General features: G+C 70.9%; 85 protein-coding genes, 1 other RNA gene, 4 pseudogenes and 1 riboswitch. Of the genes and pseudogenes, 49 read left to right on the top strand and 41 right to left on the bottom strand.

The annotated features are described in order from the left end of the window. Positions 1-224: 224 nt before the first annotated feature. A complete protein-coding gene (locus ACWD2L_RS33715) occupies positions 225-1,247 on the top strand; it encodes an ATP-binding cassette domain-containing protein (protein ID WP_351345062.1) in 1,023 nt (340 codons plus the stop codon). Then, complete coding sequence (locus ACWD2L_RS33710; RefSeq protein ID WP_351345059.1) at positions 1,244-2,131, top strand: ABC transporter permease; 888 nt, start codon at positions 1,244-1,246, stop codon at positions 2,129-2,131. Before ACWD2L_RS33715 ends, ACWD2L_RS33710 begins: the two co-directional genes overlap by 4 nt. A 47-nt stretch (positions 2,132-2,178) precedes the next feature. Here the strand turns inward: ACWD2L_RS33710 and ACWD2L_RS33705 are convergent, their stop codons facing one another. Beyond that, a complete protein-coding gene (locus tag ACWD2L_RS33705) occupies positions 2,179-5,691 on the bottom strand; it encodes an AfsR/SARP family transcriptional regulator (protein ID WP_351345056.1) in 3,513 nt (1,170 codons plus the stop codon). 166 nt (positions 5,692-5,857) lie between these two features. Here ACWD2L_RS33705 and ACWD2L_RS33700 point away from each other — a divergent pair, with 166 nt between their 5' ends. Continuing rightward, positions 5,858-6,658 carry a site-2 protease family protein gene (locus tag ACWD2L_RS33700; protein ID WP_351345053.1) on the top strand — a complete coding sequence of 267 codons (801 nt, stop codon included), beginning with the start codon at positions 5,858-5,860 and terminating at the stop codon, positions 6,656-6,658. Here the strand turns inward: ACWD2L_RS33700 and ACWD2L_RS33695 are convergent. Continuing rightward, positions 6,648-6,848 (bottom strand): hypothetical protein, encoded by a 201-nt coding sequence (locus ACWD2L_RS33695; RefSeq protein ID WP_351345050.1) that lies wholly within the window; start codon positions 6,846-6,848, stop codon positions 6,648-6,650. The two genes, ACWD2L_RS33700 and ACWD2L_RS33695, sit on opposite strands and share 11 nt — an antisense overlap. 90 nt (positions 6,849-6,938) lie before the next feature. After that, positions 6,939-7,652, bottom strand: coding sequence for an NADPH-dependent F420 reductase (gene npdG / locus ACWD2L_RS33690; RefSeq protein WP_351345047.1), 714 nt, complete (start codon positions 7,650-7,652; stop codon positions 6,939-6,941). 94 nt (positions 7,653-7,746) lie between these two features. Here npdG and ACWD2L_RS33685 point away from each other — a divergent pair, with 94 nt between their 5' ends. Next, positions 7,747-8,355: a phosphoheptose isomerase family protein gene (locus tag ACWD2L_RS33685; protein ID WP_351345044.1), complete on the top strand. Its 609-nt coding sequence runs from the start codon at positions 7,747-7,749 to the stop codon at positions 8,353-8,355. Positions 8,356-8,526: 171 nt separating this feature from the next. On the opposite strand, the gene ACWD2L_RS33680 is transcribed toward ACWD2L_RS33685, so the two are convergent. After that, the gene (locus ACWD2L_RS33680) at positions 8,527-8,763 is read right to left on the bottom strand and encodes a hypothetical protein (protein WP_351345064.1); all 237 of its coding nucleotides are present in this window, start codon (positions 8,761-8,763) and stop codon (positions 8,527-8,529) included. A 57-nt stretch (positions 8,764-8,820) separates the two neighbouring features. Here ACWD2L_RS33680 and map point away from each other — a divergent pair, with 57 nt between their 5' ends. After that, complete coding sequence (gene map, locus ACWD2L_RS33675) at positions 8,821-9,693, top strand: type I methionyl aminopeptidase (protein WP_351345041.1); 873 nt, start codon at positions 8,821-8,823, stop codon at positions 9,691-9,693. Between the two features lie 174 nt (positions 9,694-9,867). Beyond that, complete coding sequence (locus ACWD2L_RS33670) at positions 9,868-10,518, top strand: biliverdin-producing heme oxygenase (RefSeq protein ID WP_351345038.1); 651 nt, start codon at positions 9,868-9,870, stop codon at positions 10,516-10,518. 210 nt (positions 10,519-10,728) lie between these two features. Here ACWD2L_RS33670 and ACWD2L_RS33665 read toward each other — a convergent pair whose 3' ends face one another. Next, positions 10,729-11,385 (bottom strand): PhzF family phenazine biosynthesis protein, encoded by a 657-nt coding sequence (locus tag ACWD2L_RS33665; RefSeq protein WP_351345507.1) that lies wholly within the window; start codon positions 11,383-11,385, stop codon positions 10,729-10,731. Between the two features lie 131 nt (positions 11,386-11,516). On the opposite strand from ACWD2L_RS33665, the gene efeO reads away from it, so the two are divergent. From efeO to ACWD2L_RS33645, 4 genes are read left to right on the top strand one after another with little or no spacing between them, the layout of a single operon-like run. Beyond that, entirely contained in the window at positions 11,517-12,662 is a 1,146-nt protein-coding gene (gene efeO, locus ACWD2L_RS33660; RefSeq protein WP_351345510.1) for an iron uptake system protein EfeO, read from the top strand. 52 nt (positions 12,663-12,714) lie between these two features. Next, positions 12,715-13,992 (top strand): iron uptake transporter deferrochelatase/peroxidase subunit, encoded by a 1,278-nt coding sequence (efeB, locus tag ACWD2L_RS33655; RefSeq protein WP_351345513.1) that lies wholly within the window; start codon positions 12,715-12,717, stop codon positions 13,990-13,992. Between the two features lie 6 nt (positions 13,993-13,998). Next, on the top strand, positions 13,999-14,844 hold the full coding sequence (gene efeU, locus ACWD2L_RS33650) for an iron uptake transporter permease EfeU (protein ID WP_351345516.1): 846 nt from the start codon (positions 13,999-14,001) through the stop codon (positions 14,842-14,844). 49 nt (positions 14,845-14,893) lie between these two features. Then, positions 14,894-15,874: a hypothetical protein gene (locus ACWD2L_RS33645; RefSeq protein WP_351345519.1), complete on the top strand. Its 981-nt coding sequence runs from the start codon at positions 14,894-14,896 to the stop codon at positions 15,872-15,874. 116 nt (positions 15,875-15,990) lie between these two features. Here ACWD2L_RS33645 and ACWD2L_RS33640 read toward each other — a convergent pair whose 3' ends face one another. Further along, positions 15,991-16,737, bottom strand: a complete 747-nt coding sequence (locus ACWD2L_RS33640; protein WP_351345522.1) for a bifunctional DNA primase/polymerase — start codon at positions 16,735-16,737, stop codon at positions 15,991-15,993. A gap of 131 nt (positions 16,738-16,868) precedes the next feature. Continuing rightward, entirely contained in the window at positions 16,869-17,531 is a 663-nt protein-coding gene (locus ACWD2L_RS33635) for a TetR/AcrR family transcriptional regulator (RefSeq protein WP_351345525.1), read from the bottom strand. 148 nt (positions 17,532-17,679) lie between these two features. Between ACWD2L_RS33635 and ddaH the strand changes: the two genes are divergently transcribed. Beyond that, positions 17,680-18,513: a dimethylargininase gene (gene ddaH / locus ACWD2L_RS33630; RefSeq protein ID WP_351345528.1), complete on the top strand. Its 834-nt coding sequence runs from the start codon at positions 17,680-17,682 to the stop codon at positions 18,511-18,513. A gap of 185 nt (positions 18,514-18,698) precedes the next feature. On the opposite strand, the gene ACWD2L_RS33625 is transcribed toward ddaH, so the two are convergent. Genes ACWD2L_RS33625 through ACWD2L_RS33615 form a run of 3 tightly spaced genes read right to left on the bottom strand, consistent with a single transcriptional unit; the run spans position 18,699 to position 22,162 of the window. Next, positions 18,699-19,676, bottom strand: a complete 978-nt coding sequence (locus ACWD2L_RS33625) for a small ribosomal subunit Rsm22 family protein (RefSeq protein ID WP_351337861.1) — start codon at positions 19,674-19,676, stop codon at positions 18,699-18,701. A gap of 42 nt (positions 19,677-19,718) precedes the next feature. Further along, on the bottom strand, positions 19,719-20,843 hold the full coding sequence (locus ACWD2L_RS33620; protein ID WP_351337979.1) for a serine hydrolase domain-containing protein: 1,125 nt from the start codon (positions 20,841-20,843) through the stop codon (positions 19,719-19,721). Then, on the bottom strand, positions 20,840-22,162 hold the full coding sequence (locus ACWD2L_RS33615; protein WP_351337864.1) for a multidrug effflux MFS transporter: 1,323 nt from the start codon (positions 22,160-22,162) through the stop codon (positions 20,840-20,842). The genes ACWD2L_RS33620 and ACWD2L_RS33615 overlap by 4 nt, the downstream gene beginning before the upstream one ends. Positions 22,163-22,269: 107 nt before the next feature. Between ACWD2L_RS33615 and ACWD2L_RS33610 the strand changes: the two genes are divergently transcribed. Beyond that, positions 22,270-23,265, top strand: coding sequence for a Gfo/Idh/MocA family protein (locus ACWD2L_RS33610; protein WP_351337867.1), 996 nt, complete (start codon positions 22,270-22,272; stop codon positions 23,263-23,265). Between the two features lie 23 nt (positions 23,266-23,288). Here ACWD2L_RS33610 and ACWD2L_RS33605 read toward each other — a convergent pair whose 3' ends face one another. Continuing rightward, positions 23,289-24,917, bottom strand: a complete 1,629-nt coding sequence (locus tag ACWD2L_RS33605; RefSeq protein ID WP_351337870.1) for an alkaline phosphatase D family protein — start codon at positions 24,915-24,917, stop codon at positions 23,289-23,291. A 109-nt stretch (positions 24,918-25,026) separates the two neighbouring features. On the opposite strand from ACWD2L_RS33605, the gene ACWD2L_RS33600 reads away from it, so the two are divergent. The 5 genes from ACWD2L_RS33600 (at position 25,027) to ACWD2L_RS33580 (ending at position 28,514) form a co-directional block, all read left to right on the top strand. Then, on the top strand, positions 25,027-25,797 hold the full coding sequence (locus ACWD2L_RS33600; RefSeq protein WP_351337873.1) for an SDR family oxidoreductase: 771 nt from the start codon (positions 25,027-25,029) through the stop codon (positions 25,795-25,797). 111 nt (positions 25,798-25,908) lie between these two features. Beyond that, positions 25,909-26,472 (top strand): DoxX family protein, encoded by a 564-nt coding sequence (locus ACWD2L_RS33595; protein WP_351337876.1) that lies wholly within the window; start codon positions 25,909-25,911, stop codon positions 26,470-26,472. 11 nt (positions 26,473-26,483) lie between these two features. Next, positions 26,484-26,834, top strand: coding sequence for a MazG-like family protein (locus tag ACWD2L_RS33590; protein ID WP_351337878.1), 351 nt, complete (start codon positions 26,484-26,486; stop codon positions 26,832-26,834). 147 nt (positions 26,835-26,981) lie between these two features. Next, a complete protein-coding gene (locus ACWD2L_RS33585) occupies positions 26,982-27,554 on the top strand; it encodes an MOSC domain-containing protein (protein WP_351337881.1) in 573 nt (190 codons plus the stop codon). Positions 27,555-27,608: 54 nt separating this feature from the next. Next, positions 27,609-28,514: a glycosyltransferase family 2 protein gene (locus ACWD2L_RS33580; protein ID WP_351337884.1), complete on the top strand. Its 906-nt coding sequence runs from the start codon at positions 27,609-27,611 to the stop codon at positions 28,512-28,514. Positions 28,515-28,542: 28 nt separating this feature from the next. On the opposite strand, the pseudogene ACWD2L_RS33575 reads toward ACWD2L_RS33580, so the two are convergent. The 3 genes and pseudogenes from ACWD2L_RS33575 to ACWD2L_RS33565 all read right to left on the bottom strand — a co-directional run. Further along, positions 28,543-29,271 (bottom strand): annotated as a pseudogene (locus ACWD2L_RS33575) (HtaA domain-containing protein); the annotation flags it as partial. Positions 29,272-29,520: 249 nt separating this feature from the next. Then, positions 29,521-30,084 (bottom strand): annotated as a pseudogene (locus ACWD2L_RS33570) (HtaA domain-containing protein); the annotation flags it as partial. A gap of 38 nt (positions 30,085-30,122) precedes the next feature. Further along, positions 30,123-31,532: an HtaA domain-containing protein gene (locus ACWD2L_RS33565; protein ID WP_351337889.1), complete on the bottom strand. Its 1,410-nt coding sequence runs from the start codon at positions 31,530-31,532 to the stop codon at positions 30,123-30,125. Positions 31,533-31,687: 155 nt separating this feature from the next. On the opposite strand from ACWD2L_RS33565, the gene ACWD2L_RS33560 reads away from it, so the two are divergent. From ACWD2L_RS33560 to ACWD2L_RS33550, 3 genes are read left to right on the top strand one after another with little or no spacing between them, the layout of a single operon-like run. Then, positions 31,688-32,764 (top strand): heme/hemin ABC transporter substrate-binding protein, encoded by a 1,077-nt coding sequence (locus tag ACWD2L_RS33560; protein ID WP_351337890.1) that lies wholly within the window; start codon positions 31,688-31,690, stop codon positions 32,762-32,764. Positions 32,765-32,766: 2 nt separating this feature from the next. Then, positions 32,767-33,966: a FecCD family ABC transporter permease gene (locus ACWD2L_RS33555; RefSeq protein ID WP_351337893.1), complete on the top strand. Its 1,200-nt coding sequence runs from the start codon at positions 32,767-32,769 to the stop codon at positions 33,964-33,966. Then, positions 33,963-34,805 (top strand): heme ABC transporter ATP-binding protein, encoded by an 843-nt coding sequence (locus ACWD2L_RS33550; protein ID WP_351337895.1) that lies wholly within the window; start codon positions 33,963-33,965, stop codon positions 34,803-34,805. Before ACWD2L_RS33555 ends, ACWD2L_RS33550 begins: the two co-directional genes overlap by 4 nt. Before the next feature lie 21 nt (positions 34,806-34,826). Here ACWD2L_RS33550 and ACWD2L_RS33545 read toward each other — a convergent pair whose 3' ends face one another. Together ACWD2L_RS33545 and ACWD2L_RS33540 are read right to left on the bottom strand one after the other, a co-directional pair. Beyond that, on the bottom strand, positions 34,827-36,236 hold the full coding sequence (locus ACWD2L_RS33545) for an MFS transporter (protein ID WP_351337896.1): 1,410 nt from the start codon (positions 36,234-36,236) through the stop codon (positions 34,827-34,829). 196 nt (positions 36,237-36,432) lie between these two features. Continuing rightward, positions 36,433-36,861: pseudogene (locus tag ACWD2L_RS33540) on the bottom strand (hypothetical protein); the annotation flags it as partial. Between the two features lie 289 nt (positions 36,862-37,150). Between ACWD2L_RS33540 and ACWD2L_RS33535 the strand changes: the two are divergent. Continuing rightward, a complete protein-coding gene (locus tag ACWD2L_RS33535; protein ID WP_351337898.1) occupies positions 37,151-37,279 on the top strand; it encodes a DUF6408 family protein in 129 nt (42 codons plus the stop codon). A 53-nt stretch (positions 37,280-37,332) separates the two neighbouring features. Here the strand turns inward: ACWD2L_RS33535 and ACWD2L_RS33530 are convergent, their stop codons facing one another. From ACWD2L_RS33530 to ACWD2L_RS33515, 4 genes are all read right to left on the bottom strand, one after another. Beyond that, entirely contained in the window at positions 37,333-39,573 is a 2,241-nt protein-coding gene (locus ACWD2L_RS33530; protein WP_451192845.1) for a DUF2075 domain-containing protein, read from the bottom strand. A gap of 54 nt (positions 39,574-39,627) precedes the next feature. Beyond that, a complete protein-coding gene (locus ACWD2L_RS33525) occupies positions 39,628-41,538 on the bottom strand; it encodes a DUF2075 domain-containing protein (RefSeq protein WP_351337900.1) in 1,911 nt (636 codons plus the stop codon). Between the two features lie 542 nt (positions 41,539-42,080). Beyond that, positions 42,081-42,488: RNase P RNA component class A (rnpB, locus tag ACWD2L_RS33520), an RNA gene on the bottom strand. Between the two features lie 29 nt (positions 42,489-42,517). After that, a complete protein-coding gene (locus ACWD2L_RS33515) occupies positions 42,518-43,096 on the bottom strand; it encodes a Uma2 family endonuclease (RefSeq protein ID WP_351337902.1) in 579 nt (192 codons plus the stop codon). Positions 43,097-43,337: 241 nt separating this feature from the next. Between ACWD2L_RS33515 and ACWD2L_RS33510 the strand changes: the two genes are divergently transcribed. After that, positions 43,338-44,102 carry a MerR family transcriptional regulator gene (locus ACWD2L_RS33510; RefSeq protein ID WP_351337905.1) on the top strand — a complete coding sequence of 255 codons (765 nt, stop codon included), beginning with the start codon at positions 43,338-43,340 and terminating at the stop codon, positions 44,100-44,102. Further along, on the top strand, positions 44,099-44,881 hold the full coding sequence (locus ACWD2L_RS33505; RefSeq protein WP_351337908.1) for a hypothetical protein: 783 nt from the start codon (positions 44,099-44,101) through the stop codon (positions 44,879-44,881). Before ACWD2L_RS33510 ends, ACWD2L_RS33505 begins: the two co-directional genes overlap by 4 nt. Here ACWD2L_RS33505 and ACWD2L_RS33500 read toward each other — a convergent pair. Then, complete coding sequence (locus ACWD2L_RS33500; protein ID WP_351337910.1) at positions 44,868-46,313, bottom strand: RNB domain-containing ribonuclease; 1,446 nt, start codon at positions 46,311-46,313, stop codon at positions 44,868-44,870. The genes ACWD2L_RS33505 and ACWD2L_RS33500 overlap by 14 nt on opposite strands. A gap of 91 nt (positions 46,314-46,404) precedes the next feature. Between ACWD2L_RS33500 and yaaA the strand changes: the two genes are divergently transcribed. Next, positions 46,405-47,187: a peroxide stress protein YaaA gene (yaaA, locus tag ACWD2L_RS33495; protein ID WP_351337913.1), complete on the top strand. Its 783-nt coding sequence runs from the start codon at positions 46,405-46,407 to the stop codon at positions 47,185-47,187. Between the two features lie 97 nt (positions 47,188-47,284). Next, on the top strand, positions 47,285-47,929 hold the full coding sequence (gene eda, locus ACWD2L_RS33490) for a bifunctional 4-hydroxy-2-oxoglutarate aldolase/2-dehydro-3-deoxy-phosphogluconate aldolase (protein WP_351337916.1): 645 nt from the start codon (positions 47,285-47,287) through the stop codon (positions 47,927-47,929). Positions 47,930-47,939: 10 nt separating this feature from the next. Here eda and ACWD2L_RS33485 read toward each other — a convergent pair. The 3 genes and pseudogenes from ACWD2L_RS33485 to ACWD2L_RS33475 all read right to left on the bottom strand — a co-directional run. Continuing rightward, a pseudogene (locus tag ACWD2L_RS33485) lies at positions 47,940-48,671 on the bottom strand (histidine phosphatase family protein); the annotation flags it as partial. Beyond that, complete coding sequence (locus ACWD2L_RS33480) at positions 48,672-49,415, bottom strand: zinc ribbon domain-containing protein (RefSeq protein ID WP_351337985.1); 744 nt, start codon at positions 49,413-49,415, stop codon at positions 48,672-48,674. After that, positions 49,412-50,323, bottom strand: coding sequence for a Nif3-like dinuclear metal center hexameric protein (locus ACWD2L_RS33475; RefSeq protein WP_351337919.1), 912 nt, complete (start codon positions 50,321-50,323; stop codon positions 49,412-49,414). Before ACWD2L_RS33475 ends, ACWD2L_RS33480 begins: the two co-directional genes overlap by 4 nt. 251 nt (positions 50,324-50,574) lie before the next feature. Between ACWD2L_RS33475 and ACWD2L_RS33470 the strand changes: the two genes are divergently transcribed. Both ACWD2L_RS33470 and ACWD2L_RS33465 read left to right on the top strand, forming a co-directional pair. Further along, positions 50,575-51,744 carry a hypothetical protein gene (locus ACWD2L_RS33470; protein WP_451192841.1) on the top strand — a complete coding sequence of 390 codons (1,170 nt, stop codon included), beginning with the start codon at positions 50,575-50,577 and terminating at the stop codon, positions 51,742-51,744. 55 nt (positions 51,745-51,799) lie between these two features. Next, positions 51,800-51,970 (top strand): hypothetical protein, encoded by a 171-nt coding sequence (locus ACWD2L_RS33465; protein ID WP_351337921.1) that lies wholly within the window; start codon positions 51,800-51,802, stop codon positions 51,968-51,970. 93 nt (positions 51,971-52,063) lie between these two features. Here ACWD2L_RS33465 and ACWD2L_RS33460 read toward each other — a convergent pair whose 3' ends face one another. The 3 genes from ACWD2L_RS33460 to ACWD2L_RS33450 all read right to left on the bottom strand — a co-directional run bounded on the left by ACWD2L_RS33460 (position 52,064) and on the right by ACWD2L_RS33450 (position 55,232). After that, positions 52,064-53,002, bottom strand: coding sequence for a 3-oxoacyl-ACP reductase (locus ACWD2L_RS33460; protein ID WP_351337922.1), 939 nt, complete (start codon positions 53,000-53,002; stop codon positions 52,064-52,066). A 257-nt stretch (positions 53,003-53,259) separates the two neighbouring features. Beyond that, positions 53,260-54,336 carry a Zn-dependent alcohol dehydrogenase gene (locus tag ACWD2L_RS33455; protein ID WP_351337925.1) on the bottom strand — a complete coding sequence of 359 codons (1,077 nt, stop codon included), beginning with the start codon at positions 54,334-54,336 and terminating at the stop codon, positions 53,260-53,262. A 41-nt stretch (positions 54,337-54,377) separates the two neighbouring features. Beyond that, positions 54,378-55,232: a MaoC/PaaZ C-terminal domain-containing protein gene (locus ACWD2L_RS33450; RefSeq protein WP_351337928.1), complete on the bottom strand. Its 855-nt coding sequence runs from the start codon at positions 55,230-55,232 to the stop codon at positions 54,378-54,380. A gap of 279 nt (positions 55,233-55,511) precedes the next feature. Here ACWD2L_RS33450 and ACWD2L_RS33445 point away from each other — a divergent pair, with 279 nt between their 5' ends. From ACWD2L_RS33445 to ACWD2L_RS33430, 4 genes are read left to right on the top strand one after another with little or no spacing between them, the layout of a single operon-like run. Beyond that, positions 55,512-56,414: an ABC transporter ATP-binding protein gene (locus ACWD2L_RS33445; protein ID WP_351337990.1), complete on the top strand. Its 903-nt coding sequence runs from the start codon at positions 55,512-55,514 to the stop codon at positions 56,412-56,414. 1 nt (position 56,415) lies between these two features. Next, on the top strand, positions 56,416-57,132 hold the full coding sequence (locus ACWD2L_RS33440) for an ABC transporter permease (RefSeq protein ID WP_351337931.1): 717 nt from the start codon (positions 56,416-56,418) through the stop codon (positions 57,130-57,132). 22 nt (positions 57,133-57,154) lie between these two features. Next, entirely contained in the window at positions 57,155-58,429 is a 1,275-nt protein-coding gene (locus tag ACWD2L_RS33435) for a sensor histidine kinase (protein WP_351337933.1), read from the top strand. A 46-nt stretch (positions 58,430-58,475) separates the two neighbouring features. Beyond that, positions 58,476-59,108, top strand: a complete 633-nt coding sequence (locus ACWD2L_RS33430) for a response regulator transcription factor (RefSeq protein WP_351337993.1) — start codon at positions 58,476-58,478, stop codon at positions 59,106-59,108. Between the two features lie 83 nt (positions 59,109-59,191). Here the strand turns inward: ACWD2L_RS33430 and ACWD2L_RS33425 are convergent, their stop codons facing one another. The 4 genes from ACWD2L_RS33425 to ACWD2L_RS33410 form a co-directional block, all read right to left on the bottom strand. After that, positions 59,192-60,643: an MFS transporter gene (locus ACWD2L_RS33425; protein WP_351337935.1), complete on the bottom strand. Its 1,452-nt coding sequence runs from the start codon at positions 60,641-60,643 to the stop codon at positions 59,192-59,194. A gap of 107 nt (positions 60,644-60,750) precedes the next feature. Continuing rightward, positions 60,751-61,965, bottom strand: a complete 1,215-nt coding sequence (locus ACWD2L_RS33420; RefSeq protein ID WP_351337938.1) for a lipid-transfer protein — start codon at positions 61,963-61,965, stop codon at positions 60,751-60,753. Positions 61,966-62,017: 52 nt separating this feature from the next. Then, on the bottom strand, positions 62,018-63,775 hold the full coding sequence (locus ACWD2L_RS33415) for an acyl-CoA dehydrogenase family protein (RefSeq protein ID WP_351337940.1): 1,758 nt from the start codon (positions 63,773-63,775) through the stop codon (positions 62,018-62,020). Between the two features lie 157 nt (positions 63,776-63,932). Continuing rightward, on the bottom strand, positions 63,933-64,835 hold the full coding sequence (locus ACWD2L_RS33410) for a LysR substrate-binding domain-containing protein (protein ID WP_351337943.1): 903 nt from the start codon (positions 64,833-64,835) through the stop codon (positions 63,933-63,935). Positions 64,836-64,914: 79 nt separating this feature from the next. Then, positions 64,915-64,980, top strand: a riboswitch (guanidine-III (ykkC-III) riboswitch). Between the two features lie 14 nt (positions 64,981-64,994). Here ACWD2L_RS33410 and ACWD2L_RS33405 point away from each other — a divergent pair. Both ACWD2L_RS33405 and ACWD2L_RS33400 read left to right on the top strand, forming a co-directional pair. Beyond that, positions 64,995-65,309, top strand: coding sequence for a DMT family transporter (locus tag ACWD2L_RS33405; protein WP_351337946.1), 315 nt, complete (start codon positions 64,995-64,997; stop codon positions 65,307-65,309). 2 nt (positions 65,310-65,311) lie between these two features. Then, positions 65,312-65,716 (top strand): DMT family transporter, encoded by a 405-nt coding sequence (locus ACWD2L_RS33400; protein ID WP_351337949.1) that lies wholly within the window; start codon positions 65,312-65,314, stop codon positions 65,714-65,716. Here ACWD2L_RS33400 and ACWD2L_RS33395 read toward each other — a convergent pair. Beyond that, positions 65,673-67,853, bottom strand: coding sequence for an acyl-CoA dehydrogenase (locus ACWD2L_RS33395; RefSeq protein ID WP_351337952.1), 2,181 nt, complete (start codon positions 67,851-67,853; stop codon positions 65,673-65,675). The genes ACWD2L_RS33400 and ACWD2L_RS33395 overlap by 44 nt on opposite strands. 310 nt (positions 67,854-68,163) lie before the next feature. On the opposite strand from ACWD2L_RS33395, the gene ACWD2L_RS33390 reads away from it, so the two are divergent. Continuing rightward, positions 68,164-69,897: an MFS transporter gene (locus tag ACWD2L_RS33390; RefSeq protein ID WP_351337954.1), complete on the top strand. Its 1,734-nt coding sequence runs from the start codon at positions 68,164-68,166 to the stop codon at positions 69,895-69,897. 41 nt (positions 69,898-69,938) lie between these two features. Here the strand turns inward: ACWD2L_RS33390 and ACWD2L_RS33385 are convergent, their stop codons facing one another. After that, a complete protein-coding gene (locus ACWD2L_RS33385; RefSeq protein ID WP_351337957.1) occupies positions 69,939-70,379 on the bottom strand; it encodes an ATP-binding protein in 441 nt (146 codons plus the stop codon). Positions 70,380-70,464: 85 nt separating this feature from the next. On the opposite strand from ACWD2L_RS33385, the gene ACWD2L_RS33380 reads away from it, so the two are divergent. The 3 genes from ACWD2L_RS33380 to ACWD2L_RS33370 are packed head-to-tail and all read left to right on the top strand — an operon-like array spanning position 70,465 to position 72,094. Next, on the top strand, positions 70,465-71,316 hold the full coding sequence (locus ACWD2L_RS33380; RefSeq protein WP_351337960.1) for a helix-turn-helix domain-containing protein: 852 nt from the start codon (positions 70,465-70,467) through the stop codon (positions 71,314-71,316). Then, entirely contained in the window at positions 71,276-71,548 is a 273-nt protein-coding gene (locus ACWD2L_RS33375) for a DUF397 domain-containing protein (RefSeq protein WP_351337961.1), read from the top strand. The genes ACWD2L_RS33380 and ACWD2L_RS33375 overlap by 41 nt, the downstream gene beginning before the upstream one ends. 48 nt (positions 71,549-71,596) lie before the next feature. Next, the gene (locus tag ACWD2L_RS33370; RefSeq protein WP_351337964.1) at positions 71,597-72,094 is read left to right on the top strand and encodes a GNAT family N-acetyltransferase; all 498 of its coding nucleotides are present in this window, start codon (positions 71,597-71,599) and stop codon (positions 72,092-72,094) included. A gap of 6 nt (positions 72,095-72,100) precedes the next feature. Here the strand turns inward: ACWD2L_RS33370 and pepE are convergent, their stop codons facing one another. Both pepE and ACWD2L_RS33360 read right to left on the bottom strand, forming a co-directional pair. Beyond that, complete coding sequence (pepE, locus tag ACWD2L_RS33365; RefSeq protein WP_351337966.1) at positions 72,101-72,826, bottom strand: dipeptidase PepE; 726 nt, start codon at positions 72,824-72,826, stop codon at positions 72,101-72,103. Positions 72,827-72,872: 46 nt separating this feature from the next. Beyond that, positions 72,873-73,694, bottom strand: a complete 822-nt coding sequence (locus ACWD2L_RS33360) for an IclR family transcriptional regulator (protein ID WP_351337969.1) — start codon at positions 73,692-73,694, stop codon at positions 72,873-72,875. A 130-nt stretch (positions 73,695-73,824) separates the two neighbouring features. On the opposite strand from ACWD2L_RS33360, the gene ACWD2L_RS33355 reads away from it, so the two are divergent. The 7 genes from ACWD2L_RS33355 (at position 73,825) to ACWD2L_RS33325 (ending at position 81,430) form a co-directional block, all read left to right on the top strand. Beyond that, positions 73,825-74,778, top strand: a complete 954-nt coding sequence (locus ACWD2L_RS33355; protein ID WP_351337972.1) for a DUF1177 domain-containing protein — start codon at positions 73,825-73,827, stop codon at positions 74,776-74,778. Between the two features lie 4 nt (positions 74,779-74,782). Continuing rightward, entirely contained in the window at positions 74,783-76,144 is a 1,362-nt protein-coding gene (locus ACWD2L_RS33350) for a cytosine permease (protein WP_351337975.1), read from the top strand. Next, positions 76,141-77,460, top strand: a complete 1,320-nt coding sequence (locus ACWD2L_RS33345) for a M20/M25/M40 family metallo-hydrolase (RefSeq protein WP_351337978.1) — start codon at positions 76,141-76,143, stop codon at positions 77,458-77,460. Before ACWD2L_RS33350 ends, ACWD2L_RS33345 begins: the two co-directional genes overlap by 4 nt. Before the next feature lie 125 nt (positions 77,461-77,585). Next, positions 77,586-78,251, top strand: coding sequence for a class I SAM-dependent methyltransferase (locus tag ACWD2L_RS33340; RefSeq protein ID WP_351345390.1), 666 nt, complete (start codon positions 77,586-77,588; stop codon positions 78,249-78,251). A 22-nt stretch (positions 78,252-78,273) separates the two neighbouring features. After that, a complete protein-coding gene (locus ACWD2L_RS33335; protein ID WP_351345387.1) occupies positions 78,274-79,287 on the top strand; it encodes an N-acetylmuramoyl-L-alanine amidase in 1,014 nt (337 codons plus the stop codon). 128 nt (positions 79,288-79,415) lie between these two features. Further along, complete coding sequence (locus tag ACWD2L_RS33330; RefSeq protein WP_351345384.1) at positions 79,416-80,285, top strand: hypothetical protein; 870 nt, start codon at positions 79,416-79,418, stop codon at positions 80,283-80,285. A 134-nt stretch (positions 80,286-80,419) separates the two neighbouring features. Then, positions 80,420-81,430: an LLM class F420-dependent oxidoreductase gene (locus ACWD2L_RS33325; RefSeq protein ID WP_351345381.1), complete on the top strand. Its 1,011-nt coding sequence runs from the start codon at positions 80,420-80,422 to the stop codon at positions 81,428-81,430. A gap of 21 nt (positions 81,431-81,451) precedes the next feature. On the opposite strand, the gene ACWD2L_RS33320 is transcribed toward ACWD2L_RS33325, so the two are convergent. Beyond that, positions 81,452-82,021, bottom strand: a complete 570-nt coding sequence (locus ACWD2L_RS33320; RefSeq protein WP_351345379.1) for a hypothetical protein — start codon at positions 82,019-82,021, stop codon at positions 81,452-81,454. A 117-nt stretch (positions 82,022-82,138) separates the two neighbouring features. Here ACWD2L_RS33320 and ACWD2L_RS33315 point away from each other — a divergent pair, with 117 nt between their 5' ends. Further along, positions 82,139-82,435 (top strand): hypothetical protein, encoded by a 297-nt coding sequence (locus tag ACWD2L_RS33315; RefSeq protein ID WP_351345376.1) that lies wholly within the window; start codon positions 82,139-82,141, stop codon positions 82,433-82,435. 13 nt (positions 82,436-82,448) lie between these two features. Here ACWD2L_RS33315 and ACWD2L_RS33310 read toward each other — a convergent pair whose 3' ends face one another. Genes ACWD2L_RS33310 through ACWD2L_RS33300 form a run of 3 tightly spaced genes read right to left on the bottom strand, consistent with a single transcriptional unit; the run spans position 82,449 to position 85,590 of the window. Then, positions 82,449-83,522 (bottom strand): prenyltransferase, encoded by a 1,074-nt coding sequence (locus ACWD2L_RS33310; RefSeq protein WP_351345373.1) that lies wholly within the window; start codon positions 83,520-83,522, stop codon positions 82,449-82,451. Continuing rightward, complete coding sequence (locus ACWD2L_RS33305) at positions 83,519-84,259, bottom strand: class I SAM-dependent methyltransferase (RefSeq protein ID WP_351345370.1); 741 nt, start codon at positions 84,257-84,259, stop codon at positions 83,519-83,521. The genes ACWD2L_RS33310 and ACWD2L_RS33305 overlap by 4 nt, the downstream gene beginning before the upstream one ends. Beyond that, on the bottom strand, positions 84,253-85,590 hold the full coding sequence (locus ACWD2L_RS33300) for a glycosyltransferase family 4 protein (RefSeq protein WP_351345367.1): 1,338 nt from the start codon (positions 85,588-85,590) through the stop codon (positions 84,253-84,255). The genes ACWD2L_RS33305 and ACWD2L_RS33300 overlap by 7 nt, the downstream gene beginning before the upstream one ends. 177 nt (positions 85,591-85,767) lie before the next feature. Here ACWD2L_RS33300 and ACWD2L_RS33295 point away from each other — a divergent pair, with 177 nt between their 5' ends. Then, positions 85,768-86,388 carry a TetR family transcriptional regulator gene (locus ACWD2L_RS33295; protein WP_351345364.1) on the top strand — a complete coding sequence of 207 codons (621 nt, stop codon included), beginning with the start codon at positions 85,768-85,770 and terminating at the stop codon, positions 86,386-86,388. A 176-nt stretch (positions 86,389-86,564) separates the two neighbouring features. Here the strand turns inward: ACWD2L_RS33295 and ACWD2L_RS33290 are convergent, their stop codons facing one another. After that, positions 86,565-86,798: a ferredoxin gene (locus tag ACWD2L_RS33290; protein ID WP_351345897.1), complete on the bottom strand. Its 234-nt coding sequence runs from the start codon at positions 86,796-86,798 to the stop codon at positions 86,565-86,567. Positions 86,799-86,800: 2 nt separating this feature from the next. Beyond that, complete coding sequence (locus ACWD2L_RS33285; protein WP_351345900.1) at positions 86,801-88,267, bottom strand: aldehyde dehydrogenase; 1,467 nt, start codon at positions 88,265-88,267, stop codon at positions 86,801-86,803. A gap of 178 nt (positions 88,268-88,445) precedes the next feature. On the opposite strand from ACWD2L_RS33285, the gene ACWD2L_RS33280 reads away from it, so the two are divergent. The 3 genes from ACWD2L_RS33280 to ACWD2L_RS33270 all read left to right on the top strand — a co-directional run bounded on the left by ACWD2L_RS33280 (position 88,446) and on the right by ACWD2L_RS33270 (position 91,172). Further along, positions 88,446-89,495, top strand: coding sequence for an MBL fold metallo-hydrolase (locus tag ACWD2L_RS33280; RefSeq protein WP_351345903.1), 1,050 nt, complete (start codon positions 88,446-88,448; stop codon positions 89,493-89,495). Between the two features lie 253 nt (positions 89,496-89,748). Beyond that, positions 89,749-89,994 carry a hypothetical protein gene (locus ACWD2L_RS33275; protein WP_351345906.1) on the top strand — a complete coding sequence of 82 codons (246 nt, stop codon included), beginning with the start codon at positions 89,749-89,751 and terminating at the stop codon, positions 89,992-89,994. Between the two features lie 14 nt (positions 89,995-90,008). Next, positions 90,009-91,172 carry a flotillin family protein gene (locus ACWD2L_RS33270; protein ID WP_351345909.1) on the top strand — a complete coding sequence of 388 codons (1,164 nt, stop codon included), beginning with the start codon at positions 90,009-90,011 and terminating at the stop codon, positions 91,170-91,172. Positions 91,173-91,337: the final 165 nt, after the last annotated feature.

Genomic DNA, 91,337 nt, shown 5'->3' with positions numbered 1-91,337 from the left:
GCCTCAATCGCCGGCGGGGCTTGATGATCAAGCCCCGCCGGCGATTGAGGCGGCCCGTCCGGCAGGACTGTTTGTAGCCCCTGCGGCGATTGAGCAGGCCCGTCCGGCAGGACTTTCAGGGAGGGGCGGGGTGGGGAGGGAGCTTTCGGCGATATATCGGCGGCGGCCGCCACCTGTCGGTCGGATGTCGGTGGGTTGTCGGTGGGGGGTGACAGCTTGAGGGCATGACGCGAATCGACAAGAACCCCGTGAGCGACCGGCCGGTCGCCGTATCCGTAAGGGGACTGGTCAAGCACTACGGCGAGACCAAGGCCCTGGACGGCGTGGACCTGGACGTGCACGAGGGCACCGTGATGGGTGTCCTCGGGCCGAACGGCGCCGGCAAGACCACCCTCGTCCGCTGCCTGTCCACCCTGATCACCCCCGACTCCGGCACCGCGATAGTCGCGGGCTACGACGCCGTGCACCAGCCCCGCCAACTGCGCCGCGTGATCGGCCTCACCGGCCAGTACGCCTCGGTCGACGAGAAGATCTCAGGACGCGAGAACCTGTACATGATCGGGCGGCTGCTCGACCTGTCCAGGAAGGAGGCGAAGGCCCGCGCCGACGCCCTCCTGGAGCGGTTCTCGCTGACCGACGCGGCCGGCCGGCCCGCGAAGACGTACTCCGGCGGTATGCGCCGCCGCCTCGACCTTGCGGCGTCGATGATCGGCCGCCCGCACGTCCTGTACCTGGACGAGCCGACGACCGGGCTCGACCCCCGTACCCGTAACGAGGTGTGGGAAGAGGTGCAGAACATGGTCAAGGACGGCGTGACCGTCCTGCTCACCACGCAGTACATGGACGAGGCCGAGGAGCTGGCCTCCGAGCTCACCGTCGTCGACCACGGCAAGGTCATCGCGCGTGGCGGCATCGAGGAGCTCAAGGCGAAGGTCGGCGGCCGCACCCTGCGGATCCGTCCGGCCGACCCGCGGGAGCTGCGTCCGCTGGCGCACGCGATGGACGACATGGGGCTCACGGGCCTCGCCACCTCCACCGTGGACACCCAGTCCGGGTCCGTCCTGGTTCCCGTGCTCAGTGACGAGCAGCTCACCGCCGTGGTGGGCGCGGTCACCGCGCGGGGCATCACGATCGGCTCCATCACCACCGAACTCCCCAGCCTGGACGAGGTGTTCCTGTCCATCACCGGCCACAAGGCCTCCGCCCCGGAGGACGCCAGGCCCGAACTCCACGAGGCCGCCGTATGAGTTCCCACCCGTCTCCCACCGCCACCCTCAACGAGCCGCTGCGCGGCGCCCCTTCTGAATCCCTCTCCCCCACCACGGTCCCCACGATCACCGTCGAGGCCGACCCCAAGATCGGCCTGCGCGGCCATCTGCGGCACACCGGCGCGCTGATCCGCCGCAACCTGCTGTGGATCCGCAACGACCCGGAGTCGATGTTCGACGCGGTCCTCATGCCGGTCATCTTCACCCTCCTGTTCGTGTACGTCTTCGGCGGCTCGATCGGCTCCGCGATGGGCGGCGGCCAGGACGCGTACGTCCAGTACGTGATCCCCGGCATGGTCGCGATGATGTCCATGAACATCGCGCAGGGCGTCGGCACCGGCTTCAACGAGGACTTCCAGAAGGGCATCATGGACCGCTTCCGGTCCCTGCCCATCGGCCGCGGCTCGGTGCTGATGGCCAAAGTGGTCGTGGAGATGCTGCGGCTCCTCGTCGCCACCGTGGTCCTGATGATCGTCGCGCTGCTCGTCGGCTTCGACATCACCAACTGGGCCGGTCTGTTCGGCGCCATCGGCCTGACCGCGCTGTTCGGCTCCGCCATCATGTGGATCTTCCTGACGCTCGGCGTGGTCATGAAGAGCGCGCAGGCCGTGCAGGCCATGGGCTTCCTCGTGATGATGCCGCTGCAGTTCGGCTCCTCGATCTTCGCGCCGACCCAGTCGATGCCGGGCTGGCTGCAGGGCTTCACCGACTGGAACCCGATCTCGGCGCTCGCGGACACCTGCCGCGGGATGATGACCGGCGGCCCCGTCGCCCACGACCTGTGGGTGACCCTCGGGTGGACGGCGCTTCTCACCGCCGTCATGGCGCCGATCGCGATCCGTAAGTTCACCACGAAGAGCTGAGACCGCGCAGAACGGGGCCGGGCGACCCCGTCGCTTCGCGTCAGTCGTCAGTCGTCCAGCAGGGCGGTGGCCTCCTCCAAGGAGAGGCCACCGCCCTCTGCGTATGCCCGTTCGTACGTCGCCTCGTCGAGCAGCGCGCGGGTCTGCGCCGCGGCGGCCGCGCGCCAATTGCGTTCGAGTACGGCCGGCTTGTGGCCCTCGGGCATCGCCGCGTCGGCCGCGCCCATGAGCCGGGCGGCGGCCACCGCGTCGCCTTCCCTGCCCCGTTGGGCGAGGGCCCGGGACGCCGTGCACAGATGCAGCCCCAACAGTTGCGGCATGACGAGCGCGGACAGCGGGTCCCGCGCGATGGCGAGGCAGCGCCGTACATTCTCGACGGCGTCCTCGGTGTGCCCGTCGACGGCGTCGATCATCGCCTCCATGCCGACGGTCATGCCGTGGAAGAACCCGATCTGCGCCACCCTGAACTCGGCGCGCAGCAGGGCCAGTTGCTCACGGGCCTCGACAGTGCGACCGGTGAACGCGAGATGGGACACGAGGAAGAGGCGGGCGGCGGGCCGGGACTCGTTGGTGTGCCGGCGCCCGTCCTCCAGCGAGTCCCACAGCAGCGCCTCGCCCTCCTCGATGTCCCCCTGCTCGATACGCGCCTGGCCGAGCCTGACCTGGAGGATCGCAGCCTGGGAGTGGGCGCCCATGCTGTACGCGACCTCACGGGCGCGCGTGTAGTCGGCGGCGGCACCCTCGAAGTCGCCGAGCTTCTCGTACGCCTCGCCGCGCGCGGACAGCGCCTCGGCCGTTCCCCACTCGTCACCGAGCCGACTGAACAGCTCCAGCGACTCGTCGGCGAACGTGAGCCCTTCCTCGGCCCAGTCACTGCGGTTGGCGAACACGTTGGCCCGCATCTGGAGGACGAGCGCCAGCTCCCAGTCGTAGCCGAGCTCGCGGCAGGTCCGCGCGGACACCGCGGCGAGCTCCTGCAGCTGGTCCATGTCGCCGGTCATCAGGACGGCGAAGTACCAGATGTTGCCGGGCGGGCGGCAGGCCTGCGGGAGGTCGGGGTGGTAGGTCTCGATGACGGCGCGCAGCCGGTCCTGGCCCCGCTCCGTCTGCCAGTGGTCCATCTCCATGTCCATGTAGCCGAGCCGGCACAGGTGGACCTGGCGGCGCGCCTCTTCGAAGAGCTCGCCGGTCAGCGGGGGCGGGGTGTCGGTGCAGCGCTCGAAGATCGGCGGGGCGGGGCTGCCGGGCCCGGCGAACGGGTCGGGGCCGAGCGCCGCGGCCTCCCCCGTCCACGTACGGGCGTCGACGCGCAGGTCCCGCATCTGCCAGAACCAGGTCAGGGACAGGACGAGGCTGAACGCCTCCTGCTCGTCACGGGCCGCGACGGCGTGCCGCAGAGCGGTCCGGAGGTTCTCGTAGTCCCGCTCGATCCGGGCGATGGCCGCGCGCTGGCCGCTGCCGCGGAGCAACGGGTCGGTGGTGCGGGCGAGTTCGCGGTAGTACGTGAGGTGGGCGCGCTCGGCGGCGGCGCGCTCCCCGGACTCGTCGAGGCGGTCGCCCGCGTACTCGGAGACGGTTTCGAGGAGCCGGTAGCGCATGTCGCCGCTGCCCTCCTCCGGGGCGGCGACCACGAGCGACTTGTCGACAAGGGAGGCCAGGGCGTCAAGCGCGTCCGGGCCGCAGACCGCCTCGGCGGCGGACAGGTCGCAGCCGCCGCTGAACACGGAGAGGCGGGCGAGGGTGGCACGCTCCGGCACGTCGAGCAGCTCCCACGACCAGTCGACGACCGCGCGGAGCGTCTGCTGGCGGGGCAGGGCGGTGCGGGCGCCGGAGGTGAGGAGGCGGAAGCGGTCGTCGAGGCGGTCGGCGATCTGGCGGGGCGTGAGCATCCGGAGCCGGGCGGCGGCGAGTTCGATGGCGAGCGGAAGCCCGTCGAGGCGCCGACAGATCTCACCTACGGCTTCCGGGTCCTGCTCCGGGGCGAACCCGGGACGAACGGCCCGGCCGCGCTCCCCGAACAGCCGCAGCGCGTACGGCTCCGGGAGCGGTTCCACCGGGTACAGCAACTCGCCCGGTACGCCGAGGGGTTCGCGGCTCGTGGCGAGGATCGTAACGCCGGGGCAGTGGGCGAGGAGGTCCTCCGCGAGGGCGGCGGCGGCCTCGATGACGTGCTCGCAGTTGTCGAGGATCAGCAGGAGACGGCGGTTCTCGCAGTGCTCCACGAGGCGTACGAGGGGGTCGTCGCCCTGGCGCTCGCCCGCGACGCGGAGTTCTTCGGCGCCGGCGCCGCGCAGCACGGTTTCGCGGGCCCCGAGGGCGCCGACGACCGCCTCCGGTACGGCGGCGGGGTCGCTGACCGGGGCGAGCTCCGCGAGCCACACCCCGTCCGGGGCGGTACCGAGCCCCTCGGCGGCCTCCTGCGACAGCCGCGTCTTGCCTGCGCCGCCCGGCCCGAGCAACGTGACCAGCCGCACGCGGCCGAGGTCGGCCCGGATGGCGTCGAGGTCGCCGTCCCTGCCCACGAACGAGGTCAGCCGGGCCCTGAGGTTCCCCGGGGCGGAGGCCGTATCCCCGTTACGCGGCACCGCGGGCCGCCTTGCCCACCCTGCCGCCCCAGGCGGCAGACTGCCCAAGGCGACGGCAGCAGCACCGGACGCCCCAAGCCCCTGCGCCTGCGCCTGCGGCGGGTGGGCCCCATCAAGCCCCTGCGGCGATTGAGCAGGCCTTTCCAGCCCGGCCGACGATTGGGCAGGCCTTTCAAGCCCCGCCGGCGATTGAGGCGGGTCCGGGGCGGAGCCCCGTGGCGTCGGGGCGGTCGGGGCGGTCGGGGCGGTCGGGGCGGTCGGGGTCAACAACTCCTCGTGCAGCGCCCGAAGTTCCGGCCCCGGATCCGCACCAAGCGCATCCGCCAACTCCCGCCGCACCACCTCGTACGCCACCAACGCCTCCGCCCCCCTCCCCGCGGAGCGCAACGCCCGCAGGCGCAACACCTGCAACGACTCGTCCAACGGATACGCGTCACACAGCGACGTCACCTCCGGCAGGACCTCGTGCGCACGGCCCAGGTCCAGACACGCCGCGAGACGCGTCCGCCGCGCGTCCACATGCCGCGCGTCCCAACGCGCCCCCTCCGCCACCCGGTCCGGAAGATCGGCGAGGACCGGCCCCCGCCACAACCCGAGCGCATCGTCGAGGAGGTCGACCGCCTTCGCCGGATCCCCGTCCGCGAAGGCCCTCGCGCCGTCGGCGGTCAGCCGCTCGAAGCGGAACAGGTCGACGTCGTCCGCGGAGGCCGCGAGCCGGTACCCGCCGTCGGACGAGGTGATCACCTCCGCCCCCAGGGCCCTGCGCAACCGCCCGACGAGCGCCTGCAACGCACCCGCCGCATCCGCGGGCGGTTCCTCGCCCCACACTTCGTCGACGAGGAACGCGACGGGTACGGCGCGGCCGGGCCGCAGGGCCAGCACCGTGAGGAGCGCGCGGAGGCGTGCCCCGCCGACCGGGACGGCCGTGCCGTCGTCGCGGAGTGCTTGCGTGGTGCCGAGGATGCGGTAGCGCACGGACCTATTGTCCCCGCTGCCGCTCGGCCACCGCGCCCGGTACCTGCCTGGGCTTCGTCATGCCCCTACCTTGTCCGGAACTCCCGCAGTACCGCGACACGTTTCCCGCATACAGCGAGTACGTTCGGTGAGCCAGCCGACCAGTCAGCCCCGGGAGTCCCACCCCATGACCACCGCCACCGCACGCCGCGGCGACAACAGGATCAGCCCCGTCTTCCTCGGCATCGCCGCGATCACGGCGGTGGCCGGCTGGGCGGTGTGGACGGACTTCGCGTCCCAGCCGGGCTTCGCGGTGTTCCTGTTCGTGACGGGCGCCTGGGTCGTCTCGCTCTGTCTGCACGAGTACGCGCACGCGCGCACGGCCCTGCACAGCGGCGACATCTCGATCGGCGCGAAGGGCTATCTGACCCTGAACCCGCTGAAGTACACGCACGCCCTGCTCAGCATCGTGCTGCCCGTGCTCTTCGTGATCATGGGCGGGATCGGCCTGCCCGGCGGCGCCGTCTTCATCGAGCGGGGCCGGATCCGGGGGCGCTGGCGGCACAGCCTGATCTCGGCGGCCGGGCCGCTGACGAACGTACTGTTCGCGATCGTGTGCACGGCGCCGTTCTGGCTGGACGCGCTGGACGGAGTGCCTGACACGTTCCGTTACGCGCTCGGATTCCTCGCCCTGCTCCAGGTGACCGCGGCGATCCTGAACTTCCTTCCGGTGCCGGGCCTGGACGGGTACGGGGTGATCGAGCCGTGGCTGTCGCACAAGATCCGGCGGCAGGTGGAGCCGTTCGCGCCGTTCGGTCTGCTCGCCGTGTTCGCGGTGCTGTGGATCCCGGAGATCAACCAGTGGTTCTTCGAGGCGGTCGACTGGGTGCTCGGCGCGCTCGGCGTCCACGAGTGGGACACGTACTGGGGTCGCGAGTTCTACCAGTTCTGGCAGGGCACCCCGGAGATCCCGACGTTCACGCAGTAGGCGCGGCCTCGGCCTGCGCGGCCTGCTTCTCGGCCTTCGCCCTGCGCAGGTAGAACCACGACATGTTCGACGTGACACCCGCGATGAGCACCCACACGATCCCGAGGAAGCTGCCCTCGACGAAGGAGACCACGGCCGCCGCGACGGCCAGGGCGCAGACGACCAGGGAGAACAGTGCGATGCGGGGCATGGGGGTCGGCTCCAGACGACGGTGCGGCGGGTAGTACGCCGACCAGTGTCCCCCATGCCCCGTGAGCGCCGGAAGGCACCCCGTACGTGCCTATACGTCGGTTACGCGCAGGCCCGCGTGCGCCTTGTAGCGGCGGTTCACCGAGATGAGGTTCGCGACCAGGGACTCGACCTGGTGGGCGTTGCGGAGCCGGCCCGAGAAGATGCCGCGCATGCCCGCCACGCGCCCGGCGAGGGCCTGGACGAGCTCCACGTCGGCGCGCTCCTCGCCGAGGACCATGACGTCGGTGTCGATCTCCTCGACCTCCGGGTCGATGAGCAGGACGGCCGACAGGTGGTGGAAGGCGGCCGTGACCCGCGAATCCGGAAGCAGCGCCGCGGCCTGCTGCGCCGCGCTTCCCTCCTCCGGCTTCAGGGCGTACGCGCCCTTCTTGTCGAAGCCGAGCGGGTTGACGCAGTCGACGACGAGCTTGCCCGCGAGGTCCTCGCGCAGGGCTTCGAGGGTGGCGCCGTGGCCGTCCCACGGCACGGCGACGATCACGATGTCGCTGCGGCGGGCGCACTCGGCGTTGTCGGCGCCCTCGATGCCGAAGCCGAGTTCATCGGCGGCGGCCTGCGCGCGCTCGGTGGCGCGGGAGCCGAGGATCACCTTCTGGCCCGCGCGGGCGAAGCGGTAGGCGAGGCCCTTGCCCTGCGGTCCCGTCCCGCCGAGGACGCCGACGACGAGGCCGGAGACATCGGGCAGGTCCCAGGGGTCCTTGGCCGGGGCCTTCTGGCCGCTCCGGCTGCTTTCGGTAGAGGTCATGCGGCGACCCTACCCAGGGGGTACAGGTCTCGTACGGGCGGACTTCCACCGAACGAGACGAACCGGCAGGCCACTTGAGGCACCATGCGACCCCATGGATGCCGTACGAGTAGCACTGCTGCGCGAGGTACTAGCCGGGACCGAGTGGCCGTCCGCCACGCGTCGCTTCGCCGGGGCGCTGCGCTCCTCGGTCGCCGCGCACGGCGGCGGGCTCCTCCTCGTGGGCACGCCGACGTACGAGCCCTGGCATCTGGCGGCCCATCTGGTCGACGAGGCGGCCTGGTCCGGTGTGCCCGAGCTGGCGCCCACGCTCGTCCGGCATGCGGCGCGTCCGGACGACCCGGCGCATCTGGCCGTCGGGCTCGGCCGGCTTGAAGCGGCGCGGCGCGGCGAGACGCTCCTCGTGGTCACGCCGTCCTCGCCGGGTGCGTCGTTGCTGGAGCGGGTGCACGATGCGCGTCGCGCGGGGGCGACGATTCTGGCGCTCGAAGCGGGGGCCTCCGGCGGTGAGCTCGGGGCCATGGCGCATGACGGGTTGAGCGTTCCCGTCGACACGGATCTCGATATCGACACGGTGCAGCATTTGGTCAGTGCGGCGGCGGGGGAGAACGCGGTGGGGGCTCCGCGGGGGCGGCGGGGGTTTCGGGACCGGCTGTCCCGGCTGGCCGATCATTTGACGGCGCCGCCGCCCGCGCGGTGGTGAGTGTTGCCCCCCCCCCCCCGCACGGGGCTCCGCCCCGGACCCCGCTGCTCAATCGCCGCAGGGGTTGAAAGACGCGCCTCAATCGCCGCGGGGGCTCAAAAGACGCGCCTCCATCACCGCAAGGGCCTGAAAGACGCGGCTCAATCGCCGCAGGGGCTTAAATGACGCGGCTCAGTCGCCGGCGGGGTTTGAATTGTCGTCCGGCTTGTCGTGCCAGCGGGGGTCGGACTCCCACTCCAGGTTGCGTTCCTTCGCGGTGTCCATCGCGTGTTGGGCCTCCTCGCGGGAGGCGTAGGGGCCGAAACGGTCCTTGTTGGGGCACTCCGGCCCCTCTTCGACCTTCTTGTGCTCCAGGCAGTAGTACCACTCGCCCGGCTTTCCGACGGTTCGCTTCTTGAACAGCGCCACGGCGGCTCCTCTCGTCCCCGCCATGCTCCCCCACCCGCGCTCGTTACACTCGCTGGCATGTCTGGCCAGTCGCAAGCTTCGCCCACCCTGCTCGTTCCGGGGGAGATCTCCCCCGTCCGCTCCGTGCCCGGGAACATCCGGCGCCCCGAGTACGTCGGCAAGCCCGCGCCGACTCCGTACACGGGCCCCGAGGTGCAGACCCCGGAGACCGTCGAGGCGATGCGGATCGCCGGCCGGATCGCGGCGCGGGCCATGGCGGAGGCGGCGAAGGCGATCGCCCCCGGTGTCACCACGGACGAGCTGGACCGGATCGCGCACGAGTACATGTGCGACCACGGCGCGTACCCTTCCACGCTCGGCTACCGCGGCTTCCAGAAGTCGCTGTGCACGAGCGTCAACGAGGTCATCTGCCACGGCATCCCGGACTCGACCGTCCTCAAGGACGGCGACATCATCAACCTCGACGTCACCGCGTACATCGGCGGCGTGCACGGCGACAACAACGCCACGTACCTGGTGGGCGACGTCGACGAGGAGTCGCGGCTGCTCGTCGAGCGGACCCGCGAGTCCCTCGACCGTGCCATCAAGGCCGTCAAGCCGGGGCGTCAGATCAACATCATCGGCCGGGTCATCGAGTCGTACGCGAAGAGGTTCGGGTACGGCGTCGTGCGCGACTTCACCGGGCACGGCATCAACTCGTCGTTCCACAGCGGCCTGATCGTCCCGCATTACGACTCCCCGCAGGCCACGACCGTGATTCAGCCCGGCATGACGTTCACGATCGAGCCGATGCTCACGCTCGGCACGTACGAGTACGACATGTGGGGGGACGGCTGGACGGTCGTCACGAAGGACCGTAAGCGGACCGCCCAGTTCGAGCACACGCTGGTCGTCACGGAGAGCGGCACGGAGGTCCTCACGCTGCCGTAGGCGTTGCTGCCGTGGGCGATACCTCTCGCGCATCGAGCCCGCCCCTTGTGGGGCGGGCTCTTCTGTTTACGTTCCCTTGATCGGAGAACCGGGTAGGTTTTTACCGACAGCGTGTCGGGAAGGCTATAATCTTAGGCAAGCCTAACCTAATTAATACTCTACGGCGGAGGCCTCATGGACACCCCGTTCTCCACCCTGATCCGCACCGCGTCGCATGAACAGCACACGGAGGCGGAGACGTCGACGTTCATGGGTGACCTGCTCGGCGGGCGGCTCGGCGTGGACGCGTACGCGCGGTACACGGAGCAACTGTGGTTCGTTTACCGGGCACTTGAGGACGGCGCGCGACACCTTGCCGGTGATCCGGTGGCCGGGCCGTTCCTCCGGCCGGAGCTGCTGCGCGTGCCCGAGCTGGAGCGCGACCTCGCGCATCTGCGGGGGCCGGACTGGCGGGAGACGGTGTCCGCGCTGCCGCAGACGCGGGCGTACGCGGAGCGGGTCGCGGAGTGTGCGGCCTCCTGGCCCGGCGGGTATGTGGCGCACCACTACACCCGCTACCTCGGTGATCTCTCGGGTGGGCAGATCATCCGCGACAAGGCGGAGAAGGCGTGGGGGTTCGCGCGCAAGGGGGACGGGGTGCGGTTCTACGTGTTCGAGGGGGTGGGGAACCCGGCGGCGTTCAAGCGGGGCTACCGGGAGTTGCTGGATGGGATCGCGGTGGATGAGTTGGAGAAGCAGCGGGTGGTGGCCGAGTGCAAGGCGGCGTTCGCCTTGAATACCGGGGTGTTTCGGGGGCTGGGCGAGGAGTTTCGGTCGGCCGCGTAATCCTTTGAGCCGTGACGGCGTTACGCCCACGGGGCTCCGCCCCGGACCCCGCTGCTCGATCGCCGCAGGGGCTTAAATTGCCCACCCGCCGCAGGGGCTGGATGAGATCGCCCGCCCCCAGGGGGCTTGAGAGAGCAATCGCCGGCGGGGCTTGATTTATCAAGCCCCGCCGGCGATTGAGGCGCGGGGTCCGGGGCGGAGCCCCGGGGGTTAGCGGGGGAAGCGGACCCGGCCGCCCACCTCGACCGAACCTCCCGGCGAGGGGGCCGTGAGGATTTGGGAGCCGTGGCCCTGGCGGATGTTGAGGGCGCGGTCGAGGTGGGCGGTGAGCGCCAGCGCCGCCGCCCCCGTCGCCTCGTCCTCCACGATGCCGTCACCCCGGCCAGGGAACCCGCGGGCGCGAACCCGCCCCGCCGCCTCGTCCTCCCAGGCCCACGCGTAGACCCACTCCCCCTCCGGAGGAACCGGCAGCGCGTCCACCTCCGCGACGGATCCGTACTGCCGCAACGTACGACCGGTCACCCACTCCGCCCGCGCCTCGATCCAGCTGAACTCGCCGTCCTGGCGCGCCCGGACGACACCCGCGGGCACGACGAGTTCCGGCACGTCGAGCAGCCAGGCCGTGCCGACGCAGGGGTGCCCGGCGAACGGCAGGCGCGCGGTCGGCGTGTAGATGTCGATGACGCCGCGCTCGGGATCGTCGACGAAGACCGTCTCGCTGAAGCCGAGTTCGGCGGCGAAGGCCTGTCGCTCGTCCCGGTCGGGGAGGCGGGAGCCGTCGCGGACGACGCCCAGCGCGTTGCCCTCCCGGCCGCCGGGGGCGCAGAAGACGCGCACCACGTCGTACTCGATGCCGTACTCGTTCATGGGCGGAAGTCAACCACGCGACACTCGATGCTTGACCAGCGCTTGACCCTTCCCTGACTTGGCCATGGGTAGCACTGAGGTAAGCCTCATATAAGTTAGGTCCGCCTTAGTTACCCCTGCTTGGAGCCCGCATGCGAGCCGCCCGACTCACCGTTTCCACCGCCGTCGCCGCGGTGGCCGCCCTGACGGCCGTCACGGGCTGCACGCAGAAGAGCGACGCCAAGAGTGCCGGTTCCGGTGCGATCAAGGTGACCGCCGACGACGACAGTTGCAAGGTGTCGAAGAAGAAGTTCCCCGCGGGGCACGTGGAGTTGGCGGTCGAGAACAAGGGGTCCCGGGTCACCGAGGTCGAGATCCTCTTCCCGGACGACCGGATCGTCTCCGAGCGCGAGAACATCGGCCCCGGCACCCGGCACAGCCTCACCGCCGAGGTGAAGAGCGGCGACTACCGCATCGCCTGCATCCCCGGCATGAAGGGCAAGGGCCACCGCCAGGACGTGCAGGTGACCGGCGGGAAGTCCACGGCGAAGCGGGACCCGAAGCTCGACGACGCCGTCGCCGCCTACCGCCAGTACACCCAGGCGCAGGCCGACGAGACGCTGCCGAAGGTGAAGACGTTCACCGACGCCGTCCGCGACGGCGACCTGGAGGCCGCCAAGAAGGCGTACGCCCCCTCCCGTATCGGCTGGGAGCGCACCGAACCGGTCGCCGAGTCCTTCGGTGACATCGACCCGAAGGTCGACGTGCGGGCCGACGGCCTCGAAGAGGGCCAGAAGTGGACCGGCTGGCACCGCCTGGAGAAGGCGCTGTGGAAGGACAAGGAGATCGGGAAGAGCGAGAAGGCGCTCGCGGACCGGCTCGACAAGGATCTCGACGACTGGCAGCAGCGCGTCGGCAAGGCGGAGATCACGCCCACCTCCATGGCCAACGGCGCCAAGGAGCTGCTCGACGAGGTCGCCACCGGCAAGGTCACCGGCGAGGAGGAGCGCTACTCGCACACCGACCTCGTCGACTTCAAGGCCAACGTCGAGGGCGCCGAGAAGGCGTACGAGCTGCTCGAGCCGGTCGCGTCGAAGAACGACACCGCGCTGACCAAGGAGCTGGACAAGCAGTTCGCCGCGCTGGACAAGCTGCTCGACAAGTACCGCGAGGGCAAGCAGGGCTACGGGTTCACCTCCTACGACAAGGTCGGCAAGGCGGACCAGAAGGAGCTGTCCGACGCGGTCAACGCGCTGGCGGAGCCGCTGTCGCAGCTGGCCGCGGCGGTCGTCAAGTAGCGCTCGCCGAGCAGCCGTACACGTGAACACGCACCACGAGGAGAGGGTCGCCATGACGGACGACGAGACCTCCAACTCCCCTTCCCCGTCCCGGCGTTCCCTGCTCGCCGTCGGCGGCGCCGGGCTCGCGCTCGGCGCCGCGGCCGCGGGCGGCGCCGTCGTCCTGGCCCGGTCCGACGACGGCTCGGACATGCAGCCCGCCGGTGAGGCGGGCGGCGCGGTGCCCTTCCACGGAGCGCACCAGGCCGGGATCGCGACGGCGGTGCAGGACCGGCTGCACTTCGCGGCGTTCGACGTGAAGACGGCCGACCGCGAGGAGTTCGTGCAGCTCCTGAAGGACTGGACGAAGGCCGCCGCGCGGATGACCGAGGGGCGCACCGTCGGCGAGGGCGCGTACGGCGGGCTCGCCGAGGCGCCACCGGACGACACGGGCGAGGCGCTCGGGCTGCAACCGTCCCGGCTCACGCTGACGATCGGCTTCGGGCCCTCCCTCTTCGAGAAGCACGGCAAGGCCCTCGGCATCGCGGACCAGCGCCCGGACGCGCTCGTCGACCTGCCGAAGTTCCCCGGCGAGAACCTGGAGAAGACCCGCAGCGGCGGCGATCTGTGCGTGCAGGCCTGCGCGGACGACCCGCAGGTCGCCGTGCACGCCATCCGCAACCTCGCCCGGATCGGCATGGGCAAGGTCGCCATCCGCTGGTCGCAGCTCGGCTTCGGCAAGACGTCCTCGACGACGCCGGACGCGCAGACGCCCCGTAACCTCATGGGCTTCAAGGACGGCACCCGCAACATCGCGGGCACCGAGAAGGACCGTCTCGCCAAGCATGTGTGGGTGGACTCCCCGGGCGACGGTGCCGACTGGATGAAGGGCGGCTCGTATCTGGTCGCCCGCCGGATCCGGATGAACGTCGAGACCTGGGACCGCACGTCGCTGCTGGAGCAGGAGGACGTGTTCGGCCGGGACAAGGGCGAGGGCGCTCCCGTCGGCAAGGCGAAGGAGCGCGACGAACCGTTCCTGAAGGCGATGAAGCCGGACGCGCACGTGCGGCTCGCGCACCCCGACTCCAACCACGGGGCGACGCTGCTGCGCCGCGGCTACTCGTTCACCGACGGCACGGACGGACTCGGCCGGCTCGACGCGGGCCTGTTCTTCCTCGCGTACCAGAAGGACGTGCGCAAGGGGTTCATCCCGGTGCAGCGCAGCCTCGCGACCGACGCGCTCAACGAGTACATCCAGCACGTCGGTTCGGCGGTGTTCGCGGTGCCGCCGGGAGTGCGGGACGGCAGCGACTGGTGGGGCCGCGGCCTCTTCGAGCAGAAGGAAGGCTGAGAAGCGATGTTCGCGAACTACTTGATCGGGCTGCGCGAGGGCCTGGAAGCCAGCCTGATCGTCTGCATCCTCGTCGCGTACCTGGTGAAGACGGAGCGCAGGGACGCCCTGAAGCCGGTGTGGGCGGGGGTCGGCGTCGCCGTCCTCGTGTCGCTCGGGTTCGGCGCGGGCCTGGAGTTCGGCTCGCAGGAACTGACGTTCAAGGCGCAGGAGGCGCTCGGCGGTTCGCTGTCGATCATCGCCGTCGGCCTGGTGACGTGGATGGTGTTCTGGATGCGGCGCACAGCCCGGCACTTGAAGACGGAGCTGCACGGCAAGCTGGACAGCGCCCTGCAAATGGGCACGGCGGCGCTAGTCGTCACGGCGTTCCTCGCGGTGGGCCGTGAGGGCCTGGAGACCTCCCTGTTCGTGTGGACGGCGGTGCACGCCACCAGCAACGGCACGACGGACCCGGTGATCGGCGCGCTGCTCGGGCTGGCCACCGCGGTGGTCCTCGGCTGGCTGTTCTACCGGGGCGCGCTCCGCATCAACCTGGCGAAGTTCTTCACGTGGACCGGCGGCATGCTCGTCGTCGTGGCCGCGGGTGTCCTCGCGTACGGCGTGCACGACCTCCAGGAGGCCGACTTCATCGGAGGCCTGAACAACCTGGCCTTCGACATCAGTTCCACGATCTCCCCCGACGGCTGGCTCGGCACGCTCCTGAAGGGCGTCTTCAACTTCCAGCCCGACCCGACGGTTCTGCAGGTCACCGTCTGGTTCGTCTACCTTGTCCCCACTCTCGCCCTGTTCTTCGCGCCTCCCGGGCTGCTTTCCCGCAGGGTCGCGGCAGTGCGTGCCTCCTCTTCCCGGTAGGGTTCGGGCGCGTGCATGGGGCCGGGGAGCGGAAGGTGAATCGAACGTCATGAGCGAGGCCAGGAACAGGATCGGCCGACCGGTCGCAGCGGTCGCGGCCGCGGTCGTGCTGTCCCTCACCGCGGGCGGGTGCGTGACCGTGCACGGCGAGCTGGAGATCGTACCGACGACCACGAAGGCGAAGGCGGCGAGCGCCGTCGACACGTTCGTGGACGCGTACAACGAGGCGGACAAGACGTACGACTCCGACGCCGACGCGAAGTACGTCACCGGTGCGCTCGGCGCGATCGACGCGGCGAAGCTGAAGGCGGGCCGCGCGCTCAACCCGAACGGCAACCCGAAGCACGCGCCGCTGAAGCTCACCGACACGCGGATCACGGTGCCGAAGAAGGCCGGCTGGCCGCGCTGGTTCGTGACGAACTCGGACAACAACCGGGTCGACGGCTATCGCTGGGTCATGGTGTTCACCCGGGACGCCGAGAGCGCGCCGTGGGCGGTCTCGTACCTGTCGCTGTTCCGCGACGGCACGGTCCCCAAGTTCAAGACGGACAAGGACGGTCTGGGCGAGTCCGTCGACCCGGACGCGTCGGGTCTCGCGCAGCGTCCGAAGGACATGGGCGAGCAGTACATCCACTACCTCAAGAAGGGCGGGGACGACTTCGCCCCCGGCCCGCACACGACGCGCTGGCGCCAGACCCGCGACAAGATCGGCACGCGCCCCGGCCTCACCACGCAGTTCATCGACGAGTCCCTCACCGCTGGCAACTACGCGCCCGTGGCCCTGCGCACCGCGAACGGCGGCGCCCTCGTCTTCTTCACGACCCGCCGCTACGAGAAGCTGACCGCGTTCCCCGGCAGCAACCTGCCTTCGATCGGGTCGGACGTGAAGGCGCTGATGAAGGGCGAGCCCAAGGAGTCGGCGATGTACGGGTACGTGTCGGGGCAGGCGGCGATTGATCCGCCGGGGGCGTCGGGGGCGGTGCACGTGGTGTCGCGGGTGGAGGGGATCACGACCGCCGAGGGCAGCTGACGGTCACCCGGCGTTGCGGTCTCGGGGCTCTGCCCTGGACCCCGCTGCTCAATCGCCGCAGGGGCTTGAAAAGCCTGCTCAATCGCCGCAGGGGCTTGAGGTGCCGCGGCGACTTATCAGGGCCACGCCGGTGTGAAGTCCGGTTCGGCGCCCGCGTATCGCGCACACGCGTCCGTCAGCGACTCCAGCATCGTCAGCGGATCGGGAAGCGCATGCTCGGGCCCCCGCACCCAGAACACCTCACGCTCACCGGGCAACCGCGCCGGCGGCACCAGAACGTAGGACCCACGGCAGTGCCACCGCAGCCCGGGGTGCTCGTCCATCGTCTCGGGGTGGCAGTCCAGCTCGCAGGGCCACCACTCGTCCTCCTCGTCCGGCGTCCCACGGGTCGCCGTGAAGAAGAGCATGCGGTCGCCGCCCGATTCGGCGACGGGCCCGACCTCGATCCCGGCGGTGAGGAGTCGCTCCAGCGCCTCGTGCCCGGCCTCCAGCGGGACGTCGAGGACGTCGTGGACCATGCCCGTCGCGGTGATGAAGTTGGCCAGCGGCTGATGTCCCGCCCAGCGCTCGATCTGCGCGCGGTCCGTCGTGGACTGGGTCTGCCAGGCGAAGGAGACGGGGTGCCTGCCGGGGGTCGGACAGCCGACGCGGTTGCACGAACATCGGTAGTCGGAGGGGTACGCGGCCGGGGCCAGCGGCAGTCCGGCGGCGGCAGCGGCGAAGAGCAGGTCCTCGCGGGCCGCGTCGGCGGCCGCGGTGTCCTTCGGGCCGCGCCCGGCCCGCAGCCATCGTGAGATCAGGCCGCCCGTACGCCCCGCCGTACCGCTCCGCCCGCCGAATCGGCGACCCTGCTCCGCGCCCATCAATCCCCTCACCATCGCCGTCGAGCCATTGCTGTCGTGCCGAGTCCGGATGAACCTTGGACCAAAAGTGTCCCACCATCCTGCGCCTCGGGTGGCCACAGTCCACATCCGGGGTGTGTGAGGGCGCTCGGCTAGGAGCGGGAGCCGCCGATTCCGTAGAGGGCGTACTCGACGATCGTGTCCGCGTACGCATGGTCGAGCGGTCCGGTGTTCTGGAGCCAGCGTTGTGCCAGCGGTCCGGAGAACAGGTCACGGGCGATCAACGGGTCGACCTCCGGGCGGACCTGGCCCGCGTCCTGCGCGGCCCGCAGCCGGTCGGCGTACAGGTCGAGTCCCGGCATGAGCAGCCGGGCGACGAACTCCTCGGAGAACGCGCGGTCGGCCAGGCCCTCGGCGGCGAGCGCGCGGGCCGGCGCCTCGAACACGGGGTCCTTGAGCACGTCGACGGTGGCGTGCAGGAGCAGCTTGAAGTCGGCCTCGATGTCGCCGGTGTCGGGCAGGACGGCCGGGTCGCCCGGGTAGTCGGGGTGCCGCTCGGCGGCGACCTCCGTGTTGCGCTCGTTGAGGTCGATGAAGGCCTCCATCAGGACCTCGGCCTTCGAGCCCCACCACCGGTAGATCGTCTGCTTGCCGACACCGGCGCGGGCGGCGATGCCCTCGATGGTGGTGCGCGGGTAGCCGATCTCTCCTACGAGGCCGAGGGCGGCGTCGTAGATCGCGCGGCGGGAACGTTCGCTGCGGCGGGTGGCGTCGGGGACGGCCTTCTTCGCCGACTGGCTCTTCGTGGCTGACATGATTCGAATGTAGCAGCGCACGAGCCGAGACGGTCCGTCTCGTAACGTCCGGGCCACCCGTGAACCACCCGTTCGGTTCACAGCCCCGGGGGGCCCTCCGGCCGCACCATGGGCTTCCACCCAGCACTGCGGTCGTGAGGAGCCCTCATTGCGTAATCCGCGCCTTGTCGAACGTCGCGCCACACCCCGGCGCTATCTCATGTGCCCACCGGCACACTTCAAGGTCACGTACTCGATCAACCCGTGGATGGACCCGGCGAAACCCGTCGACGTTCCGCTCGCGGTCGCCCAGTGGGAGGACCTGCGGGACCGCTACCGCGGGCTCGGCCACACCGTCGAGGTGCTCGACCCGCGCCCCGGACTTCCGGACATGGTGTTCGCGGCGAACGGCGCGACCGTGGTGGACGGCCGGGTGCTCGGCGCCCGGTTCGCGCACCGGGAGCGGGAGGCGGAGGCCGCCGCGCACCTGGAGTGGTTCCGGGCGCACGGGTACGCCGAGGTCCACGAGCCCGTCCACGTCAACGAGGGCGAGGGCGACTTCGCCGTCACCGCCTCCTACGTGCTCGCGGGGCGCGGCTTCCGGGCCTCTCCGCTGTCCCACGCGGAGGCGCAGGAGTACTTCGGCCGTCCGGTGATCGGCCTCGACCTGGTCGACCCCCGCTTCTACCACCTGGACACGGCGCTGGCCGTCCTCGACGACGCGGACGACTCCGTCATGTACTACCCGGCGGCGTTCTCGCCCGGGAGCCGGGCGGTGCTGCGGCGGATGTTCCCCGACGCGGTGATCGCCTCCGAGGCGGATGCGGTGGCCTTCGGCCTGAACGCGGTGTCGGACGGCCGGAATGTCTTGCTGCCGCAGGGGGCGGTGGGGTTGTTCGGGGGGCTTCGGGAGCGGGGGTTTGTGCCGGTGGGGTTGGATCTGGGCGAGCTGCTGAAGGGAGGCGGTTCGGTCAAGTGCTGCACCCTTGAGCTCCGCGCTTAGTTTCGGCGGCGAGTGAGCCATTCAAGCCCCTGCGGCGATTGAGCAGGCCCTTCAAGCCCCTGCGGCGATCGAGCCATTCAAGCCCCTGCGGCGATTGAGCAGCGGGGCCCGGGGCGGAGCCCCGAGGCGTCGGCCCGGGAGCCGCCTGCTCAATCGCCGCAGGGGCTTGAAGAGGCCGCAGGGGCCTAAAAGGCGTCGCCCCACTCCGCCTTCCGGGCCTCGCGGTAAGCGGATCCGTGGCGCTTGGTCACCGTGATCCGGTCCAGGGCCCCCCGGGACTCGCAGAGGTCGAGGAGGACCTGGCCCTTGCGGAGTTGGGGTTTGCGGACGATTCGGGACGCGGCCGGGTCCGGCGCGAAGCGGGTCGCCGCGACGTAGGCGAACTTCTCGTCCTCGTACGCGAGGGAGCCGCCCTTGATCTGACGGTGCAGCGAGGACCGGGCGACCCGCGCCGAGAAGTGGCACCAGTCCGTGCCCGGCACGATGGGACAGGCGGCACTGTGCGGGCAGGGCGCCGCGACGTGGAACCCGGCCGCGATGAGCCGGTCCCGGGCCTCGATGACGCGCGCGTAGCCGTCAGGGGTGCCGGGCTCGATGATGACCACGGCGCCGGTGGCGGCCCGCGCGGCGGCGTCGACGACCACCGCGCGGTCCCCCTCGGTCAGCTCCTTGAGCACGTACGAGACGGTGACGAGGTCGGCCTCGGGGGTGTCGTGCGCGCCGATCCGTCCCCGTTCCCAGCGCACCGAGTCCGCCAAGTCACCCTGTGACGCGGCCAGTTCGCGGCCGAGGTCGAGCGCGGGCTGCGACCAGTCGACGACCGTCGTGGTCCGCTCCCCCGGCCACACGTCCCGCGCCGCCCACACGGCCGCGCCGGTGCCGCCCCCGATGTCCAGGTGCCCGGTCGGCCGCCAGTCGGCCGCGGCGTCCAGCGCGTGCAGCGCGGAGCGCACCGCCTCGAACGTGGCCGGCATCCGGTACGCCGCGTACGCCACGACGTCCGCCCGCTCGCGCAGGATCGGGGCGTCGGTCGGGGTGGTCCCCCGGTAGTTCGCGATGAGCCGCTCGACGGCCTTCGTCGCCTGCGTGGGCGGGAGGCCGTCGAGGAGCGCGGCGAGGGTGGACCGGAGGGTGTCGGAGGTCGACTGGAGGGGGGCGTTCACCCCGTGATTCTACGAAGTGGTGACGCCGGCTACGGGTCCGCCTCAGACCACGGCCCGCGCCACCCGGTTCGCCGCCGCGACCCGCGGACCGTTCGCCGGGCCCCGGCGGCGCGGGTGCACGGTGTTGGCGAGCAGGACCAGGAAGGTGTCGGTCGCCGGGTCCATCACCAGGGACGTTCCCGTGAAACCGGTGTGGCCCGCCGCGCCGCGCCCCGCCAGTTCGCCCATGAACCAGGACTGGTCGAGGCGGAACCCGAGGCCGGGCGGGGTCAGCATCAGGTCGACGAAGTCGGGGCCGAGGATGCGGGCCGTGCCGTAGGAGCCGCCGGTGAGGAGCGTGCGGCACAGGATGGCCAGGTCGTACGCCGTGGAGAAGAGGCCCGCGTGACCGGCCACGCCGCCGACCGCCCAGGCGTTCTCGTCGTGCACCTCGCCGCGCAGCATGCCCCGGTCGGCCTTGGCCCAGGGGCGGCGCTGGTCCTCGGTGGCGGCGGCGTCCGGGCACGGACCGTACGACGTGGCGGTCATGCCGAGGGGGCGGGTGATGCCCTCGCGGATCAGGACGTCGAGGGGGCGGTCCGTGATCCGTTCGAGGACGTGCTGGAGGAGCAGCATGTTCAGGTCGGAGTAGAGGTGGTCGCCCGGTGGGGAGGACGGCGCCTCCGCGCGCAGGAGGGCCAGGCGTGCGGTCGCGTCCGGGGCGTCGTACAGCGGGAGTTCGGGGCGCAGGCCCGAGGTGTGGGTGAGCAGTTCGCGGACCGTGATGCCGTGCCGGGCGGCGGCCGTGAACTCGGGGACGTAGGCGCCGACCTTCGCGTCGATGCCGAGTCTGCCGCGCTCGATCTGCTGCACGGCGGCGATCGAGGTGAAGATCTTGGTGAGCGAGGCCAGGTCGAAGGGGGTGTCCGCCGTCATCGGGACGCGGGCCTCGGCCGGCAGCTCGATTCCCGTGTCCGTCGCCTCGTCGTACGACGCGTAGCGCGCCGCCCAGCCGTGCGCCGCCTCCACCGCGATCACCGGGCCGCGCCCCGCGAGCGCGACGACCCCCGCGCACCAGGGCCGCGCGCCCTCGGGCAGCCGGCGCACGTCGGAGACGAGCCCGGCGAGGTGCTCGGCGTCGAGCCCTGCCCGCTCGGGGGTGTCGTGGCGCAGTCTCGGCGCGTTCAGCGCTGCTCACCCGCCGCACGCTGTTGCCAGGGGCGGCACAGGGTCACGAAGGCGAGCGCGGCGACGAGTCCGCAGACGAGCTGGACCAGCGCCATCGGGACGGCCGTGTGCTCGCCCGCGATGCCGACGAGCGGGGAGGCGATCGCGCCGATCAGGAACGAGGACGTGCCGAGCAGCGCGGACGCGGAGCCCGCCGCGTGCGGGGTGCGCATGAGGGCGAGGGCGTTGGTGTTGGGCGTGGTCAGGGCCATGCAGGCCATGAGGACGAAGAGGCCGGCGGCGACGGGGGCGAGGCCGAGTTCCTCGGGTGTCCCGAAGACGCCGGTCGCGGCGAGGAGGAGGAAGGCGGCGGCGAGGACGACCAGGGTGAGGCCGATGCCGAGCACCTTGTCGAGGTTGACCCGGCCGACGAGCACCTTGCCGTTGAGCTGGCCGACGGCGATCAGGCCGATCGAGTTGAGCCCGAAGAGGAGGCTGAACGTCTGCGGGGACGCCCCGTAGATCTCCTGGATCACGAACGGGCTGGCGCTCACGTACGCGAAGAGCGCCGCGAAGGCGAAGCCGCCGACGAGCGTGTAGCCGAGGAAGACGCGGTCGGCGAGCAGGCCTCGCATCGTGCGCAGCGCCTCCGCGGTGCCGCCGCTGTGCCGCCGCTCGGGTGCGAGGGTCTCCGGCAGGAACTTCCACACGACGGCGGTGAGCGCGATGCCGATGCCGGTCAGTACGACGAAGACGCCGCGCCAGTCGGTGAACCGCAGCACCTGGCCGCCGATCAGCGGCGCGATGATCGGGGCGATGCCGGAGATCAGCATGAGGGACGAGAAGAAGCGGGCCATCGCGACGCCGTCGTAGAGGTCGCGGACCACGGCGCGGGCGATCACGATGCCCGCCGAGCCGGCGAGGCCCTGCGCCAGCCGGAAGGCGATGAGCAGCGTGGCGTTCGGTGCGAAGGCGCAGATCGCGGTGGCCACGATGTAGATCAGCAGGCTGATGATCAGCGGTCGGCGCCGGCCCCACTTGTCGCTCATCGGGCCGACCACGAGCTGCCCGAGCGCCATGCCGGTCAGGCACGCGGTGAGGGTGAGCTGGGCGGTGGCGGCCGAGGTGTGCAGGGCCTCGGTGACCTCCGGCAGGGCCGGCAGGTACATGTCCATGGAGAGCGGCGGTACCGCGGTGAGGCCGCCGAGGATGAAGGTGACGAGGAGGCTCGCGCCGGCCCCGACCACCGCCTTGGGAACGGGCGTTGGGGTCGCGGCGTGGACCTCACCGGTCGCGTCCTCCCCCGTGGTGCTCCCGGTGGAACATCCGCTGTCCTTCATCCCGCTGCCCCTCGTTTCCCTTCGCCTCTCCCGGCCACCTGTGCGATTCCCTATGCTCTCAGCTCGGTGGTGCGGTCGAGACCAATTTCTGGAGTGGGTGGGACGCGGTGACAGAGCGGGTGCGTTGGGGAATCCTCGCGACGGGAGGGATCGCCGGGTCGTTCACGGCCGATCTGCTGGACCTGCCGGACGCCGAGGTGGTGGCGGTGGCCTCGCGCACGGAGGCCTCCGCGAAGGCGTTCGCGGAGCGCTTCGGGATCGAGCGGGCGTACGGCGACTGGGCCTCGCTCGCCGCGGACGAGGACGTGGATGTCGTGTACGTCGCGACGCCGCACGCCGCGCACCGGGAGGCGGCCGGGCTCTGTCTGGAGGCGGGGCGCGCGGTGCTGTGCGAGAAGGCGTTCGCGCTGAACGCGCGGGAGGCGGCGGAGCTGGTGACGCTCGCGCGCTCGCGGGGCGTGTTCCTGATGGAGGCCATGTGGATGTACTGCAATCCGCTGGTGCGGCGGATGAAGGCGCTCGTCGACGACGGGGCGATCGGTGAAGTCCGCACGGTGCAGGCCGACTTCGGCCTCGCGGGACCCTTCCCGCCCTCGCACCGGCTGCGTGATCCGGCGCAGGGCGGCGGCGCGCTCCTCGACCTCGGCGTGTACCCGGTGTCGTTCGCGCAGCTGCTGCTCGGGGAGCCCGCCGCCGTGACGGCGTCCGCGCAGCTCTCCGAGGAGGGCGTCGACCTCCAGACCGGGATGCTGCTCTCGTGGGACAACGGCGCCCACGCGCTGCTGCACTGCGCGCTCAACGCCGGTACGGGCGTGACCGCTTCGGTCACCGGGTCGGCCGGGCGGATCGACGTGCCGGGCGGGTTCTTCTGCCCGGAGCGGTTCGTGCTGCACCGGGACGGGCGGGATCCGGAGGAGTTCGTGGCGGCGCCGGAGGACGGGCCGCACGACTCCATGCGGCACGAGGCGATCGAGGTGATGCGGCGGGTCCGGGCGGGCGACACGGAGTCGCCGCTGGTGCCGCTGGAGGGTTCGCTCGCCGTGATGCGGACGCTCGACGCCGTCAGGGAACGGGTCGGCGTCCGCTATCCCGGCGAGGACTGAATCCCGGCAAGGACTGAGGCCGGCTACGCGGGCTTGAGGCCCGGCTCTCCCACGGCCGTCACGAACGAGGCCGCCGTGGTGAGGGCCGCCCCCGGCGTGGTCACCGCGGACACCGTCTTGAAGTCGGCGCGCGCCGCCTCCTGACCCAACTCCACGGTCACGTAGCCACGTTGACCGTTGTAGTGCTTCATGTGCGGGTTGCGGGCGAGGTACCCGGCCCAGTTGGCCGGCTTCGCGGAGCCGTCCTTGCCGCTGGTGATCGACGTCGTGACGATCTCGGTGCCGACGGTGCGCGAGCCCTGGTCGTCGGCGTCCCGCTTGATGTCCATGGCGTACGAGACGTGGACGTCGCCGGTGAGGACCATCAGGTTCTCGACGCGGGCGGCATCGGCGCCCTTGAGGATCCGCTCGCGGGAGGCCGGGTAGCCGTCCCAGGAGTCCATGGAGAGCGTGCCGTCACCCGCGGGGTTGGCGCGGCGCGCGAACGTGACCTGCTGCGGCACCACGTTCCACAGCGCCCGCGAGTCGCGCCAGCCGTCGGTCAGCCAACGCTCCTGGGTGGCGCCGGGCAGCGTCTGCGAGGCGGCCTCGGACTCGGGCGTCGGCGCCTTCCAGCCGTCGCCGTTGGCCTGGTCGGTGCGGTACTGGCGGGTGTCGAGGATGTCGAACTGGGCGAGCCGGCCCCAGTGCAGGCGCCGGTAGAGCCGCATGTCGGGGCCGCTCGGGGTCTGGGGGCGGCGCAGCGGCTGGTTCTCCCAGTACGCGCGGTACGCGGAGGCGCGGCGCAGCAGGAACTCCTCGGGCGGGTTGCCGTTCTCGTCGGTGTCGCCCGCGTAGTTGTTCTCGGTCTCGTGGTCGTCCCAGGTGACGACGAAGGGGTGCGCGGCGTGCGCGGCGCGCAGGTTCTCGTCGGACTTGTAGAGGGCGTACCGCAGCCGGTAGTCCTCCAGCGTCATGGTCTCCCGGTTGAAGACGTCGGGCAGGACGCGGTCGGTGTAGTTCCGGGCGCCGCCGACGGAGGTGACGGCGTACTCGTAGAGATAGTCGCCGAGGTGGAAGACGACGTCGACATCGTCCTGCGCCAGGTGCTTGTACGCGGTGTAGTACCCGTCGTGGTACGCCTGGCAGGAGACGGCGGCGAGGGTGAGCGCTCCCGTACGCGCGTTGGTGGCGGGCGCGGTGCGGGTGCGGCCGGTCCCGCTCACCCAACTCCCCACGCGGAAGCGGTAGTAGTACACGCGCCCGGAGGCGAGCTTGTCGACCTCGACGTGCACGGTGTGGTTGTACTCGGGGTGCGCGGTGGCGGTGCCACGCCTCGCGACGCGCCGGAACTTCTCGTCGAACGCCAGCTCCCAGGCCACCTCGACGCGGGCGGCGGGCAGCCCGCTGCCGGTCTCGTACGGGGACGGGGCGAGCCGCGTCCACAGCAGCACGGAGTCGGGGAGCGGGTCGCCGGAGGCGAGGCCGAGGGTGAAGGGGTCGCTCTTGATCTTCCGGGCGTCGAGCTCGGCGGCGGCCGCGGTGCCCGCGGTCGGCAGGTTGGTCGCGAAGGCGAGCGCGGCGGCGGCGCCGGTGACGGTGAGGAAACGTCTGCGGCCCAAGTGCTGGGCGGCGACGCGGAGTTCGGCTGCGTGCTGCGGCATGTGAGGCATGAAGCGTTATTGCAGTGGCACGGGACGACCGTGGACTGTCACGTACACAACAGCCACATGGCGGATCGATGATCTCCGCGTGGCCCGGCGACCCGTACGCTGCGGCCTCATGAACGCTTCGCAAACGGACACCGCTTCGCGCACCGCCGTCGTCACCGGCGCGGGTTCCGGCATCGGCCGGGCCGTCGCCCTCGAACTGCTGCGGGCGGGCTGGCGGGTGGCGCTCGCGGGCCGCCGCACGGAGACGCTGGAGGCGACCGCGAACCTCGCGCCGGACGGCGACTCCCTCGTGGTCCGCGCGGACGTGTCGGACGCCGAGGCTGTGGCGGCACTCTTCGCCGCCGTCCGGGACCGTTTCGGCCGCCTCGACCTGCTGTTCAACAACGCGGGGACGTTCGGCCCCGGCGGCGTGGGCATCGAGGACCTGGAGTACGACGCGTGGCGCCACGTCGTCGACGTCAACCTCAACGGGGCGTTCCTGTGCGCCCAGGCGGCGTTCCGGCAGATGAAGGAGCAGGACCCGCACGGCGGACGGATCATCAACAACGGCTCCATCTCGGCGCACGCGCCGCGCCCGCGCTCGATCGCGTACACGACGACGAAGCACGCCCTGACGGGCCTGACGAAGTCGCTCTCCCTGGACGGCCGCCCCTACCGGATCGCCTGCGGCCAGATCGACATCGGCAACGCGGCGACCGACATGACGGAGGTCATGCAGCGGGGCATCCCGCAGGCGAACGGGGAACTGGCGGCAGAGCCGGTGATGGACGTCGCGGACGTGGGGCGCACGGTGCGGCACATGGCGGAGCTGCCGCTGGAGGCGAACGTCCAGTTCGCGACGGTGCTGGCGACGAACATGCCGTACATCGGTCGGGGCTGACGGCACACGGTCGACCGTGCGGCTTGATCAACTGGAGATCAACTGCACTAGGGTCACTCGAACGGGTCCGCGCACCGCGTGCGGGCCGGACGAGTGCCGGACGGTGAAGTCATGACCTGCTCACGTTTTCGTACATCTCGTAAATCCTGCTCCGGGCGCCTGGATCTGGGGCTGCTCGCGCTGCGCGTCGGCACCGGTGGGGTGCTCGCCGTGCACGGAGCGCAGAAACTCCTCGGCTGGTTCGGTGGCGGCGGGGTGTCCGGCACGGCCGCCGGCATGGAGGCCATGGGGTACCACCCGCCCAAGGCGAGCGCCGTCGCCGCCGGGCTCGGCGAGGCGGGCGGTGGGGTGTTGCTCGCGCTCGGGCTCGCGACGCCGGTGGGCGGGGCGGCCGCGGCCGGGACCATGGCCGGTGCGGCCGCGGTGCACGCGCCGAACGGCTTCTTCGCGCAGGGCGGCGGCTACGAGTACCCGGCGTTCCTCGGCTTCGCCGCGGCGGGCCTCGCGGTGACCGGCGCGGGCCGCTACTCCCTCGACCACGCGCTCGAGCACCGCCTCGACCGGCACTGGATGGTGCCGGCGGCGCTCGTCGGGGCGGGCGCGGCGGCGATGGCGGTGGTGGCGTCCCGCAACAAGCAGGTGGCCGCGCGGCAGAACGAGAAGGACGAGGAATAACCTCGTCACCCGTGACGACGAACACCGACACTGCCGACAATGACCTGTGGGAGACGATCGACCGGCTGCGTGCCTGGCTCGACGCCAACAACGCCCGACCGCCCCAAGAGGCCCTCCTCCTGCGGATGCTGAAGCTCGCGGAGGAGGTCGGCGAGGTCTCCGAGGCGGTGATCGGCGCGGTCGGCCAGAACCCGCGCAAGGGCGTGAGCCACTCGTGGGCCGACGTCGAGTCCGAACTCTGCGACGTCGTCGTCACGGCCCTGGTCGCCCTCGGCACACTGACCCCGAACCCCCGGGACACGCTGCACGCGCACGTGACAAGGGTGGCGGAACGCTCCCAATCAAGCCCCTGCGGCGATTGAGCAGATCTTTTAAGCCCCTGCGGCGATTGAGCAGGCGGCTCCCGGGCCGAACCCCGGGCTCCGCCCCGGACCCCGGGCTCCGCCCCGGACCCCGCTGCTCAATCGCCGCAGGGGCTTGATTGGTTACGCTGGCGTGGATCATTGGCCATGGATCACAGGGGGCACCACGTGGACAACGGCATCGTCACTGCGGTCAGTAGCAACCACACGTACTCCTTCACCAAGCCGAACCGGAAGAGCATCACGCTGCTCGCAGGGCTCGGCGTCGAGGGCGACGTGCACGCGGGCGTCACCGTCAAGCACCGGTCCCGCGTCGCCAAGGATCCGACGCAGCCCAACCTCCGCCAAGTGCACCTGATGCACGAGGAGTTGTTCACGGAGCTCGCCGACGCGGGGCACACCGTGCGGCCCGGCGAACTCGGCGAGAACGTCACCACGCGCGGCATCGACCTCCTCGCCCTGCCCACCGGCACCCTGCTGCACTTCGGCGAGAGCGGCGCCGTCGTCGAGGTCACGGGGCTGCGCAACCCCTGTGCCCAGATCGACGGCTTCCAAGGCGGGCTGCTCAAGCGGGTCGTGGGCCGGGACCCGGAAACCGGCGAACTGGTCCGGAAGGCCGGGGTCATGGGCGTCGTACGGGAGGGTGGCGAGGTCGGGCCGGGTGACAGGGTCCGGGTGGAGCTGCCCGCCGAGCCGTTCCAGGCGCTGGAGAAGGTGTAGGCACTCCCGCCCGCGCGGTCAGGGCGCACAACGTGAACGGCTAACATCGCCGCCATGACTGACAGGCACCGCAGCACCGAACTCCCGCGCCTGGGTGTGGCCATCGTCACCATGGGCAACCGGCCCAAGGACGTGGCCGCCCTCCTGGATTCGGTGGCCAAGCAGGATGCGGTGCCGGCCCGCGTCGTCATGATCGGCAACGGGACGCCGCTGCCCGCGTACCCCGGCTACCCGTTCGAGGTCACGACGGTCGAGCTGGACGAGAACCTCGGCTGCCCCGGCGGCCGCAACGTCGCCCTCGCCCGGCTCCGCGAGTTCGGGGACGTGGACGTGGCCGTGGAGCTGGACGACGACGGGCTGCTCGTCGACGCCGACGTGTTCTCGACCATTCAGAAGCTGTACGCGGCCGACCCCGAACTCGGCGTCGTCGGCTTCCGCATCGCCGACGAGCTCGGCGAGACCCAGCGCCGCCACGTGCCGAGGCTGCGCGCGAAGGACCCGATGAAGCGCGGGCTCGTGACCGCGTTCCTCGGTGGCGGTCACGCGTTCTCGATGGACATGCTCGACGAGACCGGTGACTGGCCCGCCGAGTTCTTCTTCACGCACGAGGAGACCGATCTCGCGTGGCGGGCGCTGGATGCGGGGTGGAAGGTGCTGTACGAGCCGGCCCTGCTGCTCCAGCACCCCAAGACGTCCCCGGCCCGGCACGCCGTCTACCACCGGATGACCGCCCGGAACCGGGTGTGGCTGGCCCGCCGCCGCCTCCCCCTCCCGCTGATCCCGCTGTACCTCGCGGTGTGGACCGGCATCACCCTGCTGCGTACGAGGTCGCTCGGCGGCCTGCGCGCCTGGGCGGGCGGCTTCGCCGAGGGCGTGCGCGCGTCCGCAGGTGAGCGGCGCCCGATGCGCTGGCGGACCGTGTGGCGGATGACGCGGCTCGGCCGCCCGCCGCTGATCTGACCAGCGGCGGACGGCCGGGCGCGAACGGTCAGGACCGCGTACGCCGCCTGCGCGTGGCGTACACCGTGCCCGCACCGGCCGCGGCGATCAACGCGGCGGCCGCGGCGAGCGGTCCGGCCGGGACGGCGGCGCCGGTCGCGGCGAGGGAGCCTGTTCCGCCGCCCGTGGTCGAGCCGGTGCCGATGCCGCCGGTCCCGCCCGTGGTGCCCGAAGCGCCGCCGCTCGTACCGCCGTTGGACCCCGTCGGCAGCTCGGCGTTCTCGTCGAGGGAGACGGCCGCGGTGACCGGGTCGAGCGCGGCGCCCGCCTCGTAGAAGCCGCCGAAGGCCTTGGCCCCGCCGGCGGTGAGGGTGGCGGCGGCGCCGTCCAGTTCGACGACGTCGTCCTGCGCGGTGAGGTCGCCGGAGCCGAGCTTCAGGGTGGCCACGGTCAGGCCGTCGTACGTGGAGACCTTGCCGGTCTCCTGGTCCTTGCTGGAGACGTCGGCGACGAGCTCGCCACTGCCGCCCTTCGCCGTCACCCGCAGCTCACTGAACTGCAGGTCGAGGGCGTACTCGTCGCCCTCCTCGTGGCCGAGGAAGCGGACCTTGCCGGCGAACTTCGCGTCCAGCGACTTGGCATCGGCGTCGTAGCTGCCGCTCGCGTCACCGAACCGGTAGCCCGAGCCGTTCTTGCCCGCGCCGCCGGAGAGTTCGACCTTGCCCTTGGCGATGGGTCCTGTGATGTACGTACGGAAGGACTCCTTGACGCCCCAGTCCAGGTTGCCGTCGACGACCGCGCCGGAGGCGGCCACCTCGGGGGCGCTCGTCGCGGACGCGCTCGGCTTGCCGGTCGGGGTCGCGGTCTTCGTGGGCTTCGGCCCCGCGGTGGCCGTGTCGGTCGGGGAGGGTGATTGCGTCGGGGGCTTCGTCGGCTCGGGCGAGGTCGGGGAGGAGGCCGCGGTGACCGTCAGCGTCGCCGGATCGAGGGCGGCGCCCGCCTCGTACATGCCGTTGAACGCCTTGGCACCGTCGGCGGTCAGCGTGGCCGGGATGCCCTTGAAGGTCATGGCGCCGCCCGCGCCCTGGCCGGGCTTGACGGCGGACAGGTCGAGCGTGGCGAACTCGATGTCGTTCTGGGTACTGCCGTTGAGCGTGACGTCGGCGTCGATGTGGCCGGTCGTCCCGGTGGTCACCACCTTTACGTCGGCGACCTTGATGTCGAAGCCGTGCGCGGTGGAGGCGAAGCGGACGGCGCCCTTGAACGTCGTGTCCGTGCCGTGCGTCGCCGTGTCGTACGTGCCCGTGCCGCCGCCGAAGGTGAAGGCGCCGTTGTCGGCTGCCTGCGTGGCCCCGTCACTGGCCTCGATCTTCCCGAGGGCGATGCCGGTGACGTACTTGCGGAAGGACTCCTTGATGCCCCAGTCGAGCGTGCCGTCCTTCAACTCAACGCTGGGTGCGGCCTGTTCGGCGGCGAAGGCGGGCAGGCTCAGCGCGCCGCCGCCGAGCACGACGGCGGTGGCGGTGGCGGTGGCGGTGGCGGCGGCGAGGGCTATCGGGTGTCTGGTGATCGCGTTTTCGGTGCGGGACATCTGCTTCTTTCCTCAACTCTTCGAGTGGGAGCGCCCGTTCAGGGACGCGGGGAACGGCGCGAGCGAAGGACCAGGAATCCGGCGCCCGCGAGCACGAGGGCGACGACGGCGACGATCCCGGAGACCGCGCCACCGGACAGTCCCGAACTGTCCGCTGCCGAGGCAGACTTGACCTTGGGGGCCGCGGAGCTCTTGTCGGGGCTCGGCGTGGCGGAGCTGCCGAGGTCCGGCAGCGCGGGCAGTTCGGCGTCGGCGTCGAGCGCGACCGCCAGGGAGACCGGGTCCATCGCGGCCCCCTTGCGGTACATGCCGCCGAAGGCCTTCGCCCCGGCGGCGGTGAGCTTCGCCGGAGCCTCGTCGACCCGTACGAGCCCGTCCTTCGCGGCGAGTTCGTCGACGTCGAAGGTGACGACCGCGGTGTCCTTACGGGTCCGGCCCTCGCCGGTGACGTCGGCACGCAACGTCCCCTTGCCGTCGGCCACGTCGACGGACACGTCCGCGAACTTCAGGTCGAGCCCGTGCTCGCCGGTGAACCGCACGGACCCGGTGAACCCGGCCTCCAGGGTCCGCTTCTTCTTGTCGTACGACCCTTCGCCCTTGGGGAAGCGGAACAGCGCGCCGCCGTCCTGCGCCCCGTCGGCGAGCTTCCACTCGCCCTGGGCGATGCCCCCGGTGACGTACTCGCGGAAGGTACGGCGCACGCCCCAGTCGACGGCTCCGTCCCGGACGGTGCCGGAGTCGGCCTCCTTGGTCTTCTTGGTGGCCGTGGCGGAGGGGGACGGCGAGGTCGTCTTCTTGCCGGCCTCGACCTTTGGCTCCACGTCGGCGGACAGGCTGACCGGGTCGAGCGCGGTGCCCGCCGTGTAGTAGCCGGCGAAGGCCTTGGCGCCCTGCGAAGTGAGCGTGGCGGGAACGTTGTTGAGGGTGACGGCATTGCCGTCGCCCTTCATGTCGATCCCACCCAGGGAGAGGGAGGCGAAGGGCACCTGACGGGACGACGTGACCGTCCCGGTGCCCTTCGCCCTGCTCACGACATCGACGTAGAGCGTCCCGCCGCCGCCCGCGACGCGGACGCTCGGGTTGCTGATCGTCATGTCGAGTTCGTGCGAACCGTCGGCCTTCTTGTGCCCGACGAAGTGCACGCCGCCGGAGAACGAGGAGGTGAAGGTGCCGGTCGAACCGTCGTAGCCGCCGCTGGCCGAGTGGAAGCGGAACCGGCTCGCGCCGATGGTCGCCGCTCCCCCGGTCAGGGTGTAACTCCCCTTCGCGATGGGCCCCGTGATGTAGCTCTGGAAGGACGACTTCACGCCCCAGTCGAGTCGGCCGCCCTGCACGGTGCGGGTCGCGGCGTGCGCTCCGGGGGCGGGCAGCAGGGCCGCGAGCAGCGCCGTGAACAGGCCGGCGAGCAGGGTGACGGCAAGGACGCGTATCGGTGCGCGTCGGGACATGACGATTCCTCCGGGACTCCAGCACTCCAGCACCAGACGTCACCAGACCCTGGCGACTTAGGTAAGGCTAACCTAAACTATGATCGCTTCCGCCAACAGCCCCTCTGCTTAGTCCCGCTGCTCAGCCCCTCCCCTTACGACAGGACGGTCCCCGCGTGCCGACGCCAGCCGCTCCCGCTCAACCCGCCACGCGACGGGCCGGTGTGCTGACCGCCGTACTCGTCGCCGTCCTCGCGCTGTTCGCCACGGCCTGCGGCGGCGGCTCCACGAAATCGGCCGGAGCCGGATCCGTGGACGACACCAAGACGGCCGCGACCTCGAACCGCCTCGAACCGCTCGCCTCGACGCCGAATCCGGAGCTGCCCGCCACGGTCGCCTCGGCAGGCGGCGAGAAGGTCACGGTGAAGCGGGCCGACCGGATCGTTCCGCTGTCGGGCAGCCTCAGCGAGATCGCCTTCACCCTCGGGCTGGGTGAGCGGGTCGTGGCGCGGGACATCACGGCCACGTTCGACCAGGCGAAGAAGCTTCCGGTGGTCACCCGCAACCACGACGTCTCCGCGGAGAACGTGCTCTCGCTCAAGCCGGACCTGGTGCTCGCCGAGACGACCTCGGGCCCCGAGGAGGCGATGGAGCAGATCCGCGACGCGGGCGTCCCGGTGGTCGTGATCGACCCGGCGAAGGGCCTCGACGACGTCGGCACCCGCATCCAGGCGGTCGCGGACACGCTCGGAGTCCCGTCTGCCGGGCGGGAGTTGACGCAGCGGTCGGAGGACCGGATCGCGGCGGTACAGAAGGACATCCCGACGAGGACGGAGAGCAAGGGCGACAAGCCGCGCGTCGCCTTCCTCTATCTGCGCGGCTCGGCCTCCGTCTACCTCATCGGCGGCAAGGAGTCCGGCGCGGTCTCGCTGCTCCGAGCGGCGGGCGCGGTCGACGCGGGCGCGACCTCGGGACTGAAGAAGGACTTCACCGCGATCACCAGCGAGGCCCTGGCGAAGGCCGCGCCGGACGCGATCCTCGTCATGACCAAGGGACTCGAATCCGTCGGCGGCATCGACGGCCTGGTGAAGATTCCCGGCGTCGCCGAGACCCCGGCAGGCGTCGACCGCAGGGTGGTCTCCGTCGACGACGGCGTACTGCTGAACTACGGCCCACGCACGGACCAGGTCCTGCGCTCGATCGTGGACCAGCTGTACGGCGATGCCTCCGGCGCGGCGAAGGCGGGTTCCTGACCATGACGACCCCTCAGCCCTCGACGCCGCACCGGTCACCGGTGGACGAGCCCACAGCCGCCCATCCCGCCCACCTGCCGGATCAGGGCATCACGCCCGACGGCCCCGACGGGACACGCCCCCGCGCGGCCGGTGCGACGCGGCCCGCGGGCACTGTCCCGGTCACCAAGGCGCGCCGCGGCGCCGCCTGGCCGCTGACCGTCGGTCTCGCCCTGGCGCTGGTGGTGCTCGCCCTGGCCTCGGCCGGGATCGGGGCGTACGAGATCGCGCCCGGCGACATCCTCGGGTCCGTGCAGCACCGGCTCGGTCTCGGTGGTGCCGCGCTCGACCGGGTCGGGGAATCGGTGCTGTGGAACGTGCGCCTGCCCCGCGTCGTCCTCGCCCTCCTCGTCGGCGCCTCGCTCGGCTGCGCGGGTGCGCTCATGCAGGGCGTGTTCGGCAACCCGCTCGCCGAGCCCGGCGTCATCGGCATCTCGTCGGGCGCGGCGGTCGGCGCGGTCGCCTGCATCGCGCTCGGCCTCAACTTCTTCGGTACGTGGACCATCACGGCCTGCGCCTTCGTGTCGGGCCTCGCGACGGTCCTGATCGTCTACGTGATGTCCCGCTCGGGCGGCCGCACGGAGGTCGTCACGCTGATCCTCACGGGTATCGCCGTGAACGCCTTCGCGGGCGCGCTGATCGGCCTGTTCCTCTCCTACGCCGATGCCGCCGCCGTCAACCAGATCACGTTCTGGCAGCTCGGCTCGCTGGCCCAGGCGACGTGGCCGAAGGTGCTCGCGGTGCTGCCCTGCGCGGCCGTCGGCCTGCTCGTAGCGCCTCTGTACGCAAGGAAGCTGGACCTGCTGTCGCTCGGCGAACGCCCGGCCCGCCACCTGGGCGTCGACGTCGAGAAGCTCCGGATCACGCTGATCCTCGTCATCGCACTGCTCACGGCGGCGGCCGTGGCGGTCTCCGGCGTCATCGGCTTCGTGGGCCTGGTCGTCCCGCACCTGCTGCGCATGCTCGCGGGCCCAGGCCATCGCTTCCTGGTCCCGGGCAGTGCGCTCGGCGGCGCCGCCGTCCTGGTCGCGGCCGACCTCGCCGCCCGCACGGTGGCCGCCCCCGCCGAACTCCCCATCGGGGTGCTCACCGCGCTGACCGGCAGCCCGTTCTTCTTCTGGCTGCTGCGCCGCACCCGCCGTAAGCAAGGAGGCTGGGCATGAAGGCCCTTTGGAGCACGCTGCTGCGGGGCCCGCGGCACCACGCACCGCCCGAGCGGTACGCCGCCGGGGACACGGTCGCCGAGGCGCGCGCCCTGCACGTGAGCCTGGGCGGCAGGCCGGTCCTGACCGGCGTCGACCTGGACGTGCGGGCGGGCGAGGTACTGGTCCTGGTCGGCCCCAACGGGGCGGGGAAGTCAACCCTGTTGGCGGCGCTTGCCTCCGACCTGCCCGCCGCCTCCGGCGAGCTGCGCGTCCACGGGCGCCCGGCCGACGCCTGGACACCGGCCGAACTCGCCCTGCGCCGCTCCCTGTTGCCCCAGTCGGCGACGCTCTCCTTCCCGTTCCCAGTGGCCGACGTCGTCCGGATGGGCCGGGCGCCGTGGGCGGGCACGGAGCGCGAGGACGAGGACGACGCGGCGGTCGCGGCGGCCCTCGCGGCGACGGAGACCGCGGCCTTCACCGCCCGCCCCTTCTCGGCGCTGTCCGGCGGCGAACGGGCCCGCGTGGCCCTGGCCCGGGTCCTCGCCCAGTCGACGGGGCTGCTGCTCCTGGACGAGCCGACGGCCGCGCTCGACCTGCGCCACCAGGAGCTGGTCCTGCGGGTGTGCCGCGAACGGGCCGCAGCGGGCGACGCGGTGGTCGTCGTCCTGCACGACCTGGGCCTGGCCGCCGCGCACGCCGACCGGGTGGCGGTGCTGCACGACGGGCGCATCACGGCGGTCGGCCCGCCGGCGGAGGTCCTCGACGGGCCCCTGCTCAGCGACGTGTACCGGCACCCGGTCGAGGTGCTGCCGCATCCGCGTACCGGGGCGCCCCTGGTGGTGCCGGTACGGCCGTGACCGGTTGCATGACAGCGGCCCTCAGATCGACTCCAGGCTCCGCCCCGTCGTACGTGGCCCAAGGATCCGTACGTTCAGGCACAGGATCAGCATCAGCACGCCGGACCCGATGAACACCGCGTTCGCGCCCAGGTCCTCGAGCACGTCGATCGCGATGAACGGCAGCACCACCGACGTGAGCCGGGACAGCGAGTACGCGATGCCGATGGCGCTGGAACGCATGCCCGTCGGGAAGATCTCCGTCTGGTAGACGTGGAAGGCGTTCGAGAAGACGTTGGAGCACACGGTGAGCAGGAAGCCCGCCCCCACGATCAGCCAGGACGCCTCCGCGAACCCGAAGACCAGGCCGAACGCGGCGATCCCGAGCGCCGACAGGATGATGAGTGTGCGGCGCTCGATCCGGTCGATCAGCGGCACGGACAGTGCCGAGCCCACCGGGTAGCCGAGGTAGCTGAGGGCCGCGTACGTCAGGGATTCCGTGACGGTGTGGCCCTTGGCCTGGAGGACGACGGGGGCGAGGGAGCCGAAGCCGTAGTAGCCGACGGTCTGGAGGATCTGGAAGATCCACCACATCACCGTGCGGCGGGCGTAGGGGTGTTTGAACATCTGGCCGAGCGGCACCTTTTGGGCGTCCGGTGTTGCGGTTGCGGGGCTCTGCCCCGGGCCCCGCGCCTCAATCGCCGGCGGGGCTTGAGATGGCGGGGCTTGTGACTCGATCCCCCGTACCACCTCTTCCGCCTCGGCCGTCCGCCCCCGCGAGACCAGCCACCGCGGTGACTCCGGTAGGCGGGTGCGCAGGAGTTGGATGAAGGCGGCGCCGAGTGCGCCGCCGACGAGCAGCCAGCGCCAGCCGTCCACCCCGAACAGCTCGTGCTTGGCGACGAGTCGCGCGCCGAGCAGCGCCGCGACGGGCACGCCGACGAAGCCGAGGGTGTACGCCCAGGCGATGTAGCGGCCGCGCACCTTGCGCGGCAGGAACTCGGCCAAGTACGTGTCGACGAGCACCAGTTCGGCGCCGAGGCCGAGACCGGCGAGGAAGCGGAGAACGGAGAGCTGGGTCGCGTCCTGGGCAAAGGCGCAGGCCAGCGAGAACAGCGAGTAGAGCCCCAGGTTGACCAGGAACATCTTCCGCCGCCCGAACCGGTCGGCGAGCACGGACAGCACGTTCGCGCCGACGAACATGCCGAGGAACCCGGAGGCGATCAGCCACGACTTCTCGGTGCCCGACAGCTGCCAGGACTCGGCGAGCGCCGCGGCGAGCACGCCACCGAGGAACACCTCGTAGAGGTCGAAGAAGGCTCCGATGCCGACGATCGCGGTCAGCCGCTTGTGCCACGGACCGACGGGCAGCCGGTCGAGCCTGCTGACCGGGTCCGTCGTGTCGTTCAAGTCCGGGGTGGCGGCTGCCCCCGTGACGCCCTGCTCACTCATGCTCGCAGACGTTAGCTGTAAACGGCAGCTAAATGAAGACCTGGATTCCGCTTCCGGCCTGGCGTAATGGGGACGTCGGCGACTCAGAATGGTCGTGTCCGTCTCGCGTCGTCAGGTTGGCAGATCGCCCCGTCCACAAACTGCCCGGGATTCGGGCCTTGAAGTGACAGCGTAGTTGGGGGCGGATGCCCTGCCCGGTGTCGTCGCGCTCGTCGCCGGGTTCCCCCGTAGCGGTGGCCGCCTGCGCCAGTGCGGTGAGGGAGTCCTCGACGACCCCGAGGAGTTCCAGGAACTCGTCCACGCTGGACAGACGTTGACCGGGCCTGTACGCGGTGGCGGCCTGCACCAAGTCGTCCACGCCCTCCGACAGACCGTCCACCAGAGAGTTGGGACGCAGTCCCTCGCCCGCCTCCAGGCGGGCCAGCACCTCAGCCTGGCCGACGGCCGGAGCCTTTCCGGTTAGCAGGAGGTACGTGAGGGCGCCGAGTCCGTACACATCGAGGTGGGCCGGGTGGCTCTGGGAGGAGTCGGTGCTGCGCTGGGTGGCGATCTGCCAGTCGGAGATCCGCAGGTTCGGGGTGAGCCAGGCGGTCTCCTCCCCCACGACCCGGCCCTTCTTGCCGCGCGGCCGAGGATGTCCAGCTTGTCGCCGTACTGGATCAGGTACTCGTCCCGCTTCAGAGTGAGCCTCACTTACACCTTCAGGTCCCAAAACGATCTGCACCAACTGGCGCGTGCACTAACGTGGTTACCTGCTGCGCACCTTCCCGGAGGGTACGTCGGCGGTGTTCCAGGTGCCGTTCCTCGGTGCTGAGCGACGAGTGGTCTCCATCGCGTTCCGTACGCGGTGTGACTGCGGATGCCCGGTAGGGCGATCCCTGCCATTCCCAGCTCACGCTCAGGAGTGGAAACCGATGAACCCCGTTGAGTACAAGCCTGCACGTCGTCACCTGATTCGTCAGATTCTGGCCGACGTCACGGTGGGAGTCGTCACCAATCTGTTGGTGGCGGCCCTGATCGCGGCAGCACGCCTGGTCTTCTGACCGGCAAGTGGCGGGCCCGGGAGAGCCCGCCACTCCAAGCACTGGTCGCCGCTTCAGAAAAGACGCATCTCTCCGGGCAGGGTGTCCTTCTTCTGACGGTTCCTGCGTCGGCGCTGTCCTCGGCCGGGACGGGGCAAATGCGGCTGGCGAGCCTGCTCCGGCAAGTTCTCCCAGGTGGGTCGCAGACCGTGGATCTGGGCCTCGCCGACGAGCTTCTTCAGGTGGTCCCGGGTCTCCTTGTCCGTGGAGTAGAGCACGGTCGCCCGGCTCGCCCGGGTCATCAGCACGTGGTACGCGTGCCGAACGAGACGGGCGAACTCGTCGTCGTCTACGCTCTTCGGCTTCACCTTGGGATCGAACGACCCGGGAACGCCGACTCGTTTGACGCCCGCCTCCTTGTCGGCCCGCTCCTTGCCCCGGCGGAACACCCAGCGGTCACCCCGGCGCACCATGTCGTCGCCCATGATCACGCCGCACCAGTCCCACTCCAGTCCCTGCGCGGTGTACACACAGCCGATCTGGCCGAGGCCGTTCTCGTGCACGGACCAAATCTTGGAAGGGGGGACGGTCTTGTTCTCGCAGAAGGACTCGCTGAACGCGTTCCACGGCCGGTGCCACTCGCCGATCCGGACGTCGGGCTCGAGCCGCTTCTCCTCGCCCAGGGGTTTGGTCCAGGGCCAGCAGTATCCGGCGACCATGCGCGCGGATGCTCCCGCCACGGCCTCCGAGCGGATGATCCGTTCGAGTTCCTCCGGACTGTCCACGACCTCGACGTGCATCAGCCCGTCCGGCGTCCACTCCTCCGGCTCCGCGTCCGACACCCCAAGCGCCCCACGCACCCAGCGGATATAGGCGTCGCTGCCGCCGCACCGAAACTGTTCCCGCAGGCGGTAACGGACCAACTGCGCGTCGTAGCGTCGTGCCGCGTCCTCCACGAGAGCGACGGTGCCGACCTCATGCGGGCGCACGGACTGCCCCTCGTCGAGGAAGAAGACCGTCAGCCGGGAGGCGTCGAGGAGTTCATCCACCTGCGGTTTGGTTCCATAGTCCGCGCGATCCCAGAAGCGGTTGGTGGAGCGGTCGCGCAAGCGGTGGGCCTCGTCGCAGATCAGTACGTTCAGAGGCGGATCGGGTGGGGTGACGAAGTTACTGAAGTAGGTGAAGCTCTCCTTGAACTCCCGGTCGCCATAGCCGACATGCTCCTGGAGGGCGCCGTTGAATGCCCTGCTGCCGCTCGCGTACTTGACCGTACGCCCCTCCGCCTCCAGCTCGGCCTTGAGTTGGAGGCCGATGGCGCTCTTGCCGGTTCCGGCCCCTCCTGTGACGAGGAAGACCACCCTTCGCTCGTCGGGGAGGAGCGCGGGCCGCCGGGGATCGGGCAGCACTTTGGCAGCAGTGTCGAGGATCTGATCCGCGACCTTCTTCTGACGGCCGCGAAGGGTGAAGACCGTGTCCTCCCCGCTGGAGCGGATCATGGCGTCGAGCAGTGGGGTGTTACGCAGCCCCATACCCCGCAACAGGTTCTCGGCCGCAGTCTGGGCACCGTCGGCGGCGAAGCTGTTACGCAGGTCCGACAGCAGTTGGGCACGGCGATCACTCGTATAGACGCGGGCGTAAGAACCGGTCGGCGCGTCCACGCCGACCAGCGGAAGCACCGAGAGGTCGGTGGCGTTGTGCAGATAGGCGAAGCCGCCACACTCGAATTGCAGTCCTTGCAGCGGCCCTCTGAAACCGGTGAACGCCTCGTAGTATTCGCGCAGTTGCAGCGCGGGATGCTTCTTGGGCCCCATGCCGGGGACGTGTACCAGTTCCCCAGTGGCTCGCTCCACCCGGGTCACCGTCGACCAGCGTTTCAGCTCGACGAGTTGGACGGACAGTGCATCCTCTTCGGGATGACGGCCTACGAGGACGACATCGATGAGGCGCGGGTCTCCGGCGCGATCGGTCTCGTCGAGCGTGGCCGCGCACTCGACGACCATCTCGACGTTACCTCGGTCGGCAGCTACCAGTTCCTCGGCAAGATGCACCAGGCTCTCTGCCCAAGCGGACCGTTCGGTCAGCGAAGCGTCGGTGTTGAGGAAGTGCTTCCACCTCGCGGCGAGGTGAGGCACCATGCGGCGTCTTGAGTTCAGGTTCAGCAGATCCCGCGCCGCCAGTTTCAGCAGGAGCATGGACACGAGGTGGATCCCCCAGGGCACGAGTGACTCGTGCGGATGGGGGCATGTCCACCTGGGAAGCCCGTCGGGCCGCAATGATGTTTTGGATCTTAGGGAAGTGACGTCCCGTCCAGACACATATGAAACAGAGGTCGGCTGGAAGCACGGACATCATGGCTGAATACCACGCGCTCAACGCGACACAAGTGGCTCCTCCGTCGCGGCCGGCTGTGACTCCAGGCGGGATGACACCAGGTCACGCAGCCTCTGTCTGGTCTCCGGATCGGTCGAGTAGACGATGGTGCCCACCATGCCACGCGTCAGCAGCACCTTGTACGTGTTCCGAATGAGCCGGTCCACATCGGTGTCCGACGTGGACTTCTTGAAGACCGGGTCCTTTGAGGCAGCGCGGTCGGTGACCCAGTGGTCACCCCGCCAGACCAGGTCCGGGCCGATGATGACGCCGGACCAGTCGTACTCGAACCCCTGGGCGGTGTAGACACAGCCGATCTGCCCGAAGCCCGCAGGGTCGGTGGCCCACAACGCGGACGGTGGCGCGCCGGAGACCGACCGGTCCCCCCGCAGGTTCCAGGGCCGGGCCCAGCCACCGATGACGACGTCGAGGGGCAGTGGACAGCCGGGCTTGGGCTCGGGCGACCATCGCCAGCAGTAGCCTGCGGACATCCGGGCACCATGGTTCTCGGCACGGCGGGCATCGAGGAACGCCTCCAGTTCTTCAGGACTGTCGGCGACCAGCAACTGCATGCGGCCGTCGGGCTCCCACCCGATCGGCCCGCCGGGCTCAAGCCCAAGGAGCCGGACCACCCAGCGCAGGTAGGCGTCGCTGCCTCCGCAGCGGAACTGGCTGTCCAGGGGGATGACATGGCAGTCGATGCCGCGTCTGGCCGCGGCCTCACGAATTTCGTCAACGGTTCCCATCTCACCGGGACGCACCACTTGGTGCTCGTCGAGGAAGAAGACCGGTACGTGGGCGACGTCGATGAGTTCGTCGATCTGCGCCCTGCCGGTCCGCAGTGCCGCGCGGGTGTAGCGGTTGGCGGACGTCTCACGGATACGGTGCGCCTCGTCACAGATCAGAGCACCCAGGCTGTTCTTCTCCGTGGCCATGAAGCTGTTGAAGTACTTGAAGAGATCCTGGACTTCCCGCTTCCGGGAGCCGGCCACCTTGCGCATCGTCTTGGTGAACGACTGGGAGCCGGTCGCGTGGACCGCGGCCACGCCCCTCCGGTACAGCTCGCCGAGCAGTTGGAGCGCGATCACGCTCTTTCCGGTTCCGGGGCCACCGGTGACGATGACGACTTCCTTGCGGTCGGCGCGCTTCGCCCTCTCCACCGCGTTGAGCACCATGCGGTAGGCGACCTGCTGCTCGTCGAGGAGGACGAACTGCTGTCGCTCCCGAACTTCCTGGGCTGCCACGGACATCAGCTGCTTCGACGGCACGGTGGCGCCCGCGAGCAGTTCGTCCGCCGCACGAGCTCCGGCGTGCTCATTGCTCAGCTTCGACCGGAGGTGGTCCAGGAACGCTCCTCGGCTCTCCCCGGTGAAGAGCAGCCCCCGCGCGTCACGTTCGATTTCCCGCAGCCCCGCCACCCCGAACTCGGTGGCGTTGTGCAAGAAGGCGACTCCCTGGATCCGGTCGCTGTGCTCAGACACCGCGCCGTTGAAGTTGACCAGGTAGTCGCAGTATCGCCGCACCTGCTCGATCGGATTGAGCACGGGGTGCGCGTAGGCGTCAACGTGGCACAAGGTGGGATCATCTTCATGCGGAGCCGCCTGGCTCCACTGCTTCAGCTCCACCACGACGTAGGACGGCTCCTGCGTAACCGGGTGCAAGCCGGCGAGGACGACGTCGGCACGCTTGCTGTTCAGCGGTAGCGCGTACTCAAGCATGACCTCGACGTCGCCCAGGCCGGCGTCGTCGAGCGCGGCGGTCAATAGAGGGATGCTGCGCTCCCAGGAACGCGTCTCCGAGGCTCCGGGCCTATAGCCATGCATATGGACGAACTGCTCGGTGAGATGCAGGAAAAGCGAACCGTCAAGTGCCATGACGGCGACCGTTTTCGCGGACGCGCGGAACAGCAAGGACTTCCCCCAGGCAGCACGAAGAGACTCGTGCGGGTGGGGGCATATCCTTCGAGACTCCACCAAGGTGGAACGGAAGCCCGTCGGGCCGCGTTGACGATGTGTCCGAGGGTACCTGGCGGGACTGGCAGTACTACCGGTGGTCGGAGTGGCGGCGGATGTCGGGCCCGATCTCCACTACGGGCGCGCCAACACATTGGCTCCGACGCATCAGGTCCCTCCGACTCGATCAAGTCCCGCGTTGCACGCCCGGCCGTTCGTCGACCACGCTGCTCAGCACGAGCTGCCGTGACGCCGGGATCGGGCAGCTCCACGCGGCACCGCTCGTGAACAAGTGACGGTCCCAGGGATACGCGGGGCAGTGCGTGCTGTTTTCCCGGCACCAAGACCGCCCCCACGCAGGCTCCGATCCGGAAACGCGTGGCTGCTTTCGCTGCCGTGAGGTCCGGTTTGAATCGGTGCGGCCCCGGGCGAGGCGACGGCCGCAAGTCCACGAGCAAGGGCACCAGACCTGTGCCTTAACCGACCAGAAGGCGGAGCGGCAGACGAGTCGGGCTGTACGCCGGGTTCTGTGCCCCGGGACCTCGCGGTCGTCGGGGCGACGGCCATCCATCTACGACCGGCGTTGCCACCGGCCTCCTGCGGTCTACCCGCGAACATCGGGCGGGCAGCCCTCGATCGTCCGCGCAGGACCGTCTCCGAAGAGGCGGTCCCTCTTGACCTTGCTCCAGGTGGGGTTTACCTAGCCGCCTGAGTCGCCTCAGGCGCTGGTGGTCTCTTACACCACCGTTTCACCCTTACCCAGCGCCTGAGCGCTGGGCGGTCTGTTTTCTGTGGCACTGTCCCGCGGGTCACCCCGGGTGGCCGTTAGCCACCACCTTGCCCTGTGGAGCCCGGACGTTCCTCGGGAGACCCCCGAAGGGATCCCACGCGGCCGCCCGCCCGGCTCGTCTGCCGTGCGGCCAGTCTACCTGGCCGATCAGACGAACTCGGCCGTCTCCAGGTCGAAGGCGAACGGCTCGGGCAGCGCGAGGGCCTTGCCGAAGGGGAGCGTGCAGGACTGGCGGTAGTCGCCCTTCGACGGGTCACTGTGGAGGGTCACGGAGGACTTGTCGCGGTCGATGAGCAGGTAGAGCGGGATGGCGCCCTGGGCGTAACAGCGCCGCTTCGCCTCGCGGTCCTGCTGCGGCTTCGACGAGGTCACCTCGACCGCCATCGCGACGCCCTCGCAGGGCATCCAGGAGTCGGCGCCGCGGAAGAGACGACGCTCGGTGGGCGCGAAGGTGCCGTCGGGGATCAGATGGTTTCTCGGGCAGTCTCCGCCGCTGGGCAGTTTCAGCCCCTTGTTCCCGGAGAAGTCCATATCGGTCCGCGAGCGCCTGATCACCTGCTTCAGGATCAGGTTGATGTAGTCCTCATGATCCCCGTCCGGCGGTGGTGTCACGACAATCTCCCCCTGGATCAGTTCCGCCCGGAAGCCCTCCGGGGTGTCGAGGGAGAGGAAACCCTCCAGCAGGACCTCTTCCTGCGTGAGCGGCTCGTGCGCGAGAGCGGGCATGCCATCACGTCCCTTCTTCGGTCGTTCGCCAGACTGGGACATGGGTGATCAGCCGTCCCTCGGATCGGGAGTCGTTCCCTCGATCGTGGCACAGGGTCATGGAATCGGTCAGGGTTCGGCCGTGCGTCGGCCGTGGCTACTCGGGTGCGGGGGTCGGGCCCGGACTCCTCCAAGAGCGCGCCGGCCCCTCGCGGCGCCGTCCGCTTGACCCTGCCGTAGCGTCAAGGTTTCTACTGAAGGCATGCGGATCGGAGAGCTGGCCCGGATCGTCGGTGTCACCACACGCGCCATCAGGCACTATCACCACCTCGGGCTGCTGCCCGAGCCCGAGCGGCTGGGCAACGGGTACCGGGAGTACGGGCTGCGGCATGCCATCGAGCTCGCCCGGATCCGGCGACTGACCGAGCTGGGGCTCGGGCTGCCGGAGGTGCGGGACGTGCTCGCGGAGGACGCGGGGCGCGATCTCGTGGAGGTGCTCGCCGAGCTGGACGCCGATCTGGCCCGGCAGGAGGCGGCCATCCATGAGCGGCGGGAGCGGCTGCGGGGTCTCCTCACGGAGGCCGAGCGGGGGCGACTGCCCACCGAGGGACCGGTGTCGCCCGAACTCGCCGCGTTCTTCAACGAGTTGGGTGACGTCGACGTCGAGTCGCCGATGGCCGCCAAGGACCGCGAGGTGCTCGCGCTCATCGACACGACCGCCCCGCCCGAGGCCCGCGAGCAGCTGATGGCGGCGCTGCTGCCCGCCTTCTCCGCACCGGGCGCCGTGGCCGCGGCCCACGAGGTCTACGCCCGGCTCGACGCCCTCGCCGACGCCGGCCCGGACGACCCGCGGGTGGCGGAGGCGGCGCGGGCGCTGGCCGCGTGCATGCCGGCCGAGCTGCCGGTCGGCGAGGCGCTCGCGGAGGGGAACACCCTGCTCGACACCTTCCTCGCCGACTTCTCCCCCGCCCAGGCCGAGGCCGTCCGGCTCGCGATGCGGATGGCCGCCGAGGGCGGTGCGCCGTGACGGGCCTGCGTACGACGTTGCGCGCCCTCGCCTATACGGCCCTGGCGGCCGAACTGGTCGTCACCGGATGCCTGTTGGTGGGTACGCGGCCGCCCCGCGTCGTCGAGGCGGCGGTCGTGGTCGTCATCGTCGTCGAGGTCTGCGGGCTCGCCGTGCTGTACCGGCGCGGCGGCCGGGACGCCGTGCGGGAGGTCGTGCCCGCCAAGGCCCGCCGGCTCGTCGGGCACGAGTTGCGGGTGCTCGGGAGTTACTGGCTGTGGGTGACGCGGCGCCGCGATGGCGTCCCGGCGGGGGCGAGCGCCTTCGCGTACGCGCGGGGGCAGGCCGTGATGATGTACGCCTTCGCGTTCGTGTGCCTCGTCGAGACCGTCGCGATGTGGGCTCTGCTGCACGACTGGCCGCTGCTGCACCGCGTCGTGCTCGTCCTCGACGTCTACACGGTGGTGTGGGTGCTCGGCCTGCACGCCGCGGCCGTGACCCGGCCGCACGTCGTGACCGCCGACACCCTGCGGGTACGCCGCGGCGCCCTGGTCGACCTGCGGATACCGCTGGAGCGGATCGGGGCCGTACGCCGCGAGAACAAGTACACGCACCAGCCCACGGAGGGCGAGCTGAACCTGGACGTCGGCGCCCAGACCAGCATAACCATCGAACTGGCCGCTCCCGTACGGCACTTCACGTTCCTCGGCCGCCCGTTGGATGTCAGCCTGGTGCGGTTGCACGCGGAGGATCCCGACGGGCTCGCGCGCACCCTGGAGCAGCGGCTCACGCCGGCGTGAACAGCACCTTCGTCGAGCCGGGGTCCGCCTGCGCGAGCCGGACCCGCAGCCGCTCCCCCAGCGGCAGCGCGGACGCGCCGCCCTCGACCCGGGCGACGACGGCGGGCTCGGTCAACTGGACGGTCCCGGAGGCCTGTTCGCGGTCCTTCACGTCCACCACCACCGCGTCGAAGACCTCGCCGACCCGGTGCTCGAGGAGCGCCGCCTCGACGATGTCGACGCACTCGCGCTCCACGGAGTTGGCGCGCCGGGTACCCTCCGCCATCTCCTTGGGGAGGTCTTCCAGAGCCGTCAACACCCATTCGGGAACGCCCCGTTCGGCGGATGCGGCCAGGCAGAGTTCGGACGCGTAGCGGTCGACGAGGCGGCGCAGCGGGGCCGTGCAGTGGGTGTAGGGCGCGGCGACGGCGGCGTGCGTGGCGAGGGCCGGGGTCTCGCCACCACGGAACGCCGTGTAGCCCGCGCCGCGCAGCAGCGTCGTGCACTCCTGGAGGAACGCGGCGTGGTGCGGGATCCGCGGGTCGAGGGAGCGGACCAGGTCGGAGTACGACACGTGGTGCGGCCACTCGATGTGCAGGGCCTTCGCGGTGCGGCGCAGCCGGCCGACCGCGCCGTCCGGTGCGGCGGGCAGCGTGCGCAGGATGCCGGTGCCCGCGGCGAGCATCAGGTCGGCGGCGGCCATGCCGGTCAGGAGGGAGATCTGGGCGTTCCACGAGTCGGCGGGGAGCGGGGCCCGGTAGGCGAGTTCGTACGCGGTGGCGCTCGCGACGATCTCCTGCTCGGGCACGTCGAGCGAGATGCCACCGCGCTCGACCTCCAACCGCTCGCGCAGCGACCCGATGTCCTTGAGCAGGGCGACCGACTCCTCGGCGGTCCCGTCGTCGATGGCCTTCTGCACGCCCGCGTAGTCGAGCTTGGCGCGGCTGCGGACGAGGGCACGGACGACGTCGGTGGTCTCGGCGCGCCCGTCCGCGTCGAGGTCGATCGTCCACAGGACGGCCGGGCAGGTCTGGTCCGGCAGCAGGCTCGCGGCGCCCTCGCTGAGCACGGTGGGGTGCAGCGGGACCTTCTCGTCGGGGAAGTAGAGGGTGGTGACGCGGCGGTGCGCCTCGGCGTCGAGGACGCCGCCCGGTGTGACGTACGCGGCGACGTCGGCGATCGCGTACCGCACGCGGTAGCCGCCGCCGGGGCGCCGGGACAGGTGCATGGCCTGGTCGAGGTCGGTCGACGTGGGCGGGTCGATCGTGAAGAAGGGGATCGCCGTCTCGTCCCGGTCGGGCAGCCACGGCGGATCGGCGGCGACGCGCTCCGCCTCCGCGAGCACATCGGCCGGGAACTCCTCGGGTACGTCCAGCTTCGTACGCAGTTCGCGCAGCACGGCGCCGAGCGGCTCCCGCGCCGCGCCGGTCACACGGAGGTGGCGACGGGGCATGCCACGAGCGTAGAAGGCGGTGGCCGGGTTGGCACGCCGTAGGCTGGGGCGTCGATCGACAGTTGTTCCGTACGTGCTTGAGGAGTGCCCCGTGCTTGTGCTGTTGCCGCCGTCGGAGGGTAAGGCCGCTTCCGGACGCGGGGCGCCGCTGAAGCCGGAGGGCCTCTCGTTGCAGGGGCTCGCCGGGGCGCGGGCGGCCGTCCTGGACGAGCTGGTGGAGCTGTGCGCGGCCGACGAGGAGAAGGCGCGCGAGGTGCTCGGCCTGAGCGAGGGGCTGCGCGGCGAGATCGCCAAGAACACGGAGCTGCGCACGGCGGGCGCGCGCCCGGCCGGCGAGATCTACACCGGCGTCCTGTACGACGCCCTGGACCTGGCCTCCCTCGACGCGGCGGCGAAGAAGCGGGCGGCCAGGTCGCTGCTCGTGTTCTCGGGACTGTGGGGCGCGGTCGGTGTCGCCGACAGGATCCCCTCCTACCGCTGCTCGATGGGCGTGAAGCTGCCGGGACTCGGCGCGCTCGGGGCGTACTGGCGGGGGCCCATGGCCGAGGTGATGCCACAGGCCGCCGGAGACGGGCTCGTACTGGACCTGCGGTCGTCGGCGTACGCGAGCGCGTGGAAGCCGAAGGGGGACGTGGCCGAGCGGACCGCGACGGTGCGCGTGCTGCACGCGCCGACCCGCAAGGTCGTCTCCCACTTCAACAAGGCGACCAAGGGACGGATCGTCCGGTCGCTGCTGACGGCGGGGTCCGCGCCGGCCGGTCCCGCCGAGCTCGTCGACGTACTGCGGGACCTCGGGTACGTCGTGGAGGTCGAGGAGCCCGCGAAGGCCGGTCGGCCGTGGAACCTGGACGTGCTGGTGGACGAGGTCCACTAGAGGCCCTGAAAAGATAGAGGCGCTAAGAAGACCAGCCGGATTGCAGCATGCGCAACGACCTTTGCGCATGTTGCTGCGGGCGGGGCAGGATGGGGCCATGACCTCGACTGCCGCCGCCTCTGCCGGCTCCGCCTCCGTGCTGGATCTCGCCCCTGTCGTCCCCGTCGTCGTGGTGGAGGACGTCGCCGACGCGGTGCCGCTCGCGCGGGCGCTCGTCGCGGGCGGCCTCCCCGCTATCGAGGTGACCCTGCGTACGCCCGCCGCGCTCGACGCGATCCGGGCGATCGCCGCCGAGGTCCCGGACGCCGTCGTCGGCGCGGGCACCGTGATCTCGCCCGCGAACGTCGCCGACTCGGTGGCCGCGGGCTCCCGCTTCCTGGTCAGCCCCGGCTGGACGGACACGCTGCTCGACGCGATGAAGGAGTCGGGCGTGCCGTTCCTGCCCGGCGTCTCCACGACGTCGGAGGTCGTGGCGCTGATCGAGCGCGGCGTGCACGAGATGAAGTTCTTCCCGGCGGAGGCCGCGGGCGGCGCCCCCTACCTGAAGGCGCTCTCCGGTCCGCTGCCGCAGGCTCGGTTCTGCCCCACGGGCGGCGTCTCGCCCGCGAACGCGCCCACCTACCTGGCGCTGAAGAACGTCGGCTGCGTGGGCGGCAGTTGGATGCTCCCCGCCGACGCGATCGCGGCGAAGGACTGGGACCGGGTCGAGGCCCTGGCCCGCGAGGCGTCCTCGCTGCGTTGAGCCGGCTGAACTATGTGAGGTGCGCTGTCTCGTTGAGGCAGCGCACGCTCGCGTTCCCGTCCGCGTAGTACGCGACCGTGGTGAGGGACGCCGCCGCGAGCTCCATGCGGAACATCGCCTCGGCCGGGGCGCCGAGCGCGAGCCGCACCAGCGTCTTGATCGGCGTCACATGGCTGACCAGCACGGCGGTACGCCCCCGGTACGCGGCGGTCAGCCGGTCCCGCGCCTCGGCGACCCGCTCCGCGACCTCCGCGAAACTCTCGCCGCCACCGGTCGGGGCGGCGTCGGACGAGGCGAGCCAGGCGTTCAGGTCGTCCGGGTAGCGGGCGCCGGCCTCCTTGAACGTGAGCCCCTCCCACGCCCCGAAGTGCGTCTCGCGCAGCCCTTCGTCGACCTCCACGCCGAGCCCGAGCCGCCCGGCGACGACCTCGGCGGTCTCGCGGCACCGCTTCAGCGGCGATGCCACGACGACGTCGACGTCACCGCGCGCGACCAGGGCCGCGGCGGCGTCCGACGCCTGCCGACGACCGGTGTCGGAGAGCGCGGGGTCGCCGCCCCCACTCCCCGAGAACCGCTTCTCGGGCGTGAGGGCGGTCTCCCCGTGCCGGAGCAGGAGGAAGGTGGCGGGTGACCCGAGGTCCGGGGGTGTCACGTGTCTCCCTTGCGGCAGGCCCAACGGCGTTGCGGTCTCGGGGCTCTGCCCCGGACCCCGCGCCTCAATCGCCGGCGAGGCTGAGTGGTCCTAAAGCCCCGACTCGGACGTCCGAACCAGGATCCGCCGACAGTTCTCGCAACGAACGACCTCATCCGCCGCAGCCGCCCGAACCTCGTTCAGCTCCGTGATGTTGAGCTCGAGCCGGCACCCCTCACAACGCCGCTGGAACAGCTTCGCCGCCCCGACCCCGCCCTCCTTCTCGCGAAGCTTGTCGTACAGCTTCAGCAGGTCCGCCGGGATCGTCCCGGCGACGACCGCACGCTCCTTGGCGGCGGCGGAGACGTCGGCGTCGATGGCGGCATCCGCCGCGTCGCGCCGCGAGGTCGCGTCGTCGGCCTTGGCCTGCACCGAGGAGAGCCGCTCGGCCAGCTCGCCCGCGCGCTCCTGCGCGGACTCGCGGCGCTCCATGACCTCGAGGACGACGTCCTCCAGGTCGCCCTGGCGCTTGGCCAGCGAGGTGATCTCGCGCTGCAGGTTCTCCAGGTCCTTGGGGGACGTGACCGCGCCGGAGTCGAGGCGCTTCTGGTCGCGGGCGGCGCGCTGGCGGACCTGGTCGACGTCCTGCTCGGCCTTGGTCTGCTCGCGGGCGCAGTCGCTCTCCTCGGTCGTCGAGGCGACGTGCAGGTCGCGCAGCTGCGTGAGGTCCTTGGTCAGCGACTCGATCTCGTCGTGCTCGGGCAGCGACCGCTTCTTGTGCGCGAGCTGCTGGAGGCGGGTGTCGAGGTCCTGGAGATCGAGAAGACGGATCTGATCGGCGGGCGCGGCGTTCAGTTGGGGGCTCCAAAAGTAGATACAGGCGAGTCAGAAGGGGTGCGCGTAGCGCTCGCTGAAGGGGTGGTGGCGGGCGACGGGCGGGTGGACGCCGCGTGGGCCGTCCAGGGATCGGTGACCGTCTTCGAGACGTGGACCCGCAGGCGCCATCCCTCGCGGTCGGAGACCTCTTCGAGCTGAGCCGCGGCCAGCTCGCACCAGGGCCACTCGGTGGCCCAGTGCGCCGCGTCGAGCAGCGCGAGAGGGGTGGTCTCGCGGGCCTCGCTCACCGGGTGGTGGCGCAGGTCCGCGGTAAGGAAAGCATCGACGCCCGCCGCACGCACATCGTCGAAGAGGCTGTCGCCGGAGCCACCGCTCACGGCGATCGTACGCACCGTCGCGTCGAGGTCCCCCGCCACGCGGATGCCCTGCGCGGTGGCCGGCAGCCGGTCGGCGGCGCGGCCCGCGAGCTCGCGCAGCGTCAGCGGGTGCTCAAGATCGCAGACCCGGCCGAGGCCACGACGGCCGGCGGGGTCGGTGGGGTCCGGGACCAGGGGGCGGACGACGCGGACGCCGAGCGCGCCCGCGAGGGCGTCGGAGACGCCGGGGTCGGCCTTGTCGGCGTTGGTGTGCGCGACGTGCAGGGCGATGTCGTTCTTGATCAGCGTGTGGACGGCGCGGCCCTTGAACGTGGAGGCCGCCACCGTCGTCGTACCGCGCAGGTAGAGGGGGTGGTGCGTGACCAGCAGGTCCGCGCCGAGCTTCACCGCCTCGTCGACGATGTCCTGGACGGGGTCGACCGCGAAGAGCACCCGGCCGACCTCGGCGTCCGGATCACCGGCGACCGTGCCCACCGCGTCCCATCCCTCGGCGAGGGCCGGGGGCCAGAGGGCTTCGAGGGCGGCGGTTACTTCAGACAGACGGGGCACGCAGACAGGTTACCCGCGCCGCCCGCCCCACCCCCAAGCCCGGCCTTTCCCGTAAGGGGCGCAGGAGAGCACAGAGGACCCACCGTTCACAGCCAATTCGGGGCATGGCCCACCTTTCGTGTGAAACGGCGGGCGCGAGGTGCCACGGAGGTACGTGCGAAAACTAGCGTCGGCCCGGACAAGCGGAGGTGAACGATCCGTAATGGATCCCCTTCTTTGAGGGGGTCTCCACGAAGGAGGCTGGAACACCCATGACGGCCCTGGCCACGGAACCCACGCCGGATACACCGGAAATGCCGAAAATGCCGCCACGACCGCCGCACACCAGATGTGTGGTCACGATGGACGCGACGTACGCGGCGCGGCTCGCGCGGCACGGCGCGAGCCCCGACGCCCGGTTCCCCGAGCGCTGGACCCTGGACGGACCCGAGCCGTACGCGGTCCCGCTGCCGGGACCACAGCCGGAGGAGCCCGGCACCGCCGTGCTGCCCCTGACCGACGGCCGGGTGCTGATCCAGCGCGCGGCGGCAAAACGCCAGATGTTCTCGCTGCTCTACCCGACGGGTCCGGGCACGGGCGAGGTGCCGCTCGGGTCCGTGGAGTGCGCGGAGCTCACCCTGCTGCCGCCGACTCCGGACGGGCGCTGTGCCTACGCGTTGGCGGCCGGCGCGGAGTCGACCGCGGTGTGGCAGGTGGCGGGCGCGGGCTCCGGGCCCGAGCTGCTCGCCGAGGTGCCGGGGCGCTGCTCGGGCGGGGTCTGGCTGTCCCGCGAGGCCCGGCTGCTCGCGCTCGACCGCGCACCGTCGGACGCGGACGGCGGCGGCCCGGTGAAGACGGTGGTGGTGGATCTGGACCGGGGCGGCGAGGTCTCCCCGCTCCTTCAGGTCGCCGAGGACAGCGAGGACCGGCTGCTCCTCGCCGATCTCGACAGCGGCCTCATCCTGCTCCGCTCGGACGCCCCGACGCCGGGTGAACTCCGGCTCGGCTGGGGCGTGTTGGGCAGTACGCTGCCGATCCGGTTCCCGGAGTCGCTGCGCCTCGCCGACTGCGAGCTGACACCCTTCGCCATCCAGCCGGGCCAGCCGCTGATGCCGGAGGGCTGCGCGGTGGCGCTGCACGTGGCGAGCACCGAGGGCGGCTCCCCGTGGCTCGGCCTGTGGCGGCCCGCCGAGAGCCGGATGCACCAGGTCGCGGCGCCCGGCGGCTGGCTTCCGGGCAGCGGGTTCCTCTCGCGCGAGGGGGTGCTCTCCCTGCCGTACGTCAGCGAGGAGGTGCCGTGCGGTCTGGCGAGGTTCCAGGCACCCGAACCCCGCGCGGGGCAGCGGGAGCCGGAGGAGGAATCCGCCCCGCCCGAGCCCACCGCGACACGCCCCGTGCCGTTGGCGCAGGCGCCCCTCGGTGGCCGTACCACGGACCGTTAGACTCTCCCGGCTGCAACTGAAGGATCTTGTACGTGTTTACGGGGTGAATGTTCCGATGGTGGAAGGCAACGGCACGAATGTCGAGTTCGACGCGGAGGCGACGCGCCACGCGCGGGTCGGTTCGGGTCGGCACCGCGGCGAGGTGTCCTCGCCGCCCATGGCGGGCGGCGACCAGGAGTCGAGGCCGCGCGGGCGGCACCGTGGGGCGCGCGCCGACGAGGCGTAACGCTCGACACTCGATGTGAGGAAACGTATCTCTGAGGGGCCCGGCAGAAGCCGGGCCCCTCAGTCGTGTCGTGTCGATGGCGGTCGGCCGGGCTCAGCCGTGCTTGAGGCCGAGCACCTCCGCCGCCGCGAACGTCTCGTTCGGGGGCCGGTCCTTGTAGTGCGGGGTGAGCAGCGCGTCGAGCTCGTCGAACGTGAACGCGCCCTTGGCCGTGTCGAACTTCGCCTGCACCCTCGGCCGGTCGACGACCGCGACCATGCCGCCGTGCACCACCAGCAGTTGGCCGTTGATGTTCCCTGCGGCGGGCGCGGCGAGGTAGCCGACGAGCGGGGCGACGTGTTCGGGCGCGAGCGGGTCGAGCCCGTCCTCCGGCTCGGCGAACCCGGCGAAGACGTCCTCCGTCATACGGGTGCGGGCCCTCGGGCAGATGACGTTCGCGGTGACGCCGTACTTGGCGAGGGCGAGCGCGGTGGAGGTGGTGAGCCCCACGATGCCGCCCTTGGCTGCGGCGTAGTTGGGCTGGCCGGCCGAGCCCGCGAGGAAGGCCTCGGACGAGGTGTTGATGATGCGCCCGTAGACCGGGGCGCCTGCCGCCTTCGAGGCCTCGCGCCAGTGGCGGGCCGCGAAGTGGCTGGTGTTGTAGTGGCCCTTGAGGTGGACGTGGATGACCGAGTCCCACTCCTCCTCGGTCATCGAGAAGATCATGCGGTCGCGGAGGATGCCGGCGTTGTTGACGAGGATGTCGAGTTGGCCGTACGTGTCGATGGCCAACTGGACGAGTTCGCGGGCCTGTTGGTGGTCGGCGACGTCGCCGGTGTGGGCGGTGGCGGTTCCGCCCGTGGCCTCGATCTCCGCGACGACCTGTTCCGCGGGGCCGGTCGTGGCCTCGCCGGAGCCGTCGCGGCCGGGTTGGCCGAAGTCGTTGACGACGACGTTTGCGCCCAGGCGGGCGAGTTCGAGGGCTTCGGCGCGGCCGAGGCCGCGGCCGGCGCCGGTGACGATGGCCGTGCGGCCGGTGAGCGGCGTGGACATACGGTTCTGCTTCCTCTCGGGGGTGTTTGCGCCGCGACGGCGTTGCGGACACGGGGCTCCGCCCCGGACCCCGCTGCTCAATCGCCGCAGGGGCTTGATTTACCCACTCGCCGCTCATGGGCTGAAAAGATCTGCTCAATCGCCGCAGGGGCTTGATCTATCAAGCCCCGCCGGCGATTGAGGCGATCTTTTAAGCCCCGCCGGCGTTTGAGGCGCGGGGTCCGGGGCGGAGCCCCGCGCCCGCAACGCCGGTGCGGCTACAGCTCGATACAGGTCCGCAGGGCGACACCCGTGCGCATTTGGTCGAGGGCCTCGTTGATCTCCGACAGTGGGACCCGGTGCGTGATCAGGGACTCCAGGTCGATGCGTCCCGCCCGCCACAGGGCGATCGCCCGCTCGTAGGACCGCAGGACGTCACCGCCCCCGTACATCGACGGCAGGATCTTCTTCTCGTCGAAGAACAGCTCGAACATGTTGAGCTGAAGAAAGTCGTCCATGGCCCCGGCGCCGACCACGCAGAGCGTGCCGCCGCGGCGCGTCGTCTCGTACGCCGTGCGGGCGGTGGCGGACTTGCCGACGACCTCGAAGACGTAGTCGAAGCCCTCGCCCGCCGTGATGTTCTGCTTGGCGTCGGCCAGTTCGTCCGGTGAGATCGCCTGCGTCGCACCGAACTTGAGGGCCGATTCGCGCCGCGATTCCACCGGGTCCACGGCGACGATCTGCGCCGCGCCCTTGAGCCGCGCGCCCTGGATCGCGGAGATGCCGACGCCGCCGCAGCCGATGACGGCGACGGACGAACCCGCCTGTACGTCCGCCGTGTTGATCGCGGCGCCGAGCCCGGTGGTGACGCCGCAGCCGATGAGCGCCGCGATGTCGAAGGGCACGTCGTCGGGGATCGGTACGGCGCAGGCCGCGTTGACCACGACCTCCTCGGTGAAGGTGCCGGTCCCGGCGAAACCGAAGACGTCCCCGCCGGGGCGCTTGAAGTTGGGGGTGCCCGCGTTCATGAATCCGGCGAGACAGAGCTCGGTCTGGCCGCGCTTGCAGGCGGGGCAGGTGCCACAGGCGGGCAGCCAGCACATCAGGACTCGTTGACCGGGCGTCAGGTTCGTTACTCCGTCGCCGACTTCGACGATCTCGCCCGCGCCCTCGTGGCCGGGGATGAACGGGGCCGGCTGCGGCAGCACCCCGTTCATCGCGGAGACGTCGGAGTGGCACAGGCCGGTGGCGCGCAGCCGGACCCGCACCTTGCCCGGCCCGAAGCCGACCGCCTCGACGTCGTCCAGTACCTCGAGTTTGTCCTGGCCTATCTCGTGCAGTACGGCTGCTCGCATGGCGTGCGGCTCCTTCGCGATCGATCTGCCTGCTGGTTGCGTCAGTTGTGGTCGACGAGTGTGTCCGCGAGCACCGGAGCGTCCTCGCGCTCCACCGCGGTGACCGTCACCTGCACCCTCCCCGGCTGCTCCCACATACGGATGCGCAGCGTCTCGCCGGGGAAGACGATCCCGGCGAAGCGGGTGCTGTAGCGGGTGATGCGGGAGACGTCGCCGCCGAGGGCCGTGTCCGCGACCGCCTTCAGGGTCATGCCGTAGCTGCACAGGCCGTGCAGGATCGGCTTGTCGAAGCCGGCCAGCTTGGCGAACTCCGGGTCGGCGTGCAGCGGGTTCCAGTCGCCGGAGAGCCGGTAGAGGAGGGCCTGGTCCTCACGGATGGTCCGTTCGACGGTGCGGTCGGGTTCGCGGGAGGGGACTTCCAGGCGCTCGGAAGGGCCGCGGTCGCCGCCGAATCCGCCCTCTCCGCGTACGAAGATCTGGGAGTCGGCCGTCCACAACGGGCCGTCCGCGTCGGCGACTTCGCTGCGCAGCACGAGCACGGCCGCCTTGGTCTTGTCGTACACGGCGGCGACGCGTGAGGTGGTGGTCGCCTTTCCCTTGACCGGGATGGGGCGGTGCAGCTCGATGGTCTGGCCGCCGTGCAGCACGTGCGCGAGGTTCACGTCGATGCCGGGCGCGGACAGGCCGCCGACGACACCCATGCCCGCGCCCGCGACGGTCGCGAAGCTGGGCAGGACGTGCAGTTTCGACTCGAGCGTGTAGCGCAGCTCGTCGGGGTCGGTGGCGGGGCGGCCCGCGCCGAGACCCAGGTGGTAGAGCTGAATATCCTTGTGGTCCCAGGTGATCTCGGCGGACCTGGGCTCTGCGGCTACGGCCTTCGCGGCGTCGATGGGCATGCGCTGGCGCTCCTAGGGCTGGTCGAAGACCTCGGTGCGACCGTCCGCACCGTCGGCCGCACCGAGGTCGTCACGGGCCGGGTAGAACCTGTTCCAATTCACCCGGCGACCCATGTATAGCCAAGAGCGCATGTCTTGGGAAGGGCCGCGCCGCACCTTTCTGACGGAACGTCAGAAAGTGTGGGCCGTGAACGACAGTGACATTTGTACCGGCGAGGTACGGACAATCGCATCTGCCGCCGCTCGCCCCGGATCCGTAGCGTCATCGCCATGAAGACGATGAAGGCGGCGGCAGTGTCCTTCGCGGGGGCCGTCAAGACGTTCGGTGACATACGGGCCGTGGCCGGGCTCGACCTGGAGATCGCGGCAGGCGAGACCGTGGCACTGCTCGGCCGCAACGGCGCCGGGAAGTCCACCTCCCTCGCCCTGCTGCTCGGCCTGGACGAGCCCGACGAGGGGCACGTGGAGCTGTTCGGCACGGCGCCGCAGGACGCGGTCCGGGCCGGGCGGGTGGGCGCGATGCTGCAGGAGGGGCGGGCCGTGCCCCGGGTCACGGTCGCCGAGCTGGTCGGGTTCGTGGCCGGGCGGTACCCGGAGCCCATGGACACGGCGGAGGCGCTGCGGCTCGCCGGGATCGAGGAGCTCGCCGGGCGCCGGGTCGACAAGCTGTCGGGCGGGCAGACGCAGCGGGTGCGGTTCGCCGTGGCGCTCGCGGGCAACCCGGCGCTGCTCGTGCTCGACGAACCGACCGCGGCCCTCGACGTCGAGGCGCGGCACGCGTTCTGGACCTCGATGCGGGCGTACGCGCGGCGCGGCCACACGGTGCTGTTCTCCACGCACTACCTGGAGGAGGCCGATGCCAACGCCGACCGGATCGTGGTGATCGACCGGGGCCGGGTCGTCGCCGACGGCAGCGGCGACGAGCTGCGCAGGGCGGGCGGCGGTAGCCTCGTCTCCTTCGACCTGGCGGGGCGCGGCACGGAAGGGCTCTCACTGCTGCCGGGCGTCGTGTCCGTGGAGGTCCGCGGCGACCGGGCCCGGCTGCGTACCGAGGACTCGGACGCGACCGTCATGGCGCTCGCCGGCCTGGACGCCGTACGCAATCTGGAGGTCGCCCCGGCCTCCCTCGACGACGCCTTCATGGCGCTGACCGCGGACCCCCGCGACCTGGAGCGTGTGTGAGATGCGGGACTATCTGCTGCTTGAAGTGCGGCGCACACTGCGCGACGGCCGGTTCGTGATCGGCACGGTCGCGATGCCGGTGATGATGTACCTCTTGTTCACCAACATCGGCTCTGACGCCGGAAGTTGGAAGACCGCGTCGATGATCGGGATGGCTGCCTACGGTGCGGTGGGCGCGGCCATGAACACGGCGGCCGGAGTCGCCGAGGACCGGGCGATCGGCTGGCTGCGGCAGCTGCGGGTCACGCCGATGACCCCGCGCCAGGGGGTCGTCGGACGGGCCCTGACCGGCGCGGTGACGGTCCTCCCCGCCATCACGGCGGTGCTGCTCGCGGGAGCCCTGGTCAACGGGGTGCGGCTCGACGCCTGGAAGTGGCCGGTCATCGCGCTGCTGCTGTGGCTGGGCTCGCTGCCGTTCACGATGCTCGGGCTCGGCAACGGCTACCGGCTGACCTCGCAGGCCATGGGCGGCATGAACATGCTCTGCTACCTCGGGCTCGCGGTGCTCGGCGGGCTGTGGTTCCCGGTGGCACTGTTCCCCGGCTGGTTGCAGACGGTCTCCTCGTACACGCCGACCAATCGCTTCGCGCAGCTCGGCACGGCGGTCGCCGACGGACACGCGCCGTCGCTCGCGGCTCTCGCGGTGCTGTCCGCCTGGCTGCTCGCCTTCGGTTCGTACGCTGTGGTCTCGTACCGCAAGGCCGCGCGCACCATCTGACCTTCAAAGACGGAGACCGGACATGTCCTGGTGGAGCAACGTCAACTGTCAGTTCCGCGAGCTGCGTGCGGCGCAGGCCGAGTGGAAGGCCGAGAACGAGCGGGTAAAGGCGGAGCGGCGGGCGCGCGGCGAGCACGGCAGGCTGCCCGAGGAACTGGGCCCGCCACCCACCGGGTTCGCGCTGCTGCCGTGGCTGCTCATGGGCATGGGCGCGCTGTCGAACATCTTCCAGGGCAAGGACACCAACCCCTGGCTCGGCGGACTCGGCCTCCTCACCTTCAACTCCCTCTACATCTATGTGGTGTTCAGGGCATTTCGCAAGGAGACCCGCAACGCGACGTCGACGCGGGTCGTGCTGGCCGTGATGACGCTGCTGACCTGTGCGCTCGTCGGTGGTTTCGGCGGCAGCTGGATCGCGTTCTTCCCGCTGCTCGGGCTCGCGGCAGGTGCGGTCCTGCGCGGCCCGCACCTCGGCAGGGCCGGGCTCGGTCTGAGCGCGCTCGCGGGCGTCGTCTCCGGGCTGAAGGAGGGCTGGGACGCGGTGGGGGCCGTGTACGGCACGTTCCTGTCGATGATGGTGACTGCGGCGATCCTCTCGCTGTCCGAGGCCGTACGTGAACTGCGCTCCGCCCGCGAGGAGTTGGCGCGCCGGGCGGTCGAGGAGGAACGGCTCCGCTTCTCCCGGGACCTGCACGACCTGCTCGGGCACACGCTCTCGGTGATCGTCGTGAAGTCGGAGGCGGCCCGCCGGGTCGCGCCGCGCAGTATGGAAGCGGCGCTGGAGCAGATCACCGACATCGAGGCGGTCGGCCGGCAGGCACTCACCGAGATCCGGGAGGCGGTGAGTGGCTACCGCGAGGGCAGTCTCGCCACGGAGCTGGACCGGGCGCGGTCCGCGCTCACGGCCGCCGCCATCGAACCCGTCGTCCGCCAGTCGGGCCCGCCCGTGTCCGCGCAGACGGAGGCGCTGCTCGGCTGGGTGGTGCGGGAGGCGGTGACGAACACGGTGCGCCACAGCTCGGCCACCACCTGCACGATCAGCGTCGAGGGGGCGGCGGAGCGGGTACTGCTGCGGGTCACGGACGACGGGGTGGGCGCGGCCGCCGCGCCGCCCGTCACCGGCGTGGGCGGCACCGGGCTGAAGGGACTCACCGAACGGCTCGCCACCGCGGGCGGCTCCCTGACGGCGCAGCCCCTCGCACGCGGCGGCTTCGAGGTACGGGCCCAGCTCCCCGTCGCGGACCTGGAGCCGGCGGCGGCCGCCCCGACGGACGCCGGTCTCGCCCGGCACGGATAAGGCGCCACGGGCGGGTCCGCGCCGTACGCTCACCCCTGTGACGGAGATGCCGCAGGACCAACGCCCGGCCAAGAGCATCCGCGTGCTCCTCGCGGAGGACCAGGGGATGATGCGGGGCGCGCTCGCGCTGCTGCTCGGTCTCGAGCCGGACCTGGAGGTCGTCGCCCAGATCGCGGCCGGCGACACCATCGTCGACACGGCGCTCACGTGCCGGCCCGATGTGGCGCTGCTCGACATCGAACTGCCCGGCCGCAGCGGGCTCGACGCCGCGGCGGAGCTGCGCGAGCAGGTGCCGGACTGCCGGGTGCTGATCCTCACCACGTTCGGGCGGCCCGGGTATCTGCGGCGCGCGATGGAGGCAGGGGCGGCGGGGTTCCTCGTCAAGGACGGGCCGGTCGAGGAGCTTGCCGAGTCGATCCGCAAGGTGCTGCGGGGGGAGACGGTGGTCGACCCGGCGCTTGCCGCTGCCGCGTTGTCGGCGGGGCCGAGTCCGCTCACCGTGCGTGAGGCGGATGCCCTGCGGGCGGCTGCGGACGGGGTGACCGTCGCGGATATCGCCGCGCGGCTGCATCTGTCGGAGTCGACCGTGCGGAATTACCTGTCGGCGGCTATTGGGAAGGCGGGGGTGCGGAATCGGGCGGAGGCGCTGCGGGTCGCCTCCGAGCGTGGGTGGCTGTGAGGGGGGTGCGGTTGCGGGGCTCCGCCCCGGACCCCGCTGCTCAATCGCCGCAGGGGCTTAATAGTGGGGCTCAATCGGCATGATCAGCTTGATTTTGCAGGCCGCATGCCCACCAGCAGCACCACCGCCGCCACCACCAGGATTCCCGACCCCACCGCGAATGATCCCGCGTAGCCGCGGGTCAGTGCGGCAGGGGCCACCGAACCCGCGGAGCGGGACGTCGCCACTGTGGAGAGGATGGCCAGGCCCAGGGAACCGCCCAGGGTGCGGGACGTGTTGACGAGGCCGGAGACCAGGCCCGCGTGGCCCGGCGCGGCGCCCGATGTCGCCAGTGAGGCCAGCGGGGTCATCGCGCATCCTGCGCCCGCCATCATCACGATTCCGGGCAGCATGATCGTGGTGACGTACGCGCCGTCCGCGCTCATCGTCGACTGCCACAGGAATCCGGCCGCAGTCACGAGCACGCCCACCACCGCCACGTTCCGCGCCCCGTAGCGGGGCATCAGGCGCGGTGCGAACTTCGAGCCCAACACCACCGCCAGCGAGCTCGGCACCAGCGCGAGGCCCGCCTCGATCGGCGTGTAGCCGAGCACGTTCTGCGCGTACAGCGTCATGAAGAACCACATGGCGAACGAGCCCATGCCGCACACGAACATCGCCGCGTTCGCGACCGCCACCGAGCGCACCTTGAACAGACCGAGAGGCATCAGCGGGAGCCGGGTGCACGCCTCCACCAGCAAGAACGCGACGATCAGCAGGAGCGCGATGCCCAGCGGCACCAGCGTCGCCGCGTCGCCCCAGCCCCGCTCCTCCGTCTGCACGATGCCGTACGCGAGGACCGCCGTGCCCGCCGTCACGAGGACCGCGCCGGGCAGGTCGAGCCGGCGTTCGCCGCCCGCGCGGGACTCCTTGATCCAGCGGGCCGCCGCCGCGAGGACGACCGCGCCCAGCGGAACGTTGATGAGCAGCACCCAGCGCCAGTTCAGGCCCTCCGTGAGGACGCCGCCGACGAGTCCGCCGGCCGCGCCGCCGCCCGCGCCGACCGCCGTCCACGTCGCGATGGCCCGCGCCCTTGCGGCCCCTTCCGGGACGGCGGAGGTGAGGATCGTCAGGGTGGACGGTGCGAGGACCGCCGCTCCGAGGCCCTGCACGGCGCGCGCCGCGAGCAGCTGCCAGCCCTCCTGCGCGAGCCCGCCGGCGAGCGAGGCCAGCGTGAACAGGCCGAGCCCGACCAGGAACATCCGCTTGCGGCCGAAGAGGTCGCCGGCCCGGCCACCGAGGAGCATGAAGCCCGCGAACGCGATCGAGTAGGCGTTCACCACCCACTGCAGCCCGCTCGCGCTGAGCCCGAGGTCGGTGCGCATCGACGGCAGCGCCACGTTCACCACGGACACGTCGAGGACGACGAGGAACTGTCCGGCGCAGGCCACAGCCACCACCAGCCAGGCGGGCGGGGCGGCGGCCGCACGGCCACGGGAACGTATCGCGTCGTCGGAGGCCGCTTCGGGAGCGGCGTCGGGGGGAGTCTGGGCCATGCGTGTCATGGTCTCAGTCGCCCGGCACCCCGTACATCCGGATTTCGCCGCACCCAGGGTAGGCCCCCGGACCTAGGGCCTGGGGCCTGGGGCCTGGGGCCTGGGGGTCACCCGCGTCGCAGCATCGTCACCACCGCCGCGCCGCCGAGGCCGATGTTGTGGGCGAGGCCGACCCGGGCGTCCGGGACCTGGCGCGGCCCCGCCTCGCCCCTCAACTGCCAGGTCAGCTCGGCGGCTTGGGCGATGCCGGTGGCGCCCAGCGGGTGGCCCTTGGAGATGAGGCCGCCGGAGGGATTCACCACCCACTTACCGCCGTACGTCGTCGCGCCCGACTCGACGAGCTTGCCGGACTCGCCCTCGGCGCACATGCCGAGCGCCTCGTACGTGAGGAGTTCGTTGATGGAGAAGCAGTCGTGCAGTTCGACGACGTCCACGTCCTCGATGCCGACCCCGGAGGCCTCGAAGACCTGCCGCCCGGCCTCCCGCGACATCGGCTGACCGACCACGTCGATGCACGATCCGGACGCGAAGGACTCGTCGGTGTCCGTGGTCATCGACTGGGCCGCGATCTCGATCGCCTTGTCGCCGAGGCCTCGTTCCTCGACGAAGCGTTCGGAGACGACGACCGCCGCTGCCGCGCCGTCCGAGGTGGGCGAGCACTGGAGCTTCGTCAGCGGCGTGTGAATGGTCTTGGCGGCGAGGATCTCGTCGACCGTGTACGCGTCCTGGAACTGGGCGTACGGGTTGTTCACCGAGTGCCGGTGGTTCTTGGCGCCCACCGCCGCCAACTGGGCCTCCGTCGTGCCGTACCGCTCCATGTGCTCGCGGGCGGCGTCGCCGAAGATCTGGGCGGTGGGCGGGCTCATCTCGAAGCCGTGGCGGGCCGCCATGATCCCGTAGTGGCGGGCGACGGGGGATGTCTTGCCGAATCCATCAGCGGCTCCGCCGCGGGCCCCTCCGTCGGCCCCTCCCCCGAGCGCGCCGCGCTGCATCTTCTCGAAGCCGAGCGCGAGCACGCAGTCGCTGATCCCGCCCTCGACGAACTGGCGGGCCATCATCAGCGCGGTCGAACCCGTCGCGCAGTTGTTGTTGACGTTGTAGACCGGTATGCCGGTCAACCCCAGTTCGTACGCGGCGCGTTGGCCCGCCGTCGACGCCTGGAAACAGTAGCCGACGGGGGTCTGCTGGACGTCCGCGTAGGAGATCCCGGCGTCGTCGAGGGCCGTGGTGCCAGCCTCCTTCACCATGTCCCAGTACTGCCAGTCCTTGGTCTCGGGCTTCTCGAACCTGGTCATGCCGACGCCGACGATGTACGACTTCATGGCTGCGCACCCCTCCTGCCGCTACCCACTGCCTGTATTAGCTGACGGTTCGTCAGATAGTGGCAGGGCGAGCCGTCCGACGGAAGGGCCCAGAGGCCCGGATCTCGGCGAGCGGGACCTGGCCGCCGTCGGCCAGCGCGGCGAAGTGGTCCAGGGCGGTGCGGGGCGGCGCGTCCGGATCGTCGGCGAGCGCCGTGTACGTACGCGCGACGAGCAGCGCGCGGCCGTCACCGCTCGTACGGGCCTCGTGCTCGGCCTGCTCGTACAGGAGCGCCTCCATGACGGCGCGGGTGAGCTCGTCGGCGTAGCGGCCGATGCGCATCTCCTGTTCGTCCGCCGGGAGTTCAAGGAGTGCGTCGCCCTTCTCCCGGAGGAGCTCCCATCGGTCGTCGAGCAAGGTGTGTGCTCGGAAAAATGTCGCACTGACAGGTGTCAGTGCGACATTTTTCCGAGCAGGCACCCCTTCCGGCGCCACATGCGGGCTCCCGTACGTGTCGGCGAGGGTGTGGTGGGCGTTCTGGCGGCGCATGCAGCGCAGCACGTCGAGGGCGATGACGTTCGATGAGCCCTCCCAGATGGAGCCGAGGTGGGCGTCGCGGACGAGCCGCGGGTTGACCCAGTCCTCGATGTAGCCGTTGCCGCCGCGGATCTCCATGGCCTCGCCGGTGACGGTGCGGGCGCGCTTGCACAGGGTGTGCTTGGCGAGGGGGGTGAGGACGCGGACGAGCGCGCGGGCGCCGGGATCCCCTTCGTCGGCGGCGGTCAGCCGGGCCGCGGCCTCGATGACCAGGTGCAGCGCGGCCTCCGTGTCGAGGATCATCGGGAGCAGCGTGGCCCGCATCAGCGGCTGGTCGAAGAGGGACTTGCCGAAGACGTGGCGCTCGCGGGTGTGGTCGACGGACTCGCGGACGGCGCGGCGCATCAGGGCCGTGGCACGCATGGCGTTGGAGAGGCGGGAGACGTTGAGCATCTCGGCCATCTGCCGGAATCCGTGGGTGAGTTGGCCGACGGGGGTCGCGTACGCCGCTTCCAGGGTGACCTCGCCGCTGGCGATGGAGCGAGACCCCAGCTTGTCCTTGAGGCGGTCGATGCGCAGGGCGTTGCGGCTGCCGTCGGGGCGCAGTCGCGGCACGAGGAACATGCCGAGGCCGCGCGTGCCTTCGCCCTGGCCCGGAACGCGGGCGAGGGTGAGGACGACATCGGCGGACGGGTTCGAGGCGAACCACTTCTTGCCGGTGAGGGTCCAGTGGCCGCCCCGGTCGGTGGCAACGGTCTCCGTCAGGCCGACGTCCGTTCCGCCCTGCTTCTCCGTCATGAACATCGCGCCGGTGGACCGGAGTTCGGGGTCGGTGGAGGAGAGGGCCGCGATCTCGTCGGCGTACCGCTCGGGGTCGAAGAGGCGCAGGATGCGGGCGGCGGAGTCGGTCATGGACAGCGGGCAGGCCATGCCGAACTCGGACTGTACGTAGAGGTAGGACAGGGCGTACTTGACGGTGTGCGGGACCTTGGTGGGCCAGCCGAGAACGCCGGGCCTGTGGGACATCGCGGCGAGGCCGAAGCGTTCGTAGGCGATGGCCGCCGCTGCGTCGTGGGCGGGATGGAAGGTGACCTCGTCGATCCGGGTGCCGTCGGGGGCGTACTGGACGAGCTTCGGCGGATTGGCGTCGGCGAGCGCGGCGTGGCGGTCGAGTTCGCCCCCCGCCAGTTCGCCGAGTTCGGCGAGGAGGGGTTCGACGCGGGCGCGGTCCTCGGCGGACAGGACACGGTCGAGGAGGGGACGCAGGGCGGGGTCACGGTCGGCATGGTTCATGGGGCCCCCAGGTCAGGGTGGACGATCCGGCCCCGCCGACGTTTGAGGCGCGGGCCCGGGGCAGAGCCCCGTCGCGATACGCGGATCACTCTGCCCCTGCGCATTAGGTACTGTCCAAGACCAATTCCGGGGCGAACTGAGCGGCGATCGCGCGCAATCAGCTCCCTGGCTCCGGCGTCGGCAGCACGTCCCGCGCCACCCGCAGCACCGCCTGCAACGCCGCCGAAGGGTTGCCGCTGCGCCAGCCGAGCGCGATCGGCAGGACCGGCGCCTCTCCCCCGGCCAGCGGCCTGAACACCACATGTTCCAGGTGGATGTCGCGCGCCGACTCGACGACGACCGCGACGCCGACGCCCGCGCCGACGAGCGCCAGCATGGTGTACGCGTCCGGGGCCTCCTGCGCGATCCGGGGCGCGAACCCGGCGTCGTGGCACGCCTGCGTCATGGCGTCCCGCACCGCGGACTCGCGGGAGAGCGGGAAGGTGACGACGGGTTCGTCGGCGAGCGCGCGCACGGGGATCTCGGCGTGGTCCGCGAGCGGGTGGCTGTCGGGCAGGGCGAGGACGAGGCGCTCCATGCGGACGACGCGGGCGGTGATGCCGCGCCGCACCGGCAGTGCCACGAAGCCGATGTCGAGGGTGCCGTCGGTGATCCGGCGCAGCGCCTCGCCGCTGTAGGTCTGCCCCTCCAGCACCAGCTCGATGCCGGGCAGTCGGGAGGTGACGGCGCGGGTGAGCAGGGGCAGCGCCGCGTAGCTGCTGGCCCCGGCGAAGCCGACCGATACCCGGCCGACCTCGCCCAGGTGCGCGGCCCGCACCGTCCGGTGCACGGCGGCGGCGTCCGCGAGCAGTTTCCGGGCCGGCTCGACGAGCGCCTGCCCCGCGGAAGTGAGGCGGACGGTGCGGGTGGTGCGGTCGAAGAGCTTCACGCCCAGATCGCGTTCGAGCAGCTTGATCTGCTGGCTGAGCGGCGACTGGGCGATGTGCAGGCGCTCGGCGGCGCGGCCGAAGTGCAGCTCCTCGGCGACGGCCACGAATCCGGTGAGGTGTTTCAGCTCCACGGGGCGACCCTACGGGCCGGGCGCTCGCAGCCCCCTTTACCTGGCGTTTGCCCCTTCGCACGAAGCTTGCTATACAGAAATCAAGCCCTCATCAAGGGCTCGCGGACGAGGGAGCAGTACCCGCTGAGCGACAAGACTGCCTTGGAAGGTGAGTCCGTCGTGCCGTGGGTTGTTCTGATTCTCTCCGGGGTCCTCGAGGCGGTGTGGGCCTCCGCGCTGGGCGCGTCCCACGGCCTGAAGCGCCCCGTCCCCACCGTGATCTTCATCGTCGCCCTGACCGGCTCCATGGCAGGCCTGGCCCATGCCATGCACGAGCTGCCGACCGGCACCTCGTACGCCGTGTGGGTCGGCATCGGCGCCGTACTGACCGCCCTGTACGCGATCGTGCGCGGCCAGGAGAAGGCGACACCCGCGAAGAGCCTGCTGCTGGTCGGCCTGATCGGCTGCGTCGTGGGCCTGAAGGCGGTGAGCTGACCATGGCATGGGGAATCCTCGTCCTCAGCGGCGTCTTCGAGGCCGTCTGGGCCACCGCGCTCGGGCACTCCAAGAACTTCTCCGAAACCGGCCCGACGATCATCTTCGTCGTCGGACTGATCATCTCGATGTCCGGCCTCGCCTACGCGATGAAGAAGATCCCGATCAGCGTCGCCTACGCGGTGTGGATCGGCATCGGGGCCGCACTGACCGTGACCTACGCGATGGTGACGGGCGACGAGGCGGCCAAGCCGCTGAAGGTCGTCTTCCTCGCCGGGATCATCCTCTGCGTGGTCGGCCTGAAGTTCGTGAAGACCGTTCCGGGCAAGAACGCCCACCCGGAGCTGTCATCGGCCGACGACGTCAGTCACGGGGCAGACCAAGAATCCGCTCCGCCACGACGTTGAGCTGCACCTGAGTCGTCCCGCCCGCGATCGTCAGGCAGCGGGACAGCAGAAAGCCGTGGAGGGCCCGCTCTCCTGGGCCCTCGCGCAACGCGCCTGCCGGGCCCAGGAGTTCGAGGGCGAGTTCCGCGACCTTCTGCTGGTGCGGGGTCTGCACCAGCTTCCTGACCGAGGCGCCCGCTCCCGGTTCCGCGCCCGCGACCTGGAGCATGGTCGTACGCAGGCCGATACAGCCGAGCGCGTGCGCCTCCGCGGCGAGCGCGCCGATCCTCGCCCGGTACGCGCCGTCCAGGTCACCGGACCGCGCGAGCAGCGCCTCCAGACCCGTGTCGAACGTCAACTGGTCGGCCATGTGCACCCGTTCATTGCCGAGCGTGTGCCGGGCGACCCGCCAGCCGTCGTCGACCTCACCGACCACGGCGTCCGCCGGCAGCACGACGTCATCGAAGTACACCTCGTTGAAGAGGGAGTCCCCGGTGATCTCGCGCAACGGCCGGATGTCGATGCCGTCGGTGTTCTTCATGTCGAGGACGAAGTAGGTGAGGCCCTTGTGCTTGGGCGCGTCCGGGTCGGTCCGGGCGAGCAGGATGCCGTGGTCCGCCCACTGCGCGGCGCTCGTCCACACCTTCTGCCCGTTGATCCGCCACCGCCCGTCGGGCATCCGCTCCGCCCGCGTACGCAGCGAGGCGAGGTCGGATCCGGCCCCCGGCTCCGAGAACAGCTGGCACCACAGCGTCTCGCCGCGCAGGGTCGCCGGGAGATGGCGGTCGCGCTGCTCCTGGGTGCCGTAGGAGATGAGGGAGGGCACGACCCACGTGGCGATGCCGAGGTCGCTGAGCTTCACCCCGGCCGCCTTCAACTCCTGCTGCACGGCGAGCTGTTGGACGGGCCCGGCGCCGAGCCCGTACGGGGGCGGAAGGTGCGGCGCCGCGTAGCCGGTGGGTGCGAGGGCACGGCGTGCGGCCTTCGGGTCGAGTCCTCGCGCCCCCTCGATGACGCTTCGGGCCGCGTCCCGGTGCGCGTCCGCCTCGGCGGGCAGCTCGAATCGCAGCTCGCGACGCACGCCGGATTCGGCGAGCCGTACGGCGCGCAGCCGGTGCGCGTCCCCCGCGCCGAGCAGTTGGCGGGCGACGACGGCTCGGCGCAGATAGAGGTGGGCGTCGTGCTCCCAGGTGAAACCGATGCCGCCGAGGACCTGGATGCAGTCCTTGGCGCAGGTGTACGCGGCGTCGAGCGCGGTTCCCGCGGCGAGCGCGGCGACGAGCCCGCGCACATCGCCGGGGCTGTCGTCCTCCAGGGCCCGCGCGGCGTCCCACGTGAGCGCGGCGGCCTGTTCCACCCGCACCAGCATGTCGGCGCACAGGTGCTTGACGCCCTGGAACTGCCCGATGGGCCGCCCGAACTGCTCGCGCACCTTGGCGTGTTCAGCCGCGGCGTGCAGCGCCCAGGCCGCGGTGCCGCAGGCGTCGGCGGCGAGCAGTACGCAGGCGAGGTCGCGTACGACGGTGGCGCCGAGGCTCGTCAGGATCCGGTCGGTGGGGACGGCCACTCCGCTCGCCGTGACCTCCGCGGTGGGCCGGGTGGGGTCCCCGCTCTCGTGCGCGCGGACGGTGAGCCCGGGGCTCTCGGCGTCGACGGCGAACCACACCACGCCCTCGGCGCTCTCCGCCGCGAGTACCAGCAGATCGGCGTCGGCGCCGGTGAGGACGGGCGGCGCTGCCCCGTCGAGCACGAGTCCGTCGGGGCCCGCGACGGCGCTGAGCCCGCCGGGCCCGAACGCGACCGCGCCGATCCGCTCCCCTTCGGCGAGGGCACGGGTGAGCTCGCGCCGTCCGGCCCTGCGCAGCACTTCGGCGGCGAGCACGCTGCCGGCGAACGGCCCGGGCAGCGCCGCGCGCCCCGCCTCTTCCACGACCACCGCGAGATCGAGGAGGGTCCCGCCCCCGCCGCCGTACGACTCGGGGAGGTGCACCCCGAGGAGGCCCTGCCCGGCGAGACCGTCCCAGTGGGAGGGGCGGTGGCCGGGGGCGGCCGGGGCGTCGAGCAGCTTGCGCACCTCGTCGGGCGGTACGGCGCGCGCGATCCAACCGCGCACGGCGTCCGCGAGTTCCCGCTGTTCCTGCGTGATGGCGATGCCCATGCGGCGCACGGTAGAACACGTTCCAGTAGACCGGAAGACCAAATCTGACACTGGGTCAGGAACTTCGGAGACGACCGTTCACCGAGCGGTGACGTAATGAAGAGGTAAAGGATCCCGCTCGTACGACGAACGTCGGAATAGTCGCCCCAGCCAACCGGTTCGACATACACACAACCTGCCGCAAGACCGCCCGCACACCACCGCATACCGACCGCACAGCGCGCGCCCCGACCCCGGCGGCGCGCGTTCGCCGTCCCAAGAGTCACGTCTCAGTACGTGGACCGAGACCGCCTTCCGGAGGCCTTCCTTCATGTCCCAGCCGACGACTCAAGCCCGCCCTTCAGGCGGCGTCGTCCCCGTCCTCGCCTTCGCCGGCATCACCGTGGCGGTCATGCAGACGCTGCTCGTGCCGGTGATCAAGGACCTGCCCGAGCTGCTGAACACCGCCCCCTCCAACGCGACCTGGGTCATGACCTCGACCCTTCTCGCGGGCGCCGTCGCGACCCCCATCATGGGCCGCCTCGGTGACCTGGCCGGCAAGCGCCGGATGCTGCTCACCAGCCTCGCCATCATGGTGCTCGGCTCCCTGGTCTGCGGCTTCACGGACAACCTGCTCGTCATGATCGTGGGCCGCGCGCTGCAGGGCTTCGCCATGGGCGCCATTCCGCTCGGCATCGGCCTGATGCGCGACATGCTGCCGCGCGAGAAGCTCGGCTCGGCGATGGCCCTGATGTCCTCGTCCATCGGCGTCGGCGGCGGACTCGCCCTCCCGGTGGCGGCGCTCGTCGCCCAGCACGCCGACTGGCACGCGCTGTTCTTCGGCGCGGCGGGTCTCGGCGTCGTCGCGATCGCCCTCACCCTCTTCTTCGTCCCGGAGAGCCCGCTGCGCGCGCAGGGCTCCTTCGACATCGTGGGCGCCTTCGGCCTCACCCTCGGCCTGATCCTCTTCCTCCTGCCCATCACCAAGGGCAGCGACTGGGGCTGGAGTTCGGGCACGACGCTCGGCCTGTTCGCCGCCGCGCTCGTCGTCCTCCTCGCCTGGGGCGCGATGGAACTGCGCCTGAAGGCCCCGCTGGTCGACCTGCGCACGACGGCCCGCCGTGAGGTCCTGCTCACGAACCTCGCCTCGATCATGGTCGGCGTCGCCTTCTACGCGATCTCGCTCGTCCTCCCCCAGCTGCTCCAGCTGCCGTCCGCCACGGGCTACGGCCTCGGCCAGTCGATGGTCGTCGCGGGCCTGTGCGTCGCGCCGCTCGGCCTGACGATGATGCTGATGGCGCCCCTCTACGCCCGGCTGTCCGCCCAGTTCGGCCCGAAGGTCACCCTGCTGCTCGGCCTGCTGATCATCGCGATCGGCTACGGCGCGGGCCTCGGCCTGATGAGCGCCGCCTGGCAGACCATCATCATCTCGGTCCTGATCGGCGCGGGCATCGGCCTCGCCTACTCCTCGCTGCCGGCCCTGATCATCGGCGCGGTGGACGCGTCCGAGACGGGTGCGGCCACCGGCCTCAACACCCTGATGCGCTCCATCGGTACGTCGGTGTCCTCCGCGGTCATCGGCATGGTCCTGGCCAACACGGCGAACCAGGTGCACGGCGCCGCCGTCCCGACGATGCACGGCTTCCGCGTCTCCTTCCTCATCGCCACGGCCGCGGTCGCGGTCGGCGTGCTGCTCGCGTTCGGCCTGCCGGGCCGCAAGAAGCCCACGGTCCAGCTCCGCGCCAGCAGCGAGGAGGACACGGTCCTGGAACGCGTGGAGGAGGCCCTCGCCGCCCGGTTCCACGGCCGCGTCCTCGACCCGGCGGGCCTTCCCGTGCCCCGCGCCAAGGTCACCCTGATCGACCGCCGCGGCCGCCAGGCGGGCTCGGCCCTCACGGACACGGAGGGCGGCTACGCCCTCGACGTCCCGGCGGGCGGCTCCTACGTCCTCGCGACCACCGCCTCCGGCCACGCCCCGCGCGCCTCGGCCGCCACCCACCACGGCGAGAACCGTCCGGTGCGGGTGGACCTGGCGCTGGAGGCGCTGGCGGAGTCGGTGCGGTAGGCGGGGCGCCGGGCCGACGGGCAGCTTCGGCGGAGGGCGCGTCACGCGGGTGCGTGGCGCGCCCTCTTCGCGTGGCACTCGAACCAGACGGTCTTCCCGCCCCGGGGCGCCCGGTGCGGCACCACGCCCCACCGGTCGACCACGGCCGCCACGATGGCAAGACCCCGGCCCGACTCGGCGCATTCACGGCGGTCCCGCGGTTCGGGCAGCACGGGGTGGGCGTCTGCCACCTCGACCCGCACCCCGGCGTCCGCCCGCATCATCCGCACGGTGCAGCTCCGTCCCGGCACATGGCGGACGACGTTGGCGATCAGCTCGGTCAGCGCGAGTTCGGCGTCGTCGGCGAGCTCCCCCAGCTCCCACACCTCGAGGTGGATCCGCAGGATGCGGCGCAGGTGCCGGGCGCTGTGCTCACCCACGGTGAGGCCGAAACCGTAGAACTCGGCAAGTCCCGCGTCCGGGGCGTCAGTTGCGTGATTCATGTCACCAGCGTGGGACGGTTCGATTACTCTCGGCTACGTCGTGATCGAAACGCCGCGAGGCGTTGCACGTCTGGGGTGACCGCCCGTGCCGAACATCCGCCGTGACCTCGACCCCGGCGCCTCGCCGCTCGACTACTACGGGTTCGAACTGCGTCGCCGAAGAGAGGACGCGGGCCTGAAGCTGGGCCAGTTGGGCGACTGCGTCTTCTGTACGGGGTCGTTGATCGGCCAGATCGAGTGCGCCAAGAAGGTGCCGACGCGTGACTTCAGCGAGCGGGTGGACGCGGCGCTGGGCACGGACGGCTTCTTCTCGGGCCTGGTGGGCCTGGTCCTGCGAAGCCAACTTCCGACCTGGTTTCAGGCGTACGCCGAGATGGAGGCGCGGGCCACGTACATCTCCACGTTCCAGTGCCAGCTGGTGTATGGGCTGTTGCAGACGGAGGAGTACGCGCGGGCCGTCTTGGCCACGGGGCGGCCCGCCAAGCTTGACGAGTTGCTCGCGGCGCGAATGGAGCGCCAGCGCATCCTGCGGCGCGAGCAGCCGCCGCTGGGCCTGGTGATCCTCGACGAGGCGGTGCTGCACCGCCCGGTGGGCGGCAGGGCGGCGATGCGAAAACAACTGCACCATCTGTTGGACGTCCAGCGTGAACGGTTGGCGCAGCTCCAGGTGTTGCCGTTCCGGGTTGGCGAACACGCAAGCCTGGCGGGATCGTTCACGTTGCTCCGATTCGACGAGGACCCCGACCTCGTCTACACCGAGGATTTCGTGCAGGGGCACATGACCGCCAACCCGGAAACCATTCGGGAAGCGACCCTTCGTTACGCTAGCTTGCAGGCCACCGCCCTCTCCGTGGAGGAATCGGCGGCACTGATCAAGCTCGTACTGGAGGACCGTTATGGGCAGCACCCGGGACCTGGCCAACGCCCAGTGGCGTAAGTCCAGTTACAGCGGCAACACGGGGGGCGAGTGCATCGAGTGCGCCCCTCTGGACGGCGCCGTCTGGCGCAAGTCCAGCTACAGCGGCACCACTGGCGACTGCCTGGAGTGCGCCACCGGCACCGGAACCGTCGCCATCCGCGACTCCAAGGACCCGGACCTCAACCACCTCCGGATCACGCCAAGCGCATTCCGCGCCTTCGTGGCGGGCGTCGTCGGCGGACGGGTCTAGCGGAAACTCGGGGGACACGCCGGAGGCACCCCGCTAATCTCACCGCCCATGAGCTGGCTGCCGCACGACTTCGTCCACCCCACCCACACACCCGTTCCCGGAACCGCCCTCCACCTGCGGCCGATCCGGGAAGCGGACGCCGCGATCGACTACCCCGCCGTGATGGGCTCGCGCGAGCGCCTGTGGGAGATCTTCGGCCCGGCGTGGGGCTGGCCCGCGGAGACCATGACGTACGAGGCGGACCGCGTCGACCTGCTGCGGCACGAGAAGGAGATCGCGGCCCACCAGTCGTTCAACTACGCCCTGCTGAACGCGGAGGAGACCGCACTCCTCGGCTGCGTCTACATCGACCCGCCCGAGCGCACCGGCGCCGACGGGGAGATCTCGTGGTGGGTGGTCGACGACCTCGCCGGGGGCGCCGAGGAGCGGGCGCTCGACGCGTTCGTGCCGGAGTGGATCGCCGCCGAGTGGCCGTTCCGCCAGCCGCGCCTCATCGGCCGCGACATCAGCTGGCAGGAGTGGCTGAAGCTGCCGGAAGTCCCGTAGGAGCCGTCAGCACCCCACGTCGAACCGCGCCTCCACACCCAGAAGTTCGGACACGTCGGAGCCCGCCGCCAGCTCCTGCGGCTCCGCACCCCGCCGGAACAGCCGCGCCTGGTGCGCGCCCGCCACCGACGCCCGGTCCCCGGAAACCCGCAGCCACGAGCCCTCCCGCAGGCCGAGCACCGGCACGTCGTTCTCCTCCAGGAACTCGGTGAGGCGCTGCTCGCGGGTCTCGCCCTTGTGGGTGGAGGACGGGTCCGGGTCCAGGTAGTGCGGGTTGATCTGGAACGGGACCAGGCCCAGCGTCTCGAAGGACGGCGGCTGCACGATCGGCATGTCGTTGGTCGTACGGAGGGTGGGCGCGGCCATGTTGGTGCCGGCGCTGGCGCCCATGTACGGCAGGCCCGCACGGACCGCCCCCGTCACGGCCTCCCGCAGGCCCGTGCGGTACAGCGCGCTCAGCAGCCGGAACGAGTTGCCGCCGCCGATGAACACCGCGTCCCCCGCGGCGAGTTGGGCGAGCGGATCGCCGCCCTCGTGCACGCCCCGCACCTCGATCCCCGCCCCCTCCAGCGCACCGCGCACCTTCGCCGTGTACGCGTCGTGGTCGGCGAGCGCGTACGGCACGAACGCGAGGCGGGCCCGCGCCGGCAGGAAGCCGGTGACGGTGTCCAGCGCGTGCTCCAGGTAACCCTGGCCGTGCTGGGTGGAGTTGGAGAGCAGCAGAAGGTTCACGACGGGGTCGCTCCGATCAACGTAATCAACAGGCTGTGCACAAAGGTCAGTTGGTGGCCGCGCGGGTGCGGCGCGCGGGCTGCGGCGGGTGCGTCAGGCGCCGCTCCAGGAGGTGGGCGGCCTTGCGCAGGGCGTCGAGACGGTCGCCGGGACCGTCGGGGAAGCGCTCCTTCGCGGCGCCGAGACTGAGGCTCCCGTAGGGCTCGCGACCGAGGAAGACGGGCACGGCGACCGTACCGATCCCGGCGTCGTACTCGCCGACCGTCCACGCGTACCCCTGGGCGCGGACCGCGAGGAACTCGCGCTCCAGCTCGTCCGCGTCGGTCACCGTGCGCTCGGTGAAGCGGGCCATGGGGCGGCCGCGGAACAGCCGGTGGCGCTGCTCGTCGGGCAGGAACGCGTAGTACGACTTGCTCGTCGCGCCCGCGTGCGCCGGGTACAGCTCGCCCACCAACGGGTAGTAGCGCAGGGGCCCTTCCTCGCCCTCGACCGCCGCGACGCAGCGCATGTGGAAGCTGTCGGGCAGACAGAACAGGACCGTGTCACCGGTCGCCGCCCGCAACTCCTCCAGGACCGGACCCGCCAGCAGCTCAAGGGATCCCGAGCGCTCCCACAGCCTGCCCAGCCTGAGTACGGCGGGCCCGATCCGATAGCGCCGGGTCACAGGGTCCGAGACGAGGAAGCCGCGCCCGGCCAGGGTCGAGAGCAGCCGCTGCGCGACCGACGTGTCCCAGCCGAACTCGGTGGCGACCTCCGTCACTCCCCAGTCCGGCCGCGTCCGCTCGAACGCGAGCAGCACGAGGAGGGCCCGGTCGACGGTCTGTAGCGCGCCGGCCGGGGTCTTCCGGTCGAGCGGGATCTCCGGCACGCCATCTCACCATCCAGACCTGTATTGCAAATAACGGGAAATGCTTGCCGACAACGCTATCCGATCCCGAATCTGCTGTCAGTACCGGTGTAAATCGCGACCGGGCACGGAGCAGCGAGAGGGACCCCGCATGTTGAAGTACGTCCTCGATGTCGTCGATCTGCTGGACGACCCCGACGCCGACGGCAAGCGCGCCGTCGCGTATCTCGACTCTGTCGCGGGCCCGGAGGGCTCCGGAGCCGAGGTGACCACGGTCGACGGCGAGCGCGGGTCCACCGACTTCGTGCTCGCCCGGATCCCCGGCGCGAAGGGCCGCAGCCGCGGCGGCAGCGCCCGCACGCTCGGCGTCGTCGGCCGCCTCGGCGGGGTCGGCGCCCGGCCCGAGATGACCGGGCTCGTCTCCGACGCGGACGGCGCCGCCGCCGCGCTCGCCACGGCCGCCAAGCTCCTCGACATGCGCCGACGCGGCGACGTGCTCGACGGTGACGTGGTCGTCGCCACGCACATCTGCCCGGACGCCCCGACCGCGCCGCACGACCCGGTGCCGTTCATGGATTCGCCGGTCGACATCGCGACGATGAACCGGCACGAGGTGACGGACGACATGGAGGCCGTGCTCTCCATCGACACCACCAAGGGCAACCGCATCATCAACCACAAGGGCCTCGCCCTGTCCCCCACCGTCAAGGAGGGGTGGGTGCTGCGGGTCAGCGAGGAGCTGGGCGAGCTGCTCGCCGTCGTCACCGGTGAGCCGTTGGTCACGTACCCCGTGACCACGCAGGACATCACGCCGTACGGTAACGGGGCACATCACATCAATTCGATCCTTCAGCCGGCCACGGCGACCGCCGCCCCGGTCGTCGGCCTCGCGGTCACCTCGGCCTCGGCGGTCCCCGGCTGCCAGACCGGCGCCAGCCACGAGACCGACATCGCGGCCGCCGCCCGGTTCGCCGTCGAGACCGCGAAGGCCTTCGGCGGCGGTCGCCTCGACTTCCACGACGCCGAGGAGTTCGACGCCCTCGTGAGCCGCTACGGCTCGCTCGCCCACCTGCAGACCCTCGGCAACGCACCTACGGAGTCGTGACGCCATGGCCACCACCACGAAGAGCGTGGGCAGCGACGACTACGCGCTGTCCAGAGTTCCGAAGGACAAGCGGCTCGGCTTCTGGACGATGCTGCTCCAGTGGCTCGCCCAGTCCGGCTCCATCTCGCAGTTCACCCTGGGCGCCACCATCGGCGTCGGCATGACCTTCGGCGACGCCTTCCTCGCCTTCACGCTCGGCGCGGTCATCCTCGAAGTCGTGATCTTCCTGATCGGCATGGCAGGCATGCGCGAGGGTCTCGCGACGCCGCTGCTGACCCGCTGGGCCGGCTTCGGCCGCAACGGCTCCGCCCTCGTCAGCTTCATCATCGCGATCAGCCTCGTCGGCTGGTTCGGCGTCCAGAACACGATCTTCGGCGACAGCGTCTCGTCGCTCGTCGGCGGCCCGTCGTGGCTGTGGTGCATCGTCGCGGGTCTGGCCATCACGGTCCTGGTGATGTTCGGCTTCCGCTACATGGCGATCTTCGCGAAGATCGTCACGCCCCTCTTCTTCGCGATGGTCGCCTGGTCCGTCATCGACGCGCTCTCCGACCACTCCATCGCAGACCTGCTCAGCTCCCCGCCGCCCGGCCAGGCCATCCCGCTCTCGGTCGCCGCGACCGCCATCGCGGGCGGCTACATGACCGGCGCGATCGTCGCGCCCGAGATGACCCGCTACAACAAGAAGGGCAGCCACGTCTTCCTGCAGACGGCGTCCTCGATGATCCTCTCCGAGTACATCGTGGGCCTGACGGGCGTGCTCCTCGGCCACATGGTCAGGAGCGACCAGGTCTCGCAGATCGTGCTCTCCACGTCCGGCGTCTTCGGCGTCCTCGTCGTCCTGATGTCGACCGCGAAGATCAACGACTGGAACCTGTACGGCTCCTCGCTCGGCGTCGTCAACTTCTTCCAGGTCGTCTTCAAGAAGCGCCTGCACCGCGGCGCCGTCACCATCGGCCTCGGCATCGCGGGCACCGCCCTCTCCGCGGTCGGCATCATGACCCACTTCACGGAGTTCCTCTCCGTGCTCGGCGTGGCCATCCCGCCCATCGGAGGCATCGTGGTCGCCGAGTACTGGGTGGTCCGCAAGATGCGCAAGCCACTCGACGAGACGCGCGAGGCGGGCACCCTGCCCACCACGTCCCCGACCTGGGTCCCCCTGTCCCTCGTGATCTGGGCCGCCGCCTTCTGCGTCGGCAAGTTCTACGACGGCGGCATCCCGGCCCTGAACTCCCTGGCCACCGCGTTCGTCCTCTACACCGTCCTCGGGCTGCTCGGCTGGATCAGGACGTACGGCACCACGACCCTGACCGACGACGAGGACACGCTCCCCGCCCAGGCCAACCACACCCCCGTAGGAGCGGCATGACCACCCCAGCCACCCTCGCCTCCGAGGACGCACAGCGCGAAGTCGTCGAACTCTGCGCCGAGTTGATCCGCTTCGACACCTCCAACCCGACGAGCGACGAACAGGCCTGCGCCCGCTGGGTCGAGGACAAGCTGGCCGAGGTCGGCATCAAGTCCGAGTTCGTGGAGAGCGCGCCGGGCCGGGCGAGCGTCATCGCCCGCATCGAGGGCACGGACCGCACCCGGGGCGCCCTCCTCGTCCACGGCCACCTGGACGTGGTCCCGGCGGACGCGACCGAATGGCAGGTGCCTCCCTTCTCCGGCGAGATCCGCGACGGCTACCTGTGGGGCCGCGGCGCGATCGACATGAAGGACACGGTGGCCGTCATGCTGGCCACCGCCCGCCACTTCGCACGTACGGGCACCAAGCCGTCCCGCGACCTGGTCCTCGCGTTCCTCGCGGACGAGGAGGCGGGCGGCAAGTTCGGCGCGCACTGGCTGGTCGAGCACCGCCCGGACCTCTTCGAGGGCGTGACGGAGGCGATCGGCGAGGGCGGCGGATTCAGCTACGCCCTCGACGACACCCGCCGCCTCTACCCGATCGAGAACGCCCAGCGCGGCATGGCCTGGATGGAACTGACGGCGAACGGGCGGGCGGGCCACGGCTCCTCCCCCAACGACGAGAACGCGGTGACGGACCTCGCCGAGTCCCTCACCCGCATCGGCCGCCACACGTTCCCCATCCGCCTGATCGAGCCGGTCCGCGCCCTGCTCGCCGAGGCCGCCGCCCTCCAGGGCGTGGAGCTCGACTTCGAGGCCGAGGACCTGGACGCGGAGCTGGCCAAGCTCGGCCACGTCGCGGACTTCATGCAGGTGGTGCTCCGCAACTCGGCGAACCCCACCATGTTCACGGCCGGCTACCAGACCAACGTCATCCCCGGAAAGGCGACGGCCCGCGTCGACGGCCGCTTCCTGCCCGGCCACGAGCAGGAGCTGATCGACGCCATCGACGAGCTGCTCCTGCCGTCCGTCTCCCGCGAGTGGGTCAACCACGACATCGCGATGGAGACGACCTTCGACGGCCCACTGGTGGACGCCATGTGCGCCGCCGTACGCGCCGAGGACCCGGACGGCCACCCGGTCCCCTACTGCAACCCGGGCGGCACCGACGCGAAGGCCTTCACCCACCTCGGCATCCGCTGCTTCGGCTTCAAGGGCCTGAAGCTGCCCGCCGACCTGGACTACGGCCGCCTGTTCCACGGCGTGGACGAGCGGGTCCCGCTGGAGGGGCTGCGGTTCGGGGTGCGGGTGATGACGCGGCTCTGGCAGGGCTGCTGACGGCTCCCGCGGGGGACGGCCAGGGGACTGTGACGCGTAACTACGAGTGATTCGTAGTTACGCGTCACAGTCCCACGCCCACCCCCCAACTCCAGCCACGCTCCACGTAGGGCAGAGTGATCGGCATGAGCATCACAAGCCGCAGCCACGCCCCCGCCCCGGAGATCCTGGCCGCTTTCGAGGCGGCCAAGGGATTCATGCCGCGCGGTGAGGGGCTCGCGCTGTACGCCGCCGCCGTCGAGGCGGCGGCGCTCGGCCTCCCCCTTCTGGAGGTCGGGACGTACTGCGGGCGGTCCACCGTCCTGCTCGCCGACGCCGCGCGCGCGGCCGGGGTCACGGCGCTCACCGTCGACCACCATCGCGGCAGCGAGGAGCAGCAGCCGGGCTGGGACTTCCACGACCCCGAGACCGTGGACCCGGCGGTGGGGATCATGGACACCCTCCCCACGTTCCGGCGCACGCTGCACGCGGCGGGGCTGGAGGACCACGTGGTCGCGCTCGTCGGAAAGTCGCCGCAGGTAGCGAAGGTGTGGGGCGGGCTGCTCGGGCTCGTCTTCATCGACGGCGGGCACACGGACGAGCACGCCACAGCCGATTACGAGGGCTGGGCCCCGCACGTCGTCGAGGGCGGCCTTCTCCTCATCCACGACGTCTTTCCCGTGAAGCACGACGAGTGGACGGGGCAGGCGCCGTACCGCGTGTACCAGCGGGCACTCGCGTCCGGGGCGTTCACCGAGGTCTCAAAGTGCGACTCGCTGCGCGTCCTGCGTCGAAGTGGCGCAGGGATCTGAGCGCGCGGTTAAGGTCGGAAACGTGTCGTACGCAGGTCCGGAACCCGATGGCTTCGAAGAGGACTACTACCGCGAGGGCGCGCCTCGGCGCCGCTTCGGCGGGCGCCCCGTGCTCGTCACGTTCGCCGCGCTGGTGCCCACCGCGCTCGCGGCGTGGCTGGTGTGGCAGGTCGTGAGCGGGCCGGGTGACAGCGAGCCGCCGAAGGTGCTGCCCGCGCCCGGTCAGTCCTCGACCGCCTCGCCCTCGCAGGACGCGAAGGAGCCGAGCCCGACGGCCCCGTCGAAGTCGAAGTCGAGCGCCACCGCCAGCCCCTCCGCCCCGAAAACGTCCAAAGCCCCCGCGAAGCCCGCCGGCGGCTCGGGACCCCTCAAGGGCAAGCTCGTCGTCATCGACCCCGGCCACAACCCGGGCAACTTCAAGCACGCCACCGAGATCAACCGGTCCGTGAACGTGGGCAACGGCTCCAAGGAGTGCGACACCACGGGTACGTCGACGAACGCGGGCTACACCGAGGCCCGGTTCACGCTGGACGTGGCGAAGCGCATGCGGACGGTCCTCGAACGGCAGGGCGCGACCGTGCGGTTGACGCAGGACGGGGGCCGGTCCTGGGGACCGTGTGTGGACGAGCGCGCCGAGATCGGCAACAAGGCGAAGGCCGACGCCGTCGTCTCCGTCCACGCGGACGGCTCGGGCCAGGGCAACCGCGGCTTCCATGTGATCCTTCCCGCATCCGTGCGCGCGGGAGCCGCCGACACCACCCCGATCGTGAAGCCCTCACGCGACCTCGGCGAGCGGATCGCGGGCAAGTACCTCAAGGCCACGGGCCAGGCCCCGTCGAACTACATCGGTGGTGGCACGGGCCTCGACACCCGCAGTGACCTGGGAGGACTCAACCTTTCCAAGGTTCCGAAGGTCTTCATCGAGTGTGGCAACATGCGGGACTCGCAGGACGTCGAGCGACTGACGTCGGGCGCGTGGCGGCAGAAGGCGGCGCAGGGCATCTCTGAAGGAATCGTGAGTTTCCTCGGCGGGTAACTGTCACCCTATGGATCTCGGCAGACACTCCCCGGACCCGGGCGATAGTGTCCTCCGTACGATGTGGGGCCACCCCTGCGCTATGCGCCGCCTCCACCGATGACCGGACGACTGACGAAGGACTTGAAGTGAATATCCGCTCCCTCACTCGAGGCGACGGCGTGGTGATCGGAGCAGCGGTGTTGCTGTTGATCGCCTCGTTCCTCGATATCTACTCCGTCGACGGGGCGCCCGACAGCGTCGAGTTCCCGAACTCCTGGGAGAGCGGCCCGCTTCTCATGAGCGTGGTGCTCGCGGGCGTCATCGGCGCCGTGCTCATCGTGATCAGCCGTGGGACGGCGCAGCCGCGCAAGGTCGCGGGGATCGACCTCGGCCAGTTCGGCATCGCGGCCACGGTGCTGGCCGCGTGGGCGGCGCTCGGCAACATCTTCGACCCGTCGGGCGGCATCAACAACGTCGGCAGCAGCGCCTCCTCCGACGGTCCGAGCGCCGGCATCGGCCTCATCCTCAGCCTCGTCGCCACCCTGATCATGGCCGCCGCCGCGATCGCGACCCCCCTCGTCCCGGCCCTCAAGGGCGCCCTCCTCGGCTCCCCGCGCCCGCAGCAGCCGCAGCCGTACGGCGGCCAGCCGCAGCAGGGTTACGGCTACCCCGGCGCCCAGCAGCAGCCCGGCGGCCCCGGCCAGCAGCAGCCCTACGGCGCGCAGCAGCCGGGCCCGGGTCAGCAGCAGCCGTACGGCGGCCAACCGCAGCAGGCCGGTGCCCCGGCCCCGCAGGCCGCCGCGCAGCCGCCCGCCGCGGACTTCTCGCCGTTCTGGTTCGCCGTGCCGGTGCCGCGTCCGCTCTTCGCGGAGGACGGCTCGCAGGCGCAGATCGCCGAACTGGCACCCGGTACCTGGTACTTGGCGGTCGAGCAGCGGGGCCCCGGCCTCGTCGCCCAGACGCAGGACGGCCGCCGCGGTGTGCTCCAGGACACCTCGGGGATCCAGCGCGGCTGACCCGATCCCTCCACGGGGATCAAAGCAGTTCAAGGCCCCTCGCCCGTCTTCCGGGTGAGGGGCCTTTCGCGTAGTCTCGCTCGCGCAAATTGACATACCGTCAGTTCAGCTCAGTTCACGGGCAGGGGGCACAGATGCGGCTCGGAATCGCACTCGGCTACTGGGGTCGCGGGCCGGACCCCGATCACCTTCAACTCGTGCGGGACGCCGAGGAATTGGGCTACGACTCGGTGTGGACGTCGGAGTCCTGGGGCAGCGACGCTTTCACCCCGCTCACCTGGTTCGCCGCGCACACCTCGCGGATCCGGCTCGGCACGGCGATCGCGCAGATGGCGGCCCGCTCCCCCACCACGACCGCGATGCACGCACTCACCCTGGACCACCTGTCGGGCGGCCGGATGATGCTCGGGCTCGGCCTGTCCGGACCGCAGGTCGTGGAGGGTTGGTACGGGCGCCCGTTCCCCCGCTCCCCACTCACGGCCACCCGCGAGTACGTGGACGTCGTACGGCAGGTGCTGCGGCGCGAGGGGCCGGTGGAGGTCGACGGGCGGTTCCACTCGCATCCGTACAACGGGGACGACGGCACCGGGCTCGGCAAGGCCCTGAAGCCGATCACGCACCCGCTCCGCGCCGATCTGCCGATCCTGCTCGGCGCCGAGGGGCCGAAGAACATCGCGCAGACCACACGGATCGCGGACGGCTGGCTGCCGCTGTACTGGTCGCCGACGCGGACGGATGCGTACCAGGCGTCGCTCACCGAGTTGCCCGAGAACTTCACCATCGCGCCCATGGCCCGCGCGAAGGTCTGCGACGACGTCGCCGAGGGGCTGCTCCCGGTGAAGGCGATGCTCGGCTTCTACATCGGCGGCATGGGCCACGCGACCCGCAACTTCCACGCCGACCTCATGGCACGGATGGGGTACGAGGCCGAGGCCCGGCACATCCAGGACCTGTTCGCCGAGGGGCGCAGGGAAGAGGCGGTGCTGGCCGTGCCGGACGCGTTCGCCGACGAGATCTCGCTCGTGGGGCCGCGCGAACGGATCGCGGAGCGCCTGGAGTTGTGGCGCAAGGGCCCGGTGACGGACCTGCTGGCCCTGTCCCCGGACCCGCACACGCTGCGCGTACTGGCGGAGTTGAACTCGTAGACGACTAGACGTCTAAGGGCGCTACGAGCCCTTGGTGAGTTGCGAGGCCGACGGGACCTTGTTCGTCACCTCGGCGCCCGCGTCCTTGCCCGCGCCCTTGACGTCGTTGATGACGTCGTTGAAGGAGGAGGTCACGTCGCCGAGGCCCTCACCCTTGCGCAGCTTGGTCGACAGGCCCTTCAGCGACGCGATGCCGGCCGACAGCGGCGCGACCGCCTTCGAGAGCGTCGGGTCACCCTCGGCGTTCTTCTGCGCGGCCTTCAGCCGGTTGTACGTGAACGCGCCCGCGAGCCCCGCCTTCACCATGGCGAACCTGCGGCCGTCCGCGCCGGACTTGAACTTGCCGGCACGGTACGGCTTCACGATCCACTGATACGTGGCCCCCGCCGCGAGCCCCGCGTTCGCCGCGAACCGGGTCTTGGCGAACTTCTGCTTCTCGGCCTTCGTGGTGGCGCTCGCACTCGACGAGGCCTTGGTCGCGGACGCCGATTCGCTGTCGGAACCGCACGCCGTCGCGCCCGCGAGCAGCGCGCCGCACAGCAGCAACGCAGTGAGCAGACGTCGTACGGACAGGGGTGAACGGGGTACCACCGCATACCTCCGGGCCTTGAGCGGGCATTGGTGGCAGCGTCACCCGGCCCCGCGGCGTGCGCCACTCGGGCGAGCCCGTACGTGTTTCAGTGCAGGCTTCGGGGGCAACCGGTCGTCATGTCTGCGAACCGGCACTATCGAGGCACCAACGAGGCAGCCCGCGTCGTGATGATCGTGGCCGATGTATTCGCCGTGATCCTCGGCCTGTGGATCCTGATGTATCTCCTGGACGCGAACCGCGGCAACGACCTGGTCCAGTTCGTCCACGACGTGTCCACATGGCTGGCCGGCTGGTCCCATGACCTGTTCACCTTCGACGCGAGCTGGGCACGCGTCGTCGCCGGCTACGGCCTCGCAGCCGTCGTCTACCTGTTCGTCGGCCACGCGGTGGCGAACCGGCTGCGCAGGTACTGACCCGCGGAACCGGCTACGCGCAGCAGTCCGGCTCGACGCCCGTCGGCAGCAGTTCGCCGCCGAACACGGAGCAGGTGGCCTCGTCACCGCCGAGTGCCGCCACCGCGAGCAGCACCGAGCCCGCGGTCCACGTGGTCAGTTCCTCCGGCCAGATCGCCTGGTCGTCGAAGACGTAGCCCGTCCAGTACAGGCCGGTCTTCGGGTCGCGCAGGTGCTGGATGTCCTGGAGGATCCCGAGGGCCCAGTCGGACTCGCCCACCGCCCAGAGCGCGAGGGCGAGTTCGGCGCTCTCGCCGCCGGTCACCCAGGGGTTGGGGACCACGCAGCGCACCCCGAGACCGGGGACGACGAACGTGTCCCAGTCGGCCTGTATGCGGGCCTTCGCCTCCGCTCCGCCGAGAGCGCCGCCGAGGACCGGGTAGTACCAGTCCATCGAGTAGCGGCCCTTGTCGAGGAACCGCTCGGGGTGACTGCGGATGGCGTGCCCGAGCGCGCCGAGCGCCAACTCCCAGTCGGGTTGGGGCTCTTCGCGCTGCTCGGCGATGGCGAGCGCGCAGCGCAGGGCGTGATGCACGGACGAACTGCCCGTGAGGAGCGCGTCGTTGACGGGTGTGCCGTCGGGTTCGCGCTTCCAGCCGATCTGGCCGCCGGGCTGCTGGAGGCGGAGCACGAACTCCGTCGCCGCGCACACGACGGGCCACATGCGGTCGAGGAAGGCGTCGTCGCCGGTGGAGAGGTAGTGGTGCCAGACGCCCACGGCTACGTACGCGACGAAGTTGGACTCGCGGCCGTGGTCCGTCACGTCGTCCGGGTCGCCGTCGCGGTAGGCGGCGTACCAGGAGCCGTCCTCGGCCTGGTGCCTGGCCAGCCACTCGTAGGCGCGCCCGGCGGCCTCGTGCTCGCCGGCCACGTCGAGCGCCATGGCGGCCTCGGTGTGGTCCCACGGGTCGAGGTGGTGTCCGCGGAACCACGGGATGGCCCCGTCGGCGCGCTGGGCGCCGAGTATCCCGTCGACGGTCTGCGCCGCCTGATCCGCCGTCAGGACACCGGGGAGTACGAGGAGTTCGGTCCGCTCGGGGCTGCTCACTCAGCGGCCCCGTCGGCCTTCGGCAGGTGCGGCTTCGTGGCGTACGCGACGAAGCTCTTGCCGACGACGGGGTTGAGGAGGCCCTCGGCGACCCGGGTGAGCGCGGGCTTCTTCATGATGTCCCAGACCAGGAGCTTGTGGTACGCCTTCACCGGCAGCGCCTTGTCGTTGTCGACGCCGAACGCGCACTTGAGCCACCAGTACGGCGCGTGCAGCGCGTGCGCGTGGTGCGTGCCGTACGGCTTGAGGCCCGCCTCGCGCATCCGGTCGAGGAGCTCGTCCGCCTTGTAGATGCGGATGTGACCTCCCTCGACCTCGTGGTACGCGTCGGAGAGCGCCCAGCACACCTTCTCGGGGCCGTAGCGCGGCACGGTGACCGCGATCCGGCCACCCGGCTTCAGGACCCTGACCATCTCGGCGAGCACCCCCTTGTCGTCGGGGATGTGCTCCATCACCTCGCTGATGATGACGACGTCGAACGACTCGTCGGGGAAGGGGAGTTGGAGCGCGTCACCCTCCATCGCGGTCGCGGTGGCGCCCGCGGGGGCCTCGCCCGCCTCCGCCATCGCGGCGAACCACTTGGCGACCTCGGCGATCTCGTCCTTGTTCTGATCGAGGGCGACGACCTGCGCCCCGCGCCGGTAGCACTCGAACGCGTGCCGTCCGGCCCCGCACCCGAGATCGAGGACGCGGTCGCCCGCGGCGAGCGGGAAACGGGTGAAGTCGACGGTCAGCACGTGGCCCTGCTTTCCTGGGGAGTTTCGGTGACAACTTCGGTGCGCGCGGGGCGATTCGGCCGGGGCGCGGCCGCCATCGCCTCACGGTAGAGCTCGGCGGTGCCCTGCGCGGCGCGCGCCCACGTGAAGCGTTCCAGGACGCGGGTGCGGCCGTCCGCGCCGAGCCGGGCGCGCAGTTCACGGTCGCCGAGCAGCCGGCCGAGGGCCGCGGCGAGCGCGCCTGGGTCGCCGGTCGGCACGGCCAGGCAGGTCTCGCCGTCGCGCCCCGCGACCTCGGGGATGGCGCCGCCGGTGGTGGCGACGAGCGGGGTGCCGGTGGCCATGGCCTCGGCGGCGGGCAGCGAGAACCCCTCGTAGAGCGAGGGCACGCAGGCGACCTGCGCCGAGCGCACGAGGTCGACGAGCTCCTGGTCGCTGATGCCCTTGACGAACTCGACGGCGCCCTCGAGCCCGTACCCCGCGATGGCCTGCGCTACCGGCCCCTCCTCGGGCCGCTTGCCGACCACGACGAGGTGCGCGTCCGGCTGCTCGGCCCGCACCTTGGCGAGCGCCTCGACGAGATAGACGAGGCCCTTGAGCGGGACGTCGGCGCTGGAGGTCGTCACGATCCGGCCCGGTACCTCGGGCACGGCCGGATCCGGCGAGAACAGGTCGGTGTCGGCGCCGATGTGCACGACGTTGATCCGCCCGGGACGCACGCCCAGGTGCTGGACGATCTCGTCGCGGGAGGTGCCGGAGACGGTGACCACGGACGGCAGCCGGCGCGCGACCCGCTTCTGCATGCGCGTGAACGCGTACCAGCGGCGCTTGGACATCCGCTGCCGCCGGTTCTCGGCGGCGTCCAGCTCCAGCTGCCGGTCCACGGTGATGGGGTGGTGGATGGTGGTCACCAGCGGAGCGCCGACATCGCCCAACAGCCCGTAGCCGAGCGTCTGGTTGTCGTGCACGACGTCGAACTCGCCGCGTCTGGCCCTCAGATGGCGGCGGGCGCGCAGCGAGAACGTCAGCGGCTCGGGAAAGCCGCCGGTCCACATGGTGCCGACTTCAAGAGCGTCGACCCAGTCGCGGTACTCGTCGCGCTTGGGTGTACGAAAGGGGTCGGGGCTGCGGTACAGGTCGAGGCTCGGCAGCTCGGTGAGCGAGAGCCCCGCGAGGGCGGCGCCGTCGGCCGCCTCGTCGAGCACGGGGTACGGCTGGGAGCCGATGACCTCGACGCGGTGCCCGAGCCGGACCAGCTCCCGCGAGAGGTGCCGGACGTAGACGCCCTGACCACCACAGAACGGGTTGCCTTTGTACGTGAGGAGAGCGATACGCAAGGACTCCGCGGTCACTCCAGGCCACCCTTCTTCCTGCTTGCCCGTGGACACTACGTGGGGACGCTAATCTAGAACAAGTTTCAGACTTGATCGTTCAAGAGCATCGAATCTACCGGCTGGTAGCCGGGCCGCGAGAGGTGGATCGGGTGATTCACGCCACGGCGGGCTCCACGGGACACGGAAAGCTTTCTGATGACAGCTCCGGACGCGAGAACCACCACCCGCTCGACCCCCGCGCTCACCGAGCGTCAGGAGGCCAGGCGCCGCCGGATCCTGCACGCGAGCGCGCAGCTCGCGGCGCGCGGCGGCTTCGACGCGGTGCAGATGCGGGAGGTCGCCGAGTCGTCCCAGGTCGCGCTCGGCACGCTGTACCGCTACTTCCCGAGCAAGGTGCACCTCCTGGTCGCCACCATGCAGGATCAACTCCAGCACATGCACACCACCGTCCGTAAGCGGCCGCCGTCCGGCGACTCCCCCGCCGAGCGGGTGGCCGAGACGCTGATGGGCGCCTTCCGCGCGTTGCAGCGGGAGCCGCATCTCGCGGATGCGATGGTGCGGGCGCTGACGTTCGCGGACCGGAGTGTGAGTCCGGAGGTCGACCAGGTGTCGCGGCAGACCACGGCGATCATTCTCGACGCGATGGAGCTCGACGATCCGACTCTGGAGCAGCTCTCCGCGGTCCGGGTCATCGAGCACACGTGGCACTCCGCGCTCATCACGTGGTTGTCGGGGCGGGCGTCCATCGCCCAGGTCAAGATCGACATCGAGATGGTGTGCCGCCTGATCGATCTTTCCGCTCCCCGTCATCCGTGACCTGCACCGGCATTGCGGCCTCGGGACTCTGCCCCGGACCCCGCGCCTCAATCGCCGGCGGGGCTTGATTTGCTCAACCGCCGCCGACGGGGCTTGTTATTTCAAGCCCCTGCGGCGATTGAGCAGCGGGGTCCGGGGCGGAGCCCCGAGGCCGCAACCACGGTGTGGCGCAACAATCAGTCCTCCGGCGGGAAGACGACCTCGCCCGTGTCCAGCAGCGTGACGGTGATCGCCTCCACGGGGCACCCCTCCGCCGCCGCGAGCACCCGCTCGTTCGCATCGCCATCCGCCTCCACCGGATGGGACTGCCGCGCACTGTCGAGGCGGAACCCGTCCGGCGCCGCGTTCACACACATCGCGGAGCCGATGCACACGCTCCGGTCGACCTCCACATGCCACCGGTCACCCATGCTCAACTCGCCTCCGGCTCGTACCCCGCGGGCAGGTGGATCATCTTGTGCTCGAAGTACTCCCCGTACCCCTCGGGCCCGAACTCCCGCCCCAGCCCGGAGTTCTTGTAGCCGCCGAACGGCCCGAGCATGTCGAGGCTGAACGTGTTCACGCTGTACGTACCCGTGCGCACCTGCCGCGCGATGTCGACCCCGTGCGCGGTGTCGGCCGTCCACACGCTGCCGCTGAGGCCGTAGTCGGAGTCGTTGGCGATCTTGATGGCCTCGGCCTCGTCGCCGTACGGGAGCAAGCAGATGACCGGGCCGAAGATCTCCTCGCGGGCGATGCGCATGGAGTTGTCGACGTCGCCGAAGAGGGTCGGCTCGACGTACCAGCCCCGCTCGAAGCCCTTCGGAACGCCGCCGCCCGTGAGGATCTTGGCGCCTTCCTGCTGGCCGATGCGGATGTAGTCGAGGGAGCGCTGCTGCTGCCGCTCGGCGACGAGCGGGCCGAGCTCGGTGGCCGGGTCGAGTGGATCGCCGACCTTCAACGCTGACGCCGCCGTGGAGAACGCGTCGGCGAACTCGTCGTAGCGCGAGCGCGGGACGAGGATGCGGGTCTGCGCCACACAGGCCTGCCCGTTGATCATCCAGGCGAACGGGACGATGCCGCCGACGGCGGCCGCCGCGTCGGCGTCCTCCAGAATCACGGCCGCGGACTTGCCGCCGAGTTCGAGGGTGACGCGGGTGAGGTTGCGCGACGCGACCTCCATGACGCGCTTGCCCGCGGCGACGGACCCGGTGAAGGAGACCTTGTCGACGCCCGGGTGCCCGACCAGGTACTCGCTGACCTCGCGGTCGGCGGGAAGGATGGAGAGCACGCCCTCCGGCAGCCCGGCCTCGGTGGCTATCTCGGCCAGCAGATACGCGTCGAGCGGCGTCTCCGGCGAGGTCTTCAGGATCACCGGGTTCCCGGCGAGCAGCGCGGGCGCGAGCTTCGCGGCGGCGGTGAACTGCGGGACGTTCCACGGGACGATGGCCGCGACGACGCCGACGGGTTCGCGCCGCACGAGCAGCTTGCCGAGGGCGCCGTCGCGCGTCTCCTCGTACGTGAAGTTCCGGGCGACGTTGATCGCGGAGTCCCAGACCATCATCGCGGCGAGCGCCTGCACCATGACGCCCGAGGTGTACGGGGTGCCGTTCTCGCTGCTGATGACGCGGGCGATCTCCTCGTGCCGGACCGCGAACGCGTCCTTGATCTTCGTGATGACCTCGATGCGCTCGTCGAGACTCATCCGCGGCCAGGGGCCGTCCTCGAAGGCGCGGCGGGCGACGGCCACGGCGCGGTCGACATCGGCGGGCGCGGCGTGCGGCACCCTGCCGAACACCTCTCCGGTGTGTGGCGAGACGACCTCGATGACCTCCTTGCCGAGGGGGTCGGTCAACTCTCCGCCGATGAACAGCTGTCCGTGTTCCACGAGCTCGGTCATGGCTGGCATCCTCACGCACGACATTTCTGACGGTGTTTCAGAACTGATACCAGTTCTAGTTGCGATCCGGAAGGGTGCTGCGCACCCTGAAGGTCGTGCGCTCGGGCGACCATTGAAACAAGTTCTACAAGTTCCCGTACAGTGGCGGCAGTTCGGCTGGAGCGGCGGAGGGTGTCCGATGGCAGAGGCGACGCAGGTGACCGACCACAGCGGGGGCGTGCACAGCATCCGCGTGCCGATCCCGGACAATCCACTCGGCTTCACCCTCGTCTACCTGGTCGACACCGACGCGGGCCCCGTCCTCATCGACACGGGCTGGGACGACCCGACGTCCTGGGACGCGCTCACCACCGGCCTGACCGCCTGCGGCACGCGCGTCGAGGACCTCACCGGCGTCCTGATCACCCACCATCACCCGGACCACCACGGCCTGTCGGCCAAGGTCCGGGAGGCGTCCGGGGCCTGGATCGCGATGCACGAGGCGGACGTGGCGGTGGTCAGGCGCACCCGGGAGAACAAGCCGGCGCGCTGGTACGCGTTCATGGTGGCGAAGCTGGTCGCGGCCGGTGCGCCCGAGGAACACATCGCCCCGCTGATCGCGGCCCGCGACTCCGGGAAGCAGCACCAACTCCCCGGCTTCGCACCCGCGTTGCCGGACCGCACCATCACCCCTGGCGACCTCCTCGACCTGCCGGGCCGCCGCCTGCGCGCGATCTGGACGCCGGGCCACACCCCCGGCCACGTATGCCTGCACATGGAAGAGGACCACCCGGCGAACCTGCCCGGCAACGGCCGCCTCTTCTCCGGCGATCACATGCTGCCCGGCATCACCCCGCACATCGGCCTGTACGAGGACCCGGACGACGCCACCGTCACGGACCCGCTCGGCGACTACCTCGACTCGCTCGAGCGGGTGGGTCGGCTCGACCCGGCGGAGGTCCTCCCGGCGCACCAGCACACGTTCACCGACGCCCCGGCGCGCGTGGGCGAGTTGCTGGACCACCACGAGGAACGCCTCACCGGCCTCCTCACCCTCCTCGCCACTCCCCTCACCCCGTGGCAGCTCGCCGAGCGCATGGAGTGGAACCGCCCGTGGTCCCAAATCCCTTACGGCTCCCGCACGATCGCCGTCTCCGAGGCGGAGGCCCACCTGCGCCGCCTCCAGAAAACGGGCCGCGTGGAACAGGTCACGGACAGCGACCCGGTGACGTACCAGTCCGTCATTTAAAGCCCCTGCGGCGTTTGAGCAGGCTTCTCAAGCCCCTGCGGCGATTGAGCAGGCTTCTCAAGCCCCTGCGGCGATTGAGCAGGCCTTTCAAGCCCCTGCGGCGATTGAGGCGCGGGGTCCGGGACAGCGCCCCGCAACCGCAACCCCGGTGCAGCCGATCTTTGCCGCACCTTCATGGAAGGGACGCCCGCAGAGGCGTATCTTCGGCCTCCAAGGGCTCTCACGAGCTGGAACGACAAGGGGGCGCCCGCCGATGACGCCGGACGAGGCAGTGGTCGGCCAAACGGGGAAGCTGGTCCTCGGCACACGTGGGGCCGATGGTCCGGGCGAGGTGTTGGTGCAGGTCAGGGGCGGGACCGAGACCTTTCTCGCGTACTCGGACGACCCCCTGGAGCGGGGCGCCACCGTGCTCGTGATCGAGTCCCGCGGCTGCCGGCAGGTCGTGGTCATGGCCTGGTCCGACCCTCTTCTCTCCGACGGCGAGGGCGACGCCCGCTAAGGAGACGTACAGGCATGTTCGGATATCGCGTTCCCGCACCCGACGAGGCGATGCTGATCTCGGGCGGCAGGCGGGGACTTGGGGGAGCGCCGTTCCGCGTCGTCACCGGGCACGGGAAGTTCGTACTCCCGGTGTTCCGCAAGACCCGCTTCCTGTCGCTCGCGATGAGCGAGGCGGAGGTCGTCGAGAAGTGTGTGACCAAGCAGGGCATCGCCCTGACCGTGCGCGCGGTGATCGCCTTCAAGGTCGGCAACGACCATGAGTCGATCGTCAACGCCGGGCAGCGGTTCCTCTCCGACCAGGAGCAGATGTCGGTCCTGACCGGCCGGATCTTCGCGGGCCACCTGCGTTCGATCATCGGCTCGATGACGGTGGAGGAGATCGTCACCGAACGCCAGAAGCTCGCGACGGAAGTGCTCGACACCTCGAAGTCGGAGATGGCGAAGATCGGCCTGCACGTCGACTCGCTGCAGATCCAGTCCATCGACGACGGCCAGACCGGTTACATCGAGGCGATGTCGCGCCCGCACAAGGCCGCCATCCAGCGGCAGGCGCAGATCGCGCAGGCGCAGGCCACGCAGGCCTCGGCGGAGGCCGAGCAGGCGGCGGCCCGCAAGCAGGCCGAGTACGCGCGGGAGACCGCGGTCGTGCAGGCCGAGTACAACGCCCAGGTCGACCGGGCCAAGGCGCAGGCCGAGCAGGCGGGACCGCTCGCGCTCGCCCACGCCCAGCAGGAGGTCCTCGCGGCGCAGACGGAACTGGCCATGCGGCAGGCCGAGTTGCGGGAGAAGCAACTGGTGTCGGAGATCGTCAAGCCGGCGCAGGCCGATGCGGAGCGCATCCGCGTGCTGGCTCTCGCCGAGGCCGAGCGGATGAAGATCCAGGCGGAGGCGGCGGCGTCGTACGACCGGGTCGCGCTCGACCGCATGCTCATCGACCAGCTTCCGCAGATCGTGAAGGAGGCGTCGGCGGGGCTCGCCGGGGCGAACGTCAACGTCCTCAACGGGGCGGATGGCCTCGGCGAGATCGCGGCGGGTCTGGTCGGCCAGGGCCTGACCATCCTGGACTCGGTCCGCAAGAACCTCTCCGGCGAGGGTGGGGACGGTGTCGGCTCGGCCGTGGAGCCCTACGTAGCCGCTCCGCGCGGGGGCGACGACGGTCCGGTAGACGTCCGCTGACGCCACGGGGCTCCGCCCCGGACCCCGCGCCTCAAACGCCGGCGGGGCTGAAAAGATCGCCTCAATCGCCGGCGGGGCTTGATCTATCAAGCCCCGCCGGCGATTGAGGCGATCTTTCAAGCCCCTGCGGCGATTGAGCAGCGGGGTCCGGGGCAGAGCCCCGTG

It is taken from the genome of Streptomyces sp. NPDC002754 (assembly GCF_053592315.1).
This window is presented reverse-complemented; position numbering and strand designations above follow the sequence as displayed.

Coding starts and splice junctions, on each gene's coding strand:
- efeB (WP_351345513.1), top strand. CDS start 12,715: ATGACGGACGACGAGACCTCCAACTCCCCTTCCCCGTCCCGGCGTTCC.
- ACWD2L_RS33665 (WP_351345507.1), bottom strand. CDS start 11,385: ATGAACGAGTACGGCATCGAGTACGACGTGGTGCGCGTCTTCTGCGCC.
- ACWD2L_RS33400 (WP_351337949.1), top strand. CDS start 65,312: ATGGCATGGGGAATCCTCGTCCTCAGCGGCGTCTTCGAGGCCGTCTGG.
- ACWD2L_RS33290 (WP_351345897.1), bottom strand. CDS start 86,798: ATGGGTGACCGGTGGCATGTGGAGGTCGACCGGAGCGTGTGCATCGGC.
- ACWD2L_RS33275 (WP_351345906.1), top strand. CDS start 89,749: ATGACGCCGGACGAGGCAGTGGTCGGCCAAACGGGGAAGCTGGTCCTC.
- ACWD2L_RS33535 (WP_351337898.1), top strand. CDS start 37,151: ATGAACCCCGTTGAGTACAAGCCTGCACGTCGTCACCTGATTCGTCAG.
- ACWD2L_RS33615 (WP_351337864.1), bottom strand. CDS start 22,162: ATGAAGGACAGCGGATGTTCCACCGGGAGCACCACGGGGGAGGACGCG.
- ACWD2L_RS33640 (WP_351345522.1), bottom strand. CDS start 16,737: ATGGGCGCGGAGCAGGGTCGCCGATTCGGCGGGCGGAGCGGTACGGCG.
- ACWD2L_RS33585 (WP_351337881.1), top strand. CDS start 26,982: ATGGATCACAGGGGGCACCACGTGGACAACGGCATCGTCACTGCGGTC.
- map (WP_351345041.1), top strand. CDS start 8,821: ATGTCTGGCCAGTCGCAAGCTTCGCCCACCCTGCTCGTTCCGGGGGAG.
- efeO (WP_351345510.1), top strand. CDS start 11,517: ATGCGAGCCGCCCGACTCACCGTTTCCACCGCCGTCGCCGCGGTGGCC.
- ACWD2L_RS33580 (WP_351337884.1), top strand. CDS start 27,609: ATGACTGACAGGCACCGCAGCACCGAACTCCCGCGCCTGGGTGTGGCC.
- ACWD2L_RS33510 (WP_351337905.1), top strand. CDS start 43,338: ATGCGGATCGGAGAGCTGGCCCGGATCGTCGGTGTCACCACACGCGCC.
- ACWD2L_RS33395 (WP_351337952.1), bottom strand. CDS start 67,853: ATGGGCATCGCCATCACGCAGGAACAGCGGGAACTCGCGGACGCCGTG.
- ACWD2L_RS33685 (WP_351345044.1), top strand. CDS start 7,747: ATGGATGCCGTACGAGTAGCACTGCTGCGCGAGGTACTAGCCGGGACC.
- ACWD2L_RS33370 (WP_351337964.1), top strand. CDS start 71,597: ATGAGCTGGCTGCCGCACGACTTCGTCCACCCCACCCACACACCCGTT.
- ACWD2L_RS33440 (WP_351337931.1), top strand. CDS start 56,416: ATGCGGGACTATCTGCTGCTTGAAGTGCGGCGCACACTGCGCGACGGC.
- ACWD2L_RS33605 (WP_351337870.1), bottom strand. CDS start 24,917: ATGCCTCACATGCCGCAGCACGCAGCCGAACTCCGCGTCGCCGCCCAG.
- eda (WP_351337916.1), top strand. CDS start 47,285: ATGACCTCGACTGCCGCCGCCTCTGCCGGCTCCGCCTCCGTGCTGGAT.
- ACWD2L_RS33645 (WP_351345519.1), top strand. CDS start 14,894: ATGAGCGAGGCCAGGAACAGGATCGGCCGACCGGTCGCAGCGGTCGCG.
- ACWD2L_RS33635 (WP_351345525.1), bottom strand. CDS start 17,531: ATGTCAGCCACGAAGAGCCAGTCGGCGAAGAAGGCCGTCCCCGACGCC.
- ACWD2L_RS33445 (WP_351337990.1), top strand. CDS start 55,512: ATGAAGGCGGCGGCAGTGTCCTTCGCGGGGGCCGTCAAGACGTTCGGT.
- ACWD2L_RS33285 (WP_351345900.1), bottom strand. CDS start 88,267: ATGACCGAGCTCGTGGAACACGGACAGCTGTTCATCGGCGGAGAGTTG.
- ACWD2L_RS33595 (WP_351337876.1), top strand. CDS start 25,909: ATGACCTGCTCACGTTTTCGTACATCTCGTAAATCCTGCTCCGGGCGC.
- ACWD2L_RS33270 (WP_351345909.1), top strand. CDS start 90,009: ATGTTCGGATATCGCGTTCCCGCACCCGACGAGGCGATGCTGATCTCG.
- ACWD2L_RS33470 (WP_451192841.1), top strand. CDS start 50,575: ATGACGGCCCTGGCCACGGAACCCACGCCGGATACACCGGAAATGCCG.
- ACWD2L_RS33715 (WP_351345062.1), top strand. CDS start 225: ATGACGCGAATCGACAAGAACCCCGTGAGCGACCGGCCGGTCGCCGTA.
- ACWD2L_RS33515 (WP_351337902.1), bottom strand. CDS start 43,096: ATGCCCGCTCTCGCGCACGAGCCGCTCACGCAGGAAGAGGTCCTGCTG.
- ACWD2L_RS33420 (WP_351337938.1), bottom strand. CDS start 61,965: ATGAAGTCGTACATCGTCGGCGTCGGCATGACCAGGTTCGAGAAGCCC.
- ACWD2L_RS33565 (WP_351337889.1), bottom strand. CDS start 31,532: ATGTCCCGACGCGCACCGATACGCGTCCTTGCCGTCACCCTGCTCGCC.
- ACWD2L_RS33430 (WP_351337993.1), top strand. CDS start 58,476: ATGCCGCAGGACCAACGCCCGGCCAAGAGCATCCGCGTGCTCCTCGCG.
- ACWD2L_RS33390 (WP_351337954.1), top strand. CDS start 68,164: ATGTCCCAGCCGACGACTCAAGCCCGCCCTTCAGGCGGCGTCGTCCCC.
- ACWD2L_RS33695 (WP_351345050.1), bottom strand. CDS start 6,848: ATGCCCCGCATCGCACTGTTCTCCCTGGTCGTCTGCGCCCTGGCCGTC.
- ACWD2L_RS33345 (WP_351337978.1), top strand. CDS start 76,141: ATGACCACCCCAGCCACCCTCGCCTCCGAGGACGCACAGCGCGAAGTC.
- ACWD2L_RS33460 (WP_351337922.1), bottom strand. CDS start 53,002: ATGTCCACGCCGCTCACCGGCCGCACGGCCATCGTCACCGGCGCCGGC.
- ACWD2L_RS33295 (WP_351345364.1), top strand. CDS start 85,768: ATGACAGCTCCGGACGCGAGAACCACCACCCGCTCGACCCCCGCGCTC.
- ACWD2L_RS33315 (WP_351345376.1), top strand. CDS start 82,139: ATGTCTGCGAACCGGCACTATCGAGGCACCAACGAGGCAGCCCGCGTC.
- ACWD2L_RS33710 (WP_351345059.1), top strand. CDS start 1,244: ATGAGTTCCCACCCGTCTCCCACCGCCACCCTCAACGAGCCGCTGCGC.
- ACWD2L_RS33550 (WP_351337895.1), top strand. CDS start 33,963: ATGAAGGCCCTTTGGAGCACGCTGCTGCGGGGCCCGCGGCACCACGCA.
- ACWD2L_RS33375 (WP_351337961.1), top strand. CDS start 71,276: ATGGGCAGCACCCGGGACCTGGCCAACGCCCAGTGGCGTAAGTCCAGT.
- npdG (WP_351345047.1), bottom strand. CDS start 7,652: ATGACCTCTACCGAAAGCAGCCGGAGCGGCCAGAAGGCCCCGGCCAAG.
- ACWD2L_RS33450 (WP_351337928.1), bottom strand. CDS start 55,232: ATGCCCATCGACGCCGCGAAGGCCGTAGCCGCAGAGCCCAGGTCCGCC.
- ACWD2L_RS33545 (WP_351337896.1), bottom strand. CDS start 36,236: ATGAGTGAGCAGGGCGTCACGGGGGCAGCCGCCACCCCGGACTTGAAC.
- ACWD2L_RS33415 (WP_351337940.1), bottom strand. CDS start 63,775: ATGAACCATGCCGACCGTGACCCCGCCCTGCGTCCCCTCCTCGACCGT.
- ACWD2L_RS33455 (WP_351337925.1), bottom strand. CDS start 54,336: ATGCGAGCAGCCGTACTGCACGAGATAGGCCAGGACAAACTCGAGGTA.
- efeU (WP_351345516.1), top strand. CDS start 13,999: ATGTTCGCGAACTACTTGATCGGGCTGCGCGAGGGCCTGGAAGCCAGC.
- ACWD2L_RS33340 (WP_351345390.1), top strand. CDS start 77,586: ATGAGCATCACAAGCCGCAGCCACGCCCCCGCCCCGGAGATCCTGGCC.
- ACWD2L_RS33670 (WP_351345038.1), top strand. CDS start 9,868: ATGGACACCCCGTTCTCCACCCTGATCCGCACCGCGTCGCATGAACAG.
- ACWD2L_RS33280 (WP_351345903.1), top strand. CDS start 88,446: ATGGCAGAGGCGACGCAGGTGACCGACCACAGCGGGGGCGTGCACAGC.
- ACWD2L_RS33465 (WP_351337921.1), top strand. CDS start 51,800: ATGGTGGAAGGCAACGGCACGAATGTCGAGTTCGACGCGGAGGCGACG.
- ACWD2L_RS33700 (WP_351345053.1), top strand. CDS start 5,858: ATGACCACCGCCACCGCACGCCGCGGCGACAACAGGATCAGCCCCGTC.
- ACWD2L_RS33555 (WP_351337893.1), top strand. CDS start 32,767: ATGACGACCCCTCAGCCCTCGACGCCGCACCGGTCACCGGTGGACGAG.
- ACWD2L_RS33325 (WP_351345381.1), top strand. CDS start 80,420: ATGCGGCTCGGAATCGCACTCGGCTACTGGGGTCGCGGGCCGGACCCC.
- ACWD2L_RS33385 (WP_351337957.1), bottom strand. CDS start 70,379: ATGAATCACGCAACTGACGCCCCGGACGCGGGACTTGCCGAGTTCTAC.
- ACWD2L_RS33500 (WP_351337910.1), bottom strand. CDS start 46,313: ATGCCCCGTCGCCACCTCCGTGTGACCGGCGCGGCGCGGGAGCCGCTC.
- ACWD2L_RS33435 (WP_351337933.1), top strand. CDS start 57,155: ATGTCCTGGTGGAGCAACGTCAACTGTCAGTTCCGCGAGCTGCGTGCG.
- ACWD2L_RS33350 (WP_351337975.1), top strand. CDS start 74,783: ATGGCCACCACCACGAAGAGCGTGGGCAGCGACGACTACGCGCTGTCC.
- ACWD2L_RS33425 (WP_351337935.1), bottom strand. CDS start 60,643: ATGGCCCAGACTCCCCCCGACGCCGCTCCCGAAGCGGCCTCCGACGAC.
- ACWD2L_RS33600 (WP_351337873.1), top strand. CDS start 25,027: ATGAACGCTTCGCAAACGGACACCGCTTCGCGCACCGCCGTCGTCACC.
- ACWD2L_RS33355 (WP_351337972.1), top strand. CDS start 73,825: ATGTTGAAGTACGTCCTCGATGTCGTCGATCTGCTGGACGACCCCGAC.